Consider the following 115,343-nt stretch of genomic DNA (forward strand, 5'->3'; position numbering starts at 1 on the left):
TCCGTAGGGGACTTTGATTTTCTGCCGGCAATTTACGAAAAGCTCGGGGCCGAGGTCCTGTTTAATAAAGTGGCCATGCGTCCGGGAAGTGTAACGACTGTTGCTCAATTAAACGGCAAATTGCTGTTTGGGCTCTCCGGGAACCCGTCAGCCTGCTTCGTTGGATTTGAGCTGTTTGTCAAGCCGTCCCTCCACACCTGGCTGCATCATCAAAAGCCGTATTCTTTATGTGCAGAAGCGGTTTTAAGCAAGGATTTTCCAAAGCCTAATCCGTTTACAAGATTTGTCCGCTCGTTTGTATCCATTAAAGACGGGGCGCTTCATGCGGAGCCTGTCGGCCTAGATAAATCGAGCGCCGTCACGTCGCTGGCAGATGCCAATGCGCTGATGGTTTTGCCGGGCGGAACGAGAGGCTATGAGGCCGGGGCAAGAGTGCATGTTCTGTTATACCGGGATGAGAACGGAAGTGAAGAGCTGTGGCCGCACATTTTCCAATCCTCCAGATCGTAGGGTACCAAAACAGCGGCAAAACGACGTTCGTTGAAAAACTAGCGGAAAAGCTCGGTCAGCTCGGAGTCAAGATTGGCTGTCTGAAACACCACGGACATGGAGGAGAACCGGATGTTTTCGCCGAGGGAAAGGATTCCGACCGCTTTTTTCGGGCGGGAGCGGCTGCGTCCGGCGTCGAAGGAGCAGGCGTTTTTCAACTGAGGGCGCGCGGCGAGTGGACGCTTGATCAACTGATTGCCGCTTATAGCGTTTTAGCGGTTCAGTGTCTTCTCATCGAGGGATTTAAACATGCGCCATATCAAAAAGTTGTCATGGTCAGAAACGAAGCGGACTGTCAGCTCTTGGAGGAATTGGACGGCATCATCGCCGTCATTTATCAAAAGAGCGAGCCGAAAACGGATGTTCCATCCTTTCATATTGAAGACCCGAGCGCCGTGGCTTTTATTCTGAATCATCTAAAGGAGGAAGGCGTTTGTCTGAACGATTTGTTATAACAAAAGAGCCGATTGTCATCGAAGATATCGTCAAAAAAGTTGAAAAAAGGGAAGCCGGGGCCATCACGACGTTTATTGGAACAGTGAGAGAATGGACAAATGGAAAAAAGACACTCTATCTCGAATATGAAGCATATGTTCCAATGGCGGTCAGCATGCTTGCTCAGATCGGGAAAGAAATCAATGAAAAATGGCCTGGTACAGCTGCAGCGATTACCCATCGCATCGGCAGGCTGGACATCTCCGACGCGGCCGTGGTGATCGCGGTGTCGTCACCTCACCGGAAAGCGGCATATGAAGCGAACGAATATGCGATCGAAAGGATAAAGCAAATCGTGCCGATTTGGAAAAAAGAACATTGGGAGGACGGCGAGACTTGGATCGGCGACCAGCTTGAGACAACTGAATACCCGGAAGGGAAACCAGATTTGGAAGCAGCGGCTTCCGACAGAAAAAGAGGTGCTGACCTTTGATTAAAATTTTACTGTTTGCCCAGCTTGCCGAACAAGCGGGTGCGCAGAGCGTTGATATAGATGAAGAAAAAACGACAACAGACGACATCAGACAGTTTTTAAAAGAAACTTACAATCTTCAGGGGACGGACCGAGCGATGATCGCTGTCAACGAAGTGTACAGAAGAGGAAACAGTGAGGTTAAGTCTGGAGATACGGTTGCTCTTATTCCCCCGGTCAGCGGAGGTTGAGAACGTCGGTCGGTTCAGGCATAGAGCCTGTTACCGACCGACGTTTTTTTTCGAACCGTTTTCCAGATAAATAAAACAGCCGCGCCGTTCTTTCGAAATGTTTGGTTCTAATTTTTGAATCAAGTCATAAAGCTCACTAATACGGTGAACGTTAAAATTGGTTCTTTCTTTCAGTTTCATTTTCAGTTCTTTTGTCGTTACAATTTTTCCTTTTTGCTGTTTAATAATGTCTACGCAATGTGCTGCATAATACTCTTTAGTGGAACGTCTATGTCGCTGGATTTGTCTGTCAAGTTCTCCTAACCTTGCGTAAATCCCTTCGCGTTCTTTCCGGAAGTCCTTCCAGATTTTTTGTTCCAATTCACCTAAGAGGAGAAGCTGTTTTTTTAAAGCCTCTCTTTTCGCCATTGCAATCAACTCCGTCATTCATAATTTGATAACATTTTCTATTATTTTACATCATCTTCCTTCATTCATCAAAAAATTTCCTTTGCCAACAAGAAACTATTTTTTATTGACTGTCACATTTTAAAAAGGATTTATTTCAAGCGGAAGAAGGAGGAAAACTCCATAATAAGTCTGAATTTTGTAAAATCGGTGGAATTTTATTTCGCAAACCGATATATTAGATGATGTGTCCTTGTTTTACATGAATTGGAAAGGTGCTGGTGCAAATGGAGTCCCTTAAAAAACTAAAAGATTTTTATTGGCCTTATAAAAGAATGTTCTTGTGGTCGCTTGTGTCGATGCTTCTGATGACGGCGATCACTGTTGTTTACCCGATTATTCTGCAAATGACAATTGATGAAGTGATTCTCGGCGGAAGGTACGGTTTGGTCATATGGATCAGCCTCGGGTTCATCGCTGTCATGGCGGCGAAGGGCGCAGCTACTTTTTTTCATCAGTATCTTGGAGATATGTTCGGAATCCGCTCGGTCTACCGGTTAAGAAAAGAGCTGTATGCGAAGTTGCAGCGTCTGCCGTTCAAGTATTATGACAGCGCTAAAACGGGAGATTTAATGTCGAGGCTTACGGCTGACGTCGAAGGCATCAGATTCTTTTTATCTTTCGGTTTTGCTGAGGCGATTCGCTTTATCCTGCTTGTCACCTTCAGTCTGTCTGTCATGTTTTCTTATTCTGTGCCGCTGACTCTGGTAACGATTGCTTCTCTGCCGTTTTTAGGAGCGGTTGTCTACAGGTTTGATAAAAAAGTGCATCCGGCTTTTCGGAACATAAGAAAATCTTTCGCCCGTTTAAATACGAAAGTTCAGGAAAATATCAGCGGCATGAATACCGTTAAATCTTTATCAAAAGAAGATTTTGAGATTCAAAACTTTACTCATTCAAATGACCATTTTCGAAATAAAAACTTAAACGCTTCGTTTATCATGTCTAAATTCTTTCCGCTGATGGAGTTTATCGGCAATATTTGCCTCGTTGCCCTGTTGTCGTTCGGCGGCTGGCTCGTGATGCAAAACAGCTTAAAACCGGGGGAGCTTGTCGCTTTTTTCAGTCTTGTCAATTACTTGATGTGGCCGATCATGAACCTCGGTTATGTCATCAACCTGTTTTCACAAGCGAAAGCATCAGGAGAGCGGCTGCTGGAAATTCTTGATGCCAAAGAGGAAATCACCGACAGCGGACATGCGGTGAAAAACGGCAGACTGAACGGCGATGTCGTATTCAGCGATGTTTCCCTTCAATATACAAAAGAAAACGCTGAAGCACTGCATGGAGTGTCTTTTCAAGCCGAGCGCGGCAAAACGATCGGGTTAATCGGTGCGACGGGGTCAGGAAAGAGCAGTATCATTCAACTGCTGAGCCGCTTTTATGAGCCGACATCCGGCCGGATCATGATCGACGGCAAGCCGCTTGAACACTACTCATTAAAAATGCTGCGCTCCAATATCGGCGTCGTCCCGCAGGAATCGTTTTTATTTTCATCAACGATCAGATCAAACATATCATATGGAAATCCTGATGCATCAATGGAAGAGATCATCGAAAGCGCGAAAAGAGCTCAGGCGCACGATTTTATCATGGAGCTTCCGAACCAATACGATACGATGCTCGGCGAGAGGGGGCTCGGACTGTCCGGTGGCCAAAAACAGCGAATCGCGATTGCGAGGGCGATTTGTCTGAACCCGGGCATTCTCATCCTCGATGATTCGACGAGTGCCGTTGACATGGAAACGGAGCACCGTATTCAGCTTGCATTGCGGGAAGTGATGCGGGATCGGACGACGTTCATCATCGCTCACAGAATCTCATCCTTAAAGCATGCCGACGAAATTCTTGTGCTCGATAAAGGTGTTGTTAAGGAAAGGGGAACACACGAACAATTATTGGAAGAAAACGGTTTATACAAACGGATTTTTGATTTGCAGTATAAAGATCAAAATGTGTTGAATGAGCCGCATTTTGCAGGATAGGAGGCTCTTGCTATGGAAAATCAGGCGAAAAAACAAACATTGATGAACCGGTTTTTTTATACTTCAGACCAAATCATTGAAAAGCCTTTTAACTGGGCGCAGATGTGGAGGCTGCTCAAATATTTAAAGCCTTACCGAAAAAATCTGCTGCCGCTCTCCTTTTTAACGGTCATGATCTCGGCGGCGATCCGGCTGACGGTGCCGATTTTGATCGGCGTCTATGCGCTCGACAAAGCAATCGCAGGCCGGGATATGAATCTTCTTGCGATTCTGATCTCCGTCATCAGTGGATTATATCTTGTCAATTATGTTAGCAATGTGTTGAGAATCCGCTGGATGAACAAGCTTGGCCAGCATGTCATTTATGATCTCAGACAGCATTTATTTACGCATGTTCAGCGGCTGTCGCATCGCTTTTTCGATGAGCGTTCGGCAGGTTCCATCCTTGTCCGGATCATGAATGACATCAATTCTCTGCAGGAATTATTTACGAGCGGAGTCATCAATTTATTGATGGATATCCTGCTCCTCTTCGGTATTATCGTCATTCTGTTTTCGCTCAGTCCTGAGCTGACCATCGCCATCATGGTGACGCTGCCTGTTATGTTCTTCATTTCAACCAATCTCAGAAGGAAAATCCGACGATCCTGGCAAAAGGTGCGCTTAAAGCAGTCCAAACTGAATTCCCATTTGAATGAAAGCATTCAAGGCATCCGGGTCACTCAGGCATTTACGCAGGAAAAAGAGAATATGATGTATTTTGAAGGCGTCAACAGCGAGAACTTTGAAGCCTGGCGGGAAGCGACGAAAAAAAATGCGACATTCCGCCCGCTTGTAGAAATGACAAACGCCGTCGGGACGGCCATTTTAATCTGGTACGGCACAAGCTTAATCATCAATGAAACGATTACGATCGGTGTATTTGTCTCATTCGCCTTCTATCTCGGAATGTTCTGGGAGCCGATTTCAAGGCTCGGCCAAGTCTACAACCAGCTGTTGATGGGGATGGCTTCGTCAGAGAGGATATTTGAATTTCTGGATGAAAAACCGAGTGTGGCAGACAAGGAAGATGCGGTCAAAATTAAAGAATTAAAAGGCCGGATCGAATTTGAACAGGTGGAATTTTCTTATGACGGGAATCGCAAGGCGCTGCACAGCATTTCATTTGAGGTGCCGGCGGGAACATCGCTCGCGCTTGTCGGACATACAGGATCAGGGAAGACGACGATCGCGAATCTGATCAGCAGGTTTTACGATGCAACAGGCGGGACTGTCAAAGTGGACGGAATACCGATTACCGATATCTCGCTTTCCGATCTTCGTTCGCAAATCAGCATCGTGCTGCAGGATACGTTTATTTTTTCCGGAACGATTATGGAAAATATTCGTTTTGGCCGTCCGAATGCCGCCGATGAAGAAGTGATCGAAGCAGCAAAAGCTGTCGGGGCCGATTCGTTTATTTCAGCGCTTCCGAATGGATACGCCACAGAAGTGGAAGAACGCGGCAATGTATTATCGGCAGGTGAGCGGCAGCTCATTTCATTCGCGAGGGCGCTCCTGGCAGACCCTCGCATTCTGATCCTTGATGAAGCAACCGCAAGTATTGACACAGAAACGGAAGTCAAGATTCAGGCTGCATTGAAAACCCTGCTCCATGGCAGAACGGCTATTATGATCGCTCACAGGCTTTCAACGATAAGGGATGCGGATAAAATCCTGGTTCTTGACCACGGCCGGAAAATAGAGGAAGGAAATCACCAGGAATTAATCGAAAAACGTGGAATGTATTATGAGCTGGTAAAAGCGCAGTATCAAATGTTTCAGCGAAACTAAACTGAAACCGTCCGCGGCCGCATATTCTGAAATGCGGCCGGGGCGTTTTTTTGAGAAAACAGAGGTGAAACATTTTAGACGATTCTGCGTATAAACTGGTAATTCATTTTTTAAGGGGGATACATATGGAAACGCATTTAGAAACTGAAAAAGTAAAAAATCCGTCATTGTTCGGATTGATTACTCATCCCGGAGAACAGTTTGAGAGAATGAGAGAAAAGCCGGCTGTCTGGTTTCCGCTTGTTATTGTTTTAATCTTGTCGGTTACCGCAGGGTATATGCTCAGTCAAAAAATACCGCTATCTGCCGATTTAGCAGAAATGCCGGATGCTGAAGCATTTCAAGCCGCTATGAAGGGGTTCAGCATCATCGGCGGGATTTTCGGTTCTGTGATCGCTATGCTGATCAGCGCTTTAATCTATTGGCTGATTGTCAAAATCGGTAGAGGCACAACCAATTTTGTTCACATGTTTTCGCTGTCTGTTTTTACACATTTTATTGTGGCTATCGGGCAATTCATAAGCGGACTTGTGATCTATTATTCAAATATTGATCCCACGATCGGCGTCACGTCCTTAAGCAGCATCATCCCGGCAGACGAGCCGCTCAAATCGGTATTGGGTGTATTTGATATTTTCACAATCTGGTCGCTCGCATTGGTTGCCCTGGGGCTTCAAAAGGTTGGGGGAATCTCCAAAAAAGCGGCTTGGACCGGTGTGATTGTTTTATTTGCGATTTCCATTCTGCTCGCATTAACAGCCGGAATCGCGATGAATTTCTTCGATACATTTGAAGGAGCAATGTAAATGAAAAAAATATGGATCGGCATTATCATTGTTGGGGCTGCTGCGCTTTTTATCGGACTCAACCTCTACCGCTCGGTGCAAACGGGCGGAGGGGCTGAAACAGCGGTCCAAACTGTGAAATTGGAAGAGAGAGAGATTTCTTCTGAAGTCATGGTTCCGGGCACCCTAAAGTTTGCCAACGAACAATACGAATATTTTGAACCAGAAAAAGGGAAAATTGCCGACGTCAAAGTAAAAGAAGGCGACAAGGTGAAAAAAGGAGATGTGCTTTTCACCTATACGAACGAAGAAATTCGCCTGGAAAAAGAACAGAATGCTTTATCCATTCAATCGAAGGAACTCCAGCTTGAACAGGTAAAGCGAAAAATCAGCAGCCTAAAAAGCAAGGAAGACGAGCTGAAGGCTGAGCTGGGAGCGGAAAAAGCCAAAAGGCAAATGGATGACGAACGGTCCCAGCTTGAAATGGAAGAAAAATCGCTTCAGCTTGAGCTGAAACAAGCCGACCTGCAAAAGGAAACGCTCGCGAAAAAATCAGCAGCGCTGCAAGTAAAAAGCGGCATTGACGGGACAGTGATCACCGCTGATAAACAAGCCGCCTTAAAGCAATCGGATATTCAAAAGCCGGTTATACATATAGGTAACGAGGACAAGCTTGTCGTTAAAGGCGTGTTGTCAGAGTATGACACATTGAAAGTGAAAAAGGGACAGAACGTGACCATCACGTCGGATGTCATCCAAAATAAAGAGTGGCGGGGCAGAATATCTCAAGTCGGATTGGTTCCCGAAGAAGAGGCGTCTGCAGGTGCTGCGGGAGGAAAGGAACAAGCTGTTCAATATCCGTTTGAAGTCAAAATAAAAGGGGAGCGTCCTAAAGCAAAGCCCGGCTTCAATATGATTCTCAAAATCCAGACGGACAAAAGAACCATTCAGGCTCTTCCTGAAGATGCCGTCAAGCAGGATGATGATCAATCATACGTGTATGCCGTCAGAGACGGAAAGGCGAAACGGATCAATGTCAAAACCGGCGAGAAAGCAGATGGCGTCGTTGAAATTACCGGCGGTTTGACGAACAAGGACCGGGTTATCGCAAACCCGGCCGAGGACATGAAAAGCGGAACGGAAGTGAAGCTTCAATGATTGAGCTTTCCCACGTGAAAAAAAGCTACCAAATCGGAGGGGAAACCATTGATGTTCTCAGGGAGATCAATATGAAAATTGAGCCGGGTGAATATCTGTCCATCATGGGGCCTTCCGGTTCTGGAAAATCGACAATCATGAACATTATCGGCTGTCTTGACCGCCCGACATCGGGTATTTACAGGCTGGACGGCGAGGATATTTCATCATATGGTGAAAGGGAGCTTGCCGGTGTCAGAAACCGTTTAATCGGTTTTGTTTTTCAGCAGTTTCAGCTTCTGCCGAGACTGAATGCCATAAAGAATGTGGAGCTTCCGATGATCTACTCCGGCATTCCAAGAAAAGAGCGGCGGGAGCGGGCCGAACGGGCGCTTGAAAAAGTCGGGCTCAAGGACAGAATGCGCCATTTGCCGAACGAGCTTTCCGGCGGCCAAAAACAGCGTGTAGCCATCGCAAGAGCGATCGTCAATGAACCGAAGCTGATATTGGCCGATGAACCGACCGGAGCGCTCGATACGAAAACAAGCCGGGACATCATGGAGCAATTCACCGAATTGAATGAGGAAGGAACGACGGTGGTGCTCGTCACCCACGAACCGGAGATTGCAGATTATACAAGCCGGATCATCATGGTGAGGGACGGTGTGATCGTCTCGCCGGAAACAGAGCGGAGGGGGACGGTGCAATGAATCTCATCGAAAACTTGAGAATGGCGTTAAGTTCCATCCTTTCCCATAAACTGCGCTCAATTTTAACAATGCTCGGAATCATTATCGGTGTAGGCTCTGTTATTGTCGTTGTTGCAGCGGGGCAAGGAGGAGAGCAGATGCTCAAGCAGACGATCAGCGGGCCCGGCAACACGGTCGAAATCTATTATCAGCCCAGCAATGAAGAATTAACGGCCAATCCCAACGCCTATTTAGACGCCGGTTTCACCGAAGAAGACATCAGAAGTTTAAAGTCACTCGAAGGCGTGAAGCATGTCGTTGCGAAAACTACCGAGTCTATGAATGTCCGCTTCCGGGATGAAAAAACGGATGCCGCTGTAAACGGCATTAATGACGGATATATCAGTATCAACTCGATGGAAATCGAAAAGGGAAGGGAGTTTTCAGAAGAGGATTACAATGCCGGAAGCAGGGTCGCCGTCGTCTCGCCGAAACTTGCGGAGGAACTTTTTTCTCAGCAGTCGCCTCTCGGCCGCGTCGTATGGATCAATGGCCAGCCCGTTGAAATCATCGGCGTATTAAAAGAAGAAACCGGGCTGCTTGCGTTGGGGATGAATGAGATGTATGTTCCGTTTTCAATGTTAAAATCGTCCTTCGGCATCAGCGACTATGACTCTGTCTCCGTTCAAGCTGAATCTGCCGACCATCTGCAAGCCGTCGGAAAGCAGGCTGCCGCGGCCGTAAACAACAATCACGGCACTACGGACTCGTACGAAGTGATGAACATGGAGGCCATAGCGGCCGGAATCAGCCAGATTACAACAATTATGACGATGTTCATCGGATCAATTGCAGGCATATCTTTACTCGTTGGCGGGATCGGCGTCATGAATATTATGCTGGTGTCGGTCACGGAACGGACGAGGGAAATCGGGATTCGAAAATCGCTTGGTGCAACAAGAGGCCAGATTTTGATGCAATTTTTAATAGAATCGTCTTTGATCACGCTGATTGGCGGGGTGTTTGGCATCGGCCTCGGATACGGCGGAGCCGCCCTAGTTTCGTTTTTTGCCGGTTGGCCGCCGCTCGTTTCCTGGCAGGTGGTCCTCGGAGGCGTCCTGTTCAGCATGGCGATCGGGGTTATCTTTGGCCTCATCCCGGCCAATAAAGCGGCCCGCCTTCATCCGATTGATGCATTGAGGTATGAGTAAAGCGGCATATAGCCGTCAGCCGATAAGCGTCACTTTGAAACACCCGCTCCTACTCATGAGCATCGACTTAGCAGGCCTGACAACGAATGCGAGAGTTTGTCGACACGCTGAAACCGCCTTTAGAGGCGGTTTTTTTGTATGCGAAAATTAAACTAAATTTAAAAATACACTTCTTACATTAATGATAGACTTAAAAGTGCTGAAAAATTGATCATTATGTTATGAAAGAGGTATTACAGGAGGAATTTTAGAGTGGAAGCCAATATAGAAACAGCAACTCAAGTAAAAAAACCGTCACTGTTCGGTATCATCACGAGCCCTGTCCGTCAGTTTGAAAGAATGAGAGAAAGGCCCGCAATTTGGCTGCCGATGATCATCGTGCTGGCGTTATCCGCCTTTTCCGTTTATCTTGTTTGTTGGGAACTAAGTGAGTTTCTTGGTTTGGATATAGATCCTGGACTAGAGGCCGCCCGTAATGTTTTTCAGTCTGTCATATTCTTCGTGCTCAGCGCTTTAGTATTGTGGCTGATTGCTAAAATAGGCGGCGGAAACACCAATTTTGCCTGCATGGTGTCTCTGTCTGTCTTTGCCACATTTGTACCTGTTATCAGAGACGTCATCATCGGTTTGGTGTATTATGCTTCGAATTCTGAGATCGCGTTTTCGTTCTCATCTCTTGATGGATATATTCCGGCCGAGGAGCCTCTTCTGAGCGTCCTGGAGATGTTTGATGTTTTTACAATCTGGGCATATGTGCTGGTGGCGGTAGGACTGCAAAAAGCAGCGGGCGCTTCAAAGCGGGCGGCTTGGATCGGCGTTTTCGTCATATTTATTATGATGCTGATGTTGTCTTATTTATTAGGCTTATGGCAAGTATTTTTAGAACGTTCATTAGGCTGATGCATTATTGTAAAACCTCATGCGGCGAGCATGAGGTTTTTCTGAATGGTGTTTGAAGGAATAGATAATAATAATGTCACATATTTTTGCGGATTTTTATAGTTTATACAGTTTACAAACGGTACATATCACGATAATATGTTAAAATGTGAAAGATTTTGATGGTTATTGAATGAATTTGAAAGATTTTTGTTGAGTTATGTCGAAAAAGCGTTTACAATGTAATTGTAAGCTAAATGAAGGCGTTTCCAAAAGGGGTGATAATGTGTTGACTCCCGAACGGCATCAGTTGATTATTGACGAGATTGAAAAGCATGATGTCGTGAAAATCCAGTACTTAATGAATTTAACGAACGCATCTGAGTCAACGATCAGAAGAGATTTGTCGACGCTGGAAGCCCGCGGATATTTAAAGCGTGTTCATGGAGGGGCATCGAGGCTTTCCGATATTCGTACAGAGCCTGACATGCTAGAGAAATCATCCAAAAACCTTCATGAAAAGAGAAAAATCGCTCAAGAAGCGGCCTCACTTCTTGAAGAAGGCGATTGTATCTACCTTGATGCCGGAACGACCACATTGCAAATGATCGATTTTATCGATCCGGAGATGGATATTATCGTGGTCACAAATGGAGTCATGCACATTGAGGCATTAGGTAAAAAAGGCATTACTTTTTATTTATTAGGCGGGTATGTGAAGTATAAAACCGGAGCAATCGTGGGCGGTTCGGCTTTATCAGCCATCAGCCAATACCGGTTTGACAAAAGCTTCATCGGCGTCAATGGCATTCATAAAGAAGCGGGATTTACGACTCCGGATCCTGAAGAAGCGCTTTTGAAAACAAAAGCTGTCAACCAGGCGAAAAAAGCATTTATTTTAGCTGACGTTTCCAAGTTTGGGGAAATTTCATTTTCTGCCTTTGCCGGTTTAGACGAAGCAACTATCATTACAGCAGGATCTGCAAAACATTCATTTGATAACTATCAAGAAAAAACTGTCGTAAAGGTAGTGAAAACATGATATACACTGTAACTCTCAACCCATCGGTCGACTATATTGTTCACGTTGAAGAATTTTCCGTAGGCGGGCTGAATCGTTCAGTCTATGACACGAAATATCCCGGAGGCAAAGGAATCAATGTCTCACGCGTACTGAACAGACACCATGTACCTTCTAAAGTTCTCGGTTTTATCGGCGGTTTTACCGGGGGGTACATCAAATCATTTCTCGAAGAAGAGAAGCTTGAAACGGCTTTTCATGAGGTGAATGGAGACACGCGCATCAATGTCAAATTGAAGACCGGGGATGAGACGGAAATCAACGGGCAGGGGCCCGTCATCAGCCAAGAAGATTTCGCGGCCTTTTTAGACCAGTTTTCAGCGATGAAAGAAGGGGACATTGTCGTATTGGCTGGCAGCATTCCTTCTTCATTGCCGCAGGACACCTATGAAAAGATTGCAGAAAAGTGTGAAGAGCAAAATGTCCGGGTTGTCGTTGATATTTCGGGTGAGGCACTCCTAAAAGCAGCAGAAATGAAGCCGCTTTTAATGAAACCGAACCATCACGAGCTCGGTGAAATGTTTGGAACAACCATCACTTCAGCGGAAGAAGCGGTGCCTTACGGTAAGAAACTCGTTGAACGCGGGGCCGAAAACGCGATCGTTTCCATGGCTGGGGAAGGCGCACTTTTATTTACAAAAGACGGCGTCTACCATGCCAACGTACCTAAAGGAAAGCTCGTGAACTCAGTCGGCGCCGGAGATTCAGTGGTTGCAGGCTTTCTCGCAGGCATTGAAAAACAGCTCGACATCAAAGAAGCTTTTCGCTTAGGTGTCGCGTCAGGAAGCGCAACCGCCTTTTCAGAGGAGCTGGGAACGGAAGAGCTCGTTCACAAGCTGCTTCCGGAAGTTCAAGTCAAAGCGATTTAAAGGAGGAAAGGTTATGAAAATAACAGAGCTACTAACGAAGCATACGATCAAGTTAAACCTTGAGAGCAGCCAGAAAGAAAACGTTATCGAAGAACTCGTCAGCGTTTTGGATCAGGCGGGCAAGTTGAATGATAAAGAAGGCTACAAAGAAGCCGTGATCAACCGTGAGAAACAAAGTTCCACCGGTATCGGCGAAGGCATTGCCATCCCTCATGCGAAAACGGCAAGCGTTAAAGAGCCTGCGATCGCGTTCGGCCGTTCAAAAGACGGCGTCGATTATGAATCCCTTGACGGCCAGCCAAGCCATCTCGTTTTCATGATCGCTGCTACAGACGGCGCGAATAACACTCACTTGGAAGCATTGTCAAGACTGTCGACTTTGCTTATGAGGGAAGAAATTCGCAAACAGCTGCTTGAAGCTTCATCCGAAGACGAAATCATCGACATCATCAATCAGCATGATAAAGATGATGAAGAAGAAGAGCAGGCCGAAGAAGCATCTGCACCATCAGCAAAAGGAAAAATCCTTGCGGTTACAGCATGTCCGACAGGGATCGCCCACACGTTCATGGCTGCCGATGCTTTGAAAGAAAAAGCGAAAGAGCTCGGCGTTGATATCAAAGTTGAAACGAACGGTTCAAGCGGTATTAAAAATGGTCTGACAGCGCAGGAAATCGAAGATGCGGTTGCGATCATCGTCGCCGCCGATAAGCAGGTTGAAATGGATCGCTTTCAAGGCAAACATGTCATTGAAGTACCTGTAACAGCAGGAATCAGACGTCCGAAAGAGCTGATTGAGCAGGCGCTGAAACAAGACGCGCCTATCTATCAGGGTAAAGGCGGTGGTGCATCTGCTTCTGAAGACGGAGCTGCCAAAGGAAAAGGCGGCGGTTTCTACAAACACTTGATGAGCGGTGTCAGCAACATGCTGCCATTCGTCGTCGGGGGCGGGATCTTAGTTGCGGTTTCATTCTTCTGGGGAATTAACGCGACCAAACCGGGAGATCCCACTTATAATGAGTTTGCAGCTGTATTAAATACTATAGGCGGAACTCAAGCACTTGGATTAATTGTCGCTGTATTGGCAGGATTTATCGCGATGAGCATCGCAGATCGTCCGGGGTTTGCGCCTGGTATGGTCGGAGGTTTCATGGCGACGCAAGCCGGCGCCGGTTTCTTAGGCGGACTGATTGCCGGTTTCTTGGCTGGTTATATTGTTGTCCTATTGAAAAAAGTGTTCGCTGGTCTGCCGCAAGTGCTTGACGGATTAAAACCTGTCCTTCTTTATCCGTTGTTTGGAATATTCTTGACCGGAATCATCATGCATTATGTTGTCAATACGCCTGTCAAGTATATTATGGATGGCATGACACATTGGCTTGAAGGTCTTGGAACAGGAAACCTTGTTGTAATGGGTATTGTTTTAGGCGGTATGATGGCGATTGATATGGGCGGTCCGATCAACAAAGCGGCCTTCACATTCGGTATCGCGATGATTGAAGCTGGAAACTTTGGACCTCACGCAGCGATCATGGCGGGTGGTATGGTGCCTCCGCTTGGAATTGCCCTTGCAACGACTTTCTTTAAAAATAAATTTTCAAAACGGGATCGCGAAGCCGGAATTACCAACTACGTGATGGGCTTGTCATTTATTACTGAAGGTGCGATTCCTTTTGCGGCAGCCGATCCGGCGCGCGTCATTCCTGCTTCTATCATCGGATCAGCAGTTGCCGGAGGTTTGTCTCAATTTTTCCATGTCACACTGCAAGCGCCGCATGGCGGAATATTCGTTCTCTTCTTTACGACGAACCATGCGCTGCTGTATCTCCTCAGTATCTTGATTGGTGCGGTTGTGACGGCTCTCATTCTCGGCATCTTGAAAAAGCCGGTTCCAACTGAAAAATAAGTGCTGAAAGTGCCACAGTAATCCCTGTGTGGCACTTTCTTTTTTACCGTTTTTGCCGGAAGTGAACGCGGGAATTATGTATTCGGCAGGAACTTGTGATAAAGTATAGGAAAGCTTTATTTTGCATGTATGCTGTGACAGACTGTTTTTAGGAGGAAGCGTTTTGACTGAAGAAAAATCCACCCAAAATAAAAACTCTCTCTTTGAATGGGTAAAAGCCATTATTATCGCAGTCGTTCTGGCGTTATTGATCAGGGCATTTTTATTCGAACCGTATTTAGTCGAAGGTACATCAATGGATCCGACGCTGCACGACGGAGAGCGGCTGTTCGTCTATAAAACGGTTAAATACGTAGGCGAATTTAAGCGGGGAGATATCGTCATTATCGACGGCGATGAAAAAAATGTCCATTATGTGAAGCGCTTGATCGGCCTGCCGGGAGATACCGTGCAAATGAAAGACGACACGCTGTACATAAACGGGAAAAAGGTGTCTGAGCCGTATCTTTCGGAAAACAGAAAAGAGGCGGAAGCAGTCGGCGTCAAGCTGACGGGCGATTTCGGCCCTGTGAAGGTTCCGGAAGGCAAGTATTTCGTGATGGGAGACAATCGCCAGAGATCGATGGACAGCCGGAACGGACTCGGACTGATCGATAAAAAACGAGTGGCCGGGACTTCACAATTTGTGTTTTTCCCGTTCAACGAAATCCGAAAAACAGACTGAAAAATGCCTGATGTCCATTTGGACAATCAGGCATTTTTGCTTGATTTATGCGGATAATGATGCCAGTACTGCGATAAACAGTACGGTAACGAACACAGAGGCCATAATCAGAAGAACGCTGTATAAGATTCTGATTTCCGCGGCTTCTTTTCCCCTTTTTGACAGCATTCGTTTCGCCGCGATATGAACGAACACGTAAATCATGGCAATCCCGATGTAAAGGCCCACATCCCGTGCTGTAAAGCCGGTTACGGCAAGATAAACCCCTGCGAAAAAAATAAACATGCAGTATTCCGTCAAAGTGATAAGCTTCATGTCTTCCTCCGTCTAACGATCCGAGTTTTCTTCAAATATCACCTTTTTATAATATATCTTTTGCAGCCATCCCACAAGGAGGCCGAAGCCGATCAGCAGACAGGAAAATATCAAAAAGTCCGAGGTCCACATATCAAACCCTTTGAAAAGCCCGATAGACATCGTAGAAATCACCATGGCCACTGACACGAAAAGCGCTTGGCGCGGCCTTGAATTGATCCACCTGATGATATCAGGATCATCTTTTAATTTCATTATTCCTTCCCCCATTCTTCAATAATTGTAACATATTGTCACAAAGAAAGTGTGAACAAGTGTTTTTTTGATATATTTTTCTTTAAAACTTTATCGTAAAAAAGCAAAGCATTTCTCTTGCGGAATTTTCGTGTTATACTCTTTTTAATGAAGTATAGATGGAGGATTTTAAATGATAGCTGTTCAAAATGTCAGCTTGCGGTTTGCGGACCGGAAGCTGTTTGAAGATGTAAATATTAAGTTTACGCCGGGTAACTGCTACGGATTGATCGGAGCAAACGGCGCCGGAAAGTCCACTTTTTTGAAAATATTATCAGGTGAAATCGAGCCTCAGACGGGCGAGGTTCATATGAGCCCGGGCGAACGCCTTGCCGTCCTGAAGCAGAACCACTTTGAGTATGAAGAGCATGAAGTGCTGAAAGTCGTGATCATGGGGCATAAACGCCTTTATGAAGTCATGCAGGAAAAAGACGCGATTTACATGAAACCCGATTTTTCAGATGAAGACGGAATCCGCGCCGCAGAGCTTGAGGGCGAATTCGCCGAGCTGAACGGCTGGGAAGCCGAAGGGGAAGCTGCGATTTTGTTAAAAGGCCTCGGCATTGCTGAAGAACTGCATACGAAGAAAATGGCGGATTTGGGCGGTTCCGAAAAGGTGAAGGTCCTCCTTGCACAGGCCCTGTTCGGAAAGCCTGACGTCCTTCTTCTCGATGAGCCGACCAACCACTTGGATATTCAGGCGATCCAGTGGCTTGAAGAGTTTTTAATCAATTTTGAGAATACGGTTATCGTCGTATCGCATGACCGTCACTTTTTGAATAAAGTATGTACGCATATCGCCGACCTGGATTTTAACAAAATTCAAATTTATGTCGGAAACTATGATTTCTGGTATGAATCAAGCCAGCTTGCGCTTAAAATGAATCAGGAAGCCAATAAGAAAAAAGAAGAGCAGATCAAACAGCTCCAGGAGTTCGTTGCCAGATTCAGCGCCAACGCCTCAAAATCGAAGCAGGCGACATCAAGAAAAAAACTGCTTGAAAAAATTACGCTTGACGATATTAAGCCGTCATCGCGCAAGTATCCGTACGTACATTTCACACCTGAACGCGAAATTGGAAACGATGTGCTTGTTGTCACAGACCTGTCGAAAACGATTGACGGTGTCAAGGTGCTTGACTCGGTCAGCTTTATGATGAATAAAGAAGATAAAATCGCCTTTACAGGCCGGAATGAGCTTGCCGCTACTGTGCTCTTTAAAATCCTTGCCGGGGAAATGGAGCCTGACAGCGGATCGTTTAAATGGGGCGTCACAACATCCCAGGCGTTTTTCCCGAAAGACAACAGCGAGTATTTTGAAAACAGCGATTTAAACCTTGTCGACTGGCTCCGCCAATTTTCGCCGCATGACCAAAGCGAAAGCTTCCTGCGCGGATTTTTGGGCCGGATGCTGTTCTCCGGGGAAGAAGTGCTGAAAAAAGCAAGCGTTTTGTCAGGGGGAGAGAAAGTCCGCTGCATGCTGTCCAAAATGATGCTGTCCGGCGCCAATGTGCTGATGCTTGATGAGCCGACCAACCATTTGGATCTCGAATCCATTACAGCGCTGAATAACGGTTTAATCAGCTTTAAAGGCGCTATGCTGTTTACATCTCATGACCATCAGTTTGTCCAAACAATTGCCAACCGGATCATCGAAATCACGCCAAACGGAATCGTCGATAAACAGATGAGCTATGATGAATTTTTGGAAGACAAAGCGGTTCAGGACAAGCTTGCTGAACTTTACGCGTAATGATAGAAAACCCGCCTTAAAAAGCGGGTTTTTTTATAAAAAGGGAGATGGTTGCCGTGTCATGCCGCAAGGCTCTTGAGCAATATATTCAAGCAACAAACACACATGAGTTTGAGAATGTCAAAAAGCTCCTTCATCCCGACGCTGTGTACTGGTTCTCGGATGAAACGTGCTCGGGCGTTAAGGAAATTCAGCGTTATTTTGAAAACGCCTGGAAGCAAATCGAAAACGAAGTATACAGCGCCAGTCATATCAGTTGGATCACGGAAACGGACGAACAGGCCGTCTGTCTTTATACATACGAATGGAAAGGGTTTTTTAGGGGTGAACCGGTTCAAGGGGCAGGCCGTGCGACAAACGTATTTGTAAAGGACGAGTCAGGAAGCTGGAAGCTGAAGCATGAACATTTAAGCAGTTTGCCCAAATCATGAGGAGGCGGGGCATTGGACGGCTTTATAGCTCCATCTATGTACGGAAGTTAGAAAGGCTGGCAGCATGCGGAAATGATATAAAAGGACCTCAGAAAACTTCTGAGGTCCTTTTGTGCGGAAGGCTTTAGATCGCCCAGTTGCCGTTTCTGAAAATCGGCTCTCTTTTTCCGTCTGCTGTGATTCCGTCTATATTCATTTCTCCTGAACCGATCATGAAGTCAACATGTGTAATGCTTTCGTTTAATCCTTCTTTCGCCAGCTCTTCGCGCGACATCTGCTTTCCGCCTTCGATGTTGAATGCGTACGCACTGCCGATTGCGAGGTGGTTTGAGGCGTTTTCGTCAAACAGCGTGTTGTAAAACAGAATATTGGACTTGGAAATCGGCGAATCGTGGGCAACGAGCGCAATTTCGCCTAAGTAGTGTGAACCCTCATCCGTTTCGATCAGCTCTTTTAAAATCTCTTCACCTTGTTCAGCTTTGACATCGGTGATCCGTCCGTTTTCAAATGTCAGCTGAAAGCCGTCGATCAGATTGCCGCCGTAGCTTAACGGCTTTGTGCTTGAAACAGTGCCGTTCACTCCGTCTTTTTTCGGAGCGGTGAATACTTCTTCTGTCGGCATATTGGCCATGAACTCGATGCCGTTTTCGTTTGTGCTTCCGGCGCCGACCCACAGGTGCTTCTCAGGAAGCTCGATCGTCAAATCTGTTCCTTTTGCTTGGTAATGAAGGGCTTGGTAATGCTTGTCGTTTAAGACGCTTACTTTATCGCGCAAAGTTTGATCGTGGTCTTTCCACGCCTGGACAGGATCTTCACGGTCGACGCGGGTCGTTTTGAAGATCTCATTCCACAGCTTTTGCATCGCTGTCTTTTCATCTGCGTCAGGGAATACTTTTTTGGCCCAGGCCGGTGAAGGTGCTGCGACGACAGTCCAGCTGACTTTATCCGATTGAATCATTTGCCTGTATGTATGCATCGCCTTTCCGGCGGCTTTTTGCTGGGCCGCGATTTTTTTGGAATCGATGCCTTTCAAAAGATCAGGGCTTGAAGAGACAATGGAAATAAAAGCGGCGCCTTCCTTAGCGAGCGTCTCCAGACCTTTCGCTTCCCACTCAGGGAATTCTTCAAAGGCTTCCGCTGGGGCCAGCTCATATTTCAGCCTTGTCACCTCATCATCCTGCCAGCGGACCGTTACGTTTTTTGCCCCTATTTGATAGGCGCTTTTGACGAGGAGCCGTGCAAAATCGCGTACTTCTGTTGACGCGTTGATAACGACTTTCTGTCCTTTTTGAACGTTTACACCGACTTCGGCTACAAGCTTCGCATATTTGCTCAGTTTATCAGTAAACGAATTCATTGGCAAAACCTCCTTTATTGTCCATAACATCATATCAAATATTTGATTGAAAAGAAAAAAAGACGCAGCCCGGTAAGGCTGCATCTTTTTTAACGGTTGATTTTGGCCGTTTGGCCGGGGGGCGAGCTTGGCATGTTTGCAAGGGAGATGCTCATCCCCCCGAGAATAATACCGCTTAAAATAACGGTGATGGCCAGGCGTCTTCCCATATCTCTAAGCATGTTCTTCCTCCTTATCGTTTCTCCATTCCTCACGATATGAAAGAAGCAGGGAAAAAAGACGCGAAAACAAAAATTATTTAGCCGCTTTTTGCAATTTATCGATCACTTCAAGAGAGCGGCCCGTTCCGATGGCGACAGACTCGAGCGGATTTGCAGCAACATGCACGGGCACAACGATTTCCTGTGATAGCCATTCTTTGATGCCGTTCAATAGCGCGCCTCCTCCGGTTAAAATCACGCCCCGGTCTACAATGTCTCCGCTCAGCTCGGGAGGACAGTCTTCAAGCGTCGCTCTGATGGCTTCGATAATATGAAGGAGCGATTCGCGCATCGCCTTCTGAATCTCTATTGATTCCAGGGTAATCGTTTTCGGCAGGCCTGTGACAAGGTCGCGCCCTCTGACTTCCATCGTTTTCGTCTCATGGTCAATCAATGCGTAGCCGATCTCAATCTTGACTTCTTCGGCCGTCCGTTCACCGATCAGCAGGTTGTATTTTTTTCTGACGAATGACACGATGTCTTCATCAAGCTGGTCGCCGCCGATCCGGATCGAGTGGCATGAGACTACGCCTCCGAATGAAATGATCGCCACTTCTGTCGTGCCGCCGCCGATATCGACGACAACGTTTGCGACAGGTTCATCGACAGGCAGGTCTGCGCCGATGGCGGCAGCGACAGGCTCCTCAATCAAATGGACTTGCTTGGCTCCGCAGTTTTTGACAGCATCGCTGATCGCACGCCGTTCAACCGCGGTTGAACCGGATGGCGTGCAGACGACGACGCTCGGCTTTCTGAAAGTAAAGCCGATGTTCTTTCCGGCTTTTTTCATAATCTGCTTCAAGAGGTCTGTCGTCATGTCATAATCGGCGATGACTCCGTCTTTCATCGGTCTGACCGCGACGATTTTTCCCGGTGTCTTTCCGATCATGTTTTTGGCTTCTGTTCCGACCGCCAATACGCTCTTTGTTTCCGTATCCACGGCGACAACGGAAGGCTCATTTAAAATGATTCCTTTGTTTTTGCTGTAAACCAATATGTTAGCTGTGCCTAGATCAATTCCGATCTCGGTTGTTTGAAACATGTTTTCACCCAATCTCTATTTAAAATTTTTCCGAAAAACGAAATTTTCTTCGTGCTGAAAAAATGAATTTCATTTAAATTTTCTCAAATGATCGGCGATTTTTGGGGGTTTGTGACGAGTTTGAAACCAATCTGTAAAATGCTGTCCTCATATTGACATGATGAGAAAAATATTCATTTTTATGACCGAATTTTTGTCAAAGAAACGTTCAATAAGGGAAACCTTTTTCAGTCTTCGTTCGTCTATCGTTATGCTAAGACAATATCTTAGAAAAATAGAAACAAAAGAGGAAGTAGGCGAAAGTTTTGAAAGCAATTGGAGTTGTGAGAAAAGTAGACGAACTCGGCCGGATCGTGATGCCGATTGAATTGAGAAGAGCTTTGGATATTTCGATCAAGGACAGCATCGAATTCTTTGTCGACCAAGATAAAATTGTCCTGAAAAAATATAAACCGCACGGTGTGTGCCTGATGACCGGTGAAATCACTTCTGAAAACCGCGAGTACGGAAACGGGAAAATTACGCTGAGTCCTGAGGGGGCCGAATTGCTTTTGGAAGAAATAAAAGCTGCCTTAAACGAAGTGAAAGCATAAGATTTGAAGCCCTTCATCAGAAGGGCTTTTTCTTGCGTCGGCAGAAGATAAAACCGCCGTCACTGAAAAATTCAGCCATAGAGACGATAAATACTTCGAACAATCCTCTCAAATGTGGTGTAAAGAATGTTACAATTGACTGAGAAATACAAGTGGCAGGTGGGGGTATGAAAAGATATCAAGGACGAATCATTGCAACCGTGCTGGCAATGACTTTTATCATGTTTTGGAATTTTTTATTCTATGGGGTGTTGGGAAATAAAATCAATTGGACGGTTGATCTGCTGTTTACACTGGTGACATTAATCAGCGTTTGGTGGCTCACGCTTTATATCGATGAGTCCAATCAGCTTGTCTATAAACTGAAGGAGAGCGAAAAGAAATATAAAGAGCTTTCTTCAGAAACCAACCGCATCATGGATAACCTTCAGGAAATCGTCTTTCAGACGGACCGGATAGGATACATTACATTTTTGAATCAGGCGTGGACAACGTTGACCGGATACAGTGTTGAAGAGAGTCTTGGAACGATGTACAACGATTACTTTGACCATGAAGAACGGATCTCGAATCACCTGATCGCCCAGCTGAAGAACAAGGAGCCTGAAGGCAGGATCGAGGTGCTCTACCATCGCAAAGACGGAAGCAAGTTCTGGGGCGAAGTTCACTATAAACTTTATTATAAAAACGGTCAATTTACGAGCAGCTTGGGGACGCTGACTGATGTGACGGAACGGAAAAAAGCGGAGATGGAATTGTTCAAGTCGAATCAGCGGCTGGCTATGCAGTCTCAGAAGCTGGCGATGGCCGGGCAGCTCGCCGCGGGAATCGCTCACGAAGTCAGGAACCCGCTGACATCGGTAAACGGATTTTTGCAGCTGATGAAAGCGGAATATCCCGACCGGAAAGATTACTTTGACATTATTTTCTCAGAGATTAAACGAATCGATTCCGTGCTCGGCGAACTGCTTGTACTGGCCAAACCGCACCAGGTTCAATTTAAAAAGATCAACATCAATTCGGTTCTTCAGCAGGTGGCAACGCTTCTTGAGACCAACGCCGTGCTTTCCCACATTAAGATCGAAAAAGCGTTTCAGCACGGGGAGGAGTGGGAAATAAACGGCGATGAAAATCAAATCAAACAGGTATTCATCAATTTAATAAAAAACGGGATAGAAGCGATGCCTGACGGCGGAAAAATCACGATCTCCTCGGAGGTTGAAGGTGACTATGTGAAAATCAGCATCAAAGACGAAGGGGGCGGCATTTCCCAAGCCGATTTGGCAAAGCTCGGGGAGCCTTTCTTCTCAACGAAAGAAGAAGGGACGGGTCTTGGGCTGACGATTTGCCTGAATATTATCGGCGCTCACAACGGAGAAATGAAAATCGACAGCGAATTGGGCGAGGGAAGCACATTCCACATCCTGCTTCCGATCGACAAAGGGGCGGCATCCGAAGAGAACGATATTCAGCAAGGATGCTGCAGCCGCGCAACGATAAAATAAAAGAGGAAAAATTCCACTTCATATGATAGAATTTGTTCAGATTGACCCATGGAGGAATTACCGATGAAAAAAGAATTTGCAGTAATTGGACTCGGCCGGTTCGGCGGCAGCATTTGTAAAGCATTGAGTGAAGAAGGGCTTGAGGTAATGGCGATCGACAGAGATGAAGATCGCGTAAACGAATACGCCAAAATTGCCTCACATGCTGTGATAGGAGACACTACAGACGAATCAGTGCTGAAAAACCTTGGACTGCGCAATTTTGACCACGTCATTGTAGCGATCGGGGAGAACATTCAAGCGAGCATTTTGACAACGCTGATTTTGAAAGAGCTTGGTGTGAAAATGATTACCGTCAAAGCTCAAAACGATTATCACGAAAAAGTATTATCCAAAATCGGAGCGGACCGGATCGTTCATCCGGAGCGTGAAATGGGAAAAAGAATCGCCCACAACATCGTCTCCAACAATGTGCTTGATTATCTTGAACTTTCTGATGAACATAGCCTTGTCGAAATCGCAGCGAACGGCAAACTGGCCGGAAATACGCTGCTTGACCTTGATATCCGGGCCAGATACGGAATTAATATTGTCGCGATCAAGCGGGGGAAAGAAGTCATCGTATCTCCGCTTGCCACCGAAGAGATTCAAAAAGACGATATTTTAATCGTCATCGGCTCAAATCCTGACATTGAGAGATTTGAAAAAAAAGTTTTTCAACATTAAAATGCCATCGATCAGCCGCGGGAACCCCACAGCCCGCGGTTTTTTTGATCTTTTCATTGACTGTTTCAAACGATTCGGCTACGATATTGAACCATATCCATATAAAAATGAGAGGGGACATATATCTTTGGACAATGAGATGTTCATTCACCGGCTTGGCGCCGCCAGTCATCGCAAAAAAGCGGATACTGTAATTAAAAACGGAAAGATCATGGATGTTTTTAATCAGGAATGGTTGAAGACAGACATAGCTATCACAGACGGGGCCATCGTCGGTTTGGGCGATTATGAGGGGGAGAATACCATTGACGCAGAAGGACAAATGATCGTTCCCGGCTTTATCGACGGTCATGTCCACATTGAGTCTTCAATGGTGACGCCGCCCGAATTTGCCAAAGCGGTGATTCCCCACGGTGTAACAACCGTTGTCACCGATCCCCATGAAATCGCGAATGTCTCAGGAGTGAGGGGTCTTGAGTTCATGTTGGAGCAGGCTAAGATGACAAGGCTGAACATTCGTTTTATGCTCCCTTCTTGTGTGCCTGCGGCACCATTTGAAAAATCGGGTGCGGTTTTGAACGCTGCGGATTTACATCCTTTTTACAGCCGCGAAGAGGTGCTCGGGCTTGCGGAAGTGATGGACTATGTGGCCGTTGAAGCGGGAGAGCCGGATATGGTGCAAAAACTCATGGATGCCCATAAAGCGGACAAGCGGATCGACGGACATCTGGCCGGCTTGTCAGCCGGGTTCGTCAATGTCTACAGAGCGGCGGGCGTGCTGACAGACCATGAGGTCACGACACCTGAAGAGGCGCTTGAACGGGTCAGAAGAGGAATGTACGTCATGCTGAGAGAAGGCTCTGCGGCAAAGAATACACGTCATGTTTTGCCTGCGGTTAATGAGAAAAATGCGAGACGCTTCTTTTTCTGTACGGATGATAAGCATTTGGATGAACTGGTCGATGAAGGAAGCATTAACCATCAGGTAAAGCTTGCCATTCAAGAGGGACTTGACCCGTTTCTCGCATATCAAATGGGCAGCCTCAATGCAGCGGAATGCTTCGGGTTAAAGACGAAGGGAGCGGTTGCCCCGGGTTATGACGCAGACCTCCTTTTCATCAGCGATTTTGAGAACGTCAGCATTTCAAAGACGATGATCAACGGCGTGATCTGGAGCGGGGCAGAACAAAGCGAATGGACGGACGGCAAAGCGGCACCTGCTCTGCTCCAATCTGTCCATCTCCCTGATTTACATGAGGATGATCTGGAAATTCCGATCGTTCAAGGGAGTGAAATCAGGGTCATTGACATTATCCCCAATCAGCTTGAAACAAAGCTGTCCCTGGCCAAGCCGAAAAGCGGCGCTTTTTTTCAGCCGGATCTGGAAAGCGATCTGTTGAAAATTGCAGTGATTGAGCGCCATCGCGGCGTTAAAGGAATCGGACTCGGCGTTGTCAGGGGCTTCGGTTTAAAAGAAGGCGCCATCGCGACAACGATTTCTCATGATTCCCACAATTTAATCGCTGTCGGTACAAATGATCAAGACATCTTAAAAGCGGTTGAACGTCTCGGAGAAATCGGGGGAGGCCTCACCATTGCAAAAGGAGGGAAGGAGCTTCAATCCGTCGCTCTGCCGATTGCCGGCCTCTTGTCGGACAAACCGCTTGAGACGGTAAACGAAAGCTTAAAATCTCTTCATGCAGCATTAACGGAGACAGGATTTTCAGGAGCGTTTAATCCTTTTCTGACGCTTTCTTTTTTAGCGCTTCCTGTTATCCCCGACATTAAAATGACGACAGAAGGCTTGTTTGATGTTAAAGCGTTTAGGCATATCCCGATTCAACCATAAAAAAACGGATGCACACCGGTGCATCCGTTTTTTTGCTCAAGCCGCGATTAGACTTCCATAATAATCGGAAGGATCATCGGGCGGCGTTTTGTTTTTTCGTAGAGGAACGGAGCGAGCGTGTCTGTGATCTCGTTCTTAATTTCAGACCACTGCGTCGTTTTGCGTTCCATCACTTTTTTAAGGTGTCCTGCAATCAGGTCCTGGGCATCGTTGATTAAATCACCGGATTCTCTCATGTAGACAAATCCTCTGGAAATTAAGTCAGGTCCTGCAGACACTTTGAACTCTTTCATGTTGATGCTGACAACGACAATGACAAGCCCTTCTTCAGAAAGAATCCGGCGGTCGCGAAGCACGATGTTCCCGATGTCGCCGATGCCGCTTCCGTCAATATAGACATTGCCTGACGGGATTTTACCTGCGACTGAGGCTTCTTCGCTTGTCAAAGCAAGCACTTCGCCGTTGTCCATAATAAAGCAGTTTTCCTCAGGAATTCCGCAGTCTGTCGCAAGTTTGACGTGCATTTTCTGCATTCTGTATTCACCGTGAATCGGCATGAAAAACTTTGGCTTGATGAGGCGGAGCATCAGCTTTTGCTCTTCCTGTCCGCCATGTCCTGATGTATGAATGTTAGTCACAGCTCCGTGGATGACATCGGCACCCGCCCGGTAAAGCTGGTTAATTGTGCGACTGACGCTGATTGTATTGCCCGGGATCGGAGATGATGAAAATACGACCGTATCCCCGGGAATGATGGAAATTTGCCGGTGTGTGCCGTTAGCAATTCGGGATAGCGCAGCCATCGGTTCACCTTGGCTTCCGGTACAAAGAATCGTCACTTTGCCGGCAGGAAGCCTGTTGATTTCATTCGCTTCAACAAACGTATTTTTCGGACACTTAATATACCCGAGCGTTTGGCCGATTTCAATCGCCGACTCCATGCTTCGTCCAAATACGGCAACCTTCCGTCCGTTTGCAACAGCTGCTTCGATCACCTGCTGCAGGCGGTGGATGTTTGACGCGAAGGTTGCGAAGATGATCCGCCCTTCAACTTTTCGGAAAATATCATCAATGCTTTCTCCGACTTTGCGCTCTGACATCGTGAAATCAGGGATTTCACTGTTGGTGCTGTCAGAAAGCAGACAAAGCACGCCTTCTTTTCCGATTTCGGCCATCTTGGTCAAGTTGGCAGGTTCGCCTACCGGTGTAAAATCGAATTTAAAGTCACCGGTATGTACGATGTTTCCTTGCGGTGTTTTTACGACAATCCCGTATGAGTCCGGAATGCTGTGGGTCGTCCTGAAAAAAGAAACCGACGTTTTTCTGAATTTGACGATATCGTCTTCTTCAATGATATGAAGCTTTGTTTGACGCAGCAGACCGTGCTCTTCAAGCTTCTTTCTGAGAAGGCCGATGGCGAGCTGTCCGCCGTAAACGGGAATGTTCACCTGTTTGAGCAGGTACGGAATTCCGCCGATATGGTCTTCGTGGCCGTGCGTAATAAAAAGACCTTTGATTTTTTCTTCGTTTTTGACTAGATAGGTGTAGTCGGGGATGACATAGTCGATTCCGAGGAGCTCGTCTTCCGGAAACTTAATCCCCGCATCGATGAGCACGATCTCGTCCTGAAACTGGACCCCGTACGTGTTTTTGCCGATTTCCCCAAGTCCTCCAAGGGCAAATACAGCCGTTTGATCATTTTTTACAAATTTCATTCATTCATAACTCCAATACTTTAAAATTTTCGCTTTGCTTTTCATATTCTAAAAAAGCGTCTTCAACTTGCTGTATAAACTCAATATTGTAGTTGTATTGTTTTAATTTAGATCTGACTTCACGTTCAGATTGAGCTTCCACAAAAATTGAATCTGTTTTTTCACGAACAGGTACTTCGTCATTGCTTGCTTGATAAAATACCTTATAGATCATCCAAATCTCTCCTTAACTGCCGATTGTTAGACTCATCTTTCTATTATATTCGAAATTGCCTCATAAGAAAAGCGCTTGAGAAAAAAAGGACTCTTCCACATGAGTGAAGGTCCTTTTAGGCAATCGACTTTCTGCGCATCATGCCATTCAGCTGTTTTTTTAATTTTTTCCGCAGTCGGCGTAGCATACGGATTCCTCCTTTCTCTGACTTGTCCGGTCACTACCGTATCTCTTTAGTTCTATTATATGATGAATCCGTCTATTGTTACATGGATATTATTGGCATGTTGATTTTGTTTTGATTTTGGAGTGAAAAGGTTTTCTCGCGTACGCAGTTTTTGTATGATGGTACAGGAGAACCATCAATCATACTAGCTAAGGGAGAAGGATTCACTGCCATGGATAAAAAGCTGATTTTCTTTGATATCGACGGAACGATTTATGATCATGATAAACGGATTCCCGACACCGCGAAACAGGCTGTCTCCGATTTAAAAGCGCACGGCCATCATGTTTTCATCGCATCAGGCCGGGCGCCGTTTATGGTCAGGCCTGTGCTTGAAGAATTGGGCATCGATTCTTTTGTCTCTTATAACGGACAATATGTCGTTTTTGAAGGAGAGGTCATTTATAAAAACCCCATTGCCGAACAGTCACTGGAAGCGCTGCTTGCGCATTCGGACAGCTGCGGCCATCCCCTCGTCTTCATGGGAGAAGAGGGGATGCGCACTACATCTGCCCGCCATCCGTTCGTCCACGAAGGAATCGGCAGCTTAAAAGTCAATCCGCCGGAAGAGGACCGCGCCTATTTTAAAGGTAGGGACATTTTTCAGGTCCTCTTGTTCTGTACGCAAGACGAGGAAGAGCGGTACAGCCGGTTTCAGGAGTTTGATCTCGTCCGCTGGCACGAGCGCTCCACAGATGTGCTGCCTTCTGGCGGTTCGAAAGCGGAAGGAATCAAAAAAGTCATTGAAAAGCTTCCGTTCGACAGAGAGGATACTTACGCGTTTGGAGACGGTCTGAACGACCTGCAGATGATCGAGTTTGCGGGAACCGGAGTGGCGATGGGCAACGCTGTGCCTGAGCTGAAAAAAATAGCCGACTTTGTCACAAAGCCCGTCGATGAAGACGGCATTCAATACGCGGTAGAAGCCCTCGGGCTTTTGAAACCATAAAAAAACGGATCAGACAAGATCCGTTTTTTTATGTGCATTATCTGCCGACAGGCGTTGCGTTTTCGGGTTGTTTCAGCGGGTTTTCTTTGTCGATATGGTCGTAAAACATAATGCCGTTTAAATGATCGATTTCATGCTGGAATACGATTGCCGGAAATCCTTTTAAGCGGATGTCGACGTTTTCGCCATCAAGTGTCGTTCCTTTGACCCGGATCCGTTCATAGCGCGGAACATATCCGGGAATCGGTTCGTCGACGGACAGGCAGCCCTCGCCGCTTGTCAAATAGCATTTTTGAACAGAGTGGCTGACGATCTTCGGATTGAAAAGCGCATAGCTGTAAAGTGTCCCGTCTTCATTTTCGGCATGAACTGCGATCATTCGTTTATTGATATTAATTTGCGGAGCGGCTAGGCCGACACCAGGACGAAGGTTGTACTTTTGAGCGATTTCAGGGTCCTGGCTGTTTTTGACAAACTCGATCATGTCGCTCAGCTGTTTGATTTCTTCTTCGCTAGCTGGCAATTGAACTTCTTCGGCGACGGTTCTTAAAGCGGGGTGCCCGTCGCGGACAATGTTTTCCATTGTGATCAACATCTTCACTCCCAACGATTCATTATGTAAAGTATAGCGGATCTTGCTCTTTTCGCGCAATCTCTGTGCATGATAAAATGACCAGCCGAAGGAGGCTGGTCATGACGGATTCATCAGGGGCTAGCAGCCTAAATAAGCGGCCCCTACAATAATCAGCAAAATAAAGAGAACGACGATCAAAGCGAATGTGCGGCCGTAGCCGTATCCATAACCGCCGCCGTACCCGTATCCAGGGCAGCAATAACCGTACATATGAAGACCTCCTCCGTTATTTTACGCCAGCCTTTTCTTTTTGGTAGGCAGGGCGTCTAATATAAATTATGTAAAAGTCCAACGGTTGTATAGTCGAATGCCCAACTTCAAGGAATTTTCCCTGAATGTTTTGGTCTAAAAGCGAAGGCGGCGGCATACCGATCTGATATCGGCTTGTCCATACGCTTTAGACTTCTGTTGTCAAACAAACGAATTCATTTTATAGTGGAATTTGTCGAGATTGGGGGAAGTTCAGAGTGAAATTTTCAAACATGCGGGTGCCAGCAGGCATCGTTGTTCTTTTCACGGCAGCATTTGTACTATCAGGCTGTCTCTGGAAAGATCCTGTCGAGTCTTTTCACGGCTCGCTGGAGAAGATCGTGGAATTGGAAGAGCCTTTTAAACAAGAGCAGGGTTCCCTTAAAAGTCTGGAAAAAGCCGAATCTAAGCTTTACGAGGAAATGATCAGGCTCAATATGGATGATTTTGACCGGATCGCTGCGCTCTCCGACAAAGCGCTCAAGAAAGCCGGAAACCGCGAGAAGCACTTGAATTCTGAGAAAGAAAGCATAGACGAAGCAAAGCAGGAGTTTGAAGCGAATAAAGCGTCGGCGGAAAAAATCGAAGATCAGAAGGTCAGGAAAAAAGCTGAGAACGCTGCTTCTTTTATGGAAAAGCGCTACAAAGCCTACGACTCGCTTTATGACGCCTATCAGAAAGCAATCGGCCTTGACAAAGAGCTGTACAAGCTGCTCAAAAACAAAGGTCTTAAACTGGATGACCTTGAGGCACAGCTGAAAAAAATCAATCAATCGTATGACAAAGTGCTGAAAGAAAGCAAACATTTCAATGAGTATACAAAGGATTACAACAAAGCCAGAAAAGATTTTTACAAGGCTGCGGGATTTGAGATGAAAGAGGGCTGAATATTCAGCCCTCTTTTTTCGACAAAATCTGTATTGCTATTGTAATACAGAATGCTGTCTATACTAGAACAGTTTGAAACAGTCTGAACAGCGCTGAAACAGAAATTCAGTAAAGCGAATACATTTATTGAATTTCAGGAATGAAATCGATTGACGAGTATGATCGACTGGTGTAAACTTAGCCTTGGTGGAACTTGTTGTATTAGTTTGTCATAAACTATAAATGATACAGTTTTAGAACGCGTTGTGCTGTCCTTACATAAAAGTTTCGACAACCATCAAAGCGGCTAATAAGAAATAAATATGAGTTGCGCCCGTCAATTTAGGACACCCTAATTCTGTATGTATAAGGGATACACGTCTATGACTGTCAAAAGAAAGGAAGAGGTGACTTTATATGGCTGCAAAAACGAAAAAAGCAATCGTTGATAGCAAAAAGCAATTCGATGCCATTAAAAAGCAGTTCGAAACGTTTCAAATTTTGAATGAAGAAGGCGAAGTCGTTAATGAAGCGGCAATGCCCGATCTATCTGATGATCAATTAAAAGAATTAATGCGCCGCATGGTGTATACACGCATTTTGGATCAGCGTTCTATTTCTTTGAACAGACAAGGCCGCCTTGGCTTCTACGCGCCGACTGCCGGTCAGGAAGCGTCTCAAATTGCTACGCATTTCGCGCTTGAAAAAGAAGACTTTGTTCTTCCGGGCTACCGTGATGTTCCGCAGCTGATCTGGCACGGACTTCCGCTTTATCAAGCATTCTTGTTCTCTCGCGGACATTTCCGCGGCAACCAAATGCCGGATAATGTCAATGCGCTGTCACCGCAAATTATTATCGGTGCGCAATACATCCAGACGGCTGGCGTTGCACTCGGCTTGAAAAAACGCGGCAAACAGGCTGTGGCGATCACTTATACTGGAGACGGCGGTGCTTCCCAAGGTGACTTCTACGAAGGCATCAACTTTGCCGGTGCGTATAAAGCTCCAGCTATTTTCGTTGTTCAAAACAACCGCTATGCGATTTCTACACCTGTTGAGAAGCAATCAGCAGCTCAAACAATCGCACAAAAAGCTGCGGCTGCAGGTATCGTCGGCGTTCAAGTAGACGGCATGGATGCCCTTGCTGTATACGCTGCGACACGCGAAGCACGCGAGCGCGCTGTAAACGGCGAAGGCCCTACCCTGATCGAAACGCTTTGCTTCCGTTACGGTCCTCATACTATGGCCGGTGACGACCCGACGAAATACCGTACGAAAGAAATCGAGAATGAGTGGGAGCAGAAAGATCCGCTTGTCCGTTTCCGCAAATTCTTGGAAAACAAAGGCCTTTGGTCTGAAGAAGAAGAAAGCAAGGTAATTGAAGAAGCGAAAGAAGAAATCAAGCAGGCGATCAAAAAAGCTGACGAAGAGCCGAAGCAAAAAGTGACCGACCTGATCGACATCATGTATGAAGAGCTTCCTTACAACCTTGCAGAACAAAAGGAAATTTATAAAGAGAAGGAGTCGAAGTAAGCCATGGCGCAAATGACAATGATTCAAGCAATCACTGATGCGTTACGCACAGAACTGAAAAATGACGAAAATGTCTTAGTTTTCGGAGAAGACGTCGGTGTTAACGGCGGCGTGTTCCGTGCGACTGAAGGATTGCAAAAAGAGTTTGGTGAGGATCGCGTATTTGACACTCCTCTTGCTGAATCTGGTATCGGCGGCCTTGCACTCGGCTTAGGCTTACAAGGCTTCCGTCCTGTAATGGAAATTCAATTTTTCGGCTTTGTGTACGAAGTGATGGACTCAGTTTCCGGACAAATGGCACGGATGCGCTACCGTTCCGGCGGCCGCTGGACTTCACCAGTGACAATCCGCTCTCCGTTCGGCGGCGGTGTTCATACGCCTGAACTTCACGCGGACAGCTTGGAAGGACTCGTTGCACAGCAGCCTGGACTTAAAGTCGTCATTCCTTCAACTCCGTACGATGCTAAAGGACTTTTAATCTCCGCGATCCGCGATAACGATCCGGTTGTCTTCCTTGAGCATATGAAACTTTACCGTTCATTCCGTCAGGAAGTTCCTGAAGAGGAATACACAATTGAAATCGGCAAAGCCGATGTGAAACGCGAAGGAACAGACCTTTCTATCATCACATACGGAGCGATGGTTCACGAGTCATTAAAAGCTGCGGAAGAGCTTGAAAAAGAAGGCGTATCTGCTGAGGTTGTCGACCTTCGCACAGTCAGCCCGCTTGACATCGACACGATCATCGCATCTGTGGAAAAAACAGGCCGCGCGATCGTCGTTCAAGAGGCGCAAAAACAGGCTGGAGTGGCTGCAAACGTTGTTGCCGAAATCAACGACCGCGCGATTTTGAGCCTCGAAGCTCCGGTGCTTCGCGTCACTGCTCCTGATACGGTATTCGCATTCTCTCAAGCTGAAAGCGTATGGCTTCCAAACCATAAAGACGTGCTTGAAACTGCGAAAAAAGTATTGGAATTCTAATAAGATCTGAACAATAAGGGAAAAGCTGATACCAGCCTTTTTCCCTTCATGCATTTCCACAGTCAGTCGGAGAAACTGTAGCCGTCTACTGACAGTCAGCCTAAATAAGCAGGCTGGCCATTATATCAACTACGTAATAATCTTAGGAGGTCGAAAACTGTGGCATTTGAATTTAAACTTCCGGATATCGGGGAAGGAATCCACGAAGGCGAAATCGTAAAATGGTTCGTCAAGCCAAACGACGAGGTAAACGAAGATGACGTTTTGGCAGAGGTCCAAAACGATAAAGCAGTTGTAGAAATTCCTTCACCTGTTAAAGGAAAAGTATTAGAATTAAAAGTTGAAGAGGGAACAGTCGCAACCGTTGGGCAGACAATCATCACATTTGATGCACCAGGTTACGAAGATCTTCAATTCAAAGGCGACGAATCAGGCGAAGCGAAAGCGGAAGAAGCTGACAAACAAGAAACTGATGCACCAGCAGAAGCAGCGGAAGCAAACGAGCAAGCGGATGCAGATCCGAATAAGCGGGTCATTGCAATGCCATCTGTACGCAAGTATGCCCGTGAAAAAGGCGTTGATATCGTGAATGTTTCAGGTTCGGGCAAAAACGGCCGCGTTCTGAAAGAAGATATCGACAGCTTCTTAAACGGAGGAACTGCCGGAAACGCTCAGGCTGCTCAAGCTGAAGAAAAAGCAGAGCCTGCTGCACAAAAACCTGCAGCGGCGGTTCAAGTGCCTGAAGGCGAATTCCCTGAAACACGCGAGAAAATGAGCGGAATCCGCAAAGCCATCGCAAAAGCTATGGTCAACTCAAAACATACCGCTCCACACGTTACACTAATGGACGAAGTCGATGTGACAAACCTTGTCGCTCACCGCAAGCAGTTTAAACAAGTTGCGGCTGATCAAGGAATTAAGCTGACTTACCTGCCTTACGTGGTAAAAGCTTTAACATCAGCTCTGAAAAAATATCCAGCCCTGAATACATCAATTGACGACAATACAGATGAAGTGATTCAGAAGCACTACTACAACATCGGTATTGCGGCAGACACTGACAAAGGCCTGCTTGTGCCGGTCGTTAAAAATGCGGACCGCAAAGCTGTTTTTGAGATTTCAAATGAAATCAACGAACTTGCGACAAAAGCACGCGACGGCAAACTTGCTCCTGCTGAAATGAAAGGCGCTTCTTGCACAATTACGAATATCGGCTCTGCCGGCGGTCAATGGTTCACACCGGTTATCAACCATCCGGAAGTTGCGATCCTTGGAATCGGCCGCATCGCTGAGAAAGCTGTCGTTCGTGACGGCGAAATCGTCGCTGCACCTGTTCTGGCTCTTTCTCTAAGCTTCGACCACCGTATGATCGACGGCGCAACTGCACAAAACGCATTAAATCACATCAAGCGTTTGCTGAACGATCCACAATTAATTTTAATGGAGGCGTAATGTAATGGTAGTAGGAGATTTCCCTATTGAAACAGATACTCTTGTCATTGGTGCGGGACCTGGCGGCTATGTAGCTGCCATCCGCGCTGCTCAGCTTGGACAAAAAGTAACAATCGTTGAAAAAGGCAATCTTGGAGGCGTATGTCTGAATGTCGGATGTATCCCTTCAAAAGCGCTGATCAATGCAGGCCACCGCTATGAGAATGCAAAGCATTCTGAAGAGATGGGGATCACTGCTGAAAACGTAAAAGTTGACTTTACAAAAGTTCAAGAATGGAAAGCCTCTGTCGTTAATAAGCTTACCGGCGGTGTTGAAGGCCTTCTGAAAGGCAACAAAGTCGACATCGTAAAAGGCGAAGCGTACTTTGTAGACAGCAATTCTGTACGCGTGATGGATGAGAATTCAGCTCAGACATACACGTTCAAAAATGCGATCATTGCAACGGGTTCTCGCCCTATCGAATTGCCAAACTTCAAATATAGCGACCGCGTACTGAATTCAACAGGCGCGCTTGCACTGAAAGAAATTCCTAAGAAGCTCGTTGTCATCGGCGGCGGCTACATCGGAACTGAGCTCGGTACTGCATATGCAAACTTCGGCACTGAAGTTGTCATTCTTGAAGGCGGAGAAGAAATCCTTCCAGGCTTTGAGAAGCAAATGAGCTCTCTTGTTAAACGTAACCTGAAGAAAAAAGGCAACGTTGAAATCCATACAAAAGCTATGGCTAAAGGCGTAGAAGAAAAAGCTGACGGCGTAACCGTTACGTTCGAAGTGAAAGGCGAAGAGCAAACGATCGATGCGGACTACGTACTTGTCACTGTCGGCCGCGTTGCAAACACGGACGAGCTTGGACTTGAACAAGTAGGCGTTGAAATGACGGACCGCGGCATCATCAAAACGGACAAACAATGCCGTACAAACATTCCGAACATCTATGCGATCGGTGACATCATCGAAGGTCCTCCGCTTGCACATAAAGCTTCTTATGAAGGTAAAATCGCTGCTGAAGCGATTGCCGGAGAAGCAGCGGAAATCGACTATCTCGGAATTCCTGCGGTCGTCTTCTCTGAGCCTGAACTTGCATCTGTGGGTTACACTGAAGCACAGGCTAAAGAAGAAGGTCTTGCAGTGACTGCAGCCAAATTCCCGTTTGCTGCAAACGGACGTGCGCTGTCATTAAACGAAACTGACGGTTTCCTTAAACTTGTAACACGCAAAGAAGACGGTTTAGTCATCGGTGCACAAATTGCCGGAGCAAGTGCTTCTGACATGATTTCTGAGCTGAGCTTGGCAATCGAAGCAGGCATGACTGCTGAAGATATCGCCATGACAATCCATGCTCACCCTACATTGGGAGAAATTACAATGGAAGCTGCAGAAGTTGCCATTGGCATGCCGATTCACGTTGTAAAATAATTAAATGAAAAACCCCCAGCAGGGGGTTTTTTTTATGTATTTTAATCGCTCAAGATAGAAAATCCCCTTGCACATACACAGGGGATTTTTAATGCTTCAATTCTTTTTGAAGAAGCTTTACAATTTTATCTTTATCTTTTATTTTTCCTTCAATTTTAACCAGTACTTTTTTATCATGAACAAGCAGCAAGCTTGGAAAGATTTTAACCTCTTTTTTCCACTGGCCTTTTTCATGTGAAATTTCCATATTTGAAACCTGTTCGGGAAATTCTTTTTTTAAATCCAAAAGCGCATCATAGTAAGCCACTTCCTGCCCCATATGCTCGTCATCGGAAAAAAAGATGAGCTTGAGGTGGCGTTGGTTGGCGCTTTGCTGCTGCTCATGGTCAGGCATGATGTGAGATAAAGAACATCCACTCGTCAAAAAAAGGAAACAAATTGCGGCGGTGAATATCGCTCGAAACCACATGACGTCTCCTCACCTCTCTATATAATGCAAGCCGATTTTCCTGTTCGATTAGTAAACAATTCCTATTTTATCATGATAATTGAAATAATCTTTCGTTGTTACCCATTTGTTACACAATTGATAACTGCTGTTTTATTTATGAGACGTTGCAGATTGAACGGATTTGATGGGTACATAGTCGGAATCAGCAGGGAAGCGTTCTGCATAAGCTTTAAGCAGGAATACATATATAACATGAATGGCCTTTTTTTTGAAAAAAGAGCAAAAATGATTTAAATGTGTTATACAATTAACCATTGACAATATTAATGTGACATAATATTATAAAGGTAACAAATTTAAACGCTTCCATTTTGAAAAGAAAAGGGGAATGAAAGATGGGCACGATCGTTTGTCAAGACTGCAATGAAACCATTCAGCATTTTGAAGATGAGAAAGTGACGATTCTTTACGGAACGTGCGGACAGTGCAACTGCCATCTTAGAGAGGAAGAATAGAAAAAAGCATGCGGCCATTTACAGTGCCGCATGCTTTTCTGTTTTTTACAGGATTGCTTGCTGTTCTTTAATGACGCGGATCATATGGAGGGTGTCATCTTCCGGTCCCTGAACAGGCAGCCCTGCTTCGAGGTTCTTTTCGATGTAGTTGATATTATCCTCGGTAATGATCTCGCCTGGAATGAAGATCGGTATCCCTGGCGGATAAACCATCACAAATTCGGCAATGATTCTGCCGGCGGCTTTTTTAAACGGAATGATTTCCGTATTTGCATAAAAAGCGTCACGCGGTGTCATTGCAAGCGCTGGAATGTTTGGCAGAAGCACTTCAGGCTTGCGTCTGTTTTCCGCAGCAGAGGCGGCCTGCTGAGCGATGTCGGCTAAGCCTTTGATCAGCGCATCCGCATCCTCTTTCCGGTCTCCCGGTGTAAAAATGCACAGGATGTTGTATAAGTCAGAAAGCTCCACTTCGATTTGACATGACTCGCGCAGCCATTTTTCCACATCATGCCCGGTCAGCCCGAGGTCTTTCACAGATATGATCAATTTGGTCGGATCATAGTTAAAAGCCGCTTTGGAGCCGAGGATTTCCCTCCCGACGCATGAAATACCGTTGATTTCATTGATGCGATCCCTTGTTTCATCAGCGAGCTTAATCGTTTGTTCGATCAGTTCGTGTCCTTCTGTGGCTAAGCGTTTTCTTGCGACATCAAGTGAAGCGAGCAATAAATAGGAGGTCGATGTCGTCGTCAGCATGCTTAAAATCGATTGAACTCTTTCTTTTGAAACAAGACCTTCTTTCATATTGAGAATCGAGCTCTGTGTAAGGGATCCTCCGAGCTTATGAACGCTCGTCGCCGCCATATCCGCTCCGGCCTGCATGGCAGAAAGAGGCAGATCTTCGTGGAAATGGATGTGAACGCCGTGTGCTTCGTCAACAAGCACAGGGATATGAAATGAATGAGCCAGCTCCACGATGCTTCTTAAGTCTGCAGCTATGCCGAAATAAGTCGGGTTGATGACTAGAAGCCCCTTTGCGTCAGGATGCTCAAGCAGCGCTTTTTTCGCTGATTCAGGGGTGATTCCGTGTGAAATTCCCAACTCATCGTCAATTTCCGGATGGATGAAGATCGGTACTGCGCCTGAGAAGACGATCGCTGACATGACCGATTTATGAACATTTCTTGGCACGATGATTTTGTCTCCGGGGCCGCATACGGCCATGACCATCGTCATGATGGCGCCGCTCGTTCCCTGGACGGAAAAAAACGTGTAGTCGGCTCCGAATGCTTCAGCCGCCAGATCCTGCGCCTGTTTGATGATTCCTTTCGGTGCGTGCAGATCGTCGAGAGGCTCGATATTGATTAAATCTATGCTTAATGCGTTTTCTCCGATAAACGCCCTGAATTCAGGGTCCATCCCGGAGCCTTTTTTGTGCCCGGGTATATGGAACTGGATCGGGTTTTTGCCGGCGTGTTTTTTTAATCCGGTATATAGGGGTGTTTCGTGCTGCAACAATTGTTTTCCCACCTTCATGATAAACCTGCTATTTCCTTAAAGACTATTCTTTATCAAAAATCGTTGAGTTATTTTGCGTTTTTGCTTGATGGCATAAAACAAATGAATTATATTATGTTCTTGAAAGAATGTAAAGAACATTTTATCATCTTTAAGGCTTCTCTGTCCCTTTGGATAGTCGCAAAAAAGAAAACCAATACTAAAGCCAAACAAGCCGTCAGGCCGAACTGCACAAGGAGATGAACCAAATGGAAGAAGGATACCAATATCCGATGAATGAAGACTGGAGCACAGAGGAAGCGATAGACGTTATATCGTTTTTTCAGACGGTTGAGCTCGCTTATGAAAAAGGCGTTGAGCGCGATGTACTAATGAGTGCTTACCGCCGCTTTAAAGAAATCGTTCCGGGAAAAGCGGAGGAAAAAAAGCTCTGCAGCCAGTTTGAAGAAGCGAGCGATTACTCTCCGTATCAGGCAGTCAAAAAAGCAAAGGAACAAACGGAAAATACGAAAATTAAAATGTAATGAGAAAATCCAAAACAAAAAGGGATGGGCACAACAGGCCATCCCTTTTTGTTTAAACCGATACTTTCTGCGTCAGGCGGTAAAGGAAGGCGAGCTTTTCAAAAGCCGCTTCGATTTCGGATAGAAACGCCTCTTCGCTCATTTGCAGCACTTCGTCTTTTGCAAGCTGAATACCGCAAAGTGCTTCTGCTTTCTTCACGTTGACGAGACGTTCAAACAGGTTCTCCAGCTCTTTATCGTCCATCTCAGACTGTCTTATGACGCCCGGTTTCGTATGATCGGCCGACCAGACAAAACGGCTTGGAATGTTGCTTTCAATGTCCGGCAGATGCTTTTTAAACAGCTGGCCGTATTCCTGCTTGAGAGGAGACTCATAGATCAATGCAAACCATACGAACACGTGGGTTTCCCATAAACCAATTTGGAAATGAGGCAGCTTTTTATAGCCGCGCTTATTGTTTGCAAAAGCAACCCAGCTGTCGTCCGGCGGATTGACCGAGCGGCGCGCGTGCTTTGCGACGTGGACAAACATTTCATCTCCTGTCAATGCGGACAGTACAGGCGCAAAATGACCGCCGAGCCCTTCAAGTTTCGGGCGCACGGTTTCTTTCAGAGCGCTCATCCGCGCATCTAAACCTTCTATTGTAAATGTACGAAAATCCTCTTCAGTAAAACGCAGACTGCTCATTGTGTTCCTCCTTGTCCAATCAGTAAAGATATTGTATCACAGTCGGCTTTTCAAACAAAAAATTACGTTTCGATTCGCGGATTTTGGGGAATCGTTAGGTAAACACACAATTTTTAGAATAACGTTGCGAATGTTTGAGCACTTCATACGATATGAATAAGAAATTAATATAAATCACGCTTAGGACTAAAACCAGAAGGATTCTCTTTGACATCAATTTTCTCTGGAGGGGGCGTAGGGCACATGAAACCAATTGTGAAACAAGGATTGAAAGAGGAAAAAGACAATCGGGCCGCTGTTTGGAGGCTTGAGGTCGATTATGAACTTGCAACGCTTTTTGAAGCCATGGAAAAAAAGGATGAAACCCAAATCGAGTTGAGCAAGCGCAAACTGGAACGACTCAGAAAAGAATGGATTAGATTATATGGTTGAAACCATAATAAAAACGAACCGTTTGAGAGGTTCGTTTTTATCTGGGCCGTCTGATCATTTGTCATTTTTCTTGATTTTTCCCGGCTAATATCAGTATGCTATGAATAAATCAACAGGTATACATAGAAAAGAGGTAGTGTGATGACAAACTGGAAGGAAATCGACCGCCTGGCGAAAAGCTGGGTGAAAGAAGCTGGTCAGAGAATTCAGCAGTCAATGAAAGAAAAGATGACAATCGAAACGAAATCGAATCCAAATGACCTTGTCACAAACATTGACAAGGAAACAGAGCGTTTTTTCATTGAAAAAATCCAATCGGTTTTTCCGGATCATCATATTCTTGGCGAAGAAGGCCAGGGGGACAAGCTTACATCTTTGGATGGCATCGTTTGGATCATCGATCCGATCGATGGCACGATGAACTTTATTCATCAAAAACGCAATTTTGCGATTTCAATCGGCATTTTTGAAAACGGAAAAGGCAAAATCGGTTTGATTTATGATGTGACTCACGACGAGCTTTATCATGCTTTTCAAGGCGAAGGTGCTTACATGAATGATACAAAGCTCGGCAAGATGAAAGAAGTGCCGCTTGAAGAATCGATTCTGGCCATCAATGCGACATGGATCACCGAGAACAGACGGATCGATCCAAGCGTATTATCTCCGCTTGTCAAGCGCGTCAGAGGGACCCGGTCATACGGTTCAGCGGCTTTGGAACTCGCTTATGTTGCAGCCGGCAGAATGGATGTGTATGTGACGATGAGACTTGCCCCTTGGGATTACGCCGCCGGCTGCATCCTGCTTGATGAAGTCGGCGGAACATATACGACAATAGACGGGAAGCCGCTCAATTTTCTTGAAAACCACAGCATCTTAGCCGGCAATCCGGCAGCTCACCGGGCGATTTTCAACGAATATTTGCCGCATGAATAGCAGGTCTTTCTCTTCTTCCGATTTCGCCTTTTTTGAGGAGCTGGCCGAAGCAAGCCCCGGGTGGGCGAAGGAAGAGCTTGACGGAAACAGCCTGGAACGCTATATGAGTGCTTATGCGATGTATAACGGTGAATGGCTCGTGTGGGAAGACAGGGGCCTGCCGGCGGCTCTGAGCTTTCATCTCGAATGGGCGCCTTCTAATGGCAAGCCTTGGCTCGGAACGCTTCTTGTCCATCCCGATTTCCGCCAAAAAGGCCGGGCAAAAGAAGTGATTGAAACGATCGGCAAACGTTTGAAAGAAAAGGGACATAAAGCGTTGTTTGCGGCGGTGCCATATGAAAAGGACGCGTGGCTGAACATGCTCGCCCGTTCGGGATTTGAACAGCTGAAAACGGAAAAAGATAAAGAGGGAAAACGATATTTGATTATGGTGTTGCCCCTTGCTTGATGCTTCAATGAGACTTGTTTGACAACAGGTCTCATTTTTTATGATTTTTTGAAACATAATGCTACTTCGTTTGTCTATGATGATGAGGCCTTAATTTGATGTAAAGGAATTGTGGTGGAAATTGATTGAACTATTTAGTGATTATGTGCTCCATTTTGAACGTTATTTTATTTTAAGCAGGCAGAGCATGCTTGTCATTCAGTGGTGTTTGACAGGCCTTGCCCTTCTGTATGTCGTGTCATTTCATCCGAAAGTGAGCAGGCGGCGCCTCTTTTTTTACGCAGGCATCGCGCTCAGGCTGATTTTGGTAGGCGCCCTTTCGTTTGAATTGGCTCACCAAATGAAAGCCGCTGAGTTTTCAAACCTGTACATAGAAGAACAAGATGCGCTCCTGCCTTTTATGCAGTTTTTGCTGTTCGGCTATATTTTGCTTGTCTCATTTCATTATATGATGACACTCGCAGAAAAAGGGGGCAAGGGGCTGTTTTTTGCATTTGACATTGCGGTGATGACGATGCCGTTTTTCCAATCGCTGTTCGGCTCTGCTGTCTATTTAAAGGAAAACGGGGCTGATCTCGAACAATTGCTGCTTGTATTGGTGCTGCTCATCGGGGTTCCGGGGCTGATGATCTGCTTGTTTTTTCAGCTTTATTGGAAAAGAAACCGTTACGTTCTCCTTTTGATTTTTTACATTGTGACGATCGGCGGTTTCTTCATCAAAAAGCTCGGCTACGAATTTTTTCCGCTGAACGTATTTCTGACCATGCTCGGTTTTCTTATGACATATCACTTGCTGAATGGCTCGAGAAAGCCTTTTTTGATGGTGAAGCGTGTTTTAGCCGCGGGCACCGCCGTATTTTTCACACTACTTCTTAACCCTTTTTACAATTTGGCAGATGCCGCTTTTACAATCTCACACCCTGAGGTTTCAGACGTGGTTGATGCCAATTTTCAACCTGTTTCGGTTAAAGAAGCGAAGCAGACTGTCAGCTCGTTTTTTCCGACGGACAGCTTGATCTATTTGTCAGCCACCAACCAGGATTTTCACAACGTTTATCATTTTAAAACGAAGGATTACGAGGCGTACGTTGACGGTTGGACGGGGGTGATCACCAATTATTACAATCAAAAAGAGCCTAGCGGGAATATCCTGTCCGATCAGGCGTATATCAAGCGGTCGAAGCAATTTCTGCGGGAACACGGCCGCGAACTTGACAAACAAATCAAGGCAAAAGTAAGCCGTGATGACGACGAAGCTACTGTTGAATTTTACCGTGAAGGCCAGGATCCTGAATTAAGCACAATGGGGTTTACTTGGAGGAAGGAAACACTGATAGGTTTTTCCGAGGACACGTCTGTTTACAACTTAGAAAGCGTGAAACAAGCCCGCGTTTCTGGTCAGGATATCGAGCGGGGTGTTGAAGCGGTCTATCGTAAGCTGGGTATACCCGTCTCAGCTTATCAGCTGACAGATATTGATTTATTATTTCCATCCAGCCTCAACTCGGCATCCATAAACGTGAAGACAAGCGACGGAACGGAGATGGCGTTCCATCCTGTAACAGGTGCATTAACGGCTATTACGTTCAAATCTGAAAGCGCCTTGCCTTATCGCGGACAAGAGCTCGAAAAACGCTTGCTTTCATTATTTGATCAAGACCTTTCTCAGCTGAAAAGGGTGGAGTTAGAAAAGGATCTGATAGAATTTCAGAAAAAAGAAAGCGATGCTGTATTAAATACGAGCTGGACCATGACGAAGCATGAAGAGGGAGCTTATCTGACTGTGAGAAAATATTTTCGCAAAGCGGATGAAAAGCCCCCCTACACATATGCAGACGGGGAAAAGGCTTTTCGGAAAGTGTCTGAACACTATCAAAAAGGGTTGGTTTATTATAAACGGACGAAGCTTGTGATTGTTTCAGACGGGGATCAAAAGAGCCGGTATGCGTGGCTTGTCATCATCCAGCCGTTCGGCTCAAACGAACATGATGCATACTTGGTTGATGCCGTAACAAATGAGGTGAAACAATTTGATGACAAGTGAAGAAAAAAAAGCGGTGTTTCTTGATTTGTATGAGCTCTATCAAGAAGGTGAACTGGAAGAGGAAACCGTGATCTGGATGAAAGAGCATGAGCAGCTTTTTCAAGGCCAGGCTGAAGAGGCAGCAGTCGAGAATAGAACGCTTCCCGGCATACAAAAGGCAGATGATCGTCAGCAGCTCCGTCATATCATGGTTTTTGTTTACTCGTTGTATGGTGCTTTCCTGCTCCTTTCGATTTGGATGACGGTGTGGTTTTTTTTCTAAATGGCTTCCAATAAAAAACAGACGATTGAAGAACTGTACAGGAAATATTATCATGACATTATGTACTATTTGTACAGGCGAACCCATCAGCTTGAGACGGCGAAAGACCTGGCACAGGATACGTTTCTGAAAGCTTTTGCGGGCCTGGAGTCTTTCAGAGGCCATTCCTCGATCAAAACATGGCTGTATACGATCGCGCATCATACGTTTATCAACTGGTACAGAAAAGATAAAAAAATCCGGTTTTCCGATGTGACGGCCTGCGGCGACATGGAACAGCACACGTTTGAAATGCCTGAGCGCCATTTGGCAAACGCCATAAGGCAGGAGGAGCTGAAACATCACATTGACCGGCTGAAAGAACATTACCAGACCGTACTTATTTTAAGAGAGTTTCAGGAGCTTTCCTATGAGGAAATAGCGGAAGTGCTCGATTGGAAACTGTCAAAGGTAAAAACCAATCTTCACCGGGCCCGCCTTGAGCTGAAAAAAAGCTTGGAAGGCAGGGAGGTTTAACAATATGAAATGTCATCTTGTGAGAGATTTACTGCCTCTATACATAGAAGGCGATTGCAGCCGCAAAACGGAACATTTGGTTATGGCGCACATCAAAACGTGTGCAGATTGCCGGGAAATGTATGACATGATGAGGGAACCTGTCAATTTTCATGATGACGACAGATTGCCAACGGAAGCAGGAGAAGCGGAAGAACAAAAATTCAGGAAAGCATACTATCAAAGGCTGATTCTCAAAGGGGCAGCGCTTTTTGGCGGAGGCTACTTACTGATGCTTTTGATTTATTTATTCTTTTTATAAGAACTGGCGGGCAACCTGCCGCCAGTTTTTTTGGAATTTAATAATCAAAAGCCCCTTCAGCCGGAAGGGGCTCTTTTTTATTCAAGCAGGCCTTTTTCGCGCATTCTTTTTTTGAGAGTAAAACCGCTCCCCATAATGACGATCAGAATTGCGACGGCAATTGCGACGCCGGCAGCGCTTTTTTCGGCGACTGCAACGCCGATCATCATGATGCTGATCACTGCAGCAAGTGCGAATAATAAGAATATCCATTTGATTTGTTTCACTGTTTTTCCCATCCCCTTAGTATGAAGTCTACTGTTAGTTTACAGAAAATCGTGCTGAATAGAAAGGGTCAACCGAATCTGGAAATTTGAAACAAATTGAAATAACTTCGTTCGTCAGTTATAATATGAAAGATTATCTAAATTTTTTAGGAGATGAAAATGTGAAACTTCGAGAAGATCTTCGCAATATCGCTATTATCGCCCACGTTGACCATGGAAAAACGACGCTTGTGGATCAGCTCCTCCATCAGGCTGGCACATTCCGTGCAAATGAAAACGTGGCGGAGCGCGCCATGGATTCCAATGACTTGGAAAGAGAGCGCGGCATTACGATTTTAGCGAAAAATACAGCGATTAACTATAAAGATACACGCATTAATATTTTGGATACTCCGGGACACGCAGATTTCGGCGGGGAAGTTGAGCGGATCATGAAAATGGTCGACGGCGTTCTGCTTGTTGTTGACGCTTATGAAGGCTGCATGCCGCAAACCCGCTTTGTGCTGAAAAAAGCACTTGAGCAAAACTTGACGCCAATCGTTGTTGTCAATAAGATCGACCGCGATTTTGCCCGGCCTGAAGAGGTCGTTGACGAAGTGCTCGATTTGTTTATCGAGCTTGATGCCAATGAAGAACAGCTTGAATTCCCGGTTGTTTACGCTTCTGCGATCAACGGCACCGCTTCAGCTGATCCGAAGCAGCAGGATGAAAATATGGAAGCTTTATTCGAAGCGATTGTCAACCATATTCCTTGTCCTGTCGATAACCATGAGGAGCCTTTGCAGTTCCAGGTCGCTCTGCTTGACTACAATGATTATGTCGGCCGTATCGGAATCGGACGCGTGTTCAGAGGAACGATGAAGGTCGGACAGCAAGTTGCTTTAATGAAGCTTGACGGTTCTATCAAGCCGTTCCGCGTAACGAAAATCTTCGGTTTCCAGGGCTTGAAAAGGGTCGAAATTGAAGAAGCGAAAGCCGGCGACCTTGTCGCGGTATCAGGAATGGAAGACATCAATGTCGGAGAGACCGTCTGCCCGATTGAGCATCAAGAGGCGCTTCCGGTTCTGCGCATTGACGAGCCGACGCTTCAAATGACGTTCGCGGTTAACAACAGTCCTTTTGCCGGTCGCGAAGGAAAATATGTCACGGCCAGGAAGATTGAAGAGCGCCTTGAACAGCAGCTTCAGACAGATGTCAGCCTTCGAGTCGATCCGACGCCATCTCCTGACGCCTGGGTCGTATCCGGTCGCGGTGAGCTGCATTTGTCGATTTTAATCGAAAACATGCGCCGTGAAGGCTTTGAACTGCAAGTATCGAAGCCGGAAGTCATCATTAAAGAAATCGACGGCGTTCGCTGTGAGCCTGTTGAACGTGTGCAAATCGATGTGCCTGAAGAGCATACCGGATCTGTAATGGAATCAATGGGCGCGCGCAAAGGTGAAATGATCGACATGATCAATAACGGAAACGGGCAGGTCCGCCTGATTTTCAACGTTCCTTCACGCGGATTAATCGGCTACTCAACCGAATTCCTTTCCCTTACACGCGGTTTCGGGATTTTAAACCATACGTTTGACAGCTATCAGCCTGTTGAGCCTGGGCAAGTCGGCGGACGCCGCCAAGGTGTGCTTGTTTCAATGGATACCGGGAAAGCTTCAGCTTACGGCATTCAAGGCGTTGAAGAACGCGGCGTGATTTTTGTCGAGCCGGGCACAGAAGTATATGAAGGCATGATCGTCGGCGAGCACAACCGTGAAAACGACCTTGTCGTCAACATCAATAAAATGAAGCAGCAGACAAACGTGCGCTCAGCGACGAAAGATCAGACGGTCAGCATGAAAAAACCGCGTATCATGTCGCTTGAAGAATCGCTTGAATACTTGAACGAGGATGAGTACTGCGAAGTCACGCCTGAATCCATCAGATTGAGAAAGAAAATTCTCGACAAAAACGAACGCGAAAAAGCAGCGAAAAAGAAAAAGCTGGCAGGATTGTCGTAACATTTGCAGAACCTAAAAAAAGAGCAACCCAACTAAGCAAAGGGGAGGGGAATCTTTTTGACTGATGTAAGTGAACGGCTGTCGTTTTTTGCCGCTCTTTATAAAGTGGACCAGAATCCTGAGGCGGGAATGTGGTGGCTTTATGCCACCATCTTCGTCCTGTCTGCGGTCGTCTTTAAACTGGGGTTCGCCAAACGGCTGCCGCTGTTGAAAACGGCGATCATTTACTTTTTTCTGGCGCTAGGCTGTACGTTTTTAACTTTTTTCGGCGTTTTTCTGCCGGTTGGAGAAGGGCTGATCGTAGCCGTTTTAATCCTTTCGATTTACAAAATCCGTCTGCACCGTTCGAAAAAAGAGCAGACGGGGGCGAATACGTAGAAAAGACATAGCCAAAGAAGGCTATGTCTTTTCTGTATCCGCCAGAAAATCCGCTGTTAATAAGTCCCGAAACAAAGCCCTGGCAAAAAGAATCTCATCTGCTGAATACCGGCTTAAAAATCGTTTAAACCTTTGTTCGATTTTTTCGTGCTCACGCTGGTGAAGGTGATGAATACTTCTCCCTTTATGGCTTAAGCGGAAGTAGATTTCTTTTTTATTGTCGCTGAGCTGTGTCTTGCTGACGAGGCCTTTTTCGGTCAGCTTTGCGGTGATCCTTGAGACCGTCGCTTTTGAAAATCCCATCTTCTCGGAAATCGAGGTGACGTTGATCGGTTCGTGGTCGCCAATGCAGCTGATCGTATGGATGTCAGACATGTTGAGTTTCAGTTCAGCTCCGAATTCGCGTTCCATCTTTTTCATTTCAGCGGAGATGCGCTCTTTCATGACGGTTTCTTGCTGCTCTTGCTGATGAATGAGCCTGATGTACAGATCGAATATTTCTTGTTTTGCGTGTGTTAAATGCTCCATGCAGAAAATCGGCTCCTTTAATCGATGTTTCTGCTTTGATTATATCATTTTGTTGCGCATGAAACAAAATGATTAAACAGACTGAATGTGAGAGTTCCCGCACCAGCGGTGGATACCATCGGCAATCAATTGCTCCGCGTTTTCCATGGATTCGTCGACAGCCCAGGCCACGTGACCGTCGGGACGGATCAGCGCTGCTTTTACCCCATTCCATTCAGGCCTGCCGTCAATTGCTTTCACTTGTATACGCCGGACGTGAGGAAGGATGGAAAATTCCTTCGTTTCTATCCCGAATGTTGCTAATAAAAAGCGTCCATCACGGAGAAAAGTGTAGAGCCGTTTGACAGTACCATCTGAAAGGGTCAGATCGATATCTGGGAGACGTTTTCCGTTCAGCTCATGTTCAGGCATCTTTTCATCTGCTTCGTATTGCACGCTGAGCGCCGTAATTTGTTCTGCCAGATAGCGATTGACGTCTGAAAATCCGAGAATGCCGGATAATAATTCGCGGAGGTACAGGCCTTCACGTGTAAAATCAAACAGCTTTGTTTGGATTTGTGTATTGACGAGCAGCGCTTCCCCGACAGGGTGTCTTTCATTATGGTAACTGTCAAGCAGCCAGTCGGGGCACCGTCCGTTGATCTTTGCCGCGAGTTTCCAGCCAAGGTTCATCGCGTCCTGAAGCCCGACATTTAAACCTTGCCCTCCCGCGGGAAAATGAATATGCGCGGCATCTCCAGCCAAGAAAATTCTGCCGGAACGGTAATGCTCCGCCAACTTGCTGGCATTTCCGAAGCGGGACATCCAAACCGGGCTGTCCATTCCAAGGTCCGTGCCGCAGATGCGCTTGAGTTCTGTTTTTAATTCTTCCAGTGTGACGGGCTCGTGAAGCAAAGCTTGAGGCATGTGCGGCGCCGTTATGAGGACGCGGAAAATGCCGCCGTCTAAAGGCACGATCACAACGGCACCTTCACGGTTCTCGCAAGTATAAAAATGAGATTCCGGCGGATTTTCAAGCGACACATCACCAAGCATTGCCGTGATATTTGCATCAGTTCCGGAAAAAGCGATGCGCGCCTGTTTGCGAATGATACTTCCGGCTCCGTCAGCACCGACGATATAGGAAGCGGTTAGAAAGGACAGGCCGTCGGGTCCCTGGACGACGAGCTCGGCGGTTTCCTCATGCTCGCGGACAGCGAGAACTTCATGACCGCGAAGGATGCAGACACCGAGATTTCGCGCATGTTCCTCAAGCAGCTTCTCAGTTTCGTATTGGGGGATGAACAATGTAAAATTGGCTTGCGTGTCAAGCGCAGAAAAGTCCAATCCAGTCTTCAGACCGGCAAAATGCCCCGAAGGAATCGGTTTGCCAATTTCCTTAAACTGTTCTCCAAGCCCCCTCATTTCAAGTATCTCGATTGAGCGCGGATGCAGTGTGAGCGCTTTTGAGAATGGAGAAGGCTCTTTCAGCCGTTCGACAATACAGGTCTGGACACCGGCCAAAGCCAGCTCGGAAGCCGTCAGCAGACCGACGGGGCCGCCGCCTGCGATCAGTACATCAAAATCCATGATGAATCACTCCTTTTTTGTTACTCATGAAACAATTTTAAAATACTACAAATGAAAATGTTTATCAACTATAATCTTTAATTTTGTTACTGATGTAACAAAAAAGGCGATAAAAAAGCATGGAGCTTGTCCATGCTTTACGACTTGATCTGCTCTTTATCTTTTCTGTGCGGATATAACTTAAAACGGCCGGTTTTCATCCGGTTTTCGGTTTTGATTTTAATTCGTTCGCTGCATTCATGGCACATATAAGTATGTATCGGCCGGTTTCGGAGACGTTTGGCAATGAGTGTGTCATCATCGATTTTTTCGATTTTGTCACACAATGAACACTTTACCCTCACTTGATTCACCTCGCTTACGATTCATTATACCTTAATCAATCGGACAAATAAATTTTCTCCTTTAGAAAAAAGGAAAAAGCCTGTGCCGTCAAGAAAACAGTGGCACAGGCTTTTAAAAGTTATGGCTGCCGATTTTTCATATGCTTGTTCGATTGCTTATTTTGCTCCTTTTCAAGCTGTTTCTGGTTTCTGTCATTCAGCTGGTCGTTGTTGGATTTTGTAGGATTTGTTTGCTGATTGTCTGTTGCGTCGTTCGGCACTTCAGGAAGGACGCGCCCGACGATGGCTGCCAGCTCGTCGAGAATCCCTTTGACAGGACGTCCCGCTTGAATTTCCCTGCCCATTGCCCGCAGGCGGTTGACGGTGTCGGGATCTGCGACAACGGCGGCGTTTGCTCCGTAAGGGTCATTCTGCAGCGCTTCAGCCACGGAATACTTAATAGATTCGACTTTGCTGCGCTCCAAATTGTCTTTCACATCAATTCCGACGACGGCTAGCCTGCCGAGCACGACGGCGGTCGCATCATTGACACCCGGAACGCTTTCAGTGATCTTCACAAGGCGCCGCGAGATGGCTTGCCCGTCTTTACGGTTCACCGGCTCTTGGGAGCTGTTTTTTACTTGAATCGGTTTGTTGCCGGGAAGCTCGTTCGCTTCATTTCGGGCATTATTTTGAATGCCGCAGGCTGAAAGCAGCATAACGGTTTGAATTAGGATCAAAAAAAAGATTCGCACTTGAGGTTGCCTCCTTAAAAATGCTTTCATTAATTTTTATTGTTGAATTAACCTTCTATCTTTATTCACAAAAACATATATTTTAGCGGGCGCTCCATCAGCTTTTAACCCAATTGAAAAGAAAAGGCTAAAAATCCTGATCAGGAGGCGGAAGATTGAGTAAAATTTATGTGCTGGATACGAATGTGTTATTGCAGGATCCGAATTCAATCTTTTCTTTTGAAGATAACGAGGTTGTCATCCCGGCTGTCGTATTGGAGGAAGTCGACTCAAAGAAACGCTACATGGATGAAATTGGGAGGAATGCAAGGCGCGTATCTAAATTGATAGATGATTTGCGTTTAAAAGGAAGGCTGTATGAAAATGTTCCCCTACCAAACGGAGGAAGCTTGAGAATCGAGCTGAACCATCGCTCTTTTCAGCAGCTTCAAGAAATTTTTATCGAAAAAACAAGCGACAACCGTATTTTAGCCGTAGCGAAAAACCTCAGCCTGGAAGAGGAAACGAAAGAAGACGGCAGGCCGGTTATCCTTGTCAGCAAAGATATGCTGATCCGTGTCAAAGCCGATGCCATCGGCTTGATGTCAGAGGATTTTTTGCACGACAGGGTTGTCGACAATGATGATATATACAGCGGTTATACAGACGTGTACATTCGCCCGGATCAGATGAATTCCTTTTTTGAACATCACGATTTGCCGCTTCACGAAATCAGCAGTGAGATGCTGCGTCCGAACCAGTTTGTCGTCATGAAGGACGCGCTCGGCGGATCATCCTCTGCCGTAGGGATCGTAGATCAAAGCGGAAAAGCCGTTAAAAAGCTTGTTTTCGATCAGGAACAGGTTTGGGGCATACGTTCGCGAAATGTACAGCAGACGATGGCTTTGGAACTTCTTTTAAGACAAGATATTCCGCTTGTCACCCTGATTGGAAAAGCCGGCACAGGAAAAACCCTGCTTGCGTTGGCAGCAGGGCTGCTGCAGACAGAAGACCTGGGGAATTTTAAAAAACTTGTTGTCACAAGGCCGATCGTTCCTGTCGGAAAAGATCTCGGCTATCTTCCGGGTGAAAAAGAAGAAAAACTTCGTCCGTGGGTCCAGCCTATTTTTGATAACCTGGAATACTTGTTCAATGCAAAAAAGCCGGGGGAGCTTGATGATATTTTAGCGGGGATGGGCTCCATTCAAGTCGAAGCCCTCACATATATAAGGGGCAGAAGCATTCCTGACCAATTCATCATCATTGATGAGGCTCAAAATCTGACCAAGCATGAAGTCAAAACGCTTCTGACCCGCGTCGGGGAAGGCAGTAAAATCGTATTGATGGGAGACACCGAACAAATCGACCATCCTTATTTAGATGCGATGAACAACGGCCTGGCCTATGTTGTCGAGCGCTTTAAGGATCAAAAAATTTCCGGAAACGTGAAGCTTTTAAAAGGAGAGCGCTCCCGGCTCGCCAGGCTTGCAGCCGATCTGCTGTAAATAAAAAAACCCGGGCGTTTAACCCGGGTTGCAACTTGCATGGCCCGCGGGCCGGGTTGCCGGCAAGTGCCGATAGCCCGGCCGGGAAAGAGGAGGCGGAGTTTTTCATCGCCTCCGGCGCACCCGTTGCAGTGTTGTAGCTTTAAACAATGTGAATTTCTTTTACTCGTTTCACAGGAGTCATCCTGTTTGAACCGTCGGGAAAATAAACGTGTACAGGCCCGTCTTCGCCAAGCGGCTTGCCATTGTTGCTGAAGCAGAGAATCATGCCGCCCGCTTCTTCGATCGGAACGGAAACGTCTTCACCTTCCGTTTTGAAGAGGCATTTGACGGCGGAGCCTGTCACCTCCGCATTTTTTAAAAAAGGTTCAAGCTTGATCCCGAAAGTGCCGTCAAGCAATTTCTCCTTTTCATATTTTTTCTCTGATTTCAGTGTCGGCGGCGATACAGTACCTTCCCTGATTTGCCGTTCCCGGTCAATCACAAGGTCGTCTTCTTCATCTTTTACCTCTCTGAAATCTGAAAAGAACTGATCGAGATCAAATTTTCGGTCATCAAAAATCCAAACGCTCGGATCGAGCGTAATCGAATACTTTACATTTCCTGTGATCGTTACAATGCTCATGTCTCTACCACTCCCTCACAAAAATTATAAGCGCTTTCTTTCAAATTGTCACTTCTCATAACAAAAGCCCTCTCCGGGAAAGATAACAGCAACGACGCTCGGATGGAGGGAAAAAACTTGAATTGCCGGGATAATGAGGAGCTTGAATATTTTGTCACGGAAGCGAAAAAAGTGACGGACAAAGGAAAGGTTGCATCTTACATACCGGCTTTGGCTGAATTATCGGAGGACGATTTATCGGCGGCGGTCTACTTTACGGACGGGACGTGTATATCAGCGGGAGACGTGGAAAAAGCCTTCACTCTGCAAAGCATCTCAAAAGTATTGTCGCTTGCTCTCGTCCTGATCGATCACGGTCCGGAAACAGTGTTTCATTATGTAGGACAAGAGCCGACTGGTGATCCGTTTAACTCCATCATCAAACTTGAAACCGTCAACCCGGGGAAGCCGCTGAATCCGATGATAAATGCCGGAGCATTGGTGGTGACAAGCATGATTAAAGGAGAGACGAATGCCGATAAGATCGGCAGGCTTCTTGATTTTATTAAAAAACTGGCAAATAACCGGAATATTACCTTTTGTGAGAAGGTCGCCGAATCTGAATTTGAAACCTCGATGGTCAACAGGGCGATGTGCTACTACATGAAAGAGCACGGTATTTTTCAGGCTGAGGTTGAGGATGTCATGGATGTGTATACAAAGCAGTGCGCCATTGAAATGAACAGCTTAGACTTGGCGAAAATCGGTTCTGTTTTTGCTTTGAACGGCAAGCATCCCGAAACGGGAGAACAAATCATACCGAAGGATATCGCGAGAATTTGCAAAACATTTATGGTGACATGCGGAATGTATAATGCCAGCGGCGAATTCGCAATCAAAATCGGCATACCCGCCAAAAGCGGGGTTTCAGGGGGAATCATGGGTCTATCCCCATACCGTTTCGGCATCGGCATCTTCGGGCCCTCGCTTGATGAAAAGGGAAACAGCATCGCCGGAATCCGGCTTTTAGAGCTGTTATCGGCGAACTACAGTTTAAGCATTTTTTAAAACGTGAGCGGAAGCTTAAAATGCGAGTCTTTGAAAAACGGCGAAAGGACAGAAATAGCTTGCTTTTTTTCGGCTGAGGCTTTATCATAAATAGAAGAATTAGGTACTCGCCTGGGGAACGGAGGGATACTTTTGGCGTCTGAGATTGTAGTCGACCATCGTGAAAAAGCACTTGCCCTGTTAAAACGTGATGCTGATAAAATCTTAAAGCTGATTCAAGTGCAAATGGACAACTTAACGATGCCTCAATGTCCTCTTTATGAAGAGGTTTTAGATACACAAATGTTCGGACTCTCTAGGGAAATTGATTTTGCTGTCCGCCTTGGATTAGTGGATGAAGAAGAGGGTAAAGAACTGCTTTACAGGCTGGAACGTGAATTGTCTGCATTACATGATGCATTTACAAAAAAATAAATGAACACCTCAGAAGAATCTTTCTGTCTGAGTCAGCTTGTCGACGACGTTTCGATAGAAACAAACTGCCGGCAGGCTTTTTTTGTTATGGAATGAGAAAGAAAACGTCCGCTGATGAAGGAATGAATGCTGTTCGTGCCGAATAAACGAAGACGCATGGTATGCCGATAAAAAAATAGAACGGCAGTCTTGGAACAGACGGACTTTTCTTTCAGACGAGATTCGAAGTCTTATGAAAAGGGTATCTTTCGTGCTTTTTAAGAAAGTGTAGTAAAATAACGAAGGAGTTACCACAAACACATTTTGAAGGCAAGTAAGGAAGAGGATAATAATATGATAAAAAGAATGCTCAAATCCTATGATTATTCATTAATCTTCGCTGTATTCCTGCTGTGCGGGTTCGGGCTCGTCATGGTGTACAGCTCAAGCATGATCACAGCCGTGACAAGGTATGGACAAGACAGCAGCTACTTTTTTGACAGGCAGCTGATGTTTTTGGTGCTCGGAACCGTCATATTTTTATGCGCGGCGCTTTTTCCGTATAAGGCTTTTGCCAATCAAAAATTCCAAAAGTTTTTGCTGCTCATTTCCGTTGTCGCTTTGTTCGGGCTGTTCGTTGTCGGACACGTGGCCGGGAATGCCCAAAGCTGGTTCAGGGTTTCGAATTACGGCATCCAGCCGGGGGAGTTTGTCAAGCTGACCGTCATCTTGTATCTTTCTTCCGTCTATGCCAAAAAGCAAAGCTATATTGACAACTTGGGAGCCGGAATCGCCCCTCCCGCGATCATCACGCTTTTCATTTGCGCCCTGGTCGCTGCTCAGCCGGATGTGGGAACGGCCTTTATCATCGCTTTAATCGCTTTGTGCATTATTTTGTGCTCGGGATTCAGCGGCAAAACGCTGTTAAAGCTCGTACTTTTGGCCGGGGCTGTCCTTGTGCTCGTCAGCCCGCTCATTTATTTCAACTGGGACAGCATTTTAACAGAAGGACGGATGAATCGGTTTGAAAGCTACCAAAACCCGTTTAAAGACGCACAGAAATCTGGTTTTCAAGTCGTCAACTCCTACTTGGCGATCGGTTCGGGAGGGCTGTTCGGCCTGGGTCTCGGCGAAAGCGTGCAGAAGTATGGATATCTGCCTGAAACGCACACCGATTTCATTATGGCGGTCATCGCCGAGGAGCTTGGCATTTTCGGCGTCCTTTTTGTCGTGCTGCTGCTCGCTTTCATCGTTTTAAAAGGGTTTTATATTGCGAGAAAATGCGACGACCCGTTTGGAAGCCTGCTTGCGATCGGGATATCAAGCATGATCGCCATCCAGTCTTTCGTGAACCTGGGCGGCATATCCGGCTTGATTCCTTTGACAGGGGTGACGCTTCCGTTTATCAGCTATGGAGGGTCATCGCTCATTCTGCTGATGGCAAGCGCGGGGATATTGGTGAACATCAGCATGTTTAATGAATACTTTGACCGGTTCAAACGAAAACAGCCTGTCGATACTACAAAAACCAAAGAAAATCAATATAAAAAAAGTATAAATTTTTAAAAAACTAAGCGTGTACAATGTCCATCCGATTCATTTAGAATAGATACATACTTAAAACAGCGGATGAGGGGGAACGACATGTCACAACAGTCTATTCAAAAAGTTCTTGTTGCAAACAGAGGGGAAATCGCTATCCGCGTATTTCGCGCCTGCACAGAACTGAATATCCGTACGGTAGCGATCTATTCTAAAGAAGACAGCGGATCATACCACAGATACAAAGCCGATGAAGCATACTTGGTCGGCGAAGGGAAAAAGCCGATTGATGCTTATCTTGATATTGAAGGGATCATCGAGATTGCGAAACGCAACCATGTGGATGCCATCCATCCGGGCTACGGCTTCCTGTCTGAAAACATTCAGTTTGCCAAGCGGTGTGAAGAGGAAGGCATCATCTTTATCGGACCGACCTCCAAGCACCTCGATATGTTTGGAGACAAAGTAAAAGCCCGTGAACAAGCTGAAAAAGCAGGAATTCCCGTCATACCGGGGAGCGACGGCCCAGTGGCTGATATCGCGGAGGTCAAACAATTTGCGGAGGAGTTCGGATATCCGTTTATCATCAAAGCGTCGCTTGGCGGCGGCGGCCGCGGCATGCGGATCGTCAGAGACGAATCGGAGCTGGAGGAATCCTATAACAGGGCAAAATCAGAGGCGAAAGCCGCTTTTGGTAATGATGAAGTGTATGTCGAAAAGCTGATCGAAAAGCCGAAGCACATTGAAGTTCAAGTCATCGGAGACAAAGAAGGTAACGTGGTTCACCTTTACGACCGTGACTGCTCTGTGCAAAGGCGTCATCAAAAGGTTATCGAAATAGCGCCGAGCGTTTCGCTTTCTGAGTCCCTCCGGGAAAAGATTTGCGATGCTGCCGTTAAGCTTGCGAAGAATGTTGATTATGTCAATGCCGGAACGGTTGAATTTTTAGTTGCGAACGATGAGTTTTTCTTTATTGAAGTCAACCCGCGTGTTCAGGTGGAGCACACCATTACGGAAATGGTGACGGGTGTCGATATCGTTCAGACACAAATCCTGATTGCTGCCGGACTCAGTCTGGGCAGCAGCGAAATCAGCATTCCGAACCAGGATGCCATCACGCTGCACGGATATGCGATCCAGTCAAGGGTTACGACTGAAGACCCGTCAAACAATTTCATGCCTGACACAGGCAAAATCATGGCATATCGCTCAGGCGGCGGTTTCGGGGTGAGGCTTGATACCGGAAACAGTTTTCAGGGCGCTGTCATTACGCCTTATTATGACTCGCTGCTTGTTAAGCTTTCAACCTGGGCTCTGACGTTTGAACAGGCGGCGGCCAAAATGGTCCGCAACCTACAGGAATTCAGGATCAGGGGAATCAAAACGAATATTCCTTTCCTTGAAAACGTGGCGAAACACGAAAAATTTCTCACAGGGCAATACGACACGTCTTTTATTGATACAACGCCGGAACTCTTTGTCTTTCCTAAGCAGAGAGACCGCGGAACAAAAATGCTGACGTATATCGGGAACGTAACGGTCAACGGCTTCCCGGGCATTGATAAAAAGAAGAAGCCGGAGTTCGACAAACCCCAGATCGTCAAAACGGATGTCGATCAGCCGATCGCGAGCGGAACAAAACAGATTCTTGATGAACGCGGAGCTGAAGGGCTCGTCAAATGGGTGAAAGATCAAGAGGAAGTGCTTCTCACTGATACGACGTTCCGCGATGCCCATCAGTCACTGCTTGCGACAAGATTCAGAACGCATGATTTGGAGAAAATCGCCAATCCGACAGCTGCGCTCTGGCCTGAGCTTTTCAGCCTTGAAATGTGGGGCGGCGCCACTTTTGATGTCGCTTACCGTTTCTTGAAAGAAGACCCGTGGAAAAGGCTTGAGAAGCTGCGGAAGGAAATTCCGAATACGATGTTTCAAATGCTGTTGAGATCTTCGAATGCCGTCGGGTATACAAACTACCCTGACAACCTGATTAAAAAGTTTGTCAGCGAATCCGCTGCGGCCGGAATCGATGTATTCCGCATTTTTGACAGCTTGAACTGGGTTAAAGGGATGACGCTCGCCATTGATGCAGTGCGCGAGTCGGGCAAACTTGCCGAAGCCGCGATCTGCTATACCGGAGACATTCTCGATCCGAACAGAACAAAATATAACCTTGAATATTATACGTCAATGGCAAAAGAGCTTGAATCAGCGGGGGCGCATATTCTCGGCATTAAAGATATGGCCGGCCTGCTGAGACCTCAAGCAGCATACGAACTGGTGTCAGCTTTGAAAGAGACGATCGATATTCCGATCCACTTGCATACACACGACACGAGCGGCAACGGTATTTTTATGTACGCGAGGGCGATAGAAGCAGGCGTCGACATCGTCGACGTAGCGGTCAGCTCTATGGCGGGCCTGACATCACAGCCAAGCGCAAGCTCGCTTTATCATGCGCTTGAAGGCGATAAACGCCGTCCGCAGCTGAATGTCGATGCGGTAGAGTCGCTGTCTCAATATTGGGAGTCTGTCAGAAAATACTACAGCGAGTTTGAGAGCGGCATGAACGCGCCTCATACCGAAATTTACAAGCATGAAATGCCTGGCGGCCAATACAGCAACCTTCAGCAGCAGGCTAAGGGAGTCGGCCTCGGTGACCGCTGGAATGAAGTGAAAGAAATGTACAGCCGGGTCAATCACCTGTTCGGGGACATCGTAAAGGTTACGCCGTCATCCAAAGTCGTAGGGGATATGGCGCTTTACATGGTGCAAAATAACCTGACGGAAGATGATATTTACGAAAGAGGAGAATCACTCGATTTTCCTGACTCGGTAGTCGAGCTTTTTAAAGGGTATATCGGCCAGCCTCACGGCGGATTCCCTGAGAAATTGCAAAAGCTGATTTTGAAAGGGCAGGAGCCGATTACAGTGCGCCCTGGAGAACTTCTCGAACCCGTTTCGTTTGACGATATAAAAGCGGAGTTTAAGGAAACGCATGATCTGGAGCTTTCCGACCAGGATGCTGTTGCATATGCGCTTTATCCGAAAGTGTTTACCGAGTATGTTAAGACAGCGGAACTGTACGGGGACATCTCAGTGCTTGATACACCGACCTTCTTCTACGGCATGACGCTCGGCGAAGAAATCGAAGTCGAGATCGAAAGAGGGAAAACGCTGATCGTCAAACTTGTCTCTATCGGCGAACCGCGTCCTGATGCGACGAGAGTCGTCTACTTTGAACTGAACGGCCAGCCTCGCGAAGTGGTCATTAAAGACGAAAGCATTAAATCGTCCGTTCATCAAAAGGTGAAAGCCGACCGTTCAAACCCGAATCATATCGCGGCGTCCATGCCGGGAACGGTGATTAAGCTTCTTGTAAGCAAAGGGGACCAAGTGAAGAAGGGCGATCATTTAATGATCAATGAAGCAATGAAAATGGAAACGACCGTTCAGGCTCCGTTTTCAGGAACTGTTGAAAACATTCATGTGACAAACGGAGAAGCCATTCAAACCGGCGACCTCCTCATTGAGCTGAAAAAATAAAAGTGAGGCCGCTGACTTTTGTCGGCGGCCTTTTTTTATGAAAAAATCCCCCGCAACAGGCGGGGGATCAACCGTTTATTGTTATTTTTGCGCCTGTCTGCGATAGCGCGCAACAAGCAGCAGGAAGTAGCAAAGGATTCCGAACAGGCAGGAAATGAAGAAAGCGTGGGCGAGTGCAAATCCCAAATCCAGCCTGCTGTAGACAACCGCAATTCCTGAGGCAGCCTGAAGGATAATCAGGATCAGGGAAATCATCCAGCCCCAATAAATGCGTTTTTGATTTTTATACTGTTTGGCCGCATGTACCGCTGCCGCAATGATCCAAGCGAACAGAAGAAGCGCCGCAGCCCTGTGTCCCATCTGCACCCATTCGTGAAACTTCCCTGGGAGCCAGCCGTTTTGTGTGCTGCACATCGGAAAGTCAAGGCACGCAAGGCTTGACTTCGTATGCCGGACATATGCGCCTGTATAAACGACGACATATGTGTATATAATGATTCCTATCATATGAAACTGCATGGTTTTTCCTATATAAAACGATTCGGCTTTCTGCTTGCTGTCAGCTTCAAACACGAGGAGCGTCAACAGCAGAACAGATGCAAAGGAAATAAGCGAGATTCCGAAGTGCAAAGCCATGATCAGGGCCGAAGACCCGAAGACGACCGCCGCAGCGCCCAGGAGCGCCTGAAGAATGAGGAAGACGACCGACATCACCGCAAGAAATTTCGTTTCTCTGATATGGCCGATTTTTTTCCATGTCCAAATGGCGAGAGCCAGCACAAGGACGCCGGATGTGCCGCTGACAAACCTGTGGCTCCATTCGATAATCGATTCAAGGGTTAGAGCCGGGAATATGCTTCCGTTGCAAAGCGGCCAAGATCTGCCGCAGCCCATTCCCGAACCCGTCTTTGTAACGAGGGCGCCGCCGATCAGCACGAAAAGCATGGCGATAGTTGTGATAATTCCCAAGCCTTTTAATGCTTTATTCATAAATTCAATTCTCCTTTTTTAATGCAAACTGACTAATAAAAAGATATTTACCACCTTCAAGTGTAAGCGAATTGATGTTCTGCTGCAATTCATAATGATTATTGTTCACAAAAATGCAATAGAAGGCGTTCACATTTTTATTGGTTTTGAAGACTTGATAATTGTGGCTTCGTTTGATAGAACTATATTAGAATGACAGTGGTTTTCCGCTCTTGTTCACAACTTTTCCTTCATCTGTAAAGAAAGTCATAAAAAGTTCACAAATATAAACCGGTTTGTCGATTAATATTTAATAGGCTGTTTTTTTCCAACCGGTAATCTTGTATGATAGAGTTGTAGGTTTTTTATGAATATACCGCTTCTCTTGACGTGATGAAGGTTTGAGTAAGGGGGGTTAGTATTATGGCTGAAACAAGAATTACAGCTGATACAGCAATGAATGGACAAATAGAAGAGACGACAGCATGGAAAGATTTCCTCGCCCTTATCAAAGTCGGGATTGTTTACTCGAACCTGATAACAACTTTTACGGGCTTGTGGCTCGCTTTTTACTTTTCAAATCTGAGCTTTCTAGGAAACCTTGATATCGTGCTGTTCACTTTAGCGGGATCCTCGCTTATTATCGCAGGATCATGCGTCATCAACAACTATTATGACCGTGATATTGACCAGCTCATGCAGCGGACGAGAACAAGGCCGACGGTGACTGGTAAAATCCAGCCTTCACAGGCATTGTGGTTCGGCATTCTGCTGACTGCGCTCGGTTTTATCATGCTGCTGATGACCAATCTGACAACTGCCGCAGTAGGCTTTGTCGGCGTCTTTACGTACGTGTTTCTATACACGATGTGGTCAAAGCGCCGCTATACCGTTAATACGATTATCGGAAGTGTGTCAGGGGCTGTTCCTCCTTTGATCGGATGGACCGCTGTCCATGGCTCCATCGGAGTTGAGGCGTGGGTGCTGTTTTTAATCATGTTTATTTGGCAGATTCCCCACTTTCTGGCGCTTGCGATTAAGAAAACGGAGGAATACAGAGCCGCAAATATACCGATGCTGCCTGTTGTACACGGTTTTGAAGTGACGAAAAGGCAAATCATCATTTGGATTGCCTGCTTAATGCCGCTGCCGTTTTTCCTGGGCGGACTCGGACTGCCGATCGTCATTTTAGGGACGGTACTCAATATCGGCTGGCTCGTTTGCGGTCTGGTCGGTTACAGAAGCAAAAATATCATGAAGTGGGCAACGCTCATGTTTGTATATTCATTAAATTACTTGACCATATTCTTCGTTGCCATGGTCGTATTCACACTTTTTAAAATTGGATAGAACTCTATAATTCATCACATTGAAGGCTGTCACTTAACACTTCAAACAGACAACAATCATGTAAAAGCCGCCTTATCGATTTTTTTCGATTATGTTTAACAAGGCGGCTTTACGTTCATACATAGATGGTATTTTGAGTAAAAAACCTCATTATTTAAGAAATGAGGAAATGTAAGTGCTTTAATTTAAGTGGGGAGTCAGATGAATGAATAGGTGTCCTATAAACGTTTGAACAGTGAAAGTTTCAAAAGGATTGATTGAAAAGGGGTTGGGAAGAAATGTTAAAGAAATGGCGTCTGATGTCGCTGTTCACTATTTTGGCGCTCGTTTTAGCAGGGTGCGGAGAACCGTTCATATCAACGCTGCAGCCGGCGGGCGAGGTGGCTGATCAGCAGTATTTCCTAATGATTCTCAGCACGCTGATCATGGTTGTTGTTGTAGTGGTGGTAAGTTTCATTTTCGTATTTGTCATCGTCAGGTACAGAAGATCTAAGCTCGGTGATGACCACATCCCGAAACAGGTTGAAGGAAACCGCAATTTAGAAATTTTATGGACTGTTATTCCAATTCTTCTCCTTCTTATCCTGGTTGTTCCTGTTGTCGCACAGACCTTTGATCTTGCTGATACAAAACCGATGGATAAGAAAAACAGGGATCCGGAGAAGGCGCTGGTCGTCAATGTCCGGGCGAACCTTTACTGGTGGGAATTCGAATATCCTGACTACGGCGTGGTGACGAGCCAGGAGCTGGTCGTGCCGACCGATGAACGCGTTTACTTTAAGCTGAAAGCTTCCGATGTCAAACATTCATTCTGGGTTCCTTCAGTCGGGGGTAAGATTGATACGAACACAGACAATGAAAACAAATTCTTCTTAACGTTCGATTCAAAACGCGCTGAAAAAGCCGGAGACTATTTCTACGGGAAATGCGCCGAGCTCTGCGGACCTTCCCATGCTTTAATGGACTTTAAAGTTAAAGCGGTTTCGAAGGATGAGTTCAAGGAATGGATGAGCGATATGGAAAACTATAAAGCGGGGGCGAAAACCGATCTCGCTGTTGAAGGAGAAAAAGTGTTCAAAGAGAAAAACTGCCTGAGCTGTCATGCGACCGATTCAAAAGACCAAAGGGCGGAAGCGGCCAGAACGGCTCCGAACCTCGCGACTTTTGGAGACCGGTCGACGATCGCCGGCGTGAAGGAATTCAGCGATGAAAACTTGAGAGCGTGGCTCAAGGATCCTGAAAGCATAAAACCGGGCAACAAAATGACCGGCACATACCCTGATTTGAGCGACAAGGAACTTGATGCACTGACTGAATATTTAAAGGGGTTAAAAACGGAAGACTAACGCTTCAAAGGGAGAATGAGGGAGGTTACATTGTGAGTACGCTTAAGAAAAAGCAAGGTTTTGGGGCTGTATTATGGGACTATTTAACGACTGTCGATCATAAAAAGATTGCCATCCTTTATTTGCTGGGCGGCGGGTTCTTCTTTGTGCTCGGCGGAATCGAAGCGATGCTGATCAGGGTTCAGCTGATGATACCGAACAATGACATCATGAGCGGCGGAGTCTACAATGAAATCATGACGATGCACGGTACAACGATGATTTTCCTGGCAGCGATGCCGCTTTTGTTCGCACTGATGAATGCCGTCGTTCCGCTGCAGATAGGCGCGAGGGATGTTGCGTTTCCATTTTTGAACTCGCTCGGCTTCTGGCTGTTCCTTTTCGGCGGCATCTTTCTGAATTTAAGCTGGTTTTTGGGAGGGGCACCCGATGCCGGCTGGACGTCTTACGCGTCGCTTTCCCTTCATTCCGAAGGGCACGGGATCGATTTCTATGTTCTCGGTCTGCAAATTGCCGGGATCGGTACGCTGATTGCCGGAATTAACTTTCTCGCGACGATTATCAATATGAGGGCGCCGGGCATGACATACATGAGGCTGCCGCTTTTCACATGGACGACATTCGTCGCTTCGGCTTTGATTTTATTCGCGTTCCCGCCGCTGACCGTAGGCATCGCGCTCTTGATGCTGGACCGGTTGTTCGGAACGAGCTTTTTCAATCCGGAATTAGGCGGTAATACGATCATTTGGGAGCATCTGTTCTGGATCTTCGGACACCCTGAAGTTTATATTCTCGTACTCCCGGCGTTCGGAATCTTTTCGGAAATCATTCCGGTTTTTGCGAGAAAAAGGCTGTTCGGTTATTCTTCAATGGTATTTGCGACCGTATTGATCGGCTTTTTAGGCTTCATGGTTTGGGCCCACCATATGTTTACAACGGGACTCGGGCCTGTGGCGAACGCCATTTTTGCGGTGGCGACGATGGCCATTGCCGTCCCGACCGGAATTAAAATCTTCAACTGGCTGCTCACGGCTTGGGGCGGGAGCATTAAGTTTACAACGCCGATGCTTTATGCGATTTCTTTTATTCCGTCGTTTGTCATGGGCGGGGTGACAGGTGTCATGCTTGCTGCTGCACCGGCTGACTATCAGTTCCACGACACGTACTTTGTCGTGGCTCACTTCCATTACGTCATCATCGGCGGAGTGGTGTTTGCCATCCTCGCCGGCGCTCATTACTGGTGGCCGAAAATGTTCGGGAAAATGCTGAGCGAAGCGTTGGGCAAAATAACATTTGTGCTCTTTTTCATCGGGTTCCATCTGACTTTCTTCATCCAGCATTGGCTCGGGTTGTGGGGAATGCCGAGACGCGTGTTCACATACTTGCCGAATCAGGGATTTGACATGGCGAACTTAATCAGTTCAATCGGAGCTGTGTTTATGGCGGCTGCGGTCATCATACTCGTGATCAATATTATCGTGACGACTGCCAAAGGGGAAAAAGTCGGCAGCGATCCTTGGCATGACGGAAGAACGCTTGAGTGGGCCGTTTCTTCACCGCCTCCTGAATACAACTTTAAACAGCTGCCTCTGGTTAGAGGCCTTGATGCTTTATGGATCGAAAAAAGAGCCGGCAAGCAGTCAATGACCGCCGCGGAGCCGCTTCAGGACGTCCATATGCCAAACGGATCGATTCTCCCGTTCATCATGTCACTCGGGCTGTTTATATCCGCTTTCGGCTTCATGTACCGGACGGAATTTGCCTGGGGGCTGCCTGTCATTCTGATTGGATTAGGAATCACATTATTTATGATGCTTCTCCGGTCTGTAATTGATGACCACGGGTATCATATTCATAAAGAAGAACTGATGGATGATGACGACAAAGGGGTGAAGGCATAATGCATACAGAAGAGAAATTAACGGCTGAAACCTTCCCGGCTTCTCCTGAAAAAGCTACATTAGAAGGAAAAAATAAGTTTATCGGCTTTTGGCTATTTCTCGGAGGAGAGACGGTTCTTTTCGCGTCTCTCTTCGCAACATACCTTGCGCTGAAGAATTCAAATGCAGGAGGGCCGAAAACGACTGAGATGTTTGACATGGGGCTGGTCTTTCTGGCGACAATGCTCCTTTTAACGAGCAGTTTAACGAGCGTATATGCCATGTATCATATGAAGAACTTTGCTTTTAAAAAGATGCAGGTTTGGCTCGGAATCACTGTTCTGCTCGGTGCAGGCTTCCTGGCGCTTGAAATATATGAATTCACCCATTATATTCACGAATATGGGTTCACCATTCAAAGCTCGGCTCTCGGCTCCGCTTTTTATACGCTAGTCGGCACGCACGGTGCGCACGTTACGTTCGGGCTGCTCTGGATTCTTTCTTTGATGATCAGAAATGCGCGCCGCGGATTAAGCCTTTACAACGCGCCGAAGTTTTTTGTCGCAAGCCTCTATTGGCATTTTATCGACGTTGTCTGGGTGTTTATCTTTACCGTTGTATACTTGATGGGGATGGTGGGATAAAAATGGTGAATAACGAAAACAGAGGGAATCCCAAAACAGATCTTGCCTACCGCAAAAAGAAAAACGCGGAGGACATGAGATATCAGGTTATTTCATTCGGTTTGATGATCGGCTTGACCCTTGTCGCTTTTTTAACGGTCGCCTCAGATGCAGGCGTATGGTTTACGGTGCCGTTCATTCTGCTGCTGGCCGTCATTCAGGTTGCATTTCAGCTGTACTACTTCATGCATATGAGTCAGCGGGGGCATGAAGCGCCGACTTTGTTCCTTTATTCGGGCGTTTTGGTCGCTTTTGTTACCGTTTTGGCTTTTGTGACGCTTATCTGGTGGTAATCGAACCGACATACAGAAAGGAGGATGCCTCATGTTGGGCAGCCTTGAAATATTCGGTTTTCGCGCCCTGTGGAGCCCCTATTTCCTAGGGGCTGTCGTTTTCATAACCGTCCTTTACTTTTTTCTGATGAAACGATTTGGATCAGAAGAAGAGCGGGCATCCAGGAAAGAAATCGGTTTATTCGTGACAGCGATGTTTCTTTTATACGCGTCTAAAGGCAGTCCGATTGATTTGCTGGGACATATTATGTTCAGCGCGCATATGGCGCAAATGGCGGTTTTGTATTTGATCGTACCGCCTTTGATCATCCTTGGCATACCGCCTTGGTTTTGGAAAAAGGTCATTTTTCTGCCGGTCGTCAAGCCGCTGTTCCGGTTTTTTTCAAAACCATTGATCGCGATTATCGTGTTTAACGGTTTATTTTCGATGTATCACATTCCTTTGGTGTTTGATTTTATTAAGACAGATGCCGTTTATCATGCCGTCATTACGGTGCTGATCTTCATTGCGGCGTTTTTCATGTGGTGGCCGCTCGTTCACAAGGTCGAGGAGCTTCCGCAAATGAACGGACTTTTGAAACTCGGCTACATTATGGCTGACGGCATTTTGCTGACACCAGCGTGCGCGCTGATCATGTTTAGCGATACGACCCTGTATTCGACATATTCAGATCCTTCCGCATGGGCGGAGGCAATGAAACTGTGCGTTCCTCTCGATACGCTGAGCGGAATGACGCTTACAGGTCCGGAAATGTTCAGCAGCATGCCTGTTCTGGAAGATCAGCAGCTTGGCGCGATCGTCATGAAAATCTTACAGGAAATCGTGTACGGGACATTTTTGGCGATTATCTTTTTCGGATGGGCGAGGAAGGAAAGAGCCAAAGACGAAAAGGAACTGGAAGAAGAACGATACTCGCCGTCTACGGTTCATTAAGATGAAAAAAGGGTACAGCCTCATCAGAGGGGCTGTACCCTTTTTATGTACGTCTGCTACACTTCAAGCGCTGACACTTTTTCTTTGATTGAATTCAGCACCGTCTTGCTTGTTTTGAGGAGCTGCGGCGGGAAATGTTCGTTTTCACCGTATTCCACTCCATGCGGATAATAATATTTGCCCAGAAGCGGTGTCATCAGTTTGATGACCGCGCGCCGGGCGCCCACATCGCCTTCGACGGCATATCCGAACACGCGGAGGTAGTACCTGCCTTCCACCATATCGAATTTGCGGTCATATGTGACGCGTTCATAATCCCATTGGCCAGCTCTTACGAACCCTTCGTTTTCCATGATGTCGTCTAACCGGTTAAGGTCAGCAGTCAAGCCTTCGATACCGGATTCTTCAAATTTCATCCCGTAAAACCCCCTTTAAAAAATTACCTTTACTGACAATCATAGTATGAAAGCGTTAAACTTTCAATCCTGGCTTTAGCCGATATATAAATATTTTTGTGAACAGTATGAATCGCGGGCGGCTTGACGACAATATGAACAAACGAAAGACAAGAGGAGGTCTTCTGATTGACACGTGTGAAAGATATTATGACAAAGGAAATATTATATTGTACAGTTCTTGATAATGTGTACGAGGCTGCCGTGAAAATGAAAGACGGAAATGTCGGAGCGATTCCGGTTGTGCTTGATGACGGTTTGGAACTGGTTGGGATCGTTACTGACCGGGATTTGGTGCTGCGGGGGATCGCCGTTAAAAAACCAAATTCGCAAAAAATTACAAATGTCATGACGACGGATCTCATTACGGTAAGTGAAGACGATTCAATTGAAAAAGCGGTTGATCTCATGGGAGATTATCAGATCAGGAGGGTCCCGGTTACACGGGGAAAGACGCTTGCGGGCATCATTACGCTAGGCGATGTTTCAACCCACAAAAAATCAAACCGGCAGGCTGGCGACGCGCTGACATTTATATCGGAAAACGAAGAGAGGCCTGGAGATTTTCTTCATTAAAACATATTTTGTCGCACATCTTAATAGGCTGTATTATCATTGAAAATTCATGTCAGTTCTGTTTAAATGACACTAAAGGCAAGTTTTTGATGCGGTGCGCCGTTTTATGGATAGATTGATCCGTCAGTCGGAGGTGAAAGTTTGAAAAATATATTAAGAGCGATTGTGATCCTTCTCATCGTTGCGGCTTCATACACGCTGTTTATTCAATACGGTTCAACACCTGAGAAAATTGTGAAGGAAGACAAGCCGCAAGTCTCAAACGAGGATGCGAAAAAAGAGAAATCCTTGAACATTCCCGATTCCGGCTTGCTTTCTTTTATCGGAGAGTCGGCTGAGACGATCGAAAAGAAACTGGGGAAACCGGACAGGGTCGATCCTTCAGCATATGATTATGAATGGTGGGTCTATAGCCAAGGGGCAAAACAGTACGTTCAAATCGGCTTGCTTGGCGGCAAGGCCGTGACATTGTTTGCGACAGGCGACGGGTTGAACACCGCTCCGTTTAAAATTGGACGGCCGTCAAGGGAAGTCTTCAAAACCGCCCAGATCGCCCCTTATGTCAATGTTCAATATAAAGGCAGTTCATACCGTTTCGAATTTTCTGAGGAAGACATGAATACAAGGCCGACGGTGAAAGTCGGAGACATTTATGTTCAGCTGTATATGGATAAATTCGAGGGAACGCTGTCAAGCATCAGGGCATTTGATGCGCCGACTTTCATCAAGCAAAGGCCGTATGAAGTTGTCTACAGAGGCACCCTGATCGAACCTCAAGCATTGACAGAATCGGATTGGAAAAAAATCGAGAAAGCAAATGAGAAGCAGATCTTTGATTTGACGAATGTCATCCGCGCAAGACACGGTCTTTCCCAGCTCTCTTGGGATGAAGGCGTATCAAAAGTGGCATACGGCCACAGCAGCGACATGAAAGAGCACCATTATTTCTCCCATGTGTCAGAAACGGAAGGCACGCTCAAAGACAGGCTGGAAAAAGGGAAAGTGAACTTTGAGCAGGCGGGGGAAAATATCGCGCTCAACTATGTCGACGGGCCTGCGGCGGTTGAAGGCTGGTTAAACAGCGAAGGACACAGAAAAGCGCTATTAAATGCCGACTATACTCATCTCGGAGTCGGGGTGGACGAGAAATATTATACGCAGAACTTTATTAAAGAATGGCACTAGAGCCCGGGATCATACCCGGGTTTTTAGTTTTTAGAGAAAACCATGAAACTTTTAATGTTTGGTCGGCTGCTCTCTCTTCCGCACGGACTCCTATAAAAAGAGGAATTTTTAGGCGAACACATTTTGCCGGGGCGGATTACACTATAGCAGGCATATGTTTTCGGAGGGGGTGTAGACGTTGGCAAATCAAAACGCGCAATCATCCATTGATGAATTTAAGCAATTTATTAAACGGCATCCTAAGTTGATTTCCGAAGTCCGGAAACAAGAAAAAAGCTGGCAGGAAGTATATGAAAACTGGGTTTTGCTCGGGGAAGACGATTCGATTTGGGATCCGTACAGGGAAAAAGAAGCTTCGGCAGAAAAGGAGCCTTCTGCTGGCGGCAAAAACGATTTCATTTCAAAAATGGTGACGGCCGTCCGAAAGATGGATGCCAATCAAATGAATGAGCAGATCAATAAAATGAGCCAGTCTATTTCTTCGCTGCAAAGCTTGCTCAGCCAGTTTTCGGGCGGAAGCCAAAAACAGCAGAATCAAAGCGGCGGCGAGCATCCGTTTTCTTTCCGAAAAGATTAGGGAAGGAGTCAGACATGCGTAAAGAAGTGCAGGAGTATGTGTTCGCTGATGAAGAGCGCCGCCGGTTCATCCGTGAGCAGCCGGTCTGGTACCGCAAGCTTTCGCGGAATCCGAATGACTTGTCAGCCTTTCATCTCGATATGATGAACTTTTATGAAAAAACGATTCCTCACAGGGTCAACCAGCTATCGGGCGGCATTCAGATGGCCCAGATGATGCTTCAAATGTTTCATGCGATGCGCACTCAGGATTAATTTAAAGCCTGAGTCTTTTTTTTATGATGATAAATCGCGTCATTCTGGCAAAGCTAGGTGTAAAGGAGTTGATCTGTGATGAAAAAGTGCTGGCTTGTAATCATGTTGTGCCTCTTGCTGGCCGGCTGCGCCACCCATAAACCAAAACCCAAGGGCGTTTCAGAATGGCGCGATGCAGCTTGTGCAAGCGAAGGTTTTGGAAAATAATAGTTTGGAGGCGGCACAGACATTTTTGAAAACGGCTGTTTTGTGATACACTATAGCTGGAGGTGCATGTCTATGTTTGCCACAATGGAATCGTTGCGGCTTCAAAATGAAGCATATGATTTGGCCAACATGATTCTTCAATCAGAGGCGGCTGAACATTACAGAAAATGCTACAAGCGTCTCCGCGAAGATGAAGAGGCCGGACGTATTATCGATTCGTTTACGAAAATAAAAGAACAGTATGAGGATGTGCAGCGCTTTGGCAAGTATCATCCTGATTATAAAGAGATATCCAAGAAAATGAGGGAAATCAAACGGGAGCTTGACCTTCACGATACAGTAGCCGAATTTAAAAAGGCGGAAACCGAGCTGCAATCTATCCTAGATGAAGTCAGCGTGGAAATCGGTCAGGCTGTATCAAAACATATCAAAGTACCGACTGGAAACCCTTATTTTGATAATCTTTCATCTTGCGGCGGCGGCTGCGGGTCAGGCGGAAGCTGCGGCTGTAAAGTTTCCTGATGAGGCTCGGTCGCCCCGAGTCTCGTTTTTTTTAGAACTTCATGCACAGAGCGACAGGCAGGTGAACAATTTGGAAATCAGGCGTCAAGGCTTAATCGTTTGGCTGCACTCCTTGAAGCAGGCGAAAATGCTCAGGAAATTCGGAAATGTTCATTACGTTTCAAAGCGGCTGAAATATGTAGTGGTTTATTGCAATATGGAAGATGCCGAAAGAATCATCGCTAAAATACGTTCGTACTCTTTTGTCAAACAGGTGGATCTTTCATACAAACCGTTCTTGAAAATGGAGTTTGAATCCAAGCAGGATAAAGCGAAAGAATACGACTATAAAGCCGGGCTCTAACTTGCTTTATTTTAAAAAAATCCCCGCAGAAATACCTCTGCGGGGTCCTTCTATTCCTTAAAAATCAAGGAGAAGGCAAAGGGAGAGGAGAAACCGGAGGAAGAACTTATGGGGAAACGTAAGTCTTCTCCGCGGTTGGCAACAACATCAATCGATGCTGTTGCTATTATTATCACCACTGAGCCTTTTTGCTATACATATGAATTTGTACTTTGGGTGTTTGTGCCAGAAAACACTTTATGATAAGATAGGAATGATTTTTTTCGAGTTTTAAGAAAAAGTGGTGGAAGTATGAGAGTGATTTCTGGGACGTATAAGGGACGTGCCTTAAAAGCGGTTCCCGGCACGTCGACAAGGCCGACGACTGATAAAGTAAAGGAATCCATCTTTAATATGATCGGCCCGTATTTTGAAGGCGGCACGGGTCTTGATCTGTACGCGGGAAGCGGCGGATTGGGGATTGAAGCGCTGTCGCGGGGGTTTGACCGCTTCATTTTTGTCGACCGTGATTTTAAAGCGATTCAAACCGTAAAAGGCAATTTGAAAACACTGGGCTTGGAAAAACGGGCCGAGGTATACAGGAATGACGCTGAACGGGCTCTCCATGCGCTGGTGAAAAGGGGCGCAAGCTTTGACGCCGTCTTTTTGGACCCGCCATATCGAGAACAAAAGCTGGAAGCGCTTTTATCGAAGATTGATGAAGCGGATATGCTGACTGACAGAGGTTTTATTGTAGCTGAGCATGGGAAGGAAGTTATCCTTCCGACCGAGGCGGGCGGACTTCAGCTTGCCCGTCAGGAAATATACGGCTTAACAGGCGTGACCATATACAGAAAGAGAGGGAATGGGGATGGCTAGCATTGCCGTTTGTCCCGGAAGTTTTGATCCGGTGACTTTTGGACATTTGGATATCATCAGGCGCGGGGCGAAAGTGTTTGACAAAGTGTATGTATGCGTCTTGAACAATTCTTCGAAAAAGCCGCTGTTTACGGTGGAAGAACGCTGTGGGCTGCTTCGCGAAGTGACGAAGGATATCCCGAATGTGCAAGTGGAATCTTTCCAGGGGCTATTGATTGATTATGCAAAGAGCAAGCAGGCGAACGTCATCCTGCGAGGGCTTAGAGCGGTATCTGACTTTGAATACGAGATGCAGGGAACCTCTATGAACAAAGTGCTTGATGAAAATATTGAAACGTTTTTTATGATGACGAATAACCAATACTCATTCCTTAGTTCAAGCATTGTCAAAGAAGTGGCAAAATATAAAGGTTCAGTCGCAGAACTCGTGCCGGAAGCGGTCGAGGCTGCACTTGAAAAAAAGTTTGCAAAAAATGAGCGGCCGTAACCGGCTGCTCATTTTTTAGCAGGGGCGTAAGATTTGGCATAAAGAATGCTGTAAATGAGAAGGGTGCCGATCGTAAGGAGCGGACCAATCTCTGCCAACGCGTTCCACATCTGCAGAAAGAAAGATTCCGTTTTCCCGGCCGTCAGAAAGGAGAAGGCCGGCTCCGTCGGAGAATAGAACGATGTATAAAGAGGCTTCCAAAGAATAAGAACAAAGATCGCTGCATAAATTCCCTGAAGGATGCGGGCGATAAAAAACGGCTTAAAGCGAATATCGGTTTCAGCAAGAATGCCTGCAACCTGCGCCTGAACGCAGAAGCCGCTGAAACCCAAAATAAAGCTGACAATCACCGCTTGCTGGAGAAGCGCCGCATCCGTGGCACTGACCAGTTTGCTGCCGAGCGTAATTTCAAACAATCCCGATAATAACGGTTTATCAAAATCACCGGGGAATTGAAGAGCAGTCAAAATCATTCGTGTGGCGTGCGAAAGAATGTCGGTGATGTGCATCACAGAAAGAATGTTATTAAAAACCGAAAAAAGAATGATGAAGCCGCCCACCATTAACAGCGTTTGGACAGAAGAGATGACAGCATCGCTCAAAAGTTTGCCGAGCGGCCGCTTTTCTTCAAGTCTTGCCTGATGGAGCGCTTTTAAGGCTTCTTTAATAGAAGGCAAAGGAAGCTTCTTTCGCACAGCGGTGCGGTTCTCTTCTTTTCTTCCGTAAGTACGCATCGTCAACCCGACTGCGAAATTGCCCAAATAATGGGCTGCCGCAAGCACGACGCCGAGAGAAGGATTATGGAAAAAGCCGACCGCAACGGCTCCGAAAATAAACAGCGGGTTAGATGAGTTGGTGAACGAAGCGAGCCGCTCTGCTTCGACCCGTGAAATCTGCCGCTCTTGTCTCAGCCTTGAAGTCAGTTTTGCACCGGCCGGATTTCCTGATGCCATTCCCATCGCAAGCACGAACCCTCCGACGCCGGGAACGCGGAACACCGGTCTCATGAAAGGCTCGAGCAGCAGCCCGACAAACCTGACGACACCAAATCCGATCAAGAGCTCTGATAAAATAAAAAAAGGCAAAAGGGAAGGGAATACGACCTCCCACCACATGGCAAGTCCACTTTTAGAAGCGTCAAATGATTCTTGCGGATGGGTGATGACGGCGGCTGTAAACGAAAGCAGCAAAACGGCAATCATAAGTGTCTTTACCTTTGACATGTCCATTTCTAACCCCCTTTGCGGCTGTGAATACACATTGGAAACAGGATCATGATAAAATAAACGAAAAGCTTGCCCGATTTGTGCGGAAGCCTTCTCCGTGAAACTTCTTTATCATTATACGAAGGCTGGTCCTCATTTTAGACCACTAGATTGCAGATCGGCGATACAAATGAACCGGAAGCTGCTTGAGACTTGCTGAAGCCCTTCTCCTTAATAAGCATCAATAGAAGGTATGGCATACATCTGTGAATTCATGCAGGCTGAAAATTTGGAACCGGACCGAAGATGTGAGCCGGTGAAAATAAAGATGGAGGGTTACATATACATGCTGAAAAAAAGAATTATACGCATCGCATTACTGATCGTTATCATCACGGCCGCGCTGTCATTTGTGAAGCTGCCTTATTACATCACAGAACCCGGCGAAGCGACTGAGCTGAAACCTTTAATTAAAGTTGATAACGGCTATCCTGAAAAAGGCAGCTTTTCTTTAATGACAGTGAAAGTCGGCCCTGCAAATCCGCTTACATACATGTGGGCAAAAGTGCGCCCTTACCACGAAATTCTTCCGGAAGAAAATTTCAAACAAGAAGGCGAATCTGATCAGGAATATATGAAGCGCCAGCTGCAAATGATGAGAGATTCCCAGGAAAATGCGATGATCGCCGCTTATAAGCGGGCCGGAAAAGAAGTCAGCTACACGTTTAACGGCGTATATGCCATGACGGTCGTCAGCGGCATGCCTGCAGAAGGAAAAATACAAGTCGGAGACAAAATTAAAAAAGCTGACGGAAAAACGTTCCGTTCAGCGGAGAGCTTCGTCCGCTACATCGAATCAAAAAAAGCCGGAGACCCCGTGAAAATCGTAGTTGAACGGGATAAAGAAGAAAAAACATATGAGATGAAGCTGAAAACATTTAAAGAAGATCCGAAGAGAGCCGGGCTTGGCGTATCCCTCATCACAGACCGCAATGTCAAGGTGAAGCCGGAGGTCGATATGGACATTGAAAACATCGGCGGCCCTTCGGCAGGGCTGATGATGTCAATGGAGATCTATAATCAGCTGACAAAAGAAGACGAGACGAAAGGACACCATATTGCGGGAACCGGAACGATCGATGACGAAGGCAAAGTCGGTCCGATCGGCGGCATCAGCCAGAAAGTCGTTGCCGCAGATAAGGCGGGAGCCGACATCTTTTTTGCTCCGAACGAAGGCGGAAAAAAAGGATCTAACTACGAAGAAGCGGTCAAAACGGCAAAAGATATTAAAACCGATATGAAAATCGTCCCTGTCGACACGATGGATGATGCGATTCATTATTTGGAAGATAAAGTGAAAACCGCCTGATGAGCAACATCAGGCGGTTTTATTTGCGCAAAAATATCCGGCTGTCTTCGTCATACCTGATCGGCGAAAGGGAATATTCCTGCTCAGTCAGCATCGTCCGCCCCGGCTCTTTGAGCGGGGCGCTGTATACTTGACCCGCTTTTATGTCGAGCTGAAGGGAAGGGTGGGAAAAAGATCCCGTCTTTGTAATAAGGGGTACGCTCAAGCTTTTTTTCTTTTCCGCTAAATAGGCCTGTCCTTTTTTTGTCATGCCGAGAAGTCTGATGTATGCCGGATACGGTTCGCTTAACATGCGCTTGACGTCGGCTTTCTTCGTTTTTGTGAGGATATGGGTGTTCATGCGCTGCAGCCTTGTCCACGTATAGCGCTTCGTTTTCAAAAGCTCCATGTATTCCTTAAATGAGCCTGCTTTTCGGATCGCTTTTTTGGCGCGGTGCTCAAGTCCTTCTTCCACTTCATAAATCCCTTTCAGCTCTTCTGTATCCATTGTATGGAGGCTGTATTTCAAAAAGGGGAAATAATCTTCGGGCGAGTGCCACATGCCGAAAGTCCGGGCGTATTCATCAAGCTCGTCGATCGATGGCTTTGGAAGGTAGAAGCGGCTGTTCGCGAGGCTTCCCGTTTCAAAGATCGATTTGCGTATGCTTGTGGCGCTTGCGATTCGGTCCGCTTCCGGGAAGGCCGAATCGTGATAGCCCGAGGATCGGCGCTTGACGGTTTCAGGCTTCATGCTCAATTGCTTTTGCACGATGGCTTTCACATAATGGAATCCGAGTATGTTGTTCGGCTTTGAAAGGTCAACAATGTTTCTGCCGTCTCCGGTTACAGCCCGGAACGCCTTTGCCATCGCTTGCGGGTAGCTCAGCCCAAACGCTATTTGTTTTTTTGCTTCTTCGTTGAGCCCGTCTTCGTGCTCTATCGTATGTGCGGCTGTATTGAGAAACGCCTCAATATCGCCGTGCTCGCTTCCGAAAAACAAAGAAGCACACCCTAACTCATTTAAAATCGAGACGGCGCCTTCAGCAAACGTTTCCGCTTTTTGAACAGCGAATATGTAAGGAAGTTCAACGACGACATCGGCAAAAGATGCGAGCGCCATCTTCGTTCGCGCCCACTTTGAGACGATGGCGGGTTCGCCGCGCTGCAAAAAGGAACCGCTCATAACGGCAACCGCCACCTCGCTCCGGGTTTCCGATTTTGCTTCCTTTATATGATATAAATGTCCGTTATGAAAAGGGTTGTATTCCACAACAAGGCCGACCGCTTTCATTTTTTCACCTCTCTTGCATCTCTTGAAATAGTTATGATACATTTACACATGGAATGTCCAGACGCCTAGCGAAAAACAGCATTTTTTCTAAGTTTATGAATTGTTGTTCACAATGTCAACGAATGAAAAGCGCAGGCGCATATCTGTAAAGAAAAAATATTGACAAAAAACATGATGAAAGCTATAATCATGTTTGTTGCTCACTTAGAGGTGATACAATGAAATGGACGATACATCAGTTGAATCAAATGCCGAAGAAAGACTTTGAATTTGATGAAACAGTTGATTTAAGCGAACTCTCTCAAAGCTCGGAAATACGCAGCATTTCACCGGTGCGGGTGAAAGGGCGCGCGGAATTCCGCTCAAAGCAGGCTGCATTTGATTTTACCATTTCAGGCGAGATGATCTTGCCTTGCTCAAGAACGCTTGTTGATGTTCGTTATCCATTCAGTATTTCTACAAAAGAACTGTTTATATTTCATAAGACCGAGGAATTGGAAGATGAAGACGTCCATATTGTTGAGGATGACCTCATCGACTTGACTCCGGTCGTGAAAGAAGAAATCCTTCTTGAGATCCCTATGCAAATCTTTTGTGAGTCTGTTCAAAAAGAAGAAGGTGCTCCGCAGGAGGGCAAGGATTGGCAGGTCATTAGAGAAGATGACCGGAAAGACCGGATCGATCCGAGACTTGCCGGACTCGAGAAGCTCTTAAAACAAGATGATGAATCTTAACGCTCTTTAAGGAGGTGGGAATAATGGCTGTACCTTTTAGAAGAACTTCTAAAACGAAAAAAAGACTTCGTCGTACACACTTTAAATTGCAAGTGCCTGGTATGGTAGAATGCCCAAACTGTGGTGAGATGAAACTTTCACACCGCGTCTGCAAAGCATGTGGATCATACAAAGGAAAAGACGTAAAAAGCAACTAATCGTCAACAATGAAAAACACAAGACTTTAGGTCTTGTGTTTTTTTATTCCCTTCATCCTTTTATTTCCTGTAAAGAAAATAGTCTATCTACTCTATCAGCCGCATATGTATGAGGTAAATTCATAAAGTCATGGAGGGGGATAACATTTGACGATTACAAGGCAGGATGCATGGACACAGGATGAAGATATATTGCTGGCTGAGGTTGTTTTAAGGCACATTCGGGAAGGCGGCACACAGCTTTCAGCCTTTGAAGAAGTGGGCAAGGCTTTAAGCAGAACGGCCGCTGCCTGCGGATTCCGCTGGAATTCCTTTGTCAGAAAGCAATACCAATCAGGTATTGAACTGGCAAAAAAGCAGCGTAAAGAGCTGCGCAAAAAAATAGGCGTCCATTCTGCGAATCTTCCTGGATCTGTCAAAACGGTTTCCGGGAGCAATGCGGAAAATCTGACGCTCGATGATGTTATTCAATACCTTGAAAAGCTGAAAGAAGCCCCTGTTCAAAAAGACTTTATAGATGAGAAGAAAAAGCTCGCTGAAGAAATCAATGAGCTGAAACAAGAAGTTGAAAAGCTGCGAAGCGAAAATCAATCGCTGAAAAAACGGCTTGAATTGACGGAAGAGGACTATAAAGCCTTGATTGAAATCATGGAGAGAGCCCGAAAAATGGTCGTTCTTCAGGAAGGCGAACGAAACAAAAAGGTGAAGCTCCAGCCGGAGTCGAATGAAAATCTCGAGCCACTTGAAAAATAGAAAACCGGCCATCCGCTTTCGGCCGGCTTTTTTCATTTAGGCTGATTCAGAACTTTGATTTGGTTCGCTCGCAGGATGCCAAACGAGCGGATTTTCCCCTTTATCCCGGGCCATATCGTATTTAACCGGTGTAAAGCCCATCTTGCTCCAAAAATCGGATGATTTGACACGCGGGCTTGTGCGAATCGGGAGTCCGAATGATTTGGCGAACTCCACCAGCATCGTACCGTAGCCGTTGCGCTGATACCCCGGCAATACTTCAAGCTTCCAGAGCTCGAGGTAATCCTGGCCTTCTTCAAAGTATTGGTTGGTTTTTCCATCCGCCTTATACAGGCTCATTCTTGCGACGAGCCGATCCCCGTAATAGATGCCGTAAAAAGGTGAATTGCTGTCGTTTTCAATCATGTTGCTTTCAAGGTCCTCCAGCATGGAAAGCTCTTGAATCCCGTACTCCCTGAACTTTTTAAATTCTTCAAGCGTTTTGTAATTGATCAGCAAACGTTCGACTTTGACCATTATGTTACCCCCTTGTTTGTGGTCTACTTCTATTGTAAACGCTTTTTTCAAAAAATCCAAATGATAAAAATTTTCTAATATAATGAAGCGAAATGGTTCTGAATATTTGAAACAACTTACAAGTCAACGGCGAACATTTCTGCTATGATATACAGTATATGAAAAAATCGGGGTGTGAGCATGTGAAAATCGGAGTCATCGGAGGAGGCTCGGTCGGCCTCCTTTTTGCATACTATTTTTCATTCGGCCATGAAGTGACGGTGATCGCTCGGAGAAAGGAACAGGCTGAAGCGATTGAAGAAAAGGGAATCCGCCTTCTTGAAGACGAACAAGAGATGATCAGGAACGTCAGAGGCAGGACTGAACTTGATCCTGACTGCGATCTTCTTTTTGTTGCCGTAAAGGAGCATCAGCTCGGAGGCGTTCTGCCGGAACTGGAACAGGCCGCGCCTCGTGATATCATGTTCCTGCAAAATGGAATGGCACATATTCCCGTGCTTGAAAAATGGCAGACGGGCCACCGCATTTATACGGGATCTGTGGAACACGGGGCAGTCAGGGTGGATGACCGCACATTCCGGCACACGGGAAAAGGGGCCGTAAAATGGAGCGCGTTCCGAAGCCCATCCGCCTCCCGGCTGAAAAAAGAGCTCGCTTCAGTTCATGAAGCGTTCCCTTTTATTTGGTGTGAAGACTGGTATAAGACCCTCGCTGGAAAATTGATTGTCAATGCGTGCATCAATCCGCTGACGGCTCTTTTGCGGGTGGAAAACGGCGCACTGCTTGAAGAGCCGATGTATGAGGCCTATATGAAGCTCGTCTTTGAAGAAGCGAGCCGGATTTTGGAACTTGAAGAACGCCAAGCAGCATGGGACCATGTTCTTTCCGTCTGCCGCCGGACAAAAAGCAACACGTCTTCGATGCTTGCCGATGTGCTGGCCGGAAGAAAAACGGAAGCCGATGCGATTATGGGCTATCTGCTGAAGCGGGCAAAAGAGTCAGAGGAGTCTGCTCCGCATCTTACCTTTTTATATCACAGTATCAAGGCGCTTGAAAACGAATGGAGCTAAATCTTTTGACCGAATCGCGGAACGTGCTATACTCGTTTCGGAAAGCTAACTATTTACTGGAGAAAGGAAGTTCTAAAGATGCAGCTTACTGAACTTTCCATACAAAGTCAAAACCCTTTTGTTCGAGACTATATAAATGGAAAAAAGGAGATAGAGCCGTTTTTCGATTACGGCCTGAGCAATGAAAGTTGGAGTGTCCGTTTGGATGACCTTTCCTCCCGGACGTATGACCGCGATGCTTTAGCTGACTATTTGCTCGACTATCACAGCAAATTTCAATCGGCAAGCATGAATGAAACAATCGAGCGGCTTCGCGATCCGAAAAGCGTCGTCGTTGTCGGAGGGCAGCAGGCCGGCCTTTTAACGGGTCCTCTTTACACTATACATAAAATCGTATCGATCCTTGTATTTGCAAAGCAAAAAGAACAAGAGCTGAACGTTCCGGTCATTCCGGTATTCTGGGTTGCGGGGGAAGACCACGATCTGGAAGAAATCAATCACGTCTACATTTCTGACGGGGGCAAGGTGAAAAAGCACAAGCTCCCGCAGTCTCACTGGAAAAAAAGCCAGGCGTCAAAAACGGCGCTCGATGCCGAAAAAGCTGAAAAGTGGCTGGACGGGATTTTTGCCTCATTTGAAGAAACGGAGTATACGAATGATCTTCTCGGCCATTTGCGCCGATGTTTAAGGCAGTCTCTTTCCTTCACCGATTTTTTCGAATATCTTGTTGCCGGCATGTTTGAACAAGACGGACTGATCCTTCTGAATTCCGGCGACCCGGGCATCAGAGCCCTTGAAGCGCGTTTTTTCCGGCAGCTGCTGAACAGAAACGACGAGCTGACCGATTCTGTCAAACGGCAGCAGGAATTCATGCAACAACTAGGCTACACACCGATTATTGAAGGAGCCGCACAGCATGCGAACCTTTTTTATGAGCACGACGGCGAGCGCTTTTTAATCGAAAAAGAAAACGGGGCGTTTTTTATAAAAGAGCTTCACCTTCAGTGGTCTGAAGCAGAGCTTTGCGATTTGATCTGCCAAAAGCCGGAAGCGTTCAGCAATAATGTCGTAACAAGGCCGCTCATGCAGGAATACCTTCTTCCGACATTGGCGTTCATCGCCGGTCCCGGAGAGATCAATTATTGGGGCGAGCTGAAAGGCGCTTTTCAGGTTATGGGCTATAAAATGCCGCCTGTCATACCGAGGCTTCAGGTTACATTCCTTGAGCGGCACATCGAAAAAAAGCTGGGCGAGCGGGGAATCGAACTCCGTGAATCGATTGAAAAGGGAGCGCGCGCCAAAAAAGAGCAGTATTTTGAAGATAAGGTTCCGAGCGGTTTTACCGATTCGGTCAAACAGGCGAAAGAAAAAATCGAAAACATCCATTCCGCTGTTCGCGCTGAAGCCCTCGAAATCGACGGGAGCCTCGGCCCCCTTTTAGAAAAAAACTCAGGCTTCATTCAAGACCAGCTCGAATTTTTGGAGAAAACGGTTATCAAAAGGATTGAAGAAAGAGAAAACTACATTTTGCGTGATTTTGACAAAATTCAAACGAGCATCAAGCCTTTAGACGCTCCGCAGGAGAGAATTTGGAACATCGTGTATTATTTGAACAAATACGGTCCGAATTTCTTGGAAAAATACAAGGATTTGCCATATTCATTTCAAAACATGCATCAAGTTGTCAAACTTTGAAATAATTTTTTAAAAAACCCTGAGTAGTTCAGGGTTTTTTTTTGTTCTAAAACAGTGTAAAATAAATTTGTGGAGAGAAGTGGTGGATAGTGGTGAGTTGAGGAACGAAAGTGGGGGCCGAGATCATGTTTATGGGTGAATACCAGCATACGATTGATTCAAAAGGCCGCATGATCGTTCCGGCGAAATTCAGAGAAGGCCTCGGCGAGCAGTTCGTTCTGACGCGCGGGCTTGATCAGTGCCTGTTTGGCTACCCGATGTCCGAATGGAAACTCATCGAAGAAAAACTGAAGGCTCTTCCTCTTACGAAGAAAGATGCACGCGCTTTTACCCGCTTTTTTTTCTCCGGAGCCACCGAATGCGAATTGGACAAGCAGGGCCGGATCAACATTGCATCACCGCTTTTAAATTATGCAAAGCTTGAGAAGGAATGCGTGGTCATCGGAGTTTCAAATCGAATTGAATTGTGGAGCAAAGAGATTTGGGAACAATACGTAGAAGAGCAGGAAGATTCATTTGCCGAAATAGCTGAAAACATGATCGGGTTTGATATATAATGAATCTTTGCGCATGCGGCGCTTCTGCAATCAGTTCATTTGAATAAAGGTGGGACTAGTAAAGAAATGTTTGAGCATACAACAGTATTATTAAAAGAAACAGTTGACGGTTTAAATGTAAAAGAAGACGGTACATATGTAGACTGTACATTAGGCGGTGCCGGTCACAGCGAATACTTGCTTTCACAGCTGTCTGAAAAAGGAAAGCTGGTCGCTTTTGACCAGGATGAAACCGCACTCCGCCACGCGAAGGAAAAACTGGCGGATCATGAAGGACAAGTCGTTTTCATAAAAAGCAATTTTCGGTATTTAAAAGACCGTCTAAACGAAATCGGCATCACGAAAGTGGACGGTGTTTTATTTGATTTAGGCGTCTCATCTCCTCAGCTGGATACACCTGAAAGGGGCTTCAGCTATCATCATGATGCACCTCTTGATATGCGAATGGACCTGTCGGCGGGCCTTTCGGCAAAGGAAGTCATCAATGAATGGCCTTATGAGGATCTCGTGAAAATCTTCTTTAAATACGGAGAAGAGAAGTTCAGCAAGCAAATCGCCAGGAAAATCGAAAAAGCAAGAGAACAATCGGCTATTGAAACAACAGGCCAGCTTGTCGATATCATCAAAGAGGCGATTCCCGCACCGGCAAGAAGAAGCGGCGGGCATCCGGCTAAACGGATCTTCCAGGCGATTCGAATTGCCGTAAACGATGAATTGAGAGTGTTTGAAGAAGCGCTTTTACAGGCGATTGAGGTACTGAAGCCGGGCGGAAGGGTATCGGTCATCACGTTCCACTCGCTGGAAGACCGGATCTGCAAATCGACATTTAAAGAGATGTCATCGCCTCCTGAACTGCCTCACGGACTGCCCGTGATCCCCAAGGAGTTTGAACCGAAATTAAAGTTAGTCAACAGAAAGCCGATCACAGCTTCTGAAGAGGAGCTTGAACACAATAACCGTGCGCGCTCAGCGAAGCTGCGCATCGCGGAAAAAGCACGAGAGTGAGCTGTACGAATTAAAAGGAGGTCATCAGTCTATGAGCAATTTGGCTTATAAAGTAGAAAAACAGCAACGACAGACAAACAGTGCAGAACAATCCGTTATCATCCGGAGAAGAGCATCGATAACGCTTGGGGAAAAGGTACTGATTGTGCTTTTTGCCCTGGCTGTACTCAGCGCTTCACTTTTTATGATTTCAAAGGCTTTTGCCGCGTATCAGACCAATATTGAAATTCAAAAGCTCGAAAAGAAGGTTGAAACGGAAAGCAGCAGAGTTGGTGACCTCGAAAAAGAAGCCGATATGCTGAAAGAGCCGGACCGTATCATGGACATCGCCCGGAAAAAAGGCCTTAAATTAGGTGATAAAAAAGTGAAAGACATACAGGAATGATGCACAATGCCGAAAAAAAATAAATTCATGAACAGAGGAGCGGCAATACTCAGCATTTGTTTTGCCCTCTTTTTCTTTGTTATCGTAGGACGGTTTGCGTTTATTCAAGCGACGGGAAAAGTGAACGGCGAAGTGCTTGCACAGAAGGCGAACGAACAGTATGAGAAAAAGCGGACGATCGAAGCCCACCGGGGATCGATCCTTGACCGGAACGGAAAAGTGCTTGCCGAAGACACTTCGACATACAAGCTCGTCGCGATTATGAGCAAAAAGATGGAACCTCAATACGTGAAAAACAAGCAGCTGACGGCTGAGAAGCTTGCGCCGATTCTCGGTATGGATGAGGGGAAAGTGCTCGATATTCTCAATAAAAAAGGAGCGTTTCAGGTTGAATTCGGATCGGCGGGGCGGGATTTGACATATGCCCAAAAAGAAAAAATCGAAAAGCTGAAGCTGCCTGGCATCGTGTTCACCCGCGATACGAAGCGCTACTATCCAAACGGAATCTTCGCTTCCAATCTCATCGGCTATTCGCAGATCAACGCAAAAACAGGTGAAATGCAAGGCATGATGGGCCTTGAAAAAACGCTCAACAATTATTTGAAAGAAACGGACGGATACATGACGTACGACACCGACAGAACGGGCTGGCGCCTGCCGAACAGCAACGAAAATATTAAAGCGCCAAACAACGGAGACAACGTGTATTTGACGATCGATCAAAAAATCCAGGCGTTTTTGGAAGACAGCATGACGACCGTCCAAAAAGAATACAAGCCGAAGAAGATTATGGCGGCGGTCGTTGATCCGAAAACGGGCAAAGTGCTCGCGATGGGGCAAAGGCCGAGCTTCAACCCGAACGTGCGCGATGTCACGAACTATTACAACGACCTTGTCTCCTACAGCTTTGAGCCAGGCTCGACGATGAAGATTTTCACATTGGCGGCAGCCATCCAAGAAGGCGTATATAATGGAGGAGAACCATATAAGTCTGGATCATATTCGGTTTCTAAAAAAGATAAGCCGATCAAAGACCATAACGATGGAAACGGCTGGGGAACGATCACATTTAATGAAGGTGTTGAACGCTCCTCAAACGTTGCGTTTGCGATCCTTGCCAATGATAAACTCGGCACAGACCGCTTCAATCAATATTTGCGGAAATTCCATTTTTACGACAAAACGGGCATCGACCTGCCTGGAGAAGCGAACAGCAAAATCAATTTTGAATATTTGCGTGATAAAGTATCAACTGCCTTTGGACAAAGTTCAGCGGTCACGCCGATCCAGCAGCTTCAGGCCGCGACAGCGATCGCGAATAACGGAAAAATGATGAAGCCTTATGTCATCGATCATGTCGTTGATTCTGACAAAAACAAAACGATTTACCAAAATAAACCGGAAAAAGTCGGACAGCCGATCTCTGCCAAAACGGCAAAAGAAGTGCGCGACCTATTGGGAAAAGTCGTCACATCTGATAAAGGGACGGGGAAGCCGTACAAGATCGAAGGATTTGATGTCGCTGGAAAAACCGGTACGGCGCAAATTGCCGGAGAAGACGGCAGATATTTGACCGGCCGCGAAAACTACGTGTTCTCCTTCATGGGCATGGCGCCGAAGGACGATCCGCAGCTTCTCGTTTATGTAGCCGTACAGCAGCCGCAATTAAAGGCTACGGAAACAGGCTCTGCTCCGGTATCAAAAATTTTCAATCCGGTGATGAAAAACAGTCTTCACTATTTAAATATCACACCGACAGAGACCATAAAAGAAGAAAAGCAGGAAGAAAAACAGCTGGAAATGCCTGATTTCACCGGCAAACGAGCTAAATCCGCCGAAAAAGAGGCGCAAAACAGCAGCCTTGTTCCGGTTACGATCGGCGATGGCTTGGCTGTGAAAGAACAGTACCCGAAAGCGGGAGAAGCCGTCCTGTCGAATCAGAGGGTCTTCCTGAAGGCCGAAGGGAAAATCACACTGCCTGATATGACGGGCTGGTCAAAGCGTGACGCTCTCCGCTTCGGCGCCATGGCAGGCATTCATATCGAAACGAGCGGCCAGGGTTATGTGAAAAGCCAAAATGTAAAAGCAGGCAAAGAATTAAAAGCCAACTCGGTCGTAAAAGTCAGATTGAAAAACGAATAGATCCCATCTAAAAGGCTATCGGCTCAGAGTCGATAGCCTTCCGTTTGGGCGCGGCGCCTCCTGAGCATATAAAAATAAGGGCCGTTCTATCAAAACGCCCCAAGGCATAAAATGAAACAAGCCTAAATAAGGAGTGAACGGTCTCTTGCGCGTTTCCAATGTAACGGTCAGAAAACGTTTAATATTCGTTCTGCTTTTTGGTGTGATCATCTTTTTGATTATTGATACAAGGCTCGGATACGTTCAGTTCGTTCTGGGGGATAAACTGACGACATTAGCTAAAGATTCGTGGAGCCGGAACCTTCCTTTTGAGCCGGAAAGGGGCGAAATATTGGACAGGAACGGCGTCAAGCTGGCGACAAACCAAAGCGCGCCATCGGTTTTAGTTGTTCCGAAGCAGGTTGAAAATCCGATCAAAACGAGCAAACTGCTGGCCAGCGTGTTGAATATGTCGGAAGAAAAAGCGTACAAACATGTCACGAAAAAAACGTCAATTGAAAGGATCAATCCCGAGGGCCGGAAAATTTCCCATGAGAAAGCAAAAGAAGTCAGAGATCTCAACTTGAAAGGCGTATACATTGCAGAAGATTCGATCCGCCATTACCCGTTCGGCAGCTATCTGTCCCATGTGCTCGGATTCGCGGGCATTGACAACCAGGGTCTGCTTGGCCTCGAAGCTTTTTATGACAAAGAGTTGAAAGGTGAAAAGGGCTATGTGAAATTTTATTCTGATGCAAAAGGCAAGAGGATGCCGGGGGAGGCGGATGACTATACACCGCCGAAAGACGGGCTTGATATGAAGCTGACGATCGATTCAAAGGTGCAGACGATTATGGAGCGGGAGTTTGATATCGCAGAAGCGAAGTATAACCCGGACGGAATGGTCGGTGTTGCGATGAACCCGAAAAACGGGGAGATATTGGCGATGGTCAGCCGGCCGGACTTTGACCCCGCAAACTACAAATCAATCGATCCTAAAGTCTATAATCGGAACTTGCCTGTATGGAGCACATATGAGCCCGGTTCGACTTTTAAAATCATCACGCTTGCCGCAGCTTTGGAAGAGAACAAAGTCAACCTCCAAAAAGATCACTTCTATGATAAGGGTTCCGTTGAAGTGGACGGCGCAAGGCTGAAATGCTGGAAGCGCGGCGGACACGGCGCACAATCGTTTCTTGAAGTCGTCCAAAATTCGTGCAACCCGGGATTTGTTGAGCTTGGTCAGCGGCTCGGCAAAGAAAAACTGTTCAGCTACATTAAAAATTTCGGCTTCGGACAAAAAACCGGGATCGATCTACAAGGCGAAGGAACGGGCATCTTATTCCCGCTTGACCGCGTCGGTCCTGTAGAGCAGGCGACAACCGCTTTCGGCCAGGGGGTATCGGTGACACCGATCCAGCAGGTCGCAGCTGTTTCTGCAGCTGTCAACGGCGGAACGCTGTATACGCCGTATATTGCCAAAGAGTGGATTGATCCCGTAACAAAACAAACAGTGAAAAAACAGACGCCGATCGCCAAAAGAAAAGTGATTTCTGAAGAGGCATCGAAACAGATCCGGTACGCGCTGGAGAGCGTTGTCGCCCAGGGGACGGGGCGGAACGCTTTTGTCGACGGCTACCGGGTGGGCGGCAAAACCGGTACGGCGCAAAAAGTCAAGGACGGGAAATATTTAAAAAACAATCACATCGTCTCGTTTATCGGAACGGCTCCTTCAGATGATCCGAGCATCGTTGTTTACGTCGCCGTCGACAATCCGAAAGGCACGATTCAATTCGGGGGTACGGTTGCAGCGCCGATCGTCGGAAACATCATGAGAGACAGCCTTCCACAGCTCGGCGTTAAGAAGCGGAAAGATCAGATTGAACGCAAATATCAATGGCTGGACAAAAAGCTGATCGAGGTCCCGAACCTTATAGGGCTTTCCGTGACAGAGCTTGAACCATTGCTGATCAACCTCAGGCTGAAAGCTTCTGGAAAAGGCGATGTCGTCGTTCAGCAGTCCCCTAAGCCGGGCGAAAAAGTAAAAGAAGGATCGACCATTCGCATTTACCTTGACAATAAAGACGGAGCCTCTGATTAATTCGGATCATGATAAGGAGCGGCAACCGGCTGATGACCGGGGGCCGTTCCTCCTAAAAAATATATAGATTTTAAAGGATTAGCTGGATGTATCCTCTTTTTTACGCTAAAATATGAACTGTATGTCTGCATGCAGCTCGTGCGGTTAATCAACGCAGGAACAATATGACAACGAATGAAGAATGATTAGACTTGAGAGGTTTGATACGATGAAATTAACAAAGCTTCTTACATATTTAAAAAATGCACCTTCCTATGCCGGCCAAGAAGACCCTGATATAACTTCAATTGAGATGGACTCCAGGGAAGTCAAGACAGGGAGTCTTTTTGTTTGTATAAAAGGCTATACAGTCGACGGGCATGACTACGCCCGGCAAGCCGCTGAAAAAGGGGCTGCCGCTATCGTGGCGGAAAGGGAAGTGGACGCCGATGTGCCGGTGATCATTGTCCGCCATACGAAGAGAGCGCTTGCCGTGCTGTCGGACGCCTTTTACGGACAGCCGACGAAGCAGCTGAAGCTGATCGGCATTACAGGCACAAACGGCAAGACATCGACTTCTCACATGGTGGAGGAGATCTTTAGAAAAGCCGGGAGCCGCACAGGACTGATCGGCACGATGTACACGAAAATCCATGACGAAACGTTCGATGCAAAAAATACGACGCCGGAAAGCGTCACACTTCAAAAAACGTTTAGAAAAATGGTTGATCAGGATGTGGATACAGCCGTCATGGAAGTGTCTTCACACGCTCTCCACATGGGCCGGGTCCACGGGTGTGATTACGATATCGCCGCATTTACGAACCTGACTCAGGACCACCTTGACTACCACCGGACAATGGAAGAATATAAACATGCGAAAAGTCTGCTTTTCTCTCAGCTCGGCGGATCTTTTAACCACGATACACCGAAGTGGGCCGTGCTGAATGCGGATGACCTTGCTTCAGCGTATTTCGCCCAAGTGACGTCAGCACACCTTTTGACATACGGAATTCAAAACGATGCCGATGTCATGGCTGAAAATATCAAAATGGCTCCGAAAGGGACAACCTTTGATCTGGTGACGCCCAAAGGTACTGCACAAGTAACGATTCCGCTTGTCGGCCTCTTTAACGTCTACAATGTTTTAACGGCCGCGGGGATCGCACTAGCAGCGGGTATCCCGTTTGCCACGATCACAGAAGGAATTGAAGGGCTGAAAGGCGTCAGAGGAAGATTTGAGCTTGTGGACGCCGGCCAGGACTTTCCGGTAATCGTCGACTATGCCCATACTCCTGACAGCCTCGAAAATGTCTTGAACACGTGCAGAGGCTTAACGGAAGGAAAGCTGTTTGTCGTCGTCGGCTGCGGAGGAGACCGCGATAAGACGAAGCGTCCGAAAATGGCGAAAATTGCCGTTGACCTTGCCGATGAACCGGTCTTTACAGCCGATAATCCGAGAAGCGAAGACCCGCTCGCCATTTTAAACGATATGGAGGAAGGCGTAAAAGGGGCTTACTATCACAGCATCGTCAACCGTGAGCAGGCAATCTTTTTTGCCATTGCAAACGCCAAAAAAGGCGATGTCGTCCTGATCGCAGGCAAAGGCCATGAAACCTATCAGCAGATCGGCGGTCAAACCTTTGATTTTGATGATGCTGAGGTGGCCAAAAGAGCCATTCTTGAGCTGAAATAACCGAAAAAGAACTACAGGAAAGAGTTGTTGAAATGATGGATGAAATAAATCAACATATGAAAAAAAACAGTGAATATGATAAATGCGTATGCTGCTACTTATATCACGCGGAAGGGAGAGAAGAACGATGCTCGAACAAGTAATTTTATTTACCATTATCATGGGCTTTTTAATCAGCGTTCTTTTATCTCCGATTTTCATTCCGTTTTTAAGAAGGCTGAAATTCGGGCAGAGCATCCGTGAGGAAGGTCCGAAATCCCATCAGAAAAAATCGGGAACGCCGACGATGGGCGGCGTCATGATCATATTGTCGATTATCGCGACGACCATTGTCATGACAATGAAATTTTCCGAAGTCAGCATGAACATGATCCTTCTCTTGTTTGTTACGGTTGGATACGGCTTGCTCGGCTTTTTGGATGATTATATTAAAGTCGTGATGAAGCGCAACCTTGGACTCACATCCAAACAAAAACTGATCGGCCAAATCGTGATTGCTCTGGTATTCTATGCCGTCTACCACTTCCAAGGGCTGCCGACTGACATCCGCATTCCGGGAACAGAGCTGTCATTTGATTTCGGCTGGATTTATCCGGTGCTCGTCATCTTTATGCTTGTCGGCGGTTCAAATGCTGTCAACCTGACTGACGGGCTTGACGGGCTGTTGTCGGGTACTGCTGCCATCGCGTTCGGTGCGTTTGCAATTTTGGCATGGAACCAGTCGCAATACGATGTCGCCATTTTCGCGGTTGCTGTTGTCGGAGCGGTGTTAGGATTTCTCGTGTTTAACGCGCACCCCGCGAAAGTCTTTATGGGAGATACAGGATCGCTTGCCCTCGGAGGGGCGATTGTGACGATCGCGATTTTAACGAAACTGGAAATCCTGCTTGTCATCATCGGCGGCGTATTCGTCATTGAAACGCTGTCCGTCATTTTGCAGGTCATTTCATTTAAAACGACCGGCAAACGAATTTTCAAAATGAGCCCTCTTCACCATCATTACGAACTTGTCGGATGGTCTGAGTGGAGAGTTGTCGTCACTTTTTGGACAGCGGGACTTCTGCTTGCCGTCTTAGGAATTTACATCGAGGTGTGGTTATAAGTGGATACTCAAGATTTATTGCAAAATCAAAATGTGCTCGTACTGGGGCTGGCGAAAAGCGGATATGCTGCCGCTTCGATCCTTCATGAAAAAGGCGTAAAGGTTGTCGTGAATGACCAGCTGCCTTTTGAGGAGAATGAACCTGCGCGGATTCTCGCGGAAAAAGGGGTGGAAGTCGTCTGCGGCTCTCATCCGACGGAACTGTTTGATCTTCATTCGATCGACATTCTGATTAAAAATCCGGGCATCCGCTATGAAAACGTGATGGTCGAAGAAGCGCTGAAGCGGGGCATACCGGTCTGGACGGAGGTTGAACTTGCCTATCATCTGACAGATGCTCCGTTCATCGGCATTACCGGTTCAAACGGAAAGACGACAACGACAACGCTTGTTTATGAAATGCTGAAAGCCGATTCGAAAAAAGCGCTCGTTGCTGGTAATATCGGCACGGCGGCAAGCGAAGTGGCCAATCAGGCCGGCGGAGACGAATGGATCGTGACAGAGCTGTCGAGTTTTCAGCTCATGGGGACTTATCAATTCAGACCGAAAATCGGATTGTTATTAAACGTATTTGATGCCCATCTCGATTATCACCATTCCCGCCAAAATTATGAGCTTGCCAAACAGCAGGTCTATCGAAATCAATCGGAAACAGACGTTGCCGTTGTCAATTTGGACGATGAGACAGTCGTACGGCTTGCCGAGTGTTCAAAAGCGGAGAAGGTGTATTTTTCGGTCCGCCGGACAGTTGAGCGCGGAGCGTGCGTGAAAGACGGCGTGATCATGTTTAACGGTGAACCGGTCATGCCGCTTGAAGACGTCGTTTTGCCGGGAGAGCACAATTTGGAGAACATTTTGGCCGCCCTTTGCATTGTTAAAACCGCAGGCGTCTCCGATGAGGCCGTCCGCAAGGTGCTGACGAGCTTTACCGGTGTAAAGCACAGGATGCAATACGTCGCGACGATCAAAAACAGACTGTTTTACAATGACAGCAAAGCGACAAACATTCTTGCGACCAAAAAAGCGCTGTCCGCCTTTCAAAAGCCGGTCATTTTGCTGGCAGGGGGGCTTGACCGCGGAAATGAATTCGATGAACTAAAGCCGCATATGTCTTTTGTCAAAGCGGTGATCACATTCGGCGAGACCGCACCGAAGTTTGAGAAGCTGGCCGAAGAAATGGGAATACAACAGGTTAAACGTGTCGATAATGTTGAACAAGCAGCAACTGCGGCGTTCAGCCTGTCAGACGAAGGAGATGTCATTCTTCTGTCCCCGGCCTGTGCAAGCTGGGATCAGTACAAAACATTTGAAGAACGTGGTGACATGTTTGTAAACGCCGTGCATATGCTTAAATAAGGGCTTGTCTCGTAAAGATAGCCCTAAGAATTAGAGCTTGGGGTGTTCGGCTTTGCAAACAAAAAAAACGTCACCGGATTTTTTGCTGGTTATCATTACGCTATTGCTTTTAACAATTGGACTGATTATGGTATACAGCGCCAGTGCAGTATGGGCGACTTACAAATACGACGACTCCTTTTTCTTTGCGAAACGGCAGCTTTTATTTGCCGGCATCGGAGTCATCGCCATGTTTTTCATCATGAATGTCGACTACTGGACGTGGAGAACTTATGCGAAAATACTGATCATAGTATGTTTCTTTCTGCTCATCATCGTCCTTGTTCCCGGGATCGGCATGGAACGGAACGGGTCGAGGAGCTGGATCGGAGTCGGCGCTTTCAGCATTCAGCCGTCCGAGTTTATGAAGCTCGCGATGATCGCATTTTTGGCCAAGTTTTTATCTGAAAAGCAAAAGAATATTACATCGTTTAGAAAAGGCTTTGTGCCGGCGCTGGGTATTGTCTTTTCAGCTTTTTTGATCATCATGATGCAGCCTGACCTTGGAACAGGAACCGTAATGGTCGGCACATGCATCATTATGATCTTCGTCGCGGGTGCGAGAATTTCACACTTCGTTTTTCTCGGTCTTCTGGGTCTGAGCGGCTTTGTCGGCCTTGTGCTGTCGGCGCCGTACCGGATCAAAAGGATCACTTCATACTTGAACCCTTGGGAGGACCCTTTGGGGAGCGGCTTTCAAATCATTCAGTCTCTTTATGCGGTGGGGCCCGGCGGGCTGTTCGGCCTCGGCCTCGGCCAGAGCAGGCAAAAGTTTTTTTATCTGCCTGAGCCGCAGACAGATTTTATTTTCGCGATTTTATCAGAGGAGCTCGGCTTTATCGGCGGATCGCTGATTCTTTTGCTCTTCAGCGTTCTATTATGGCGAGGCATCAGAATCGCGCTCGGTGCGCCCGATTTATACGGCAGTTTTGTCGCCGTCGGCGTCATTTCGATGATAGCGATTCAGGTTATGATCAATATTGGCGTCGTGACCGGCCTGATTCCTGTTACAGGCATCACGCTTCCGTTTTTAAGTTATGGCGGTTCATCACTGACCTTGATGCTTATGGCGGTCGGCGTGCTGCTGAATGTCAGCAGGTATTCTAGATACTAGATTTTGGCGATAACCCTGTTGCGAGATAGCAGGGTTATCGGCGTGTACATAAGGAATAAGGGGGAGAACAGATGCGGATTGTTGTTAGCGGAGGCGGAACGGGCGGCCATATTTACCCCGCCCTTGCGTTTATTAAAGAAGTGAAACGGCATCATGAAGATGTTGAGTTTTTATATATCGGAACCGAAAAAGGCCTGGAGAAAAATATCGTCGAGCGGGAAGGGATCCCTTTCAAGGCGATTGAAATTACGGGTTTTAAAAGAAAGCTGTCATTTGAAAACGTCAAAACCGTCATGCGCTTTTTAAAGGGTGTAAAAGAATGCAAAAAAGAATTAAAACGGTTTAAGCCCGACGCGGTGATCGGCACGGGCGGCTACGTGTGCGGACCCGTGGTATACGCCGCTTCAAAACTGGGGATTCCGACGATTATCCACGAACAAAACAGCCTTCCCGGACTCACCAATAAGTTTTTATCCAAATATGTTGATAAGGTAGCCATTTGTTTTGATGAAGCGAAACCGCATTTCCCTGCAGAAAAAGTTGTTTTTACAGGAAACCCGAGGGCGTCTGAAGTCGTCTCTATAAAAGGGGGCCGTTCCATGACCACTTTGGGCCTTTCAGAAGGCAAAAAAACGGTCCTTATTTTCGGAGGCAGCCGCGGTGCCACTCCGATCAATGAGGCGGTTATCGCGATGCAAAACGAATTAAAAAAGCGGGATTACCAGGTTCTTTATGTCACAGGGGAAGTTCACTATGATAAAGTAACAGCTGCGCTTAAAAAAGAAGGCCCCGCTCCGAATATGGTCGTTCAGCCATTTCTCCATCAAATGCCCGAGTACTTAAAAGAGTTCGAAGTCGTCGTGGCACGTGCGGGAGCAACGACAATAGCGGAAATCACCGCGCTCGGCATTCCAAGCGTATTGATTCCGAGTCCGCACGTTACGGCCAACCACCAGGAAGTGAACGCACGCTCACTAGGAGAGCAGAACGCCGCTGTCGTTTTAAAAGAATCAGAGCTTAATGGAGACCGCTTAATTCAGGCGATCGATCATATTTTACAAGACGAAAAGACGCTGCAAGAGATGAAGAGCCGCGCGAAGTCGCTTGGCGTGCCGGACGCGGCCGAACGCTTGTACAATGTGCTGAAAGAACTGAAACATCATGCAAAATGATAAGACAGAAGGATTTTGGAGGTTTTCGATGGATAAGGTGATACAAGAATTAAAAGAACTTGAAGTCGGCAAAGTTCTGGAAAACGAGCCGCTCAGCAACCATACTACGATTAAAATCGGAGGACCGGCTGACGTGCTGGTGGTTCCGAAAAACATTCAAGCTGTCAAAGATACGATGAAGGTGATCAAGAAGCACGGCGTCAAGTGGACGGCCATCGGCAGAGGCTCGAATCTTCTTGTCCTTGATGAAGGGATAAGAGGCGTTGTCATCAAGCTCGGACAGGGGCTTGACCATATGGAAATCGACGGCGAGCAAGTAACGGTCGGCGGCGGCTACTCTGTCGTAAGGCTTGCGACAGGCATCAGCAAAAAAGGGCTTTCCGGCCTTGAATTTGCCGCAGGCATTCCGGGTTCGGTCGGCGGAGCGGTTTACATGAATGCCGGAGCCCACGGTTCTGATATCAGCAGGGTATTGGTGAAAGCATTGATCCTGTTTGAAGACGGAACGATCGATTGGCTGACGAATGAAGAGATGGCGTTCAGCTACCGCACGTCCATCCTGCAAAACGAGCGGCCGGGCATATGTCTTGAAGCCGTTCTCCAGCTGGAGCAAAAAGAACGCGATGAGATCGTTGCGCAGATGCAGAAAAACAAAGACTACCGAAAAGAAACGCAGCCGGTGTCCAACCCTTGCGCAGGCAGCATCTTCAGAAACCCGCTGCCTGAACATGCGGGCCGGCTAGTAGAAGAGGCTGGTTTGAAAGGCCATCAGATCGGCGGGGCAAAGGTTTCAGAGATGCACGGCAATTTTATCGTCAACGCAGGCGGCGCAACAGCACAAGACGTCCTGGATTTGATTGCATTCATTCAAAAAACGATTAAAGAAAAATACGATATCGACATGCACACTGAGGTCGAAATTATCGGAGAAAAACGGTAAACGGCCTCTCTACTTCAGATCGCCTTATGATATAATGTATGAAACAAACAAGCAAACGGCATCCTAGTATGTCGTTTGTTTCGCTAAATGGAAGCTTTTTAGCTTGCCCCGTGCTTTCATATGTCGAAAAGCGCGTCATTTTTCCGAACAAAAATAAGCAAATAAAAGTCTTTTTGTCTGCTTTATTAACCTGAGGTGAGCCTACGTGAAACCCGGTATTGATAAAGAAAAAGTAGTGAATATAGAAGAACGGATTCCCAAAATCAAAGAACAGCGAAAGCAAAAGGCAAACCGCCGGCTGATCACCTTTATTCTGCTCTTTTTCACGATGATGCTGATCATCATTTACCTGCAGACGCCGATCAGCAAAGTTTCGACGGTAGAGATCAAAGGAAACAAAAACGTTTCAAAAGACCAGATCATTTCCCTGTCTTCGATCCATAAAGGACAGACGGAATTCTGGAGTCTGAGCAAGCAAAAAGCCGCAGAAAAGATCGAGCAGAATAAATTGATCAAAAAAGCCGAAATCTCTAAACAGCTGCCCAACAAAATCGCCATCTCCATCGAAGAGTATAAAAGCATTGCGTTTTTGCAAAAACACAATGTGTACTACTCCGTGCTTGAAAACGGCACGGTGCTTCCTGAAGAGGTGACGCCGACTGACATCGGACCGACCCTTAATAACTGGGAGGAAGACGAAAAGCTCGTTCAAATGGCAAAACAGCTGAACAAGCTTTCCGATTCCGTGAAAAAATCGATTTCCGAGATTAACTATACGCCTCAAAAATCAAATCCTTGGCTGATCAGACTGTATATGAACGACGGCTATATCGTGACGGCTTCGCTGAAAACGTTCGGACAGAAAATGAACAGCTATCCGGCGATCGTAAAAGAGCTGCCGAAAGGGGAAAAAGGCATTATCCATATGGAAGTCGCGACCTATTTTGAACCTCTGAAAAAAACGGATGAAAGCAAAAAGGGAGACGGAAATTGAAGAGGCACACAGTCAATCTTTCACTCGCCATGCTTGTCCTCGGATTCCTGCTGTCTTTCTCCTATCAATTCGCCAGGGAAAACAAAGACCATGAAGAAACAGCTGAAAATTGGAAAGAGGAGTATTCCTTGCGCGACCGGCTGATTTCCCAGGAAAAGCAAAATAAGAAGCTGGAACAGGAGCTTTACAAAAAACAGCAGGAAGTACAGAAAACAGAGACGGCTTTGAAAAAGGAAAAAAAAGAGTATTACAATATTGTCGAAGATGTTGAAAGGTACAGAATGTTCGTCGGGGAAATCGGCGTTCAGGGCGAAGGAATCAAGGTGACGCTGAAAGACGCTTCTTACATACCGGAAGGTGAGAATGTCAACAACTATATCGTCCATGAAAGCCACATATTCCGCCTGCTCAATGAGCTGTGGATTTCCGGGGCGGCCGCGGTGTCGATCAACGGACAGCGTGTGACACATCATTCTTACATATCGTGCAACGGTCCTGTCATCACGGTTGACGGCAACCAGTATCCCGCGCCGTTTGTCATTTCGGCCATCGGGGATCCGGATGTGCTGATGCCGGCGCTGAACATTGCAGGAGGACTTGTGGACCAGCTGAGCCGCGATCATATTTCAGTCAGCATCGAAAAACAAGACCAAATCGAGATGGAGCCCCTTTTAAAGCAGGGGGAATGAACGTTGAAAAGTTGGTGGGCGGACGTTGAAGAAAAATAATCGTTTCATCAGTTTGAGCATCCTGATGCTCATTTTCGGAATTATGCTGTCCGTACAGTTTAATTCGCTGAAAGCGCCGAAAGTCCGCGATACGCGGGACATTTGGGACCTCAGGGAGGATCTGAAGAAAGAACAGAAAAAACAGCTTGAGCTGATCAGCGAAATTGACAAATATGAAAAAATGCTGAACACATACAGTCATCAAGAAGAAACCTCGCGGACAAAAGCGTTGAATGAAACGCTTCAAAACTTAAAAAAACAGGCCGGCTTCACAGATGTTACAGGGAACGGAATCATCATCACCATTTCTCAGCTCTTCTCGGAAGAACTCACGGGAGAATCCATTCAAAATCCGCCGCCAGACCTTCTGAAAAAGCTGATTAATGAACTGAATATGTATGAAGCGGAAGAAATATCGATCAATAACAGAAGGGTTGTCAACACGACGGTGATCAGGGATATCAACGGAACAACCAAAATCGACGGATATCCTTTGGACAACTATCCGATAACGGTAAAAGTCATCGGCAAAAACGCCGATAAACTATATAGCCGAATGAATGCTTCATCCCTGCAGGATCTGTTCGCGGGAGAAAATCTGGATTTGCAAATCAAAAGGCCTGAAAAACAAATCAAAATCAAAGCTTACGAAGGTTCAATGCAAGTTGCGCCATTGAAACCGCTCGAGAAATCAAAAGGAGAGAATTCCTAATGTGGCTTCCGGTTTTAGGGCTTTTGCTCGGAATTACAATCGGGTTCAGCACGAACTTCACCATTCCGGATGAATACTCAAATTATTTGTCCCTGGCGATTCTTGCATCCCTTGATACTTTGATCGGGGGAATAAGGGCCCATTTGGAAAGTGTATACGATGAACTAGTTTTTGTGACGGGCTTTTTCTTCAATATTATTCTCGCCATAAGTTTGGCTTTTCTGGGCGTTCATCTTGGTGTAGACTTGTATTTAGTCGGTATGTTTGCATTTGGCGTGAGGCTTTTTCAAAACATCGCGGTCATCAGAAGAATACTGCTCGCCAAATGGACGGCCTCGAGGAGAAAAAATTAAAAAAAATCGGATTTAAAAGAGGATATACATAGGATATCACGAATATTCACAGTAATCCTAAAACTAAAAACGAAGCGTATTGGTTTGTATTGATTGTTACACACTTGTAAAACCAGATTCATTGTATTGTTGTTCGGCAAATAATAGAATAGAATTGACTGAAATGTGAGGAGGTGCCATAGAATGAACAACAATGAACTTTACGTCAGTCTAGACATCGGTACGTCCAATATTAAAGTGATCGTCGGTGAAATGTCAGACGATTCTCTTAACATTATCGGAGTCGGAAATGTTCCCTCAGAGGGGCTGAAAAAAGGATCAATCGTTGATATAGATGAAACGGTTCATTCTATAAAAAAAGCGTTTGAACAAGCAGAAAGAATGATAGGTTTTCCGCTGACCCACGCGATCGTCGGGGTTAATGGGAACTACATCCATATTCAAGATACGAACGGTGTTGTGGCTGTCTCAAGCGAGAATAAAGAGATCCACGTTGAAGACGTGCGCCGGGTGATGGAGGCCGCTCAAGTCGTTTCCATCCCGCCTGAACAGCTGATCGTCGATGTGATTCCGAGACAGTTTATCGTTGACGGCAGAGGCGATATTACAGATCCGAAAAAGATGCTCGGCGTCCGCCTTGAAGTGGAAGGATCGCTGATCACGGGCTCTAAAACGATCTTACATAACCTGCTGCGCTGTGTGGAAAGAGCGGGAATTGAAATAACGGATATTTGCCTTCAGCCGCTGGCCGCCGGATCTGTCGCTTTATCAAAGGACGAAAAAAACCTCGGAGTGGCTTTAATCGACATCGGGGGAGGATCGACAACGGTTGCCGTATTTGAGGACGGACATCTTCTTGCGACCCGCGTCATACCCCTGGGAGGAGAAAACATCACCAAGGATATTTCAATCGGATTGCGCACTTCCACAGACGAAGCTGAGCGGGTGAAGAAGCAGTTTGGACATGCTTTCTATGAAGAAGCGTCGGAAGAGGAAACATTTGAAGTCGCCGTGATCGGGACAGACCAAAAGCAAACCTTTTCTCAGCGGGAAGTGGCAGACATTATAGAAGCCAGGCTCGAAGAAATCTTTTTATTCGTGGCAGAGGAACTGCGGAACATGGGAATAAAAGAATTGCCGGGAGGGTTTGTGCTTACAGGGGGACAGGCTGGAATGCCGGGTGTCCTCAGCCTCGCACAGGATGTTCTTCAAAATAACGTCAGAGTGGCTAGCCCGAATTATATCGGTGTAAGAGAACCTCAATACATGACAGGAGTCGGCCTCATCCAATTCGCTTACCGCAACGCAAAAATCCAAGGCAGAAAAGTAGGGTTTAAGATGCCGGAACAAGCGGTTCAAGAAGTCGCGGCAACACATCAAAAAGAAGTGCAGCAGCGACCGAAGCCAAAATCCAAGCAGCACGCTCAAGCTGAGAAAAAGCCGAGCAAAATGAAGAAAATATTTAACTTCTTTTGGGAATAGAGATTAGTCATTCGACGGATTAGGAGGATTTAGCATGTTAGAGTTTGAAACAAATATAGACGGCTTAGCATCGATTAAAGTAATAGGAGTAGGTGGCGGCGGTAACAATGCCGTCAATCGGATGATCGAAAATGACGTTCAGGGAGTCGAGTTTATCGCAGTCAACACGGATGCCCAGGCTCTCAACCTGTCAAAAGCGGAAACGAAAATGCAGATTGGTGCGAAGCTGACACGCGGGCTCGGCGCCGGAGCCAATCCGGAAGTCGGCAAAAAAGCCGCAGAGGAAAGCAAAGAACAAATTGAAGAAGCGCTGAAAGGTGCAGACATGGTGTTCGTCACAGCCGGAATGGGTGGCGGAACAGGAACGGGCGCGGCACCTGTCATCGCACAAATCGCAAAGGAATTAGGCGCATTGACGGTCGGTGTTGTGACAAGACCGTTTACTTTTGAAGGCAGAAAAAGACAGCTTCAGGCGGCAGGCGGCATTACAGCAATGAAGGAAGCCGTCGACACCCTGATCGTCATTCCGAATGACCGTCTTCTTGAAATCGTCGATAAAAACACACCGATGCTTGAAGCCTTCCGCGAAGCGGACAACGTTCTCCGCCAAGGTGTTCAAGGCATTTCAGACTTGATTGCAACACCTGGACTGATCAACCTTGACTTTGCCGATGTCAAAACGATCATGTCCAACAAAGGTTCTGCACTGATGGGGATCGGCGTCGCCACAGGTGAAAACCGTGCTGCCGAAGCGGCTAAAAAAGCAATCTCAAGTCCGTTACTTGAAACAGCGATTGACGGTGCACAAGGTGTTCTCATGAACATTACGGGCGGATCAAACTTAAGCCTGTATGAAGTTCAGGAAGCAGCTGATATTGTAGCCGCCGCATCAGATCAAGATGTAAACATGATTTTCGGATCAATCATTAATGAGAATCTAAAAGATGAAATTGTTGTTACCTTAATCGCGACCGGCTTTATCGAACAGGATCAAGATGCATCTAAGCCGCAGAGACCTTTAAACCAAGGCTTAAAACAGCATCATCAGCCTGCTCCGAAACGGGAGCCGAAGCGCGAGGAGCCAAGCATGCCGCATCGCAGCCAATCACAGCCTGCCGAGGATACGCTTGACATCCCGACTTTCTTAAGAAACCGCAATAAACGCTAAAACGTCTATAATACATTGGAAAGCTGCCGACAAGAAGTCGGCGGCTTTTTTTATGCGCTGGAACGGATTCTCCCCTCCAAAAGCATCAATTGTCATTCTGATCGAAGCGCCTCCCTCAAAAGCCTTGCATCTAACCTCTCTCTTTTCTCCCGGATGCACGGATTTTCCTTTCAGCTTGTCATCTGGCCGAACTATGAACAGTGAACAAGTCATATGTAAAAAGAACGAATTTACAAACCGACAAAGGAAAAATGACAAAATACGACAATGTCTATAAGTCTTTTCTTTTACCATTATTAATAGTTTCTGTTTCTAGACAAAGAAACGCAAGAAACGACTATATTTGCTATTGCTTAAAGGAGGATGTCATGTGAAGAAAAAGCCATTATTCAGCACATTCATGTGCGCTGCACTCATCGGTTCACTTCTCGCTCCGGCCGCTGTGCAGGCTGAAACAGGCACGACAGCGAAGGCCAAGGAACAAAACAAAATATCAAGCGCTCTTTACAAACGTTTTGAGAAAGAAGATAAAGTGACTTTTTTAATCAAAATGAAAAACCAGGCGAATCTTCAGCAAGCGGCGACAGCGGCTGAAAACCGGGCGAAAGCAAGCGTGATGACCGTGAAAAAAGTAAAAGAAATCAAACGTTCAGCCGTGCTGACGTCCCTGCGTACAAAAGCTGAGAGAACGCAAAAAGACTTAAAATCGTTTTTAGAAAAAGAAGAGAAAAAAGGAACAGCAAAGCAAGTGGAATCTTTTTATATTGTAAATGGCATTGCCGTGACAGCGACAAAGGATGTTATGGAAAAAGCGGCTTCATTTCCGGAGGTTGAAAAAGTGCTGCCAAATCAAAAAATTAAGCTTGGCAACACTGAAAAACCCACGGTAGAATCGAAAACGTCCGCAGATCGTTCCCCCGCTTCCAACATTCAGCAGGTTCATGCGCCTGATGTCTGGAAAAAGCGCTATAAAGGCAAAGGAGCCGTTGTCGCTTCGATTGACACCGGCGTTGAGTGGGATCACCCGGCGTTGAAGACAAAGTACAGGGGCTACAACCCTTCTAAACCGAACAGTCCAGACAATGAGTTCAACTGGTTTGATGCGACAAGCAATAAGAAAACGCCATATGACGACTTGGGCCACGGCACACATGTGACAGGCACGATGGTCGGCTCAGAAGCCGGCGGCAAAAACCAGATCGGTGTCGCACCGACTGCGAAATGGATCGCTGTCAAAGCCTTTTCAGAGGACGGCGGAGACGAAAAATCCCTTTTGGCTGCAGGAGAATGGATTTTGGCTCCGAAAGATGCGAAAGGAAAAGGGCACCCCGAAAAGGCTCCCGATGTCGTCAACAATTCTTGGGCGGGTGAACGCGGACTCAATGAATGGTATTTGGATATTGTCAAAGCTTGGCGGTCAGCTGATATCTTTCCTGCATTCGCAGCAGGTAATGTCAGCGAATTGGAACCGGGCGGACCGGGTTCAGTTGAGAATCCGTCCAACTATCCGCAATCTTTCGCGATAGGCGCAGTTGACAGCGCAAACGCGTTAGCCGATTTTTCATTGCAAGGACCTTCGCCATATGACGAAATCAAGCCCGATATTTCGGCACCGGGCGTCAGCATCCGCTCTGCTTATCCGGGACACAAGTATGCTGCGATGAGCGGAACATCGATGGCGACCCCGCATGTATCAGGGATCGTCGCTTTAATGAGGGAAGCCAATCCGGACCTCACAGTCGATGAAATCGAGCGCATCCTGCTGAATACGGCGACGCCTCTGACTGACAAAACGTTTAAAAAATCGCCGAACAACGGCTACGGATACGGCTTGGTCAACGCTTTAAAAGCTTTTGACGCGGCTAAAAAAACAAAATGATAAAAAAGGACAAAACCGCTTTAACGGTTTTGTCCTTTTTTTATCTAATTTTAAACATGACCTTGACAAATACCGACAAAAAAATTAACCAGTTTTTACTATATTTAAGTTACATCAAGGTCAGACAAGGCATCCACAAGGAGAGGAGGACGGACAAGTCCAGCCAATTTCATCAAAAAGGGGGATGTTCATTTGAAAAGAAAGCTGAGAAAAAAGGCGTTTTCAACCATTTTAAGCGGTTTGTTAATCGGCTCGCTGTTCATGCCCGCTGTTTCAGATGCCGCGACAAAGCCTGCGCTCACTTCGATGAAAGAACAAGCAGCTGCAGGGAAGGGAAAAATTTCGAAATCTCTTGTCAAACAGTTCAAAAAAGAAGATCAAGTCACATTCTTGATCAAACTGAAAGATCAAGTCGATACTCCAAAGGTGGCCAAGCAGGCGGAAAAGAATGCGAAGAAAAAGTCGCTGAGCGCGGCTAAAACAGAATATCAAAAGCGCTCGGCTGTCGTCTCCGCTTTAAGAGTCAAAGCGGATGAGACGCAAAGCGATTTGAAACGTTATTTGAAAAAGCAGGAAAAACAAGGGAAAGTAAAAAAAATCCGCTCCTATTATATTGTCAACGGGATGGCCGTCCATGCGACGAAAGAGGTCATGGAACAAGTAGCGGCTTTTCCGGAAGTAGAGAAAGTGCTCCCGAACGAAAAAAGGCAGCTGATCAAGCCGGCTAAACAGTCTGTGAAAAAATCGGCAGCTAAGGATGAAAAAGAAATCGAATGGAATATCAATCGAGTCGACGCGCCAAAAGCCTGGAAATTGGGATATGACGGAACGGGCACGGTTGTCGCGTCAATTGATACGGGCGTGCAATGGGATCATCCGGCATTGAAAGAAAAATACCGCGGATATGACCCGCAGCATCCCGATCAGCCTGATCACGAATTCAGCTGGTATGATGCGGTTTCTGGCGCTTCTGAACCTTTTGACGACCTGGAGCACGGCACGCATGTAACCGGGACGATGGTCGGATCAGAGCCTGACGGTCAAAACCAAATCGGTGTGGCGCCGGGTGCAAAGTGGATTGCCGTGAAAGCTTTTTCGGATGACGGCGGAACGGACGAAGACCTTCTTGCAGCGGGTGAATGGATTTTGGCGCCGAAAGATAAAGATGGCAACCCGCACCCTGAAATGGCTCCGGATGTTGTCAATAACTCGTGGTCAGGGGGAGCCGGGATTGATGAGTTTTACAGGGATATCGTAAAAGCGTGGCGAGCTGCCGGCATCTTCCCTGAGTTCTCTGCGGGGAACGCTGATTTCACCAATCCGGGAGGACCTGCTTCGATTGCCAATCCGGCAAACTACCCCGAAGCGTTCGCGACCGGTGCGACAGACATCGATAATCGCTTAGCCGATTTTTCACTTCAAGGTCCTTCCCCGTATGATGAGACCAAGCCTGAAGTAACAGCTCCTGGGGTCAACATTCGCTCTTCTGTCCCTGGAAGCGGCTATCAAGACGGCTGGGACGGCACTTCAATGGCAGGACCGCATGTCGCAGCCGCGGCCGCACTTATCAAGCAGGCCGATTCGTCGATCACCGTTGATGGGATCGAAAAGATTTTGATGGAAACCGCAACACCGCTCACAGACAGCAAATTTACCGAATCGCCGAACAACGGATACGGCCACGGGCTCGTGAACGTGTTTGACGCGGTGTCCGCCGTCACAGAAGGGTTGGGCAAAGCGGAAGGGCAAGTCGGAAAAGAAGGCGAAGACAAAAATCCGCCGGTCTTAAACCATCAAGAGATCAAGGAAATTTACTCAGGCTCAGAAACGCCTCTTTCAGTTGATGTGGAAGACGATGTCAGCATCATATCGGTCAAATTAAGCTATAAAACCGATGATTCCGATTGGGTGACGATCGCTGCCAAACAAACTTCCGGCGACTATAAAAAAGGAACGTACGAGGCGGCCGTATCCGTTTCTGAAGGGAAAACGCTTTCCTACAAATGGATTGTCACCGATTTCGGAGGAAACAAAACGGAATCCAAAGTGTACGAAATCCCGATTTCTCCGGCTGTGACCACAGGGTATAAACAAGATTTCGAGAATGCTGCCAACGGCTGGATCACATCAGGTGTGAAGAATTCATGGGAGCGCGGTATTCCTCAGTCAGGCCCGAATGCCGCAGCATCGGGAAAAAACGTATTCGCAACAAATCTGACAGGGCCGTATCAAAGTTCGGCCAATATGAATCTTCTTATGCCTCCTGTCAGCGTTCCAAAAAATCAAAAACTTTATCTCACATACAAATATTGGCACGATATTGAAGAGGACTTCGATTACGGTTTCGTTTACGTACAGCCTGAAGGGAAAGATGAATGGATCCCGGCTGCTGAGTACAGCGGCAGGACGTCAGAATGGAAAGACGGACAGATCGATTTGTCGGAATACGGGGGACAGACGATTAAGATCATGTTCAACCTACAATCTGACGACAGCATTGAAGGTGACGGGCTTTATATCGATGATGTAGCGCTTGTGAAGGAAGTGAAGAGCGCAGGCACGAAAAAACGACTGGGCGTTGAAAAACAGCCGGCTAAAATGAAGGATAAGAAAACGAAGAAACAAACGATTGATCCGAAAAAAGCAAAACCGGCAGAAACCGTTCAAGAACATTCTGAGACGAAAAAAGCAGCTCCTGCAGTTCTTCCGGTGCGGGCTCAGGTCAGCGTGCTGGAGACGGGCAAATCGACATATTCCAACCAAGCAACAGGCGCATACAGTTTGGCTCATGCACCTGGAACGTATACGCTGAAAGCGGAAGCGTACGGATATGAATCAAATGCGCAAACCGTAAAAATCGAGGCCGACAAGATGACGACGGCAGACTTTGTCTTAAAGGAACTGAAGAAAGGGACGCTCACCGGAACGATAAAAAACAAAAAAACGGGCGAACCCGTCCGACATGCAAAGCTGTATATCGTTGAAGATGCATCCGTAAAACCGGTTCAGACGGACGGCGACGGAAGTTATTCATTAACGGCCTATGAAGGCTCGTATACGGTAAAGGTCTCTGCAAACGGATATTACAGCAGCGAGTTTTCCGTTGATTTAAAAGGAGATGTCTCGAAAGATATCGAGCTCGATCCTTTCATCGGCTATCCTGGGGAAATCGGCTATGATGACGGAACCGGGGAAAACGCCTGGGCTTTCTATGAATCCGGCAACGGGCTGGCCGTTAAAATGACGCTCGAAAACGGGCAGGAAAAAGCTATGCTGAAAGGCGGCTTGTTCAAATTCTGGGATACAGAATTCCCGGATCCGGGCGGAACTGATTTTGCAGTCGAGGTCTACGATGCGTCGGGTGAAAAAGGCTCTCCGGGCAAAAAACTCGCCGGCCCGTTCAAAGCTGAAGCGCTCCGCACAGGTGAATGGACGACCATTGATTTGGGCGATGAAGGCATCCTCGTCGGAAAAGACTTTTACCTCGTGTACGTCCAGACAGAGGACCTGGCCAACTCACCTGGACTTGCTACAGATGAAGACGGGGAATATTCAGGCCGCAACTGGCAGTATACGGACGGCTCATGGTCGAAAGCGCCATCAGACCAAGGCAACTTCATGATCCGCGCTTTGGTCGACTATGAATTGGCGATGCCTGTGATTACGTCGCCTAAAGACGGATTCATTACCAACAAAAAGAATGCTGTCATCGAAGGGACATCGTCTCCGAACACGACCGTTCAGCTCTTTAACGGAGATGAAGAAGCCGGAACGGCGAAAACGGCGGGAGACGGCACTTTCTCAAAAGAGATTCCGCTGAATAAAGGTGAAAATGTGATCACCGCCAAATCGTCATCGGCTTCCGGAACGACGGATGCTTCAGACCCGGTCCGGATCGTCCTTGACCAGAAAAAGCCGAAGCTTACAATTGACACGCCGAAAAGCGGATCAAAACTCAATAAAGAGACTGTCACTGTGAAAGGAACAGTATCAGACGACCACTTAGAATCTGTTCATGTAAACGGCAAAAAAGCGGCTGTTGACAATGGCGAGTATTCTGCAAGGATTATGCTTGACAACGGCCAAAATGAAATCAAAGTAACGGCAGCGGATGCGGCAGGCAACAAAACGACCAAAAAAGTCACGGTGGATGTCAACTTTGAAGCGCCGCAAATCACCGGCTTGAAACCGGCTGAAGACCTCGAACTCAAAACGGGAGAAACCGTGAAAATCGAGTTTGAAAGCGCCGCTGATTTGGATGCTGTCTTTGTGATCAGAATGCCACTTACCAATTTCAAAACGGCTGCCCAAAACGTAACAGAGCTGCCGATCAGAGAAGTCTCAAAAGGCAAGTATGAAGGATATTGGACCGCGACTTCAACCGCAAAAGCAAAAGGAGCGGAAATCGAGGTCATCGTCCGGGATGATTACGGCAATGAAACGAGACAAACGGCAAAAGGCAAACTGTACATCAATGAAAAGCTGAAATAAAGGTGAAAAGACGCTGTCTTTAATGGCAGCGTTTTTTTTCGTTTTATGATCGACAAATTCAGTACGAAAACTTCAAAAAATGTACGATTTGCGCAACATTAATTGACAGACTTTACCTTTGGGCTTGATTTATACTTAGGAAAACAAACAATATGGTCACCGAGTCCAAAGAAAGGGGAAGGATGTGGAAATCTATTTAGATGCGATATGGCTGTTAAACTTTTGTTTTGACTTGCTGCTTTTAATGATGACCGCATTTATTTTAAAGCGAAGGGTTAAAAAGCGGAGGCTGATCTTAGGGGCGTTTGTCGCGTCAAGCATCGTTCTGTTTATGTTTACACCTTTTTCGCCGTACGTCCTTCATCCTGCAGGCAAACTGTCGTTTTCGGTTGTGATCGTTCTTTTGACATTTGGTTTTAAGCGGTTCCGGTTTTTTTTGCAAAATTTGTTTTCTTTTTATTTTGCTACTTTTTTAATGGGAGGAGGGATTATTGGAGCGCATTCTTTACTTGAAACGGATTCGATCATGGAAAACGGCGTCTTTATGACGAATTGGTCCGGTTTTGGAGACCCGGTCAGCTGGCTGTTTGTCGGTGCAGGTTTTCCGGCTGTATGGCTGTTTTCAAAAAAGCGTTTTGAAGATGCTGAAGCGAAGAAAATTCAATATGAAGAACGCGTCCGCCTAGAGACCGGCATTGATGAACATACGCTTCATTTCACCGGATTGATTGACTCCGGAAACCAACTCTACGACCCGATCACAAAAACGCCCGTCATGATCGTCAATATTGAAAAATTGAAAAGTGTATTGGGAGAAGAAGCGAGTGTGATCATCAAGGAAATGAGCCCGCTTGATGCCGTCGGCAAACTTGATGAAACACTCCCGTATATCGGGCGGATCCGCCTGATTCCCTACCGCGGGGTCGGCCACCAGCATCAGTTTCTGCTCTGCCTAAAGCCGGATCATGTGCTCATTTTTTCGGAAAGGGAGGTGATTGAAGCGCCGAAATGCCTGATTGGCATCAGCACCTCACCGCTTTCCGCGGACGGCGAATTTGACGCCATCGTCCATCCGAAAATGCTCGCCGGAAACCCGGTCAAACACGTTTCTTAAACTCGAAGTCTGTTACATTATCATACTCCTGAAGACGTTTATTTAGAAGGGGGAGGAAGATGAAAAAACTAAAATTAAGGTTAACCTATCTGTGGTACAAACTTTTAATGAAACTGGGGCTGAAAAGCGACGAAATTTATTATATCGGCGGAAGCGAAGCGCTGCCCCCGCCATTGTCAAAAGATGAAGAGCAGGTGCTTCTCCATAAGCTGCCTGACGGTGATCAGGCGGCACGGGCAATTTTGATTGAACGAAATCTCAGGCTGGTCGTCTACATCGCGAGAAAATTTGAAAATACCGGCATCAATATCGAGGATTTAATCTCCATCGGCACGATCGGCCTTATCAAAGCGGTGAATACCTTTAATCCCGAGAAAAAAATCAAACTGGCTACATATGCTTCCAGATGTATTGAAAATGAAATTTTGATGTATTTAAGAAGAAACAATAAAATTCGCTCAGAGGTATCATTCGATGAACCGTTGAACATCGATTGGGACGGAAATGAACTTCTTCTCTCAGATGTGCTCGGAACAGAAAACGATATTATTACAAAAGATATCGAAGCAAACGTTGATAAGAAGCTGCTGAAAAAAGCGCTTGAACAGCTCAATGACAGAGAAAAACAGATCATGGAGCTCCGCTTCGGGCTTGTCGGAGGAGAAGAAAAAACGCAAAAAGACGTTGCCGATATGCTCGGCATCTCCCAGTCATATATTTCCCGGCTTGAAAAAAGAATTATTAAAAGGCTCCGAAAAGAATTCAACAAAATGGTTTAATTTTTTTATGAAATTTGAAGTGTTGACAGCCAAGGGTTTTCGACTTGATCTTCTTATTTTTGGAAATTAACGATGCATATTTTTCCCACCCGAGGAGATACTGAACTTTGTACAGCAGCTCCTGTAGGGAGGGAAAAAAGTGTCGAGAAATAAAGTTGAAATCTGCGGGGTTGATACATCAAAACTGCCCGTACTGAAGAACGAAGAGATGAGAAAGTTGTTCAAGCAAATGCAGGATGAAGGAGACACGACAGCAAGAGAAAAGCTTGTTAACGGTAATTTGCGCCTTGTCTTAAGCGTCATTCAAAGGTTTAACAACAGAGGAGAGTATGTTGATGACTTATTCCAAGTCGGCTGCATCGGACTAATGAAATCAATTGATAATTTTGATCTGAGCCACAATGTTAAGTTTTCAACATATGCTGTACCAATGATCATCGGAGAAATCCGCAGATATTTGCGCGATAACAACCCGATCCGCGTCTCACGGTCACTCAGGGATATCGCGTACAAGGCGCTGCAAGTGAGAGAACGGCTGATCAGTGAGACAAGCAGGGAGCCGACGGCTCAGGAGATCGCGAAAGAGCTTGAAGTGTCCCATGAAGAAATCGTTTTTGCGCTTGACGCTATTCAAGATCCGGTATCTTTGTTTGAGCCGATTTACAATGACGGAGGAGATCCGATTTATGTCATGGATCAAATCAGCGATGAGCGCAACAAGGATTCGCAATGGATCGAAGAGCTCGCCTTAAAAGAAGGTATGAGACGGCTGAATGAACGGGAAAAAATGATCCTCAGAAAACGCTTCTTCCAAGGCAAGACGCAAATGGAAGTCGCTGATGAGATCGGAATCTCCCAAGCCCAGGTCTCAAGGCTGGAAAAAGCCGCCATTAAACAAATGAATAAGAACATTCACTAAAGCCGCAGTCAATCTGCGGCTTTTCACATGCTAAAAATGGAAAATCTCTCATTCACTTTGTTATATAAATAAGCTATAATAAAAGAATTATATTTTAATTTATCAGAATATTTACATAAAAGGAGGACTTCAAATGGTTTTGCAGCTTGAGAATGCTTCATTAAAACGAAATGGAGAGTGGATATTAAAGGATATTGATTGGACGGTGGAAAAGGGGGAGCACTGGGCGCTATACGGATTGAACGGAGCAGGCAAAACCGCTCTGTTGAACATGCTGTGCGCTTATTATTTTCCGACAACAGGAAAAGTCACCGTGTTAGGGCGCGAATTTGGAAAAACGGAGCTGAACGAAAAGCTTCGCCAAAAAATCGGCCTTGTGTCAGCGGCCCTGCAGCAGAAGCTGTATCCTGAAGACAGTGCATTTGAAATTGTCTTAAGCGGCGCTTTCGCTTCGATCGGCCTTTATGAATCGCCTTCACAGTCTGTCAGGGAGAAAGCGATCGCCCTCCTGGAGGAATTCGGCTCCATCCGTTATGCGGACAGGAGATATGAAACGCTCTCTCAGGGAGAAAAACAAAAGGTGCTGATCTCAAGGGCCTTGATGGCCGATCCAGAGCTGCTCATTCTCGACGAGCCTGTAACCGGTCTTGATTTCATCGCGAGGGAGCAGGTGCTGGAGACGGTTGAACAAATTGCCAAAAAAGACAGTGCACCGTCCATGCTTTATGTTACTCACCATGCGGAAGAAATTCTCCCCGCTTTCAGCCAAACGCTGCTGTTGAAAAAAGGTGAAGTGTTTGCCTTGGGGAAGACAAGAGAGATGATGTCCGGCGAGGTTTTGTCCGAATTTTTCGATATGCCCGTCCAGGCGGTATGGACGGACGGCAGACCGTATTTGTCCAAGAAAAAGCCTCTAAACCTCAGCATTTAAAACGGCTGGTTCTTTGGCAGCCTCCTTGTTTGGAGGCTCTTTTTCAGCTTTCATCCTCTTAAAAAAGCTGGTAAGATAATAGAGAACGTCATGTTAAAGAGGGGTTCATCATTATGATCATTCAATTCATTCGCTACAGATAATGAAAGGTATAGACAAACGCTTAAACCATCCACACCTTCGTCTTTAAAAAATGCCGAAGGTGCGGGTTTATTTGTCTATGCCTTTTTCATTGATCTAAATGTGAATGAATGAGGTGTAACAATGATGAATAAAAAATTAAAAAGAGCATCGCTCATGAAAAGGCATGAAACGATGTTTCAGTGCCCGATATGCGCAACGAATATGGCGGTCACCGATTTAAAAAGCCTGATCTGTAAAAACGGACATACGTTTGATATCGCAAGAGGGGGATATGTCAATGTCACAACGCATGCTCCTTCTGTTAAATATGATAAAGAATTATTTGAAGCGAGAAGAATGTTAGCCGCCCGCGGCTTTTTTGAACCGCTTAGCGGCGCTTTGACAGACCGTCTCGAACAAGCAGGCCTCCCGTTTTGCAACTTTGTCAGCATCCTCGATGCCGGCTGCGGGGAAGGTTCGCATTTGGCGCGGATCGTTGAAAAGCTTCAAATGCGTTCCGGATCGCCTGTCCTTGGCGTCGGGCTTGATTTGGCGAAAGCCGGGATTGTGTCTGCGACTAAGCAAGAAAGAGAGGCGATCTGGTGTGTCGCCGATCTGGCTGCCGCGCCGTTTCGGAATCGTTCATTCGACGCGATCCTCAATATATTGTCGCCTTCTAATTACGCGGAATTCGAGCGGCTGTTATCTGATGACGGCATCGTCTTGAAAGTGATTCCGAAAAGCGGCTATCTGAAAGAACTGCGGGGGTTTTTGTATGACTGCTTGGACAAACAAGCCTATACGAGCGAGGATACGGCTGAGCGGTTCTCGTCTCATTTCGATCTGATCGACAGAACGGAGATCGCCTACAGCAAACGTTTAGACCAAAGCCTTCTCGCGCCGCTTATCAAGATGACGCCATTATCATGGCGCGCAGAAAAGGAGCGGATCAAAGCCTTTTTAAAGAAAGAATCCGCTGTTACGACCGTCCATCTCGACATTTTAGCCGGCAGGAAAAAAACGAAATAAACCACTGAAAAGGCAGTCTAAATAAAGGACTGCCTTTCATATAATCTTAAAAGGACATTTGATCAGAGGAGGCGTGCGGTGGACATGATGAACATTTCTGATTTCCAGATAAAAGATGTCGTTAACGTATCAAACGGGAAAAAGCTCGGCAGCATCGGCGATATCGATATTAATGTAACGACAGGCAAAATACAGGCGATTGTCATCGGAGGAACGGGGAAAGTTTTCGGATTTTTCGGAAAAGAAGAGGAAATCGTCATTCCGTGGCGAAATATTGTTAAAATTGGAGAAGATGTGATTCTTGTGCGTTTAAGCTGATCAAGCATATGAGATGATGCCTGATCAATCGGCGGGCCCTTATCCGCCTGCTTTTTCAACATTATTGTATACGGTGAGACCGTCTGCAAAAACGGCGATAAATGTTGCAAACAATACATTTCGTTTAGTTTTTTGAAACGAAACTAAACGAATGCATCAAGATGTGTTAAAATAGGAGCGATATGATGAAAGACTACGATGTTTGTCGAAAGGCTGATCACCATGAATACATATAACCCCTTTCGTCTTGATGCTCCGTCAATGCTTTTGATTGAGGAATGGAATCAGACGGCGGAAACCGGCGGAGCCGTCACAGCCGGATTTACGACAAAAAACGGCGGAGAAAGCGAACCGCCTTTTCACTCACTGAATACAGGGCTGCACGTTCAGGATCATGAACAGCATGTCATCAATAACAGAAAACAGATTGCCGACATCTTAAAAACCGATCTGCACGACTGGGTATTTGCCGATCAGACGCATGAAGACCGGATTCAAAAAGTGACGGATAGCGATCGCGCCAGCGGCGCTTTCCGATACGATACGGCGCTGAAGGCTACGGACGGACTTTATACAGACAGGCCAAACCTGTTTTTGGCGCTTTGCTTTGCCGACTGCGTTCCCGTTTATTTTTACGATCCGGTCCGCTCGCTGGCCGGAATCGCTCACGCGGGCTGGAAAGGCACCGCGCACGGAATCGCAGCCAGCATGGTTGACACGTGGGTCAGCCGGGAAGGATCAAATCCCGCAGACATCCACGCCGTGATCGGGCCTGCGATCGGCTCGTGCTGCTACACTGTCGACGATCATGTAATAGACAAAATCAGGAATCTTCCTCTTCAGCAAGAAGACAAAGCCTTTTTGACGATAAAAGAAGCGGAGTACCGTCTCGAATTAAAAGAAGTGAACAGGCAGCTGCTTGTACACGCCGGAATTCCAAACGGCCAGATCAAGGTGAGTTCCCTTTGTACGAGCTGCGAGCATTCACTGTTTTTCTCCCATCGGAGAGACCGGGGAAAAACCGGACGGATGATGTCCTTCATCGGATTAAAGGAGGTATAGCTTACAGGTGGATGTGAAAAGCAATTTACGACATATAAATGACAGGATCAACGAAGCGTGTATCAAAGCGGGAAGAACGCCCGACGAAATATCCGTCATCGCTGTCACGAAATATGTTTCCCCGGAACGGGCGCAGGCAGCGCTTGATGCAGGAATCAGACATTTGGGAGAAAACCGCGATACCGGACTGCTTCACAAGCTCGACGCTCTGAAAGACAGCGAACCGGTATGGCATTTTATCGGAACCCTGCAGACGAGAAAGGTAAAAGCAATCATCGATCATGTCTCATATATCCATTCTTTAGACAGGCTTTCATTGGCCGACGAGATTCAGAAGAGGGCAAAAAAACCGATTGACTGTTTTGTTCAGGTCAACACATCTCTTGAATCTTCAAAACACGGCATGGCAAAAGAAGAGGTTCTTTCTTTTGTAAAAAAACTGTCTGCATATGAAAACATCCGGATTGCGGGATTAATGACGATGGCTCCTTTTACGGATGACGAGACGGCAATCAGAAGCTGTTTTCGCTTGCTGAGAGAGCTGCGCGACGAGGTTCGCGGGCTCGGTCAATGGAACGCCCCGTGCAGCGAGCTTTCGATGGGGATGTCTAACGACTATACGATCGCAGTCGAGGAAGGCGCGACATTCGTCAGAATCGGATCTTCCTTAGTCGGAAATGAAACTGGAGGTGGACAATCATGAGTTTGAAAAACAAATTTAAAAACTTTTTTTCCTTGGATGATGAGGAATACGAATACGAGTACATTGAAACAGACAGGGAGGAAATCCCTGAAGAGCATGAATCGAAAGACAGAACCGCCTACCAGTCTAAAGCGGCTGGGAAGCAGAATGTCGTAAGTTTGCAAAGCGTTCAGAAATCTTCTAAAGTAGTGTTAAGTGAGCCTCGGGTGTACGCGGAAGCCCAGGAAATCGCAGACCATATCAAAAACCGGCGCGCCGTCGTCGTGAACCTGCAGCGCATTCAGCACGATCAGGCGAAAAGAATCGTTGATTTCTTGAGCGGAACTGTATATGCTCTCGGCGGCGATATTCAGCGGATCGGAGCGGACATCTTTTTATGCACGCCTGAAAACGTCGATGTCTCCGGCACGATTTCCGAGCTCATAGAAGAAGAACATCAGAGGTGGTAAATCGCAGATGATCCTACTTTATCAAATTTTAAGCACGCTTATAACCGTCTATTCGTTTGCGCTCATTATTTACATTTTTATGTCTTGGGTGCCTAATGCAAGGGAGTCTTCATTCGGCCGGGTGCTTGCTTCACTTTGCGAGCCTTATCTCGAACCGTTCAGAAGGATTATTCCTCCGCTCGGGATGATTGATATTTCTCCGCTCGTGGCGATTTTCATCCTGCGGTTCGCAGATGCAGGGCTTCTTGCGGTTTTCAGAATGCTCGGCGCTTTTTAAAGACATTATGCCGATCTCCCGTAAGACTTACCGCAGGCAGCGGCGCCGTGGTTCAGGAGCGTGCCTTCAATCTTTGCGGGCCGAGTATCGGGCTTGGCTGTAGGCCAGGCCTCTTTACATAGAAAGGAAAGACAATGAGCGATATTTACCAGCATTTCAGAAAAGACGAAGAGCCGTTTATCGACCAGGCTCTTGAGTGGAAAAGAATCGTGGCGGAACAGTACCGGATGAAGCTGACCGATTTTTTGGACCCGCGGGAACAGGTGATCCTGCAATCTGTCATCGGTCAGTCGGACGAAGTGAGGCTTGAATTTTTCGGGGGCTTCCCTGAGGCCGAACGAAAGAGGGCTTTACTATTCCCTGAATATGCCGAGCCGTCTGCCGAAGATTTTCAGCTTCAGGGCTGGGAAGTCATCTATCCGCAAAAATTCGCCTCCATCGAGCATCGCGAGCTTCTCGGCTCATTGATGGGCATCGGATTGAGACGCCAAAAGTTCGGCGACCTGATCTTTTCGGACGGGACATGGCAGTTTATCTGTTCGGAAGAAGTCGCTGATTTTGTTTTCACCCAGCTGACACAAATCGGCAAGGTGAAAGTTTCCCTTGAAAAAATTCCGCTTTCTAAGCTTAAAGTACCGGAGCAGGATGTCGAAATAAGGGATGATACGGTTTCATCTTTGAGGCTTGATGCGATATGCTCGGCAATGAGCAGGCAATCCCGGCAAAAAGCACAGGTTCTCGTGAAAAATGGCCTCGTGAAAGTGAACTGGAAAGTCATTGAAGACCCTTCATATGCACTGGCGGAAGGGGATATGGTTTCGATCCGGGGGTTTGGCCGGTTCAGGATGAAAAACATTGACGGCAAAACGAAGAAGGGCAAATGGAGATTGACGTTTGAAAAACAAAAATGACGCGTTTTAACAGTTTTTTCTCCGCCCGGTCGAATTTTGCTTTATAATGTTGACTAGGACAAGTGTACATAAAGAAAAATAATGGAGGTGGGCAGCATGCCTTTGACGCCAAATGACATTCATAATAAAACATTTACAAAAGCGTTCCGCGGCTATGACGAAGATGAAGTGAACGAGTTCCTGGCCCAGGTGAGAAAGGATTATGAGATCATTCTGCGCAAAAAAAATGAGCTTGAATCAAAGGTGAACGAGCTTGACGAGCGTCTCGGCCATTTTTCGACGATCGAAGAGACGTTGAATAAATCGATCCTTGTCGCACAGGAAGCAGCAGAAGACGTAAAGCGCAATTCCGAGAAAGAAGCGAAGCTCATCATTCGTGAAGCTGAGAAAAACGCTGACCGGATCATTAATGAGTCTCTTTCAAAATCGAGAAAGATCGCGATGGAAATCGAAGAGCTGAAAAAGCAGTCAAAAGTGTTCAGAACCCGTTTCCAAATGTTGATCGAAGCGCAGCTTGACCTGTTGAAAAACGACGACTGGGATCATTTGCTTGAATACGAAGTAGACGCCGTCATGGATGAAAAAGAATAGAATTTCATTTGCGTTCTTGACATATCGTCATCCGTTCGCATATAATACGTTCATAAATTGAGTGAAAAACGTTTGAGAGGGACAGACATTGATTTCTGAAAACAATGAAAGCGACCCGGGGGCGGTGTAAGCCCGGGATTGTTGGAATCGTTGTGAATCAGCCCTCAAGTTTCCTTTCTGAACCGTCCAGTAGGAAAGGACGTCCCATCACGTTACGATGTTTGAGCGGATAAGCCGAATCGGCTTGTCTAAAAGGGTGGTACCGCGAGATCAAAGCCTTCTCGTCCCTTATGGGATGAAAAGGCTTTTTTTGTTTTAGAAAAGATGTT

Annotated in this window: 121 protein-coding genes and 1 other annotated feature (1 of these 122 cut by a window edge); of the genes, 97 read left to right on the forward strand and 24 right to left on the reverse strand. The window is 46.5% G+C overall.

The features are described 5' to 3' along the window. The 4 genes in view from MHB72_RS08645 to moaD are tightly spaced (each overlapping or abutting the next) and all read left to right on the forward strand, a layout consistent with a single transcriptional unit that may run on beyond the window. Positions 1 to 510: the 3' portion of a molybdopterin molybdotransferase MoeA gene (locus MHB72_RS08645; protein WP_020451213.1), read on the forward strand. The gene continues 783 nt to the left of window position 1, outside the view; the window shows 510 of its 1,293 coding nt (coding positions 784-1,293); its start codon lies beyond the left edge, outside the window; it ends in the stop codon at positions 508 to 510. Continuing rightward, positions 477 to 1,004, forward strand: a complete 528-nt coding sequence (gene mobB / locus MHB72_RS08650; RefSeq protein WP_128822362.1) for a molybdopterin-guanine dinucleotide biosynthesis protein B — start codon at positions 477 to 479, stop codon at positions 1,002 to 1,004. Before MHB72_RS08645 ends, mobB begins: the two co-directional genes overlap by 34 nt. Further along, positions 983 to 1,477: a molybdenum cofactor biosynthesis protein MoaE gene (locus MHB72_RS08655; protein WP_020451215.1), complete on the forward strand. Its 495-nt coding sequence runs from the start codon at positions 983 to 985 to the stop codon at positions 1,475 to 1,477. The genes mobB and MHB72_RS08655 overlap by 22 nt, the downstream gene beginning before the upstream one ends. After that, positions 1,474 to 1,707: a molybdopterin converting factor subunit 1 gene (gene moaD, locus MHB72_RS08660; RefSeq protein WP_023857283.1), complete on the forward strand. Its 234-nt coding sequence runs from the start codon at positions 1,474 to 1,476 to the stop codon at positions 1,705 to 1,707. The genes MHB72_RS08655 and moaD overlap by 4 nt, the downstream gene beginning before the upstream one ends. A gap of 30 nt (positions 1,708 to 1,737) precedes the next feature. Here the strand turns inward: moaD and MHB72_RS08665 are convergent, their stop codons facing one another. Continuing rightward, positions 1,738 to 2,115 (reverse strand): Rok-like winged helix domain-containing protein, encoded by a 378-nt coding sequence (locus MHB72_RS08665; protein WP_020451217.1) that lies wholly within the window; start codon positions 2,113 to 2,115, stop codon positions 1,738 to 1,740. 266 nt (positions 2,116 to 2,381) lie between these two features. On the opposite strand from MHB72_RS08665, the gene MHB72_RS08670 reads away from it, so the two are divergent. The 11 genes from MHB72_RS08670 to lepB all read left to right on the forward strand — a co-directional run bounded on the left by MHB72_RS08670 (position 2,382) and on the right by lepB (position 15,253). Beyond that, positions 2,382 to 4,139 carry an ABC transporter ATP-binding protein gene (locus MHB72_RS08670; RefSeq protein ID WP_023857282.1) on the forward strand — a complete coding sequence of 586 codons (1,758 nt, stop codon included), beginning with the start codon at positions 2,382 to 2,384 and terminating at the stop codon, positions 4,137 to 4,139. A 12-nt stretch (positions 4,140 to 4,151) separates the two neighbouring features. Next, positions 4,152 to 5,972, forward strand: a complete 1,821-nt coding sequence (locus MHB72_RS08675) for an ABC transporter ATP-binding protein (RefSeq protein ID WP_026579782.1) — start codon at positions 4,152 to 4,154, stop codon at positions 5,970 to 5,972. A gap of 125 nt (positions 5,973 to 6,097) precedes the next feature. Next, on the forward strand, positions 6,098 to 6,778 hold the full coding sequence (locus tag MHB72_RS08680; protein ID WP_216920488.1) for a Yip1 family protein: 681 nt from the start codon (positions 6,098 to 6,100) through the stop codon (positions 6,776 to 6,778). Further along, entirely contained in the window at positions 6,779 to 7,915 is a 1,137-nt protein-coding gene (locus tag MHB72_RS08685; protein ID WP_146873446.1) for an efflux RND transporter periplasmic adaptor subunit, read from the forward strand. Beyond that, positions 7,912 to 8,604: an ABC transporter ATP-binding protein gene (locus tag MHB72_RS08690; protein WP_026579780.1), complete on the forward strand. Its 693-nt coding sequence runs from the start codon at positions 7,912 to 7,914 to the stop codon at positions 8,602 to 8,604. Before MHB72_RS08685 ends, MHB72_RS08690 begins: the two co-directional genes overlap by 4 nt. Then, the gene (locus tag MHB72_RS08695; protein WP_105978953.1) at positions 8,601 to 9,794 is read left to right on the forward strand and encodes an ABC transporter permease; all 1,194 of its coding nucleotides are present in this window, start codon (positions 8,601 to 8,603) and stop codon (positions 9,792 to 9,794) included. The genes MHB72_RS08690 and MHB72_RS08695 overlap by 4 nt, the downstream gene beginning before the upstream one ends. Positions 9,795 to 10,046: 252 nt before the next feature. Next, positions 10,047 to 10,694, forward strand: a complete 648-nt coding sequence (locus tag MHB72_RS08700; RefSeq protein ID WP_020451224.1) for a Yip1 family protein — start codon at positions 10,047 to 10,049, stop codon at positions 10,692 to 10,694. A 265-nt stretch (positions 10,695 to 10,959) separates the two neighbouring features. Next, positions 10,960 to 11,715: a DeoR/GlpR family DNA-binding transcription regulator gene (locus MHB72_RS08705; protein WP_020451225.1), complete on the forward strand. Its 756-nt coding sequence runs from the start codon at positions 10,960 to 10,962 to the stop codon at positions 11,713 to 11,715. Then, the gene (gene pfkB / locus MHB72_RS08710) at positions 11,712 to 12,623 is read left to right on the forward strand and encodes a 1-phosphofructokinase (protein ID WP_020451226.1); all 912 of its coding nucleotides are present in this window, start codon (positions 11,712 to 11,714) and stop codon (positions 12,621 to 12,623) included. Before MHB72_RS08705 ends, pfkB begins: the two co-directional genes overlap by 4 nt. 13 nt (positions 12,624 to 12,636) lie before the next feature. Next, positions 12,637 to 14,529, forward strand: a complete 1,893-nt coding sequence (locus MHB72_RS08715) for a PTS fructose transporter subunit IIABC (protein ID WP_075213221.1) — start codon at positions 12,637 to 12,639, stop codon at positions 14,527 to 14,529. A gap of 163 nt (positions 14,530 to 14,692) precedes the next feature. Further along, positions 14,693 to 15,253, forward strand: coding sequence for a signal peptidase I (lepB, locus tag MHB72_RS08720; protein WP_020451228.1), 561 nt, complete (start codon positions 14,693 to 14,695; stop codon positions 15,251 to 15,253). A 45-nt stretch (positions 15,254 to 15,298) separates the two neighbouring features. On the opposite strand, the gene MHB72_RS08725 is transcribed toward lepB, so the two are convergent. After that, positions 15,299 to 15,568 carry a hypothetical protein gene (locus MHB72_RS08725; RefSeq protein ID WP_020451229.1) on the reverse strand — a complete coding sequence of 90 codons (270 nt, stop codon included), beginning with the start codon at positions 15,566 to 15,568 and terminating at the stop codon, positions 15,299 to 15,301. 12 nt (positions 15,569 to 15,580) lie between these two features. Next, the gene (locus tag MHB72_RS08730) at positions 15,581 to 15,823 is read right to left on the reverse strand and encodes a hypothetical protein (protein ID WP_020451230.1); all 243 of its coding nucleotides are present in this window, start codon (positions 15,821 to 15,823) and stop codon (positions 15,581 to 15,583) included. 172 nt (positions 15,824 to 15,995) lie between these two features. Here MHB72_RS08730 and MHB72_RS08735 point away from each other — a divergent pair, with 172 nt between their 5' ends. Together MHB72_RS08735 and MHB72_RS08740 are read left to right on the forward strand one after the other, a co-directional pair. After that, a complete protein-coding gene (locus MHB72_RS08735; protein ID WP_020451231.1) occupies positions 15,996 to 17,615 on the forward strand; it encodes an ABC-F family ATP-binding cassette domain-containing protein in 1,620 nt (539 codons plus the stop codon). Positions 17,616 to 17,671: 56 nt separating this feature from the next. Continuing rightward, complete coding sequence (locus MHB72_RS08740) at positions 17,672 to 18,046, forward strand: YybH family protein (RefSeq protein WP_020451232.1); 375 nt, start codon at positions 17,672 to 17,674, stop codon at positions 18,044 to 18,046. A 124-nt stretch (positions 18,047 to 18,170) separates the two neighbouring features. Here MHB72_RS08740 and MHB72_RS08745 read toward each other — a convergent pair whose 3' ends face one another. The 3 genes from MHB72_RS08745 to mreBH form a co-directional block, all read right to left on the reverse strand. Further along, the gene (locus MHB72_RS08745) at positions 18,171 to 19,403 is read right to left on the reverse strand and encodes an aminopeptidase (protein ID WP_216920489.1); all 1,233 of its coding nucleotides are present in this window, start codon (positions 19,401 to 19,403) and stop codon (positions 18,171 to 18,173) included. Between the two features lie 89 nt (positions 19,404 to 19,492). Next, complete coding sequence (locus MHB72_RS08750) at positions 19,493 to 19,624, reverse strand: protein YkpC (protein ID WP_003181378.1); 132 nt, start codon at positions 19,622 to 19,624, stop codon at positions 19,493 to 19,495. 73 nt (positions 19,625 to 19,697) lie between these two features. Next, positions 19,698 to 20,705: a rod-share determining protein MreBH gene (gene mreBH, locus MHB72_RS08755; protein ID WP_020451234.1), complete on the reverse strand. Its 1,008-nt coding sequence runs from the start codon at positions 20,703 to 20,705 to the stop codon at positions 19,698 to 19,700. Positions 20,706 to 21,010: 305 nt separating this feature from the next. Here mreBH and MHB72_RS08760 point away from each other — a divergent pair, with 305 nt between their 5' ends. The 4 genes from MHB72_RS08760 to ade all read left to right on the forward strand — a co-directional run bounded on the left by MHB72_RS08760 (position 21,011) and on the right by ade (position 25,378). Beyond that, a complete protein-coding gene (locus MHB72_RS08760) occupies positions 21,011 to 21,298 on the forward strand; it encodes an AbrB/MazE/SpoVT family DNA-binding domain-containing protein (RefSeq protein WP_020451235.1) in 288 nt (95 codons plus the stop codon). Positions 21,299 to 21,465: 167 nt separating this feature from the next. Continuing rightward, a complete protein-coding gene (locus MHB72_RS08765) occupies positions 21,466 to 22,803 on the forward strand; it encodes an ATP-binding protein (protein WP_020451236.1) in 1,338 nt (445 codons plus the stop codon). Positions 22,804 to 22,866: 63 nt separating this feature from the next. Further along, positions 22,867 to 23,529 (forward strand): potassium channel family protein, encoded by a 663-nt coding sequence (locus MHB72_RS08770; protein WP_020451237.1) that lies wholly within the window; start codon positions 22,867 to 22,869, stop codon positions 23,527 to 23,529. A gap of 127 nt (positions 23,530 to 23,656) precedes the next feature. Continuing rightward, positions 23,657 to 25,378: an adenine deaminase gene (gene ade / locus MHB72_RS08775; RefSeq protein ID WP_023857279.1), complete on the forward strand. Its 1,722-nt coding sequence runs from the start codon at positions 23,657 to 23,659 to the stop codon at positions 25,376 to 25,378. Between the two features lie 47 nt (positions 25,379 to 25,425). On the opposite strand, the gene rnjA is transcribed toward ade, so the two are convergent. Both rnjA and MHB72_RS08785 read right to left on the reverse strand, forming a co-directional pair. Next, entirely contained in the window at positions 25,426 to 27,093 is a 1,668-nt protein-coding gene (gene rnjA, locus MHB72_RS08780) for a ribonuclease J1 (RefSeq protein WP_020451239.1), read from the reverse strand. A gap of 4 nt (positions 27,094 to 27,097) precedes the next feature. After that, a complete protein-coding gene (locus tag MHB72_RS08785) occupies positions 27,098 to 27,307 on the reverse strand; it encodes a DNA-dependent RNA polymerase subunit epsilon (protein WP_020451240.1) in 210 nt (69 codons plus the stop codon). A 398-nt stretch (positions 27,308 to 27,705) separates the two neighbouring features. Here MHB72_RS08785 and MHB72_RS08790 point away from each other — a divergent pair, with 398 nt between their 5' ends. After that, on the forward strand, positions 27,706 to 28,482 hold the full coding sequence (locus tag MHB72_RS08790; protein WP_216920490.1) for a Cof-type HAD-IIB family hydrolase: 777 nt from the start codon (positions 27,706 to 27,708) through the stop codon (positions 28,480 to 28,482). Positions 28,483 to 28,519: 37 nt separating this feature from the next. On the opposite strand, the gene def is transcribed toward MHB72_RS08790, so the two are convergent. Further along, positions 28,520 to 29,074, reverse strand: coding sequence for a peptide deformylase (gene def, locus MHB72_RS08795; protein WP_023857276.1), 555 nt, complete (start codon positions 29,072 to 29,074; stop codon positions 28,520 to 28,522). A gap of 120 nt (positions 29,075 to 29,194) precedes the next feature. Further along, the gene (locus tag MHB72_RS08800) at positions 29,195 to 29,326 is read right to left on the reverse strand and encodes a YjcZ family sporulation protein (RefSeq protein ID WP_003181399.1); all 132 of its coding nucleotides are present in this window, start codon (positions 29,324 to 29,326) and stop codon (positions 29,195 to 29,197) included. Positions 29,327 to 29,583: 257 nt separating this feature from the next. On the opposite strand from MHB72_RS08800, the gene MHB72_RS08805 reads away from it, so the two are divergent. From MHB72_RS08805 to lpdA, 5 genes are all read left to right on the forward strand, one after another. Beyond that, the gene (locus MHB72_RS08805; protein WP_023857275.1) at positions 29,584 to 30,252 is read left to right on the forward strand and encodes a YkyA family protein; all 669 of its coding nucleotides are present in this window, start codon (positions 29,584 to 29,586) and stop codon (positions 30,250 to 30,252) included. A 397-nt stretch (positions 30,253 to 30,649) separates the two neighbouring features. Next, complete coding sequence (gene pdhA / locus MHB72_RS08810) at positions 30,650 to 31,765, forward strand: pyruvate dehydrogenase (acetyl-transferring) E1 component subunit alpha (RefSeq protein ID WP_216920492.1); 1,116 nt, start codon at positions 30,650 to 30,652, stop codon at positions 31,763 to 31,765. Positions 31,766 to 31,768: 3 nt separating this feature from the next. Continuing rightward, positions 31,769 to 32,746: a pyruvate dehydrogenase complex E1 component subunit beta gene (pdhB, locus tag MHB72_RS08815; RefSeq protein WP_020451245.1), complete on the forward strand. Its 978-nt coding sequence runs from the start codon at positions 31,769 to 31,771 to the stop codon at positions 32,744 to 32,746. 159 nt (positions 32,747 to 32,905) lie between these two features. Then, positions 32,906 to 34,198 (forward strand): dihydrolipoamide acetyltransferase family protein, encoded by a 1,293-nt coding sequence (locus tag MHB72_RS08820; protein WP_216920494.1) that lies wholly within the window; start codon positions 32,906 to 32,908, stop codon positions 34,196 to 34,198. Between the two features lie 4 nt (positions 34,199 to 34,202). Further along, positions 34,203 to 35,615, forward strand: a complete 1,413-nt coding sequence (lpdA, locus tag MHB72_RS08825) for a dihydrolipoyl dehydrogenase (protein ID WP_020451247.1) — start codon at positions 34,203 to 34,205, stop codon at positions 35,613 to 35,615. Positions 35,616 to 35,703: 88 nt separating this feature from the next. Here the strand turns inward: lpdA and MHB72_RS08830 are convergent, their stop codons facing one another. After that, a complete protein-coding gene (locus MHB72_RS08830) occupies positions 35,704 to 36,084 on the reverse strand; it encodes a hypothetical protein (RefSeq protein ID WP_020451248.1) in 381 nt (126 codons plus the stop codon). A 377-nt stretch (positions 36,085 to 36,461) separates the two neighbouring features. On the opposite strand from MHB72_RS08830, the gene MHB72_RS08835 reads away from it, so the two are divergent. Beyond that, positions 36,462 to 36,581: a GapA-binding peptide SR1P gene (locus tag MHB72_RS08835; protein WP_020451249.1), complete on the forward strand. Its 120-nt coding sequence runs from the start codon at positions 36,462 to 36,464 to the stop codon at positions 36,579 to 36,581. A 45-nt stretch (positions 36,582 to 36,626) separates the two neighbouring features. Here the strand turns inward: MHB72_RS08835 and MHB72_RS08840 are convergent, their stop codons facing one another. After that, complete coding sequence (locus MHB72_RS08840; protein WP_095290397.1) at positions 36,627 to 38,099, reverse strand: aminotransferase class I/II-fold pyridoxal phosphate-dependent enzyme; 1,473 nt, start codon at positions 38,097 to 38,099, stop codon at positions 36,627 to 36,629. On the opposite strand from MHB72_RS08840, the gene MHB72_RS08845 reads away from it, so the two are divergent. Both MHB72_RS08845 and MHB72_RS08850 read left to right on the forward strand, forming a co-directional pair. Continuing rightward, positions 38,088 to 38,342, forward strand: a complete 255-nt coding sequence (locus MHB72_RS08845; RefSeq protein ID WP_023857271.1) for a hypothetical protein — start codon at positions 38,088 to 38,090, stop codon at positions 38,340 to 38,342. The genes MHB72_RS08840 and MHB72_RS08845 overlap by 12 nt on opposite strands. Before the next feature lie 5 nt (positions 38,343 to 38,347). Beyond that, positions 38,348 to 38,623 (forward strand): UPF0223 family protein, encoded by a 276-nt coding sequence (locus tag MHB72_RS08850; protein ID WP_020451251.1) that lies wholly within the window; start codon positions 38,348 to 38,350, stop codon positions 38,621 to 38,623. A gap of 52 nt (positions 38,624 to 38,675) precedes the next feature. Here the strand turns inward: MHB72_RS08850 and MHB72_RS08855 are convergent, their stop codons facing one another. Then, the gene (locus tag MHB72_RS08855; protein WP_216920496.1) at positions 38,676 to 39,311 is read right to left on the reverse strand and encodes a YktB family protein; all 636 of its coding nucleotides are present in this window, start codon (positions 39,309 to 39,311) and stop codon (positions 38,676 to 38,678) included. A gap of 243 nt (positions 39,312 to 39,554) precedes the next feature. On the opposite strand from MHB72_RS08855, the gene MHB72_RS08860 reads away from it, so the two are divergent. The 7 genes from MHB72_RS08860 to MHB72_RS08890 all read left to right on the forward strand — a co-directional run bounded on the left by MHB72_RS08860 (position 39,555) and on the right by MHB72_RS08890 (position 44,250). Then, complete coding sequence (locus MHB72_RS08860) at positions 39,555 to 39,743, forward strand: hypothetical protein (protein WP_020451253.1); 189 nt, start codon at positions 39,555 to 39,557, stop codon at positions 39,741 to 39,743. A gap of 141 nt (positions 39,744 to 39,884) precedes the next feature. Then, positions 39,885 to 40,679 (forward strand): inositol monophosphatase family protein, encoded by a 795-nt coding sequence (locus MHB72_RS08865; RefSeq protein WP_216920499.1) that lies wholly within the window; start codon positions 39,885 to 39,887, stop codon positions 40,677 to 40,679. Next, a complete protein-coding gene (locus tag MHB72_RS08870) occupies positions 40,672 to 41,127 on the forward strand; it encodes a GNAT family N-acetyltransferase (protein WP_020451255.1) in 456 nt (151 codons plus the stop codon). Before MHB72_RS08865 ends, MHB72_RS08870 begins: the two co-directional genes overlap by 8 nt. A gap of 121 nt (positions 41,128 to 41,248) precedes the next feature. Continuing rightward, a complete protein-coding gene (locus MHB72_RS08875; protein WP_149169441.1) occupies positions 41,249 to 43,171 on the forward strand; it encodes a hypothetical protein in 1,923 nt (640 codons plus the stop codon). After that, positions 43,161 to 43,433 carry a hypothetical protein gene (locus MHB72_RS08880; protein WP_020451257.1) on the forward strand — a complete coding sequence of 91 codons (273 nt, stop codon included), beginning with the start codon at positions 43,161 to 43,163 and terminating at the stop codon, positions 43,431 to 43,433. The genes MHB72_RS08875 and MHB72_RS08880 overlap by 11 nt, the downstream gene beginning before the upstream one ends. Further along, positions 43,434 to 43,949, forward strand: a complete 516-nt coding sequence (locus MHB72_RS08885) for a sigma-70 family RNA polymerase sigma factor (protein ID WP_216920502.1) — start codon at positions 43,434 to 43,436, stop codon at positions 43,947 to 43,949. Positions 43,950 to 43,953: 4 nt separating this feature from the next. Then, the gene (locus MHB72_RS08890) at positions 43,954 to 44,250 is read left to right on the forward strand and encodes an anti-sigma factor family protein (protein WP_020451259.1); all 297 of its coding nucleotides are present in this window, start codon (positions 43,954 to 43,956) and stop codon (positions 44,248 to 44,250) included. Between the two features lie 77 nt (positions 44,251 to 44,327). On the opposite strand, the gene MHB72_RS08895 is transcribed toward MHB72_RS08890, so the two are convergent. Continuing rightward, complete coding sequence (locus tag MHB72_RS08895; protein WP_020451261.1) at positions 44,328 to 44,516, reverse strand: YlaF family protein; 189 nt, start codon at positions 44,514 to 44,516, stop codon at positions 44,328 to 44,330. 161 nt (positions 44,517 to 44,677) lie between these two features. On the opposite strand from MHB72_RS08895, the gene typA reads away from it, so the two are divergent. Together typA and MHB72_RS08905 are read left to right on the forward strand one after the other, a co-directional pair. Further along, a complete protein-coding gene (gene typA, locus MHB72_RS08900) occupies positions 44,678 to 46,516 on the forward strand; it encodes a translational GTPase TypA (RefSeq protein WP_020451262.1) in 1,839 nt (612 codons plus the stop codon). Between the two features lie 57 nt (positions 46,517 to 46,573). Continuing rightward, the gene (locus tag MHB72_RS08905) at positions 46,574 to 46,894 is read left to right on the forward strand and encodes a YlaH-like family protein (RefSeq protein WP_003181448.1); all 321 of its coding nucleotides are present in this window, start codon (positions 46,574 to 46,576) and stop codon (positions 46,892 to 46,894) included. A gap of 21 nt (positions 46,895 to 46,915) precedes the next feature. Here the strand turns inward: MHB72_RS08905 and MHB72_RS08910 are convergent, their stop codons facing one another. The 4 genes from MHB72_RS08910 to MHB72_RS08925 all read right to left on the reverse strand — a co-directional run bounded on the left by MHB72_RS08910 (position 46,916) and on the right by MHB72_RS08925 (position 50,069). Then, positions 46,916 to 47,422: a MarR family transcriptional regulator gene (locus MHB72_RS08910; RefSeq protein WP_020451263.1), complete on the reverse strand. Its 507-nt coding sequence runs from the start codon at positions 47,420 to 47,422 to the stop codon at positions 46,916 to 46,918. Positions 47,423 to 47,494: 72 nt separating this feature from the next. Beyond that, entirely contained in the window at positions 47,495 to 48,991 is a 1,497-nt protein-coding gene (locus MHB72_RS08915; protein WP_216920504.1) for a monooxygenase, read from the reverse strand. A gap of 137 nt (positions 48,992 to 49,128) precedes the next feature. After that, the gene (locus MHB72_RS08920; protein WP_003181456.1) at positions 49,129 to 49,335 is read right to left on the reverse strand and encodes a YlaI family protein; all 207 of its coding nucleotides are present in this window, start codon (positions 49,333 to 49,335) and stop codon (positions 49,129 to 49,131) included. 119 nt (positions 49,336 to 49,454) lie between these two features. After that, positions 49,455 to 50,069 carry a YhcN/YlaJ family sporulation lipoprotein gene (locus tag MHB72_RS08925; RefSeq protein ID WP_020451265.1) on the reverse strand — a complete coding sequence of 205 codons (615 nt, stop codon included), beginning with the start codon at positions 50,067 to 50,069 and terminating at the stop codon, positions 49,455 to 49,457. Between the two features lie 155 nt (positions 50,070 to 50,224). Between MHB72_RS08925 and MHB72_RS08930 the strand changes: the two genes are divergently transcribed. Then, complete coding sequence (locus MHB72_RS08930) at positions 50,225 to 51,553, forward strand: PhoH family protein (RefSeq protein WP_020451266.1); 1,329 nt, start codon at positions 50,225 to 50,227, stop codon at positions 51,551 to 51,553. Positions 51,554 to 51,695: 142 nt separating this feature from the next. Here the strand turns inward: MHB72_RS08930 and MHB72_RS08935 are convergent, their stop codons facing one another. After that, on the reverse strand, positions 51,696 to 52,178 hold the full coding sequence (locus tag MHB72_RS08935) for a hypothetical protein (RefSeq protein ID WP_020451267.1): 483 nt from the start codon (positions 52,176 to 52,178) through the stop codon (positions 51,696 to 51,698). A gap of 102 nt (positions 52,179 to 52,280) precedes the next feature. On the opposite strand from MHB72_RS08935, the gene glsA reads away from it, so the two are divergent. From glsA to pyc, 4 genes are all read left to right on the forward strand, one after another. Next, the gene (gene glsA / locus MHB72_RS08940; RefSeq protein WP_371268713.1) at positions 52,281 to 53,225 is read left to right on the forward strand and encodes a glutaminase A; all 945 of its coding nucleotides are present in this window, start codon (positions 52,281 to 52,283) and stop codon (positions 53,223 to 53,225) included. 132 nt (positions 53,226 to 53,357) lie between these two features. Beyond that, positions 53,358 to 53,639, forward strand: a complete 282-nt coding sequence (locus tag MHB72_RS08945) for a YlaN family protein (RefSeq protein ID WP_003181465.1) — start codon at positions 53,358 to 53,360, stop codon at positions 53,637 to 53,639. 333 nt (positions 53,640 to 53,972) lie between these two features. Next, positions 53,973 to 55,184: an FtsW/RodA/SpoVE family cell cycle protein gene (locus tag MHB72_RS08950; RefSeq protein ID WP_020451269.1), complete on the forward strand. Its 1,212-nt coding sequence runs from the start codon at positions 53,973 to 53,975 to the stop codon at positions 55,182 to 55,184. A gap of 78 nt (positions 55,185 to 55,262) precedes the next feature. Next, positions 55,263 to 58,706 (forward strand): pyruvate carboxylase, encoded by a 3,444-nt coding sequence (pyc, locus tag MHB72_RS08955; protein WP_216920506.1) that lies wholly within the window; start codon positions 55,263 to 55,265, stop codon positions 58,704 to 58,706. A gap of 81 nt (positions 58,707 to 58,787) precedes the next feature. Here the strand turns inward: pyc and MHB72_RS08960 are convergent, their stop codons facing one another. Beyond that, positions 58,788 to 59,696, reverse strand: coding sequence for a COX15/CtaA family protein (locus tag MHB72_RS08960; RefSeq protein ID WP_105978942.1), 909 nt, complete (start codon positions 59,694 to 59,696; stop codon positions 58,788 to 58,790). Between the two features lie 402 nt (positions 59,697 to 60,098). Between MHB72_RS08960 and cyoE the strand changes: the two genes are divergently transcribed. The 6 genes from cyoE (at position 60,099) to ctaG (ending at position 66,161) form a co-directional block, all read left to right on the forward strand. Next, complete coding sequence (gene cyoE / locus MHB72_RS08965) at positions 60,099 to 61,025, forward strand: heme o synthase (protein ID WP_216920508.1); 927 nt, start codon at positions 60,099 to 60,101, stop codon at positions 61,023 to 61,025. Positions 61,026 to 61,303: 278 nt separating this feature from the next. After that, positions 61,304 to 62,371, forward strand: a complete 1,068-nt coding sequence (gene coxB, locus MHB72_RS08970) for a cytochrome c oxidase subunit II (RefSeq protein WP_020451273.1) — start codon at positions 61,304 to 61,306, stop codon at positions 62,369 to 62,371. Between the two features lie 32 nt (positions 62,372 to 62,403). After that, positions 62,404 to 64,272, forward strand: a complete 1,869-nt coding sequence (gene ctaD / locus MHB72_RS08975) for a cytochrome c oxidase subunit I (protein WP_020451274.1) — start codon at positions 62,404 to 62,406, stop codon at positions 64,270 to 64,272. Next, positions 64,272 to 64,895 carry a cytochrome c oxidase subunit III gene (ctaE, locus tag MHB72_RS08980; protein ID WP_020451275.1) on the forward strand — a complete coding sequence of 208 codons (624 nt, stop codon included), beginning with the start codon at positions 64,272 to 64,274 and terminating at the stop codon, positions 64,893 to 64,895. The genes ctaD and ctaE overlap by 1 nt, the downstream gene beginning before the upstream one ends. Before the next feature lie 2 nt (positions 64,896 to 64,897). After that, a complete protein-coding gene (ctaF, locus tag MHB72_RS08985; RefSeq protein ID WP_020451276.1) occupies positions 64,898 to 65,227 on the forward strand; it encodes a cytochrome c oxidase subunit IVB in 330 nt (109 codons plus the stop codon). Between the two features lie 34 nt (positions 65,228 to 65,261). Next, the gene (gene ctaG, locus MHB72_RS08990) at positions 65,262 to 66,161 is read left to right on the forward strand and encodes a cytochrome c oxidase assembly factor CtaG (protein WP_025811368.1); all 900 of its coding nucleotides are present in this window, start codon (positions 65,262 to 65,264) and stop codon (positions 66,159 to 66,161) included. A gap of 56 nt (positions 66,162 to 66,217) precedes the next feature. Here ctaG and MHB72_RS08995 read toward each other — a convergent pair whose 3' ends face one another. Further along, complete coding sequence (locus MHB72_RS08995) at positions 66,218 to 66,577, reverse strand: YugN family protein (RefSeq protein WP_020451278.1); 360 nt, start codon at positions 66,575 to 66,577, stop codon at positions 66,218 to 66,220. Between the two features lie 168 nt (positions 66,578 to 66,745). On the opposite strand from MHB72_RS08995, the gene MHB72_RS09000 reads away from it, so the two are divergent. From MHB72_RS09000 to coaD, 10 genes are all read left to right on the forward strand, one after another. Continuing rightward, positions 66,746 to 67,192 (forward strand): CBS domain-containing protein, encoded by a 447-nt coding sequence (locus MHB72_RS09000; RefSeq protein WP_023857262.1) that lies wholly within the window; start codon positions 66,746 to 66,748, stop codon positions 67,190 to 67,192. Between the two features lie 141 nt (positions 67,193 to 67,333). Continuing rightward, positions 67,334 to 68,377, forward strand: a complete 1,044-nt coding sequence (locus tag MHB72_RS09005; RefSeq protein ID WP_020451280.1) for a CAP domain-containing protein — start codon at positions 67,334 to 67,336, stop codon at positions 68,375 to 68,377. A 178-nt stretch (positions 68,378 to 68,555) separates the two neighbouring features. Further along, positions 68,556 to 68,954: a YlbD family protein gene (locus MHB72_RS09010; protein WP_020451281.1), complete on the forward strand. Its 399-nt coding sequence runs from the start codon at positions 68,556 to 68,558 to the stop codon at positions 68,952 to 68,954. A 14-nt stretch (positions 68,955 to 68,968) separates the two neighbouring features. Continuing rightward, positions 68,969 to 69,208, forward strand: coding sequence for a YlbE-like family protein (locus tag MHB72_RS09015; RefSeq protein ID WP_020451282.1), 240 nt, complete (start codon positions 68,969 to 68,971; stop codon positions 69,206 to 69,208). Positions 69,209 to 69,286: 78 nt separating this feature from the next. Next, a complete protein-coding gene (locus tag MHB72_RS09020) occupies positions 69,287 to 69,415 on the forward strand; it encodes a hypothetical protein (RefSeq protein WP_023857260.1) in 129 nt (42 codons plus the stop codon). A 72-nt stretch (positions 69,416 to 69,487) separates the two neighbouring features. After that, positions 69,488 to 69,937: a YlbF family regulator gene (locus MHB72_RS09025; protein ID WP_023857259.1), complete on the forward strand. Its 450-nt coding sequence runs from the start codon at positions 69,488 to 69,490 to the stop codon at positions 69,935 to 69,937. Between the two features lie 70 nt (positions 69,938 to 70,007). Beyond that, positions 70,008 to 70,280: a YlbG family protein gene (locus tag MHB72_RS09030; RefSeq protein ID WP_009328559.1), complete on the forward strand. Its 273-nt coding sequence runs from the start codon at positions 70,008 to 70,010 to the stop codon at positions 70,278 to 70,280. A 108-nt stretch (positions 70,281 to 70,388) separates the two neighbouring features. Continuing rightward, entirely contained in the window at positions 70,389 to 70,523 is a 135-nt protein-coding gene (locus MHB72_RS09035) for a hypothetical protein (RefSeq protein WP_256163752.1), read from the forward strand. A gap of 48 nt (positions 70,524 to 70,571) precedes the next feature. Then, complete coding sequence (gene rsmD, locus MHB72_RS09040; protein ID WP_020451284.1) at positions 70,572 to 71,138, forward strand: 16S rRNA (guanine(966)-N(2))-methyltransferase RsmD; 567 nt, start codon at positions 70,572 to 70,574, stop codon at positions 71,136 to 71,138. Continuing rightward, a complete protein-coding gene (gene coaD / locus MHB72_RS09045; RefSeq protein ID WP_020451285.1) occupies positions 71,131 to 71,625 on the forward strand; it encodes a pantetheine-phosphate adenylyltransferase in 495 nt (164 codons plus the stop codon). Before rsmD ends, coaD begins: the two co-directional genes overlap by 8 nt. A gap of 8 nt (positions 71,626 to 71,633) precedes the next feature. Here the strand turns inward: coaD and ylbJ are convergent, their stop codons facing one another. After that, positions 71,634 to 72,854, reverse strand: coding sequence for a sporulation integral membrane protein YlbJ (gene ylbJ, locus MHB72_RS09050; RefSeq protein ID WP_020451286.1), 1,221 nt, complete (start codon positions 72,852 to 72,854; stop codon positions 71,634 to 71,636). A 322-nt stretch (positions 72,855 to 73,176) separates the two neighbouring features. Between ylbJ and MHB72_RS09055 the strand changes: the two genes are divergently transcribed. Continuing rightward, positions 73,177 to 74,199, forward strand: a complete 1,023-nt coding sequence (locus MHB72_RS09055) for a SepM family pheromone-processing serine protease (RefSeq protein ID WP_020451287.1) — start codon at positions 73,177 to 73,179, stop codon at positions 74,197 to 74,199. A gap of 19 nt (positions 74,200 to 74,218) precedes the next feature. On the opposite strand, the gene MHB72_RS09060 is transcribed toward MHB72_RS09055, so the two are convergent. Next, positions 74,219 to 75,469 (reverse strand): nucleotidyltransferase, encoded by a 1,251-nt coding sequence (locus MHB72_RS09060; protein ID WP_216920510.1) that lies wholly within the window; start codon positions 75,467 to 75,469, stop codon positions 74,219 to 74,221. 218 nt (positions 75,470 to 75,687) lie between these two features. Between MHB72_RS09060 and MHB72_RS09065 the strand changes: the two genes are divergently transcribed. The 3 genes from MHB72_RS09065 (at position 75,688) to gerR (ending at position 77,153) form a co-directional block, all read left to right on the forward strand. Beyond that, positions 75,688 to 76,203: a YceD family protein gene (locus tag MHB72_RS09065; RefSeq protein ID WP_216920513.1), complete on the forward strand. Its 516-nt coding sequence runs from the start codon at positions 75,688 to 75,690 to the stop codon at positions 76,201 to 76,203. A 23-nt stretch (positions 76,204 to 76,226) separates the two neighbouring features. Beyond that, complete coding sequence (gene rpmF / locus MHB72_RS09070) at positions 76,227 to 76,400, forward strand: 50S ribosomal protein L32 (protein WP_003181522.1); 174 nt, start codon at positions 76,227 to 76,229, stop codon at positions 76,398 to 76,400. 147 nt (positions 76,401 to 76,547) lie between these two features. Then, positions 76,548 to 77,153 (forward strand): sporulation-specific transcriptional regulator GerR, encoded by a 606-nt coding sequence (gene gerR, locus MHB72_RS09075; protein WP_023857254.1) that lies wholly within the window; start codon positions 76,548 to 76,550, stop codon positions 77,151 to 77,153. A 36-nt stretch (positions 77,154 to 77,189) separates the two neighbouring features. On the opposite strand, the gene MHB72_RS09080 is transcribed toward gerR, so the two are convergent. Further along, on the reverse strand, positions 77,190 to 77,669 hold the full coding sequence (locus tag MHB72_RS09080; RefSeq protein WP_020451291.1) for an N-acetyltransferase: 480 nt from the start codon (positions 77,667 to 77,669) through the stop codon (positions 77,190 to 77,192). Positions 77,670 to 77,851: 182 nt separating this feature from the next. On the opposite strand from MHB72_RS09080, the gene MHB72_RS09085 reads away from it, so the two are divergent. From MHB72_RS09085 to MHB72_RS09245, 33 genes are all read left to right on the forward strand, one after another. Continuing rightward, complete coding sequence (locus MHB72_RS09085; RefSeq protein ID WP_216920515.1) at positions 77,852 to 78,739, forward strand: 2-dehydropantoate 2-reductase; 888 nt, start codon at positions 77,852 to 77,854, stop codon at positions 78,737 to 78,739. 78 nt (positions 78,740 to 78,817) lie between these two features. Beyond that, on the forward strand, positions 78,818 to 80,434 hold the full coding sequence (bshC, locus tag MHB72_RS09090; RefSeq protein WP_079289142.1) for a bacillithiol biosynthesis cysteine-adding enzyme BshC: 1,617 nt from the start codon (positions 78,818 to 78,820) through the stop codon (positions 80,432 to 80,434). Between the two features lie 125 nt (positions 80,435 to 80,559). After that, complete coding sequence (gene mraZ, locus MHB72_RS09095; protein WP_009328555.1) at positions 80,560 to 80,991, forward strand: division/cell wall cluster transcriptional repressor MraZ; 432 nt, start codon at positions 80,560 to 80,562, stop codon at positions 80,989 to 80,991. Between the two features lie 66 nt (positions 80,992 to 81,057). Next, on the forward strand, positions 81,058 to 81,996 hold the full coding sequence (gene rsmH / locus MHB72_RS09100) for a 16S rRNA (cytosine(1402)-N(4))-methyltransferase RsmH (RefSeq protein ID WP_020451294.1): 939 nt from the start codon (positions 81,058 to 81,060) through the stop codon (positions 81,994 to 81,996). Between the two features lie 31 nt (positions 81,997 to 82,027). Beyond that, positions 82,028 to 82,381 carry a cell division protein FtsL gene (gene ftsL / locus MHB72_RS09105; RefSeq protein ID WP_020451295.1) on the forward strand — a complete coding sequence of 118 codons (354 nt, stop codon included), beginning with the start codon at positions 82,028 to 82,030 and terminating at the stop codon, positions 82,379 to 82,381. Positions 82,382 to 82,387: 6 nt separating this feature from the next. Next, the gene (locus MHB72_RS09110) at positions 82,388 to 84,523 is read left to right on the forward strand and encodes a penicillin-binding protein (protein WP_216920517.1); all 2,136 of its coding nucleotides are present in this window, start codon (positions 82,388 to 82,390) and stop codon (positions 84,521 to 84,523) included. Positions 84,524 to 84,668: 145 nt separating this feature from the next. Beyond that, positions 84,669 to 86,603 carry a stage V sporulation protein D gene (locus MHB72_RS09115; protein WP_035338833.1) on the forward strand — a complete coding sequence of 645 codons (1,935 nt, stop codon included), beginning with the start codon at positions 84,669 to 84,671 and terminating at the stop codon, positions 86,601 to 86,603. Between the two features lie 208 nt (positions 86,604 to 86,811). Next, the gene (locus tag MHB72_RS09120; protein ID WP_216920525.1) at positions 86,812 to 88,278 is read left to right on the forward strand and encodes a UDP-N-acetylmuramoyl-L-alanyl-D-glutamate--2,6-diaminopimelate ligase; all 1,467 of its coding nucleotides are present in this window, start codon (positions 86,812 to 86,814) and stop codon (positions 88,276 to 88,278) included. A gap of 127 nt (positions 88,279 to 88,405) precedes the next feature. After that, positions 88,406 to 89,380 carry a phospho-N-acetylmuramoyl-pentapeptide-transferase gene (mraY, locus tag MHB72_RS09125; RefSeq protein WP_020451299.1) on the forward strand — a complete coding sequence of 325 codons (975 nt, stop codon included), beginning with the start codon at positions 88,406 to 88,408 and terminating at the stop codon, positions 89,378 to 89,380. Then, positions 89,381 to 90,736, forward strand: coding sequence for a UDP-N-acetylmuramoyl-L-alanine--D-glutamate ligase (gene murD, locus MHB72_RS09130; protein WP_026579761.1), 1,356 nt, complete (start codon positions 89,381 to 89,383; stop codon positions 90,734 to 90,736). Between the two features lie 52 nt (positions 90,737 to 90,788). Further along, positions 90,789 to 91,889: a stage V sporulation protein E gene (gene spoVE / locus MHB72_RS09135; protein WP_020451301.1), complete on the forward strand. Its 1,101-nt coding sequence runs from the start codon at positions 90,789 to 90,791 to the stop codon at positions 91,887 to 91,889. Positions 91,890 to 91,960: 71 nt separating this feature from the next. Continuing rightward, positions 91,961 to 93,061, forward strand: a complete 1,101-nt coding sequence (gene murG / locus MHB72_RS09140) for an undecaprenyldiphospho-muramoylpentapeptide beta-N-acetylglucosaminyltransferase (protein WP_216920527.1) — start codon at positions 91,961 to 91,963, stop codon at positions 93,059 to 93,061. A 28-nt stretch (positions 93,062 to 93,089) separates the two neighbouring features. After that, positions 93,090 to 94,001 carry a UDP-N-acetylmuramate dehydrogenase gene (gene murB, locus MHB72_RS09145; RefSeq protein ID WP_023857251.1) on the forward strand — a complete coding sequence of 304 codons (912 nt, stop codon included), beginning with the start codon at positions 93,090 to 93,092 and terminating at the stop codon, positions 93,999 to 94,001. Positions 94,002 to 94,206: 205 nt separating this feature from the next. Next, positions 94,207 to 94,995, forward strand: a complete 789-nt coding sequence (locus MHB72_RS09150) for a cell division protein FtsQ/DivIB (protein ID WP_020451304.1) — start codon at positions 94,207 to 94,209, stop codon at positions 94,993 to 94,995. Between the two features lie 29 nt (positions 94,996 to 95,024). After that, positions 95,025 to 95,684: a DUF881 domain-containing protein gene (locus MHB72_RS09155; RefSeq protein ID WP_371268716.1), complete on the forward strand. Its 660-nt coding sequence runs from the start codon at positions 95,025 to 95,027 to the stop codon at positions 95,682 to 95,684. A 25-nt stretch (positions 95,685 to 95,709) separates the two neighbouring features. After that, positions 95,710 to 96,435 (forward strand): DUF881 domain-containing protein, encoded by a 726-nt coding sequence (locus MHB72_RS09160; protein ID WP_075213231.1) that lies wholly within the window; start codon positions 95,710 to 95,712, stop codon positions 96,433 to 96,435. Beyond that, positions 96,435 to 96,788, forward strand: a complete 354-nt coding sequence (locus tag MHB72_RS09165) for a small basic family protein (protein ID WP_003181559.1) — start codon at positions 96,435 to 96,437, stop codon at positions 96,786 to 96,788. The genes MHB72_RS09160 and MHB72_RS09165 overlap by 1 nt, the downstream gene beginning before the upstream one ends. Positions 96,789 to 96,971: 183 nt before the next feature. Further along, a complete protein-coding gene (gene ftsA / locus MHB72_RS09170) occupies positions 96,972 to 98,270 on the forward strand; it encodes a cell division protein FtsA (RefSeq protein WP_020451307.1) in 1,299 nt (432 codons plus the stop codon). A gap of 34 nt (positions 98,271 to 98,304) precedes the next feature. Continuing rightward, a complete protein-coding gene (gene ftsZ / locus MHB72_RS09175) occupies positions 98,305 to 99,438 on the forward strand; it encodes a cell division protein FtsZ (protein ID WP_026579757.1) in 1,134 nt (377 codons plus the stop codon). 370 nt (positions 99,439 to 99,808) lie between these two features. Next, positions 99,809 to 101,317 carry a S8 family serine peptidase gene (locus MHB72_RS09180; protein WP_020451310.1) on the forward strand — a complete coding sequence of 503 codons (1,509 nt, stop codon included), beginning with the start codon at positions 99,809 to 99,811 and terminating at the stop codon, positions 101,315 to 101,317. A gap of 192 nt (positions 101,318 to 101,509) precedes the next feature. Then, positions 101,510 to 105,808 (forward strand): S8 family peptidase, encoded by a 4,299-nt coding sequence (locus MHB72_RS09185; protein ID WP_216920528.1) that lies wholly within the window; start codon positions 101,510 to 101,512, stop codon positions 105,806 to 105,808. A 184-nt stretch (positions 105,809 to 105,992) separates the two neighbouring features. Continuing rightward, positions 105,993 to 106,922: a sigma-E processing peptidase SpoIIGA gene (gene spoIIGA / locus MHB72_RS09190; protein ID WP_020451312.1), complete on the forward strand. Its 930-nt coding sequence runs from the start codon at positions 105,993 to 105,995 to the stop codon at positions 106,920 to 106,922. Between the two features lie 59 nt (positions 106,923 to 106,981). Continuing rightward, on the forward strand, positions 106,982 to 107,701 hold the full coding sequence (sigE, locus tag MHB72_RS09195) for an RNA polymerase sporulation sigma factor SigE (RefSeq protein WP_003181573.1): 720 nt from the start codon (positions 106,982 to 106,984) through the stop codon (positions 107,699 to 107,701). A 139-nt stretch (positions 107,702 to 107,840) separates the two neighbouring features. Next, complete coding sequence (gene sigG / locus MHB72_RS09200) at positions 107,841 to 108,620, forward strand: RNA polymerase sporulation sigma factor SigG (protein ID WP_003181576.1); 780 nt, start codon at positions 107,841 to 107,843, stop codon at positions 108,618 to 108,620. Positions 108,621 to 108,753: 133 nt separating this feature from the next. Beyond that, positions 108,754 to 109,551 carry an ABC transporter ATP-binding protein gene (locus MHB72_RS09205; RefSeq protein ID WP_020451313.1) on the forward strand — a complete coding sequence of 266 codons (798 nt, stop codon included), beginning with the start codon at positions 108,754 to 108,756 and terminating at the stop codon, positions 109,549 to 109,551. A 264-nt stretch (positions 109,552 to 109,815) separates the two neighbouring features. Then, positions 109,816 to 110,703: a putative RNA methyltransferase gene (locus tag MHB72_RS09210; protein ID WP_216920530.1), complete on the forward strand. Its 888-nt coding sequence runs from the start codon at positions 109,816 to 109,818 to the stop codon at positions 110,701 to 110,703. A gap of 84 nt (positions 110,704 to 110,787) precedes the next feature. Further along, complete coding sequence (locus tag MHB72_RS09215) at positions 110,788 to 111,021, forward strand: YlmC/YmxH family sporulation protein (RefSeq protein ID WP_011197962.1); 234 nt, start codon at positions 110,788 to 110,790, stop codon at positions 111,019 to 111,021. Positions 111,022 to 111,243: 222 nt separating this feature from the next. After that, the gene (gene pgeF, locus MHB72_RS09220) at positions 111,244 to 112,083 is read left to right on the forward strand and encodes a peptidoglycan editing factor PgeF (RefSeq protein WP_254122125.1); all 840 of its coding nucleotides are present in this window, start codon (positions 111,244 to 111,246) and stop codon (positions 112,081 to 112,083) included. A gap of 7 nt (positions 112,084 to 112,090) precedes the next feature. Next, positions 112,091 to 112,786 (forward strand): YggS family pyridoxal phosphate-dependent enzyme, encoded by a 696-nt coding sequence (locus MHB72_RS09225; RefSeq protein WP_020451316.1) that lies wholly within the window; start codon positions 112,091 to 112,093, stop codon positions 112,784 to 112,786. Continuing rightward, positions 112,783 to 113,235: a cell division protein SepF gene (gene sepF, locus MHB72_RS09230; RefSeq protein ID WP_003181594.1), complete on the forward strand. Its 453-nt coding sequence runs from the start codon at positions 112,783 to 112,785 to the stop codon at positions 113,233 to 113,235. Before MHB72_RS09225 ends, sepF begins: the two co-directional genes overlap by 4 nt. A gap of 10 nt (positions 113,236 to 113,245) precedes the next feature. Beyond that, positions 113,246 to 113,512, forward strand: coding sequence for a YggT family protein (locus tag MHB72_RS09235; protein ID WP_025811370.1), 267 nt, complete (start codon positions 113,246 to 113,248; stop codon positions 113,510 to 113,512). A gap of 134 nt (positions 113,513 to 113,646) precedes the next feature. Continuing rightward, on the forward strand, positions 113,647 to 114,423 hold the full coding sequence (locus MHB72_RS09240) for a YlmH family RNA-binding protein (protein ID WP_023857245.1): 777 nt from the start codon (positions 113,647 to 113,649) through the stop codon (positions 114,421 to 114,423). Between the two features lie 96 nt (positions 114,424 to 114,519). Next, entirely contained in the window at positions 114,520 to 115,014 is a 495-nt protein-coding gene (locus MHB72_RS09245) for a DivIVA domain-containing protein (protein ID WP_020451319.1), read from the forward strand. Between the two features lie 62 nt (positions 115,015 to 115,076). After that, positions 115,077 to 115,306 (forward strand) — a binding site (T-box leader). Positions 115,307 to 115,343: the final 37 nt, after the last annotated feature.

Origin of the sequence: Bacillus sp. FSL K6-1284, from assembly GCF_038002625.1 — a bacterium.
GTDB lineage: Bacteria > Bacillota > Bacilli > Bacillales > Bacillaceae > Bacillus > Bacillus paralicheniformis.

Bases quoted from the DNA above. Each gene is read 5' to 3' on its own strand.
- MHB72_RS08665 (WP_020451217.1), bottom strand. From the start codon at position 2,115: ATGGCGAAAAGAGAGGCTTTAAAAAAACAGCTTCTCCTCTTAGGTGAA.
- MHB72_RS08670 (WP_023857282.1), top strand. From the start codon at position 2,382: ATGGAGTCCCTTAAAAAACTAAAAGATTTTTATTGGCCTTATAAAAGA.
- MHB72_RS08675 (WP_026579782.1), top strand. From the start codon at position 4,152: ATGGAAAATCAGGCGAAAAAACAAACATTGATGAACCGGTTTTTTTAT.
- MHB72_RS08680 (WP_216920488.1), top strand. From the start codon at position 6,098: ATGGAAACGCATTTAGAAACTGAAAAAGTAAAAAATCCGTCATTGTTC.
- MHB72_RS08685 (WP_146873446.1), top strand. From the start codon at position 6,779: ATGAAAAAAATATGGATCGGCATTATCATTGTTGGGGCTGCTGCGCTT.
- MHB72_RS08690 (WP_026579780.1), top strand. From the start codon at position 7,912: ATGATTGAGCTTTCCCACGTGAAAAAAAGCTACCAAATCGGAGGGGAA.
- MHB72_RS08695 (WP_105978953.1), top strand. From the start codon at position 8,601: ATGAATCTCATCGAAAACTTGAGAATGGCGTTAAGTTCCATCCTTTCC.
- pfkB (WP_020451226.1), top strand. From the start codon at position 11,712: ATGATATACACTGTAACTCTCAACCCATCGGTCGACTATATTGTTCAC.
- MHB72_RS08715 (WP_075213221.1), top strand. From the start codon at position 12,637: ATGAAAATAACAGAGCTACTAACGAAGCATACGATCAAGTTAAACCTT.
- MHB72_RS08725 (WP_020451229.1), bottom strand. From the start codon at position 15,568: ATGAAGCTTATCACTTTGACGGAATACTGCATGTTTATTTTTTTCGCA.
- MHB72_RS08730 (WP_020451230.1), bottom strand. From the start codon at position 15,823: ATGAAATTAAAAGATGATCCTGATATCATCAGGTGGATCAATTCAAGG.
- MHB72_RS08735 (WP_020451231.1), top strand. From the start codon at position 15,996: ATGATAGCTGTTCAAAATGTCAGCTTGCGGTTTGCGGACCGGAAGCTG.
- MHB72_RS08745 (WP_216920489.1), bottom strand. From the start codon at position 19,403: ATGAATTCGTTTACTGATAAACTGAGCAAATATGCGAAGCTTGTAGCC.
- MHB72_RS08750 (WP_003181378.1), bottom strand. From the start codon at position 19,624: ATGCTTAGAGATATGGGAAGACGCCTGGCCATCACCGTTATTTTAAGC.
- mreBH (WP_020451234.1), bottom strand. From the start codon at position 20,705: ATGTTTCAAACAACCGAGATCGGAATTGATCTAGGCACAGCTAACATA.
- MHB72_RS08765 (WP_020451236.1), top strand. From the start codon at position 21,466: ATGAAAAGATATCAAGGACGAATCATTGCAACCGTGCTGGCAATGACT.
- MHB72_RS08770 (WP_020451237.1), top strand. From the start codon at position 22,867: ATGAAAAAAGAATTTGCAGTAATTGGACTCGGCCGGTTCGGCGGCAGC.
- rnjA (WP_020451239.1), bottom strand. From the start codon at position 27,093: ATGAAATTTGTAAAAAATGATCAAACGGCTGTATTTGCCCTTGGAGGA.
- MHB72_RS08785 (WP_020451240.1), bottom strand. From the start codon at position 27,307: ATGATCTATAAGGTATTTTATCAAGCAAGCAATGACGAAGTACCTGTT.
- MHB72_RS08790 (WP_216920490.1), top strand. From the start codon at position 27,706: ATGGATAAAAAGCTGATTTTCTTTGATATCGACGGAACGATTTATGAT.
- MHB72_RS08800 (WP_003181399.1), bottom strand. From the start codon at position 29,326: ATGTACGGTTATTGCTGCCCTGGATACGGGTACGGCGGCGGTTATGGA.
- pdhA (WP_216920492.1), top strand. From the start codon at position 30,650: ATGGCTGCAAAAACGAAAAAAGCAATCGTTGATAGCAAAAAGCAATTC.
- pdhB (WP_020451245.1), top strand. From the start codon at position 31,769: ATGGCGCAAATGACAATGATTCAAGCAATCACTGATGCGTTACGCACA.
- lpdA (WP_020451247.1), top strand. From the start codon at position 34,203: ATGGTAGTAGGAGATTTCCCTATTGAAACAGATACTCTTGTCATTGGT.
- MHB72_RS08830 (WP_020451248.1), bottom strand. From the start codon at position 36,084: ATGTGGTTTCGAGCGATATTCACCGCCGCAATTTGTTTCCTTTTTTTG.
- MHB72_RS08835 (WP_020451249.1), top strand. From the start codon at position 36,462: ATGGGCACGATCGTTTGTCAAGACTGCAATGAAACCATTCAGCATTTT.
- MHB72_RS08850 (WP_020451251.1), top strand. From the start codon at position 38,348: ATGGAAGAAGGATACCAATATCCGATGAATGAAGACTGGAGCACAGAG.
- MHB72_RS08855 (WP_216920496.1), bottom strand. From the start codon at position 39,311: ATGAGCAGTCTGCGTTTTACTGAAGAGGATTTTCGTACATTTACAATA.
- MHB72_RS08860 (WP_020451253.1), top strand. From the start codon at position 39,555: ATGAAACCAATTGTGAAACAAGGATTGAAAGAGGAAAAAGACAATCGG.
- MHB72_RS08865 (WP_216920499.1), top strand. From the start codon at position 39,885: ATGACAAACTGGAAGGAAATCGACCGCCTGGCGAAAAGCTGGGTGAAA.
- MHB72_RS08870 (WP_020451255.1), top strand. From the start codon at position 40,672: ATGAATAGCAGGTCTTTCTCTTCTTCCGATTTCGCCTTTTTTGAGGAG.
- MHB72_RS08880 (WP_020451257.1), top strand. From the start codon at position 43,161: ATGACAAGTGAAGAAAAAAAAGCGGTGTTTCTTGATTTGTATGAGCTC.
- MHB72_RS08885 (WP_216920502.1), top strand. From the start codon at position 43,434: ATGGCTTCCAATAAAAAACAGACGATTGAAGAACTGTACAGGAAATAT.
- MHB72_RS08890 (WP_020451259.1), top strand. From the start codon at position 43,954: ATGAAATGTCATCTTGTGAGAGATTTACTGCCTCTATACATAGAAGGC.
- MHB72_RS08910 (WP_020451263.1), bottom strand. From the start codon at position 47,422: ATGGAGCATTTAACACACGCAAAACAAGAAATATTCGATCTGTACATC.
- MHB72_RS08915 (WP_216920504.1), bottom strand. From the start codon at position 48,991: ATGGATTTTGATGTACTGATCGCAGGCGGCGGCCCCGTCGGTCTGCTG.
- MHB72_RS08935 (WP_020451267.1), bottom strand. From the start codon at position 52,178: ATGAGCATTGTAACGATCACAGGAAATGTAAAGTATTCGATTACGCTC.
- glsA (WP_371268713.1), top strand. From the start codon at position 52,281: ATGGAGGGAAAAAACTTGAATTGCCGGGATAATGAGGAGCTTGAATAT.
- MHB72_RS08950 (WP_020451269.1), top strand. From the start codon at position 53,973: ATGATAAAAAGAATGCTCAAATCCTATGATTATTCATTAATCTTCGCT.
- pyc (WP_216920506.1), top strand. From the start codon at position 55,263: ATGTCACAACAGTCTATTCAAAAAGTTCTTGTTGCAAACAGAGGGGAA.
- MHB72_RS08960 (WP_105978942.1), bottom strand. From the start codon at position 59,696: ATGAATAAAGCATTAAAAGGCTTGGGAATTATCACAACTATCGCCATG.
- cyoE (WP_216920508.1), top strand. From the start codon at position 60,099: ATGGCTGAAACAAGAATTACAGCTGATACAGCAATGAATGGACAAATA.
- coxB (WP_020451273.1), top strand. From the start codon at position 61,304: ATGTTAAAGAAATGGCGTCTGATGTCGCTGTTCACTATTTTGGCGCTC.
- ctaE (WP_020451275.1), top strand. From the start codon at position 64,272: ATGCATACAGAAGAGAAATTAACGGCTGAAACCTTCCCGGCTTCTCCT.
- ctaF (WP_020451276.1), top strand. From the start codon at position 64,898: ATGGTGAATAACGAAAACAGAGGGAATCCCAAAACAGATCTTGCCTAC.
- MHB72_RS08995 (WP_020451278.1), bottom strand. From the start codon at position 66,577: ATGAAATTTGAAGAATCCGGTATCGAAGGCTTGACTGCTGACCTTAAC.
- MHB72_RS09015 (WP_020451282.1), top strand. From the start codon at position 68,969: ATGCGTAAAGAAGTGCAGGAGTATGTGTTCGCTGATGAAGAGCGCCGC.
- MHB72_RS09020 (WP_023857260.1), top strand. From the start codon at position 69,287: ATGAAAAAGTGCTGGCTTGTAATCATGTTGTGCCTCTTGCTGGCCGGC.
- MHB72_RS09025 (WP_023857259.1), top strand. From the start codon at position 69,488: ATGTTTGCCACAATGGAATCGTTGCGGCTTCAAAATGAAGCATATGAT.
- MHB72_RS09035 (WP_256163752.1), top strand. From the start codon at position 70,389: ATGGGGAAACGTAAGTCTTCTCCGCGGTTGGCAACAACATCAATCGAT.
- rsmD (WP_020451284.1), top strand. From the start codon at position 70,572: ATGAGAGTGATTTCTGGGACGTATAAGGGACGTGCCTTAAAAGCGGTT.
- coaD (WP_020451285.1), top strand. From the start codon at position 71,131: ATGGCTAGCATTGCCGTTTGTCCCGGAAGTTTTGATCCGGTGACTTTT.
- ylbJ (WP_020451286.1), bottom strand. From the start codon at position 72,854: ATGGACATGTCAAAGGTAAAGACACTTATGATTGCCGTTTTGCTGCTT.
- MHB72_RS09055 (WP_020451287.1), top strand. From the start codon at position 73,177: ATGCTGAAAAAAAGAATTATACGCATCGCATTACTGATCGTTATCATC.
- MHB72_RS09060 (WP_216920510.1), bottom strand. From the start codon at position 75,469: ATGAAAGCGGTCGGCCTTGTTGTGGAATACAACCCTTTTCATAACGGA.
- MHB72_RS09065 (WP_216920513.1), top strand. From the start codon at position 75,688: ATGAAATGGACGATACATCAGTTGAATCAAATGCCGAAGAAAGACTTT.
- rpmF (WP_003181522.1), top strand. From the start codon at position 76,227: ATGGCTGTACCTTTTAGAAGAACTTCTAAAACGAAAAAAAGACTTCGT.
- MHB72_RS09080 (WP_020451291.1), bottom strand. From the start codon at position 77,669: ATGGTCAAAGTCGAACGTTTGCTGATCAATTACAAAACGCTTGAAGAA.
- bshC (WP_079289142.1), top strand. From the start codon at position 78,818: ATGCAGCTTACTGAACTTTCCATACAAAGTCAAAACCCTTTTGTTCGA.
- mraZ (WP_009328555.1), top strand. From the start codon at position 80,560: ATGTTTATGGGTGAATACCAGCATACGATTGATTCAAAAGGCCGCATG.
- rsmH (WP_020451294.1), top strand. From the start codon at position 81,058: ATGTTTGAGCATACAACAGTATTATTAAAAGAAACAGTTGACGGTTTA.
- ftsL (WP_020451295.1), top strand. From the start codon at position 82,028: ATGAGCAATTTGGCTTATAAAGTAGAAAAACAGCAACGACAGACAAAC.
- MHB72_RS09110 (WP_216920517.1), top strand. From the start codon at position 82,388: ATGCCGAAAAAAAATAAATTCATGAACAGAGGAGCGGCAATACTCAGC.
- MHB72_RS09120 (WP_216920525.1), top strand. From the start codon at position 86,812: ATGAAATTAACAAAGCTTCTTACATATTTAAAAAATGCACCTTCCTAT.
- mraY (WP_020451299.1), top strand. From the start codon at position 88,406: ATGCTCGAACAAGTAATTTTATTTACCATTATCATGGGCTTTTTAATC.
- murG (WP_216920527.1), top strand. From the start codon at position 91,961: ATGCGGATTGTTGTTAGCGGAGGCGGAACGGGCGGCCATATTTACCCC.
- murB (WP_023857251.1), top strand. From the start codon at position 93,090: ATGGATAAGGTGATACAAGAATTAAAAGAACTTGAAGTCGGCAAAGTT.
- MHB72_RS09155 (WP_371268716.1), top strand. From the start codon at position 95,025: ATGCTTGTCCTCGGATTCCTGCTGTCTTTCTCCTATCAATTCGCCAGG.
- MHB72_RS09165 (WP_003181559.1), top strand. From the start codon at position 96,435: ATGTGGCTTCCGGTTTTAGGGCTTTTGCTCGGAATTACAATCGGGTTC.
- ftsA (WP_020451307.1), top strand. From the start codon at position 96,972: ATGAACAACAATGAACTTTACGTCAGTCTAGACATCGGTACGTCCAAT.
- ftsZ (WP_026579757.1), top strand. From the start codon at position 98,305: ATGTTAGAGTTTGAAACAAATATAGACGGCTTAGCATCGATTAAAGTA.
- sigE (WP_003181573.1), top strand. From the start codon at position 106,982: ATGAAAAAACTAAAATTAAGGTTAACCTATCTGTGGTACAAACTTTTA.
- MHB72_RS09205 (WP_020451313.1), top strand. From the start codon at position 108,754: ATGGTTTTGCAGCTTGAGAATGCTTCATTAAAACGAAATGGAGAGTGG.
- MHB72_RS09210 (WP_216920530.1), top strand. From the start codon at position 109,816: ATGATGAATAAAAAATTAAAAAGAGCATCGCTCATGAAAAGGCATGAA.
- MHB72_RS09215 (WP_011197962.1), top strand. From the start codon at position 110,788: ATGATGAACATTTCTGATTTCCAGATAAAAGATGTCGTTAACGTATCA.
- pgeF (WP_254122125.1), top strand. From the start codon at position 111,244: ATGAATACATATAACCCCTTTCGTCTTGATGCTCCGTCAATGCTTTTG.
- sepF (WP_003181594.1), top strand. From the start codon at position 112,783: ATGAGTTTGAAAAACAAATTTAAAAACTTTTTTTCCTTGGATGATGAG.
- MHB72_RS09240 (WP_023857245.1), top strand. From the start codon at position 113,647: ATGAGCGATATTTACCAGCATTTCAGAAAAGACGAAGAGCCGTTTATC.
- MHB72_RS09245 (WP_020451319.1), top strand. From the start codon at position 114,520: ATGCCTTTGACGCCAAATGACATTCATAATAAAACATTTACAAAAGCG.